This is a genomic window from Amorphoplanes digitatis, assembly GCF_014205335.1.
Lineage (GTDB): Bacteria > Actinomycetota > Actinomycetes > Mycobacteriales > Micromonosporaceae > Actinoplanes > Actinoplanes digitatus.
Genome location: NZ_JACHNH010000001.1, coordinates 1 through 115,343, shown reverse-complemented (window position 1 = coordinate 115,343; position 115,343 = coordinate 1). Strand labels below are relative to the sequence as shown.

Sequence of the window (115,343 nt, the reverse complement as noted above, 5' to 3'; positions counted from 1 at the left end):
CACGTACAGGGTGCGGCCGGCGACGCGGAGGTGGGTCGGCGTCACCTCGCCCAGCGAGGCCGCCACGAACGCCGGTGCGGCCATCGCCGCGTCGGAGAGGACCGCGCAGTCGGCGAAGAGCCGGCGGACGCCGTATCCGAGGCCGGTGTTGAACATCCTGATGACCAGCCGCAGGTCCGGCTCGACGGCCTGCGCGCAGAGCGCAGCGTGCAGGTTCACCACGTCGTCGGGCATCACCAGGCCCAGGGCGGCCGCGCCGGCCAGCCCCGCGGAGCGGAACGTGCGCTCGTCGAGCCGGTCGGCGCGGATGATCCGCACGCCGCGCAGGTTGGCCAGATCGGGAACGTCGCCGCGCAGCGTGCTGGGTACGACCAGGGTGAGCCGGATCCGGTGCCCGGCGTTCGCCAGCTCCTCGGCGACCGTGTAGACGAGCGAGTCCGCGCCGCAGATCACGAAGTGCGGCCGGCCGTCGGCGTTGCGCCGCAGGCGGGAAACGAACGCGCGGCCCGGAGGTTCGCGATTGGGGTCGGCGGCCATGGTCCGCATCGTGCCAGGCGATCATCGGCGCCGTGTGAACCCATCGGCCCCCGAACCCTCCACGGAGGCCATTCGTTGCCCTTTCCGAACGATTCGTCCGAGTTTCCGCAGGAGAAGATCAATGCGCAAGTGGTTCTACGCCGGGGCGGTGGTCGGCGGCGTCCTGCTGCTCGGCGCTGCACCCGCGCAGGCTGATGTGGTCCCCATCCAGACCGACGGGTTGCTCCAGGCGACGAACGGCCGGGGTGTCGGACTGGACCCGGCCGGCGGACTCAACCTGGAGAGCCCGCTGGGCGGCGCCTCCCAGCTGCTGAGCTTCCGGCCGGGTCAGAACGCCGCCGATCTACAGACCTCCGGATCGTCCCTTTCGGACATGCTGCCGCAGGACGGCCTGCTGCCGAAGGACGGTCTCATGCCGGACGAGGGCCGGCGGGTCGCCCGGTCGCAGGGCGCCGGCCTGGTTCCCGCGGGCTGGTCGGTGGCCGGCAGCGGTGCGTCCGTCGGCGGAGCGGCCGGCCGCCGGGTGGCCGGCAAGGCCGGTCAGGTCGGGCGGGCCGGCGGCGGCCTGCCGGGCGGCAACCTGACAAGCATCATCCCGACCGGGCTGCTCGGCGGGAGCCTGCTCGGCGGCGGGCTGCTCGGCGGCGGCCTGCCGACGGCCGGTTCGCACAGCGAGTCGGCGCTGTTCGACGGCGGTCTGCCGCTGCTCGGCGGTCTCGGCGGCCTGATGCCGGTGAACGTGACGCCGGAACCGGACACGGACGCGGACAAGGACAAGGACAAGGCCGGCGACAACGCCGACACGGGCGCCGACACGGGCGCCGGCACGGGTACCGACACGGGTGCCGACCGGGACGCCGACGACGTCGTCACCACCATGCCGGTGGGCGGCACGGTGGTGGACCCGGCGACCGTCGACCCGGCCATCGACGAGCCCGTCCGGGACCCGCGGCTGCACGAGGAGCCGATCGACGACGAGGCGGGCGGCGACAAGCGGGCCTTCACGGGAGGCGGCCGGCCGATCGCGGGCGAGGACGAGGACTTCAAATAGGTCGTAGCGCGTCGTCGAGCCCGCCCCGGTCGTATCCGGTGCGGGCTCGACGCGTCTTCGCTACCCGGCCTCCGCGATGAGGTCCCAGTTGAGCAGCACGAACGGGGCCTCCTCGGTGGCGCCGGCCCGGCGGTAGGTGGCCTGCGCGGCCTCGTTGTCGGTCTCTGTGCCGACCCACATGCCGTAGCAGCCGCGCTCGCGGGCGAGGTCCGCCAGCGCCCGGACGAGCGCGGCGCCGATGCCCTGTAGCCGGGCGGCCGGCGCCACGCCGAGCTCGTAGACGAACATCTCCGTGCCCTTGTCCGGATGGGTCATCTCGACCCCCGAGATCATGCCGACCGCGCGGTCGCCGTCGTAGGCGAACAGCAGATGGTGGTCCGGGCTCGCGAGGAACCTCTCGGTCGCCGCCGCCAGCGGCGGCTCGTCGAAAAGGTCGGCGGCACTGTGCACGGCCGCGGCGTCCTCGACCCGCTCGATGCGCATGGCGACACCCTAGGCGGAACGGCGGAGAAACTCTCGCCGCATCGATCGAGCTTTCCTTCGTTGGTGATGAAACGGTACCGTTCCATCGCCGATCAAGATCTTGGAAGGATCACCATGCCCCGAATCGCCTGGCCGGCGGCCGCCTGTGTCGCCCTGTCCACCATGGCCGCGGTCGGGACGGTCGCCTCTCCCGCGCTGGCGGCCACCAGCGGGGTGGCCTCGGTGACCTCCGCCACGAAGGTCCAGTACAAGGCGGCGAGCGGCAAGCAGAACAAGGTGGTGATCACGCGCTCCGGCAACACGATCACGATCGACGACAAGGTCGCGGTCAGCGCCGGCAAGGGCTGCAAGAAGGTCAAGGGCGACAAGACCAAGGTCAGGTGCACCACGAAGAAGGCACCCACCCGGGTCACGATCTACACCTACGGCCGCAACGACGTGATCGTCAACAATTCGGACGTGCGGATGAGCGCGTACGGCGGAAGCGGCAACGACACCATCACCGGCGGCTCGCTGGGCGACCGGATCCAGGCCGGCAGCGGAAACGACAAGGCCGACGGCCGGGGCGGCAAGGACACCCTCTGGGGTATGACCGGCAACGACACCCTGCGCGGCGGCACCGGCGGCGACCAGCTGTGGGGCCTCGAGGGCAACGACAAGCTCTACGGCGACGCAGGTGGGGACGACCTCACCGGCGGACTGGGCCGGGACCACCTCGACGGCGGCGCGGACACCGATTGGCTGTACGGCGACGACGAACTCGGGGTCGCCGCGGACGTCCTGCTCGGTGGATCCGGCACCGACGTGGCCAGCTACACCAGCTCCACCAAGGCGGTCGTCATCGACGCCGACGGCGTCACGGGCGACGACGGGCAGGCCGGTGAGCACGACACCATCGGCGCCGACGTCGAGTCCCTCTTCGGCGGCCCGGGCAACGACCGGATCACCGGAGGCGCCGGAGACGGCTCGTTCATGGGCGGCGACGGCAACGACGTGATCCACGGCGGCGTCGGCAACGACTGGATCGTCGGCGGCGAGGGCCAGGACAAGATCTACGGCGATGCCGGCGACGACTCCCTGGACGGCGGCGACTACGACAAGCACGTCGTCGACCTACTGAACGGTGGTAGCAACACCGAATACGGCGACCACTGCGAGAAGGCGAAGAAGGACACCCTGGTCGGGTGCGAAAACTGACCACATCGATAGACATAAGGCCCTGACCAGCGTTTCTGCTGGTTAGGGCCGTTCTCGGAGCCCCCGGTCGGAATCGAACCGACGACATCCTGTTTACAAGACAGGTGCTCTGGCCAACTGAGCTACAGGGGCGCGCGAACAGCATACCGGCTGACCATCGGGCAGGCTGAGCACCCTTTGCCGGGTGCGACCTTGGCAGTTCCGGAAAAAAGACTTACGGTGGCGGTCGTGTGGCTGGCCACACTGTTCCTCCCACTCGGATCGTCCGGCACGTTCCTGCCGGTGGAAAGGAAGTCGATTCACCATGGCTACGGTCACCTACGAGAAGGCCTCCCGGATCTATCCCGGCCAGGAGCGCCCCGCGGTCAACGAGCTCGACCTCGAGATCGGCGACGGCGAGTTCCTGGTTCTGGTCGGCCCGTCCGGTTGCGGCAAGTCCACCAGCCTGCGGATGCTCGCCGGCCTCGAGGACGTGGACCGGGGCCGCATCCTCATCCAGGGCAAGGACGTCACGAACCTCCCCCCGAAGTCCCGCGACATCGCGATGGTCTTCCAGAACTACGCTCTGTACCCGCACATGTCGGTGTACGAGAACATGGCGTTCGCCCTGAAGCTGCGCAAGACCCCGAAGGCGGAGATCGACCGCCGGGTCAAGGAGGCCGCCGCGCTGCTCCAGCTCGACGAGTACCTGAGCCGTAAGCCGAAGGCGCTCTCCGGCGGTCAGCGCCAGCGCGTCGCGATGGGCCGCGCGATCGTGCGTGAGCCGCAGGTGTTCCTCATGGACGAGCCCCTGTCGAACCTCGACGCCAAGCTCCGCGTGCAGACCCGGTCGCAGATCGCGACCCTCCAGGCCAAGCTGGGCATCACCACCGTCTACGTGACCCACGACCAGGTCGAGGCCATGACGATGGGCCACCGGGTCGCGGTCATGCTCGACGGCGTACTCCAGCAGTGCGACACCCCCCGGGTGCTCTACGACAACCCGGGCAACGTCTTCGTCGCCGGCTTCATCGGCTCCCCGGCCATGAACCTCAAGACCGTCCCGCTGATCGAGTCGGGTGCGGCGTTCGCCGAGCTCGCCGTGCCGCTGACCCGCGAGCAGGTCGCGGCGGCCAAGGACGAGGGCGGCAAGGTGACCATCGGCTTCCGGCCCGAGGCGACCGACCTGGTCTCCCCGACCGCGGGCGGCCTGCCGATCGTCGTCGACCTGGTCGAGGACCTCGGCTCGGACGCCAACGTCTACGGCCACGCGGCCCTCGACGGCGGCCAGGAGCGGTTCGTGGTCCGCACCGACCGGCGCTCGATGCCGACCATGGGCGAGACGGTGTTCATCAAGCCGCAGACCAACCAGGTGCACGTGTTCCACGCCACCACCGGCCAGCGGATCTGAGTCAGGCGTCAGGAGAAGGGCGGCCCCACGCGGGGCCGCCCTTCTCCGTGTCCGGCGTCAGCCGGCGAAGCGCTGGATGACGAAGTCCTCGTCGGCGACGCAGGCCAGATGGCTCGCGTCCCACGAGCAGGTCGACGACCGGACCCCGTCCAGCGAGCCCAGCGGCACGGGGTCGTCGCCGAGGTGCTCGCCGGCGAGCCCCGGGTCGTCGGCCGAGGTCGAGAGCGCCTTGGAGAACTGCAGCATGTTGCCGCCGTCGAGCCGGCCGACGACACCGCCCCGGGTCCATGCCACCCGGCCGTCGGCGTCGAGCAGGCTGGTCTGCTCCGGCGACGTGTTCCGGGTGGCGAGCACGGCCTCGCCGACGGGTACGAGCCCGTTGACGTCCGCGACCGTCCGGCGCCACACGGTGCCCTTCCCGGTGGCGTCGACCGCCACCACCTGCGCGGTCTTGGCGTCGGATGCCGTCGTCTCGACCACGCAGATCCGGTCGGCGCCGCAGGCGGTCAGGTGGTCGAACCGGGTGTTCGCGTTCGGCGCCGTGTAGAGCACCCGCGGCTCGTCGAGCTTCGCCAGGTCGTAGGCGACGAGCCGGTGCGAGTCGCCGGACTCGGACACGACGAGCCGGCCGTTGTGCGCGACCACCTCGTCGTCCGGGTCGGCGACGCTCTGCCGCGGCCCGGCCGACACGTCGCCGGTCGACGCGTCGATGACCTGGGCGGACCGGTCGGCGCCGATCTGCACGATCCGATCGTCGTCGTCGAGCGGCTCGGCGAACGGCACCCCGGCGCCGGTCGCGGGCCCGTCCAGGTCGGCCTCGGTGGTCGCCACGATGACCTTGGTGGTCGTCGTGCCGTACTCGGACTTGGGGCTCTTGTGCTCCCAGCCGACCTTGCCCTGGTCGCCGACCTCGAGCCCGACGAGCCTGTTCTCCGTCCGGTCGACAAGCACGACCTTGTCGCCGGCGAAGACCAGGCCGTCGTCGCGGCCGACCGTGCGGTCCCACAGCTTGCCGCCCTTGCCGGGGTCGAGCAGCACCATGCGCCGCGTGCTGGTGACCGAGTCGGTGTCGGTGATCGCGACCACCGCGTCCGGCAGCGTGAAGAAATGCTCCCAGCGGGCGGCGGTGCCGGCCTCGACGCTGCTCCAGGCCTTCTCGCCGCTGTCGGTGGCGGCCGCGACGACGCCGAGCGTCCCCTTGTCGTCGGCGCTGGCGAAGTAGGCGCGCCCGCCGCGCAGGGCGGTCGCGTTGAACGCCGAGCTGATGGGCGCGACCGGCTTGATCCGGTGCTCGTCGGTGAGCGGCCGGTAGTCCAGCGCGGGGTAGCCGGGCCAGAACCGCACGACGGCGGTCGCGGCGATGCCGAGCACCGCGACGGTCCCGGCCGCGACGATCCAAAGACCCTTCCTCCGGTACGCGGGGAGCTTCGGCGCCGGCTCGGGTTGCGTCGAGGCCAGCCACGGCGCGGCCGGGGGCGACACCGGGTCGGCGGGGGTGTGCGAATGCGGTGCGCCGGAGACCGGGTGCAGCACCGGCCCGCCCGCGTTGCCGAACGCGGCCGCCTCACCGGTGGCCCACGGGTCGACGGGCTCGGCATAGTTGGGCTGGTCCCCGGCGGGCCGGGCCACCGGCGGCGCCGCGCCGTTGCCGCTCGCGGGCGGGGCCGGGGCGACCGCCTCGGGTTGGCCGCCGGGTGCCATCGTGTCCGTCGCCGGGGGAACCGCGGCCGCCCGCATCGGCTCGGCCGGCGTCCGCGCCGCCTCCGCGGCCACCGCGGCGGCCGGTGCCGCGCCCGCGGCCGGGGCGGGTGCGGCGTCCGAGGACGGTGCCGCGCTCGCGATGATGGCGCCCTCGGCAACCGGCAGCTCGGGCTGCTCCAGCACCGTCGGCGCGATGCCAAGCTCGCTGTGCAGCAGGCGTGCCACGAGTGGCACCCGGGACGAGCCGCCGACCAGGAACAACCCGGCCAGGTCGGCCGGGTCCAGGCCCGCGGCGCGCAGCACCGAGCCCGCCTCGGCCACGCCGCGGCGCAGCAGCGGCCCGGCCGCCGCCTCGAACTCCTCGCGCGTCAGCCGCACCGCCTGCTCGACTCCCGGCACCGGAACCGGGGCGAGCGCCGTGCGGGACAGCATCTCCTTGGCCCCGCGTACGTCTTCCCAGAACTGGCGCCGGGCCCGCCACTGTGCGAGCGTGACCGGCTCGGTCAGCGCGGCCCAGGCGGCGGGCTCGTCCTTCTCCAGCGTCGTGCCGAGGTGCGCGACCAGGGCCGCGTCGAGGTCGAGGCCGCCGAGGTCGTCGACGCCGCCGGAGGCCGCGACGGCGAAGCGCGGCTGCCCCTGCGGCGTCACGCCCTCGTTGCGGACGACGGCGATGTCCAGCGTGCCGCCGCCGAAGTCGAAGACCGCGAGCGCCGACCCGACCGGCACCGGGCGGCGCAGGACGTCCGCGAAGTAGCGGGCCGCGGCGATCGGCTCGGCCACCAGCCGGGTCGTCGACGGCCAGCCCGCGCGGGCCAGGGCGGTGGTCAGCACCGACCGGCGGCGCGACCCCCACGCCGCCGGATAGGTCAGCACGGCGGGCGGCAGGAAGCCCGTCGCGGCGACGGCCTCGCGGGCCACCGCGCCCAGCAGCGCCGCCAGCAGGTCGGCCGTCGGCACCTCGGCGCCGCCGAGCAGCACCGTCTCGGCGTCGACGTGCCGCTTCGGGTTCGGCTCGAGGCGGCCCGGCTCGGCCTGGCCGAGGCGGACAGCGTCACGGCCGACGTGCAGCCGGCCCGTCGTGTCGAGATAGCCGGCCGAGGGCAGCAGCGGCTGGCCGTCGAAGAGCAGCGGCCGGGTGCGGCCGTCCGGCCAGCGCAGCATCGCGACCGTGTGCGAAGTGCCCAGATCAACGCCGAGCACAAAGCCGTCGGTCATGCTCCCCTGCACCTCCGCCACCGGTCACCCGGCCCGTCACGTTACAGGCAGTGCGCGCCTACCCGTATACGCGGCGGCGGGCGACCTCGGCCAGGGTGACCGCGGCGGCGACGCTGGCGTTCAGCGACTCCACTTCGGACATCATCGGGATGCTCACCCGCAGGTCGCAGGTCTCGCCGACCAGGCGGGACAGGCCCCGGCCCTCGGAGCCGACCACGACAAGCAGCGGGCCGACCGCGGCCTCGAGCTGGTAGAGGTCCGTCTCGCCGTCGGCGTCCAGCCCGATCGCGGTGAAGCCGGCCTGCTGGGCCGCCTTGATCGCCCGGGTCAGGTTGACCACCTGCGACACCGGCACCCGCGCGGCCGCGCCGGCGCTGGTGCGCCACGCGGTCGCGGTGATGCCGGCCGCCCGGCGCTCGGTCATGAAGACGCCGTGCGCGCCGAACGCGGCAACCGAACGGATCACGGCGCCCAGGTTGCGCGGGTCCGTCACGCCGTCGAGGGCGACGAGCAGCGGCGCGGTCTGCTCCATCGCCGCGGCCACGAGGTCGTCGAAGTTCTCGTACGCGAACGGCGGCACCTGGAGGCCGATGCCCTGGTGCAGGACTCCGCCGGTCATCCGGTCGAGCTCGAGGCGGCTGATCTCCAGGATCGGGATGCCCCGGTCACCGGAGGTCCGGACGATCTCGGAGACCCGGTCGTCGATGTCGATGCCGTGCGCCACGTAGAGGGCCGTCGCCGGAATCCCCGCGCGCAGCGCCTCGGTCACCGGGTTGCGCCCGAGCAGCAGCTCCGGGCCCTCCTTTGTCGGGTTCGAGCGCCGCCCGGGTGCGATCCGCGGCCCGCTGCGGCCCTGCACCCGGCCGCCGCGCTGCGGAGCCGGCCGGCCGGCGGCACGGCCGCCGCCCCGGCCCCAGGTGGTGTCCTTGCTGCCCGGGATGCCGACCTTGGGCGCCCGGCCCTCGGCAGCGGCGGCGCGCCGCTCCTTGTCCTGCTTGCGGGCGGTCTTGTCGGGGAGCTTCTCGGTGCCCGAGTAGCCCTTGTGCCACGGGCGCTCGTCGGCGGGCAGGGTCTTGCCCCGGCCCTTGAGGCCCGCCCGGTTCTTGCCGCCGGAGCCGGCCGCCGCGCCCTTCTTGGAGGTGACGCGCTTGCTCGCGTTGAAGGAATTTCCGGGCATCAGTGCTGCTCTCCTACCGTCCAGCGCGGACCGGCCGGAGTGTCCTCCACCTGAACTCCCGCGTTCTTGAGCTGGTCGCGGACCGAATCGGCCGCCGCCCAGTCCTTGCGTGCCCGCGCCTGCGCGCGTTGATCGAGTGCGAGGGAGACCAGCGAGTCGACGACCGGCTTGAGGTCGCCGCCGCCCTCGCCCTCGTGCCACGCGGCGTCGAGCGGGTCGAGGCCGAGAACGCCGAGCATGGCCCGCACCGCGGTCAGCGCGGCGCGGACGCCCGTCTCGTCGTTCGCGGCCAGCGCGGTGTTGCCCTCGCGGATCGTGTCGTGCACGACGGCCAGCGCCGCCGACGTGTTGAGGTCGTCGTTCATCGCCGCGGCGAACTCCGGCGGCACCGCCTTGGGGCGCCCGACGCCGACGACCTCGACGGCCCGGTGCACGAAGCCCTCGATCCTCCGGTACGCCGTCGCGGCCTCGCGCATCGCGTCGTCGGAGTAGTCGATGCGCGAGCGGTAGTGCGGCACGCCCAGGTAGTAGCGCAGCTCGACGGGCCGGATGCCCATGGCCAGCACGGCCTGCACGTCGATGACGTTGCCCAGCGACTTGCTCATTTTGGCCTCGCCGAGATTGAGCAGCGCGTGGTGCACCCAGTAGCGGGCGAACGGCAGCCCGCCCGAGCGGGACTGTGCGATCTCGTTCTCGTGGTGCGGGAAGGTCAGGTCGAGGCCGCCGCCGTGGATGTCGAACTCGGCGCCGAGGTAGCGCCGGGCCATCGCGGAGCACTCGATGTGCCAGCCGGGCCGGCCGCGGCCCCACGGCGAGGCCCAGGAGGCGTCGCCGGGCTCGTCGTCCTTGACGCCCTTCCACAGCGCGAAGTCGGCCTGGTGCCGCTTGCCCCGCTCGGGGGTACCGCCGGCGGACAGCATGTCCTCCGGCCGCTGACCGGAGAGCGAGCCGTACTCCTTGAAGCTGGGCACGTCGAAGTAGACGTCGCCGTTGCCCTCGGCCGACTCGTAGGCGTGCCCGCGCTCGATCAGCTCGGCGATCAGCTCGTGCATCTCGGTGATGTGCGCGGTGGCGAGCGGCTCGTAGGTCGGCGGCAGCACGTTGAGCGAGCGGTAGTCGGCGTCGAGGACGAGCTTGTTCGCGTACGCGATCGCCCAGTAGGGCCGGCCCGTCTCCAGCGACTTCACGAGGATCTTGTCGTCGACGTCGGTGATGTTGCGGATGAAGGTGACCTCGAAGCCGATGTGCAGCAACCAGCGGCGCAACACGTCGTAGTTGACGGCGGAGCGCAGGTGCCCGATGTGCGGTATCGACTGCACGGTGAGGCCGCACAGGTAGATACCGACCTGACCGGGCGTCATCGGGACGAAGTCCCGGACGGATCGGGTCGCGGTGTCATGTAGGCGGAGCGTCACCGTACAAGGGTACCGACCGTCGCGAGCGGGCGACGTCCCGGCCGAGCGCGGGTTATCCACAGGCTCATCCACAGCCCCCGGAGGGGTGGGTCTGGGTCAGGGCCGGGTCATCCGCAGCACGTCAAGCGTCGCGTCCAGCTCCTCCTCGGTCAGGACCCCGCTGGCGACGTGACCACGCTCGATCACCACCGCCCGGATGCTCTTCTCCTCCTTCAGCGCCTGCTTCGCGATCGCGGCCGCCTCGTCGTAGCCGAGGTACCGGTTCAGCGGCGTGACGATCGACGGCGAGCCCTCGGCGTACCCGCGGACGACCTCGTGGTTGACCTCGAGGCCCTCGATGCAGCGGTCCGCGAGCATCCGCGCCGCGGCGGCCAGCAACTTGATCGACTCCAGCAGGTTACGGGCCATCACCGGGAGCATGACGTTGAGCTCGAAGTCACCCTGGCTGCCGGCGAACGCCACGGCCGCGTCGTTGCCGATGACCTGCGCGGCCACCTGGCGCACCGACTCGGGCACCACCGGGTTCACCTTGCCCGGCATGATCGACGAACCCGGCTGAAGGTCGGGCAGGCGCAGCTCGCGCAGGCCGGCGCGCGGCCCGGAGCCCATCCACCGGATGTCGTTGACGATCTTGTAGAGGCTGACCGCGACGACCCGCAGCTGCCCGGACGTCTCGACAAGCGCGTCCCGGGCGCCCTGTGCCTCGAAGTGGTTGCGCGCCTCGCTCAGCGGCAGCCCGGTCACCTTCTTGAGCAGCAGGATGACGGCGGGCGCGAAGCCCGGCGGCGTGTTGACCCCGGTGCCGACCGCGGTGCCGCCCAGCGGCAGCTCGGCGAGCCGCGGCAGGGCGTCGGTGAGCCGGTCGATGCCGTTCTGCACCTGCGCCGCGTAACCGGAGAATTCCTGGCCGAGGGTGACCGGCGTCGCGTCCATCAGGTGCGTCCGGCCGGCCTTGACCACCTCCGACCAGTCGTTCGCCTTCGCGCTCAGCGCGACCACCAGGTGGTCCAGGGCCGGGATCAGGTTGCTGGTGACGGCCTCGGCGGCGGCCAGGTGAATCGACGACGGGAAGACGTCGTTGCTGGACTGCGACGCGTTGACGTGGTCGTTCGGGTGCACGGTCCGGCCCAGCTCGCGCGACGCGATCGTCGCGATGACCTCGTTGGCGTTCATGTTCGACGACGTGCCCGACCCGGTCTGGAAGACGTCGATCGGGAACTGGTCGTCGTAACCACCGTGCGCGACGTGCGCCGCCGCGGTCATGATCGCCATCGCGACATCGCCATCCAGTACGCCCAGGGCGGCGTTGACCTGCGCCGCCGCGCCCTTGATCTGGGCAAGCGCCCGGATGTGCGAGGGCTCGATCCCCCGCCCGGAGATCGGGAAGTTCTCCACCGCCCGCTGGGTCTGCGCACGCCACAGGGCATCGACCGGCACCCGGACCTCGCCCATCGTGTCGCGCTCGATCCGGTAACCGCTCTCGTCAGTCGTCGTCACGATTCCATCCTGCCCCCGTCGCCCGGGGACCGCAGTCGATCCGTGCCACTCTCCAGCGCCGCCGGCAGGCATTTCGCGTAAGGAGGATTACTCCCGGTTGGACGTCGCCCGGGGTGGAACGTATCGTCGCGAAGGGTTTGGACCCCCCGACGAACAGGACTCTGTCATGCGAAGCGCCCTCCTCGGCGTCACCCTGTGCGGCCTGCTCCTCACCGGAGCCGCCTGCGGCAGCGGCGGCGACAGCGGCACGGAGCCCATCGCAGAGGCGCCCGCGGTGGACGTCACCACGCCGGCGACCGCCATCGCGGCACCGAACTACTACGAGAACACCCGCACGGTCTGCGCCGCGCTCGACAAGATCTTCGACGCGGACGTGGCCCAGTTCGGCACCGCGATGGGCCGGATGATCGCCTACAAGGAGGCGAAGCAGGCCGACGAGGCCGAGCTGGCGCGCAAGGCGGCGAGCAAGGAGCTCAAGGAGGTCGGCGAGAAGATCCGCAAGGAGACCTCGAAGGCCGAGGATCCCGACCTCAAGGAGGCGGGGCAGGTCTCGGCGACCAAGTTCTCCAAGAGCGCCGCGGACAAGGGCCTCTTCGACAAGGTCAAGACCACGACGGATCTGAACAAGACCCTGCTGGCGAAGATGCCGGACTGGATGGACCCGGTCGCGGGCCTCTGCGCCACCTGAGCCCCGCCCGGCTACCCGGCCTCGACGCCCGCGGAGCGCAGGATCCGGCGCACCTGTTCCCGGGAGTAGCCCGACGCCGCCATCACGTCTACCTGGCGCGCGCCCTCGAGGGTCGCCCGGACGATCTCCTGGCCCAGCCGCTCCCGGGCGGCGGGAACCTCCGCGCGGGCCTCGGCAACGCGTTGCTGTGCCTCGGTCACGGCGTCCTGCGCGGCCTGGTAGGCACGCGCTGCGGCCTCAAGGTCACTCAGCACGTCAGCGAGTCAAGCACCCGTCGGTGTGAGGCCACGCGAGAACCGGCGCAGATGGCCTCCCACGGGTTACCCATGAGGCCACATGGCACTACGGTGTGGGGCACCCCTTGGCAGCCCCGACCGACCCCGGGAGGTCCACCAGCCGTGACCGCATCCGACCTGGCCGTCTCATTCCGGGACGGGGACGCACCCCGCGCGCTGGCCGACCGGCCGCTGGCCTTCGCGCACCGGCACGCCGGGGGCTGGACCCTGAACCTGGCCGGCGCGGGCCCCACGGAGCACCCGACCTTCGACGCGGTGGCCGACACCGTCGTCCGCGCGACCAGGGTCCGCCGTCTCCTGATCGTCTGGCCCGGGCCGGACGCGTCCTGACCTATGGCCGGTTGCCGACCTGAAGAACGTTCTTGGGGCGGGTGACGTCGGCGAAGAAGTCGTTGCCCTTGTCGTCCACGACGATGAACGCCGGGAAGTCCTCGACATCGATCTTCCAGACCGCCTCCATGCCCAGCTCGGGGTACTCCAGCACCTCGACGTGGCGGATGCAGTCCTGTGCGAGCCGGGCCGCCGGGCCGCCGATCGAACCGAGGTAGAAGCCGCCGTGGCTCTGGCAGGCCTTGGTCACCTGGCCGGAGCGGTTGCCCTTGGCCAGCATCACCAGCGAGCCGCCCGCGGCCTGGAACTTCTCCACGTAGGCGTCCATCCGCCCGGCCGTGGTCGGCCCGAACGAGCCGGACGCGTAGCCCTCGGGCGTCTTGGCCGGGCCGGCGTAGTAGACCGGGTGGTCGCGCAGGTACTGCGGCATCGGCTCGCCCGCGTCGAGACGCTCGGCGATCTTCGCGTGCGCGATGTCGCGGGCCACGACCAGCGAGCCGGTCAGCGACAGCCGGGTCTTGACCGGGTACTCGCTCAGCTGTGCGCGGATCTCGGCCATCGGCCGGTTGAGGTCGACGCGGACGACCTCGTCGGTCTCCAGCGTGTCGTCCGTCACGTCCGGCAGGAAGCGCGCCGGGTCCGGCTCGAGGCGTTCGAGCCATACACCCGAGGGGGTGATCTTCGCGAGCGCCTGGCGGTCGGCCGAGCAGGACACCGCGATCGCCACCGGGCAGGAGGCGCCGTGCCGCGGCAGCCGGATCACCCGGACGTCGTGGCAGAAGTAGCGGCCGCCGAACTGCGCGCCGATGCCGAAGTCGCGGGTCAGCTCGAGGACGGCCGCCTCCAGCTCGACGTCGCGGAAGCCGTGCGCGGTCATCGAACCGGCGCGCGGCAGGTTGTCCAGGTACTTGGCGCTGGCCAGCTTCGCGGTCTTGAGGGCGTACTCGGCGCTGGTGCCGCCGATGACGATGGCCAGGTGGTACGGCGGGCACGCGGACGTGCCGATGAGCCGCAGCTTCTCGTCCAGGAACTCCATCATCCGCGCCGGGTTCAGCAGCGCCTTGGTCTCCTGGTACAGGTACGACTTGTTGGCCGAGCCGCCGCCCTTGGCCATGAAGAGGAACTTGTAGGCGTCCGGCTGGCCGCCCGGGTCCTCGGCGTAGAGCTCGATCTGCGCGGGCAGGTTGGAGCCGGTGTTGCGCTCGTCCCACATCGTCAGCGGCGCGAGCTGCGAGTAGCGCAGGTTCAGCCGGGTGTACGCCTGGTAGACGCCGAGGGCGATGGCCTGCTCGTCGGCGCCGTCGGTCAGCACGTGCCGTCCGCGCTTGCCCATGACGATCGCCGTGCCGGTGTCCTGGCACATCGGCAGCACGCCACCGGCCGAGATGTTCGCGTTGCGCAGCAGGTCCCGGGCGACGAAGCGGTCGTTCGGCGACGCCTTCGGGTCGTCGATGATGGCGCGCAGCTGCGCCAGGTGCGCGGGGCGCAGGAAGTGGGCGATGTCGTGCATCGCCTCGGCGGTCAGGAGCGTCAGCGCGCTCGGGTCGACGGTGAGAAACCGTCGGCCGCCGGGCCCCTCGACCACGTCGACGCCCTCGTCCGAGAGCAGTCGGTACTCGGTCAGGTCGTCGTTCTGCGGCAACAGCGGCGAATACGAGAAAGCGGCGGCTCTGCTCATGACGGGCAAGCCTAGGCCAGCGTGTGCACCACGCGCGAACCAACCGGGTCACACCCGGATACCGGTTCGATCAACCCGCCGGCGAGCCGCCGAACGGGAGGTAGGCCATGTCCCTGCCGGAGACCAGGATCATGCCGCCGCGGCCGACCGCGAAGACCTTCGCATCGGTACGCGCCTCGGTCAGCACGGCGCCAGTACCCGGGCTCACCGCGACCACCCGGTGCGGCTTCGCCTCGGCCACCACCGCCGCGTACGGCGTCAGCGCCGCCTGCGCGCCGGGGCCGACCGCCCGCCGCCAGCCGACCCGGCCACGGCCGAACGAGCGGGCCGCCAGGGTCGCCTGGTCCGAGCTGCGGATCAGCGCGTACGAGTCGTCGACGGCGAGCACGGTCTGCCCCTTGTCGCCGTGCCAGAGCACCCGCCCGTCGTGCGCGGCGATCAGCTCCTGCCGGCCGACCGGGTCGACGCCGAGCACCACGTCCTGGCCGCCGGCCGGATCACGCTCCTGCTTGCAGGCCGAGCCGTTGTCGGCGGTACGCAGGTTGAGCCCGTCGCGCTGCCACACCGCCTGCCCGTTGGGCGGGTCGTGCGCGACGACGCCGTAGTAGCAGGTGCCGTCGCGTGCCTCGCCGGTGACCGTGAGGACCCGGCCGCCGACGACGGTGACGCGCTGGTCCCGGCCCGGCGTCCGGGTCTGCACGACCCGGCCCTGCGCGGTGTCGATCACCTGGATCCGGCCGTCGCCGGGCAGCCCGAGGAGGGTGGGCAGCGGCCTCGGCCCGGCCGCGCCCTCGGCGAACTGCGACGAGGTGAGCGGCTGGGTGTCGGGCAGGTCGGGGTTCGACGCGTTGAGCACGAAGCCGATGCCCGGCGCGGCGATCGTCCACATCGGCCGGCTGCCGCGCGGTTCCCAGGCGCTGAGCTCGCAGTCGCCGGCGCCGGGGCAGCGCAGGTCGAGCACCGCGTCGGCGTACGTCCAGACGGCCGTCGCCTCGGTGTCCCGGCGGCGGACCGCGCCGGTGGCCGGGTCGAGCACCTCGTAGCCCTTGGTCAGCAGCCGCCCGACGACCACCACCGCGTCGCTGTCGCCGCCGGCGACGCCGGCCCAGTCGGCGTCCGACTTCCAGAGCTTCACCCCGGCGGTGATCCCGTACGCCTCGATGGAGGTCCGGTACTCGACGACGACCGCGCCGCCGCTGATCGTGATGCTCCGCGGTGAGCCGCCGATGGTCGTCTGCCAGCTGGACACGCCCTCGGCGATCGGGTCGCTCTGGTTGATCCAGGACCAGATCTTCGGGAACGGATTCCACACCCCGGTGGTGGCCAGGACGATGACGACCACGACGCCGACCAGCGCGTAGCCCTTCGCCGACCCGCCGGAAGCCACGCCGACACGGTAACGAGATCGACATGGCTCGACGACGAGCCCGAAAAGCCCGTGTCGAGTGCCTATGCCCCGCTTGCCGCCTTCACCAGCGGCATCGTGCGATAGGGAATCTGCTCGGCCAGCGCGATGATCGTCGACGCCCGCAGGATCCCCTCGTACGCCAGGATGGTGTCGATCACGCGCTGGAGGTCGGCGTTCGAGCGCGCCACGATCCGGCACATCAGGTCGCCGCTGCCGGTGATCGTGTGTGCCTCCAGGACCTCGGGGATGTCGGCCAGGTGGGTGGTGACGGCGGTGTGGCCGTACCGCTGGCTGATCTCCAGGGTCACGAAGCTCATCACGCCGTAGCCGATCGCGGCGGGCGAGACGTCCGGGCCGAAGCCGCGGATCGCGCCGCGCGCGGTCAGCTTGTCGAGACGGGCCTGCGCCGTGCCGCGGGCGACCGCGAGCCGGCGCGACAGCTCGAGCACGCCGATCCGCGGCTCCTCGGCGAGCAGCGCGAGCAGGCGGCCGTCGAGGGCATCTAGTTGAACATCTTGTATAGCCATGTTGCCTCAGCACTCTACCGAATGCGCATACTGACCAGCAATTGTTCCCACTATTGCCCACACGCCGGTGACGAGCAAGCCTCTGCACATGACGCAGGTGATGGAAAACGCCCAAGAGACCGTCGACGTATTCCCCGTCAAGGGCGTCGACCATCTCCAGTTCCTGGTCGGCAACGCGAAGCAGGCCGCCCACTACTACTCGACCGCCTTCGGGATGACCTGCGTGGCCTACCGCGGGCCGGAGCAGGGCTACCGCGACCAGGCCGAGTACGTGCTGGTCAGCGGTTCGGCGCGGTTCGTGCTCACGGGCGCGGTGCACGCCGGCGCCCCGGGCGCCGAGCACGTCACGAAACACAGCGACGGCGTGCGCGACATCGCCCTCGCGGTGCCGGACGTGGACCGGGCCTACGCGCACGCGCTCTCCGCCGGCGCCCGCAGCATCGCCGAGCCGCACGACGTCTGCGACGAGCATGGGATCGTCCGGATGGCCTCCATCGCCGCGTACGGCGACACCATCCACACCCTCGTCGACCGGTCGAAGTACGACGGCCCGTTCCTGCCCGGCTTCGTGGCCCGCGACCCGATCGTCGACCGGCGGCCCGCGATCGACGCCGGCCTTCAGCCCAAGCGCTTCTTCCAGGCCGTCGACCACGTCGTCGGCAACGTCGAGCTCGGCAAGATGGACGAGTGGGTCGAGTTCTACGGCCGCGTGATGGGCTTCACCAACATGGCCGAGTTCATCGGCGACGACATCGCCACCGACTACTCGGCGCTGATGTCCAAGGTCGTCGCCGACGGCACCCGCAAGGTCAAGTTCCCGCTCAACGAGCCCGCCGTCTCCAAGCGCAAGTCGCAGATCGACGAGTACCTCGAGTTCTACGGCGGCCCCGGCGCGCAGCACATCGCGGTGGCGACCAACGACATCCTGGCCAGCGTCGACGCCATGCGCGCCGCCGGCGTCGAGTTCCTCGACACCCCCGACTCGTACTACGACGACCCGGAGCTGCGTGCCCGGATCGGCGAGGTCCGGGTGCCGATCGAGGAGCTGAAGAAGCGCGCGATCCTGGTCGACCGCGACGAGGACGGCTACCTGTTGCAGATCTTCACCCGGCCGGTGCAGGACCGCCCGACGGTCTTCTTCGAGCTGATCGAGCGGCACGGCTCGCTCGGATTCGGCAAGGGCAACTTCAAGGCCCTGTTCGAGGCCATCGAGCGGGAGCAAGAGCTGCGCGGAAACCTGTAACACTGTCTCCGTGACGCAAGCGAACGACGACGCCGTGGCCGTGGGCCACCCGCCTATCGGTGGGCCGGTCCGCGCCCCGGTGCCGCCGCAGGCCGGTGGCCCGCCGCCCCCTCAATACGGTTACTACACGCCGCCGCCGCGGCAGCCGTACCGGTGGCAGCCGCCGCCGCTGGCGCCGGACGGCCGGCCCCTGGCCGACTTTGCCACGAGGCTGCTGGCGTACCTCATCGACTACGCCATCATGACCGGCATCATGTTCGTCGTCCTCCTGCCGGTGGCGGTCGTCTTCATGTTCAAGGTGATGCCGGACCTCACCGAGCCTGTGGACAGCTACGCGCCCGGCGCACCGGTCGCCCTCGACTTCACCGAGGTGGTGGTGCCGTTCCTGCTGCTCGAGCTCGGACTTCTCGTGCTGATGCTGGTCGGCTACTACGTCTACAACGTCGAGATGATGTTCCGCACCGGCCAGACCGTCGGCAAGAAGCTGATGAAGATCAGGGTGATCCCGCTCGCACCCGGCGCGGCGCTGACCCGTGGCATGGCCGCGAAGCGGTACCTCATCGAGTACATCTGCGGGGTGTTCGTGCCGTTCTTCCCCTACCTGGACGGCCTGTGGCAGCTCTGGGACAAGCCCTTCCAGCAGACCCTGCACGACAAGGTCGCCAAGACCGTCGTGGTAAAGGTTGCGCCATGACTTCGCTGCCTGCCGGTTGGTACAAGGACCCGGCCGACCCGTCGACCCAGCGCTGGTGGGACGGCGACGGCTGGCTGGGCAAGGCCATACCGGCCGACGCGACCCCGCCCGACGGGCCGCCGCCCGCCGAGGAGGAGGACGAGACCCCCGCACCGCCCGCTCCGGCGTCGGCGCCGACCTCGCCGGCTCAGCCCGCACAGGCCACTCAGCCCGCTCAGCCCGCCGGGCCGCCGCCTGGCCCGGGTACGCCGGGATCCAGCGCGCCGATCGCGGCCGGTCCGCCGCCGGGCTATCAGCCGCCGCCGGGCTATCAGCCGCCGCCGGGCTATCAGCAGCCGCCGCCGGGGTGGACCCTGCCGCCACCGGGCGGGGCTGCCCCGCCGCAGGGCTGGCAGCCGCCGCCCGGATATCCGTCCCCGCCGCCCGGCTGGGTGCCGCCGCCCGGGTGGGTGCCGCACGCCTACGCGTACAACGTGCAGGCCCGTCCGCACGGCCTACCGCTGGCCGGCGTCGGCCAGCGGTTCGTCGCCAGGCTCGTGGACATCATCGCCCTCCTGATCCTGAACGTCCTGGTCAACGGCTGGCTGGCGTACCAGTGGTGGCTCGAGGTCGAGCCGATCCTGCGCAACGCGGCGGGCAAGCCGTTGTTCGACACCACCCCCGAGCCGGTCCCACCGCGCGCCAGCTACCTGCTGCTCACGATCTTGCTCGTCGCGACGGCGCTCTGGTTCGCCTACGAGGTGCCGGCCCTGGCCAACAGCGGCCAGACCCTCGGTAAGCGCCTGCTCCAGGTCAAGGTCGTGAGACTGGAGGACACCGAGCCGCTGGGCTTCGGCCGGGCGTTCCGGCGCTGGTTCCGGTTCGGCATGTGGACGCCGCTATGGAGCTGCTACGGCGTCGGCTTCCTGGTTCAGCTGGCCATCTCGGCATCGGTGCTCTTCGACCAGAAGCTGTACCAGGGATGGCACGACAAATCGGCCGCGACGGTGGTCGTCGCGGTGCCGCCGGGTCGGCCGGAGCAGGCAAAAGCGGCGCCCGACCACGCCGACGACTCCACCGGAGGACAGAGATGAGCAGGTTGACCCGCGCCGACCTGGAGGCGCTGCCCGCGTACGTGCCCGGGCGCAACGTCGCCGACCTGGCCCGCGAGCTGGGCATCGCGGAAGCGATCAAGCTGGCCAGCAACGAGGTCCCGTTCGGCCCGCTGCCGGGCGTCGCGGAGGCGGTGGCGAAGGCGGTCACGGAGTCGCACCGCTACCCCGACATGGGCGTGGTCGCGCTCCGTGGCCGGCTGGCGGAACGCTACGGAGTCGACCCCGACCGCATCGTCACCGGCTGTGGCTCGGTGGCGCTGGCCGAGCACCTGGCCAAGGCGACCTGCCTGCCGGGCGACGAGATCGTCTACTCGTGGCGCTCGTTCGAGGCCTATCCGATCATCGCGGCGGGCGTCGGCGCGACGAGCATCCGCGTCCCGAACACCCCGGAGCACGGCCACGACCTGCAAGCGATGGCCGACGCGATCACCGACCGCACCCGCCTGGTGATCGTCTGCAACCCGAACAATCCGACCGGCACGAGCGTCCGCAGGCAGGAGCTGGACCGCTTCCTGTCCCGGGTCCCGTCGGACGTGCTTGTCGTCCTGGACGAGGCCTACCGCGAGTTCGTGACGGACGAGCAGGTGCCGGACGCCCTGGAGACCTACGGCGACCGCGCGAACGTCGTCGTCCTGCGCACCATGTCCAAGGCCTGGGGCCTGGCCGGGCTGCGGGTGGGCTTCCTGGTGGCCCAGCCCGAGGTCGCCGCGGCGATCCGCAAGGTCCTGACCCCGTTCTCGACAAGCGCGGTCGCGCAGGCCGCGGCGCTCGCGGCGCTGGACGCTGAAGCCGAGGTGACCCGCCGCTGCGCGCTGGTCATCACGGAGCGCGAGCGGGTCACGGAGGCGCTCCGCAAGCTCTACCCGGACGTACCGACCAGCCAGGCGAACTTCGTCTGGCTCCCGCTGGGCGACGGCGCGCTCGACTTCGGCGCGGCCTGCGAGAAGCAGGGCGTGATCGTGCGCCCGTTCGCCGGCGACGGCGTCCGCGTCACGATCGGCACCCCGGAGGAGAACGACGCCTTCCTGGCGGCGGCCGAGGCGGCCCGGTAGCCGGAGCGGCCTGAGCGGCGCGAGCATCGCCTCGCGCCGCTCTGCTGATCCTGAGCCTTGCAGGCCGCGCCGGCGGAGCGCAGATCGTCAGATGGGAGGTACTGGCCGCAGCCAGGAAGACGGACACGGCAGCAACGGGTGCAGCCCACCATCGATGCACAAGACCCGCCTTCATGTCCGAGGATGTCGATCATGAAGATCGACCGCCGGGAATGATAGACAGTCGAGGCGAGCACCTGGGCGAGGGCCGCTGCCCACTTCTGACCTGCGGGGACGCCCTCAGGCCGATGCGGGGACCTCCTCGGGCGCCGGCAGGTGTGCCGGGAACGTGCGCCGGGACGCCAGGACCACCAGGACCGCCGCCAGGGCGAGCAGCGCGGCCAGCGCCGGCAGCCAGGCCAGCAGGCCGGCCCGGACGAAACGCTCGCCGAGCAGCGCACCGCCGCCGATGCCCACCTGGAACGCGACGACGTAGACGGCCGAGGCGGCGTCGCGGGCATCGGGCGCGACGCGCAGGATCGCGGCCTGGAGGATCACCGGCGTCGCCGTGAACACGCCGCCCCAGGCCAGCGCCGCGAGCACCGTCGGCGCCGCGCCCAGCGCCGGGATCAGCACCACCAGCGAGGCGATCATGATGCCCGCCAGGGTGACGAGCAGCGTCCGGGGATGCCGGTCGACGAACCGCCCGACGATCCAGTTGCCGAGCAGGCCGGCCGCGCCGTACCCGAGCAGCAGCGCGCTCAGCCCGGCGCCCTCCAGTCCGCCGTCGCGCCGCACCAGCGGCGCGATGTAGGTGTACGCCGCGAAGTGCCCGGTCACCAGGACCGCCGTGACGAGGCAGATCACCGCGACCGGCCCCCGGCGGATGATCCTGATCGACGCCCTGAGCTGCGCGCCCGCGCGGACGGCCAGGTCACGCGGCAGCGCAGGCAGCCTCGGCAGCACCGCGACGACCGCGACCGCGCAGATCGCGCCGGCGCCGGCGAGCACCGCGAACGCGACCCGCCAGCCGAGCCACTGGCCCAGCGCGGTGCCGAGCGGCACGCCCAGCACGATCGCCAGCGAGTTGCCGAGGAACACCAGCGCCGTGGCCCGGCCGGCGCTGCCCGGCGGCACGAGCCGGGCCGCCACCGGGGCGATCGTCGACCAGAAAACGCCGTGCGCCATCGCGCAGATCAGGCGCGACAGGGTGAGGATCGTGAACGTAGCCGCGAAAACGGCGATGAGCTGGGAGATTGCAAAGATCGCCACGGTCGCGGCGATGAGCAGGTGCCGGGGTACCCGCATGGTGAGCGCGGTGAGCGGAATGGTGGACAGCGCCGCAACGACGGCGTAGCTGGTGAGCAGCAGACCGACGTCCGCCTCGCTGACCGACAGGCCGTCCGCGATCTGCGGGAGCAGCCCGACCGGGATGGTCTCCGCGGTGACATAGACGAAGCAGGATGCGCCGAGGACGAGCAGCGCGCCGCGGTGGTTCATCGACCGACAATAAACTCCTGTTCCGAGCAAAAGAAGGGGGAACGCTGTGACGACGCGCGCAACCGAGCTGTTGCGGGTGGTGCACGCCCGACCCGGCGTCACCCGGGCCGACGCGGCCCGGATGATCGGCGTCGGCACCGGCGCGGCCACGGAGCTGGTCGGCCGGCTCGGGCAGGCCCAGCTACTGGCCGAGGGCCCGACAGCGCCGAGCGGCGCACGGGGCCGCCCGACGACCGCGCTGATCCCGCACCCGCGTGGTCCGCTGATCGCCGCCGCCTCGATCACCCACGAATCCTGGCGGGTCGACGTGGTCGAGCTGGGCGGCAGCGTCCTGGCCACCGCGGGCGAGAACCTGGCCGGCCGCGGCGGCGACGAGGTGGTCGCGGCGCTGGGCGCGGCGGTGCAGCGCCTGCGCCAGGAGCACGGCGACCGGATCCGCGGCATCGGCATCTCGGTGCCGGGCACGGTCTCCCGCGATCTGATGCTGGACGCGAGCCAGCTCGGCTGGCACGACGTCGACCTCGCGGTCGCCTGGCCCCGGGCCGAGACGTTCGTGGCGGGCAACGACGCCACCCTCGCCGCGTCGGCCGAGTCCCGGCGCGGCGTGGCCGTCGGCGCGTCGGTGGCGCTGCACCTGCGCATCGAGGCTGGCCTCGGCGGCGCGGTGGTGGACGGCGGCAAGGTGCTGATCGGCGCGCTCGGCGCGTCCGGCGAGTTCGGCCACATGCCGTTCGGCGACCCGGCGGTCCGCTGCCCGTGCGGCGCGTACGGCTGCTGGGGCACCGCGGTCGACGGCTCGGCGCTGGCCCGCCTGCTCGGCCACGCGGCGCCGCGTGACCCGGTCTCCTACGCCCGCCGGATCATCAACTCGCCGGAACCGGGGCCGGTTGCCGCGACGGCGGCCGTGGCGACGGCCCTGGGCCGGGGCATCGCGGGCCTGGTCAACGGCCTGGACGCCGACCTGGTGACGCTCGGCGGCCTGGGCGTCGACCTGCTGGCGGCGGCGCCGGAGCAGATCGCCGCGGCGTACGGCGCCGGCCTGATGGATTTCCGCCGGGCGGCGCCCCCGCCGGTGCTGCCGGCCCTGCTCGGCGACGACGGCCCGATCGCGGGCGCGGCCGAGGAGGCCTGGACGGCCCTGCTGACGCGCCTCGTGTAGCTACAGCGCGGCGATGATGACGGGGTCCATCGTGTAGTAGTGGTTCGGCTCGTCCGGATCGGTGCCCGCCGCCGGCCGCAGCCGCTCGATCGCCACGAAGCCGTCCGTGAGCTGCCACGCGTGCGGCTTCCACGCGTCCACCCGCTCCTTCGCCACGAACAGCGGGAACTCCGCGCGCTGCGCCCCGGTGGCCGCGTCCACGATGACCAGCCGGTCGTCCGGGGTGAGCAGCACGGCCTTGCCGGCGCGCACCCCGAGCACCCGCGCCGCACCGTCCCGGCGCCACAGCTCGCGGCCCGCGCGCGAGGCGGTCACCGCGCCGCCGGACGCGGTGAGCACCAGGTCGCCCGCGGCGGTCGCGGCGGGGTCGTCGAGCGCCGGTGCGCGTTCGGGCAGTCGGCCGCCGACCAGCCAGCCCTGCCCGGACGCGTCGCGCAGGCCCGCGCACCCGGAGCGGGCCACGTCGCAGCCGGTCGCGGTCGACGGGCCGGCGGGCCAGCCACGCACCGCGCCGCCGGAGATCACGTCCCAGGCACCCGTGCCGCAGACGTACCGCCCGCCGGCCGTCACGAAGCCGTCGCCGCAGCCCGGTGGCAGCTCCGCCGACCAGCGCTGCGCGCCGTCCGCGACCGCCCGGGCGATCAGCCGTCGCCCGTCGGTGACCAGCACGCTCGTGCCGGCGATGTGCAGCCCCGGCGGCGCCCAGACCGCGGCCGACCCGGTCCGCCCCTCGAAGCCGTCCGCGGGGGGCCCGCCGGCCCGCCACACGAGCGTTCCGGTACGCCCGTCGAGCGCCACCAGGTCACCGTCCGACCACCGGGTGACCACCGTCGTGCCGGCCGCCACCACCCCGGTCAGCCGCTCCGGCCAGCGCCGGTACGACCACCGCGGCGTGTACATCGTCTTCGCCTCGACCGGGGCGTCCGCCTTGACCAGCCGGTCGGCCGCGTAGACCCGGATGCGGTCGTCGACGATCAGCGGCGCCATGGTGGTCTTGCCGGTGACTCCCGCCGGCAGCGTCGCCGCGACCGGGTACGGGTCGACGGCCGGCTCGAGGACCTCCGCCGGCGCCAGCACCCGCCAGCCGACGACCACCGCGGCGAGCAGCACGGCCAAGGCGGCGAGGGCGTACGGGAGCTTCCTGATCACCCAGCGACGATAGGTCAGGCGGCGGCGGCCAGGTCGTCCAGGTCGCGCCGCAACGCTCCCTCGACCGTGCGCGCGGCCAGCCCGCCGAAGACCAGCGCGAGGAACCGGCCCGCCGGCGCGGTGGGTGTGCCGTCCTGCACGACCGCGACCATCGTGCCGCCGCGATGCCGGCCCGCGGTGATCGCGACGAACGTGTACGTCATCCGGTATTCCGCGCCGATCCCCGGCGAGGCGACGACGAAGCGCTCGGGGACGACGCACTCCTCGACGTGGAACTCCTCGGTGATCTCCCCGCCGTCCGCCATCGTGCGGGTCTCACGCCACACCGTTCCCGCCCGGAAGGGGCCGGGGGTGAGCACCTCGACGGCGCTCACCGTCGACAGCCAGCCGCGACGACCGGGCAGATCGGTGAAGACCCGCCACACGGCGGCAACCGGCGCCTCGACCAACCGTGTCACCTCGACCGTCGACATTGCGTAACCTCCCGGATACAAGGTACGGGCAGTTTCCGGTCAGCGACAGACGGTTCCGCTTACCGCGCCGAGCCCGAGTGGCCTGCCGTCCGGGCCGGGCGCGGTGGCGCTGATCGTGACGGTGTCGCCGTCCAGCAGGAAGCCGCGGGTCGAGCCGTCGTCGAGCTTGACCGGTTCGGAGCCGTTCCAGGTGAGCTCGAGGAACGAGCCGGCCTCCCCGCGGGCCGGGCCGGAGACCGTACCGGAGGCGTAGAGATCCCCGGTCCGCACGCCCGCACCGTTGACGGTCAGGTGCGCGAGCTGCTGCGCGGGGGTCCAGTACATCTGGGCGAACGGCGGCGAGCTGACCGGGGTGCCGTTCCACTCGACCGTCAGCGACAGGTTCAGCCCGTCGCCGGGCGGCGTCAGGTAGCCGGCCGGCGCGGGATGCCGCGCCGCGGCCGGCACGAACGCGCCGGCGAGCGCCTCGAGCGGCACCACCCACGGCGACACAGACGTGGCGAACGACTTGCCGAGGAACGGCCCGAGCGGCAGGTACTCGAATGCCTGGATGTCGCGCGCCGACCAGTCGTTGACCAGGACCACACCGAAGACGTGCTCGGCGAAGTCGGTGGTGCGGATCCGGCTGCCCGGCAGGCCGACCACGAAGCCGACCTCGGCCTCGACGTCGAGCCGCCGGGTCGGGCCGAAGTCGCCGGGGCCGAGCTGCCCGGCCGGCCGGCCGATCGGGGTGCCCGAGACGACGACGGTGCCGGCGCGGCCGTGATAGCCGACCGGCAGGTGCCTCCAGTTGGGCTGTAGCCCGGGCCGGTCCGGCCGCAGGATCCGGCTGACGTTGGTGGCGTGGTGCTCGGAGGAGTAGAAGTCGGCGTAGTCGGCCACCTCGAACGGCAGGTGCAGCTCCACCTCCGTCAGCGGCACGGCCGGCAGCGTCGGCGCCAGCTCGACGACCCGCGCCCGGACGGCCGTCCACTGCGGACGGCCCAGGGACATCAGCACGTTGAGCGAGGGCTGGCGCAGCGCGCCGCCGGCCAGGATCAGCTCCGCCGACTCGGCCCGGGACAGGTCGAGCACGGCGTCGCCGAGCCGGACGCCGATCCGCCGCACCCCGTCGGTGCCGCTGAACACGCCGTACGGGAGGTTGCGCAGGTCGAAGAGGGTCACTCGTAGCCGCCGTTGATCAGGCCGAGGCGGATCAGCTCCGTCAGCGGCTCCAGCACGTTGGGCGCGCCGAACCCGACCCACAGCGGCCGCGGCTCGTCGCGGCGGACCCGGGTCGGCTCGATCAGCGGCACCGGATGCGTCGCGCCAAGCACCTCGGCCACCTCGGCCACCTCGGCACCGTCGGCCGCCGCCGCGGACGCGACGAGCACGTTCAGGAATCCGTGGTGGGTGAAGCCGGTCTCGGGGTCGGTGTGCCGCAGCGCGTGCCGCAGCCCGGCGGCGAGCTTGAACGGCAGGTCGCGGTCGCGGCACGCGCAGATGACCGCGGCGAGCTCGACGGGGGTCGGGAACAGCTCGGCGGCGAGCCCGCCGACCCGGAACTTCGGCGCGATCCGCAGCCCCTCGGCGCGCTGCCCGGCCACCGTGTCCAGGCCGGCCAGCAGGCCCCAGCTCAGCGGGATCTCCGCGTACACGTCGAGGTCGGGCTCGGCGGCGGCGAGCCTGCCCAGCGCGCCGAGGCCGGGCTGCGGGTCCTCGCCGCGGCGCGCGACCGCCGCCTCGACCCTGCCGACGACGGCACCGGCGGACCGCAGCTTGGCGACCACGGCGGGCAGGGCGCTGAGCGCGGCGTCGTTCACGACACCGACCGCGAGGCCGCCCGGGGACAGATCGAGGTCGACCACCGAGGACGGCACCAGCAGCGCGCCGATAAGCCCGGCGTACCAGGCATTGCGGTGCTTTCCGTGCGCCTCGAGGACCTCGCGGAACCCGGGGACGCCGGGTGGCAGCAGGGACGCGTCGTCGACGAGTCCTGCGAACAGCGGCGGCACCAGCATGGACACGAATACTGAACCTAATGGACGTTTCGTGAGCCGGACAGCACCGTCCGTATTGTCAGTTTTCTTGAGGTGGTGGCCGGAACGTGTCCGGCCACCACCTTTCCTCCCCCGGAGCAGGTCGTCATCCGATGTGGTACCGGTCTCCGTAGATCGAGAAGTCGAGCGGGGTGTTCAGGTCGAGGTTGCCGTTGCGCAGGAACACCCGCTGGGCGGTGTCGATGCGGGTGACGTCCTCGTGCGCCGCCTCCTTCTTCATCTCGACGACGCGCTCGTCCAGGAACGCGTTGAGCCACGTCGTCTCGTTGCCGCCCTGCGCCGGGGGCCGGGCCCGGCCCAGCGCCCGGCTGCGGATCGAGCGCATGCCCTCGTAGCCGTGCACGACCGCGGCGTCGTAGTACGCGAACTGACCCAGCGCCCGCACGCCGTCGGCCTTGCCGTCGCGCACCGACGGGTTGAAGTAGACCCGGTCGCGCTCGGACTCCTGCGCGGCCCGGAACACCGGGTCGGCCGCCGCGGTGCGCCAGTCGCCGGTGAAGCCCGGGTCGAGGCCCGCGTGCGACGAGGAGCCGTTGACGTTGCGCAGCGCCGGCAGGTACCTGGCCAGCACGTTGCCCGGCTTGGTCGCCGTGTACGCCTGCACCAGCTCCAGCATGTCGCCGGTGCCGGAGCAGAAGCCGATGATGCCGGCGGTGTAGCCGCGCCCGTCGCCGATGTCCTCGATGTAGGAGAACTGGGCGCGCCAGTCGAGCGAGGAGTTCTCGGCCGCCGAGACGATCTGCATCGCCACGTCCTTCTTCGCCGGGTCGTCCAGGTTCACGCCGCTTCCCGGCGGGGCGGTGGTCGGTGGCGTCGTGCCGCCGGGCAGCGTCCACCGCTGGTTAGCGCCCGTACCGCAGGACCAGATCTGTAGCCGGTTGCCGTTGGCCGAGCTGTTGTTCGGTACGTCAAGGCACTTGCCGGAGCCGGCGTTGACGAGCGTGCCGTTCGCCGCCGCGGTCCACCGCTGCGCGGCCGTACCGTTGCAGTCGTACAGCTGAATCTTGGTGCCGTCCGCGGTACCGGCCGCGGTGACGTCCAGGCACTTGCCCAGCGCCCTGATCGAGCTGTCGGCGTTGCCGACGGTCCACGTCTGCGCGCTGGTGCCGTTGCAGTCGTACAGCTGGACGGCGGTGCCGTTCGCGCTGCTCGCGGCGGCGACGTCGACGCACTTGCCGGCGAGGCCCCGGATCGGCCCGGCGGCCGCGGCGCTGGCCGGCAGGAGCCCGTAGGCGATGCCTGCGGCGGGGATCAGCACGCCGCCGAGGGCGTAGGCGATCGTTCTCTTCCGACGCGGTGGTTTGGGGATGGTCATGGCGCTCCTCGAGGGGTTGAGGCGGTGGCGCGCAGGGTGAAGCCATCGATGACCGGCATTGGGGGATCCGTCATCGCGGCGATGAGTGGTCACGCTAGGTCAGTTAAGTTGATTAATCAATAGCCGTCGATTGATCGCTTAACGACGCTTGGCGACCGATATGACCGGCGGTCGGGGCCGCATTGGGGGGTCCGCGCACCTCGAGGGGCGAACGCAGCGCAACCAGGTATTGACAGCACAGTGGAGCGGCTCTACCGTCCAGCTAATTGTTAGCTGACTTTCCTATCGTCTGGAGGGGCTCCGTGCCGAGACTGGCGGGATCGTCCAAGCTGCTGCGCGCCATGAACGAGAGCGCGGCGCTGGCCCACCTGCTCGAGCCCGGCATGCTCACCCGCGCCGACCTGCGCACGCTCACCGCGCTGTCCACCCCGACCATCTCCGAGGTGCTGCGCCGGCTCACGGACGCCGGGCTGGTCAGCGTCGTCGGCCACAACAGCGGCCGGCCGGGGCCGAACGCGGAGATCTATGCCGCGAACCCGGACGCAGCGTACGCCGCCGCGGTGTCCGTACGCGACATCGGCGCGAGCGGGGCACCCTCGGTCGTCGCGGCGCTCTGCGACCTGACCGGAGCCGTGCGGGCCCGGATCGAGTCGCGGATCGACTTCCTGCGCACCGACCCCAAGACCGCCCTGGTCGAGGTGGTCGCCGAGCTGCGGGCGGCGGCCGGCGTACCCGCCGAGCGCGTCAGCCACGTGCAGATCGGCGTGGCCGGCTCCTACGACGGCGGCGCCGAGACGATCCACCACGTCGACGTGCCGGGCTTCGGCCGCGCCGGCCTGGTGCCGGAGATCGCCGAGGCGCTCGGCACCCACGTCGGCGTCGACAACGACGTCAACCTCGCCGCGGTCGCCGAGCGCCGCCGCGGCGTCGGCCGGGAGGCCGACGGCTTCGCCCTGCTCTGGCTGAGCCAGGAGGGCCTCGGCCTGGCTATCGACATCGGCGGCACCCTGCTGCGCGGCGCGCGCGGCGGCGCGGGCGAGATCGGCTACATGCCGCTGTACGCGCCCGACTCCACCCACCGCAAGGTCGACCTCCAGGACCTGGTCGGCGGCGCGGCCATCCTCGCGCTCGGCCAGGACCACGGCGTCGCCGGCCGTACCCCGCTCGAGGTCGTCCTCGCCGCCGCGGGCGACCCGGGTGCCGGGGAGTTCATCGCGCACCTGGCCGACCGGATCGCGGTCGGCCTGGCCGCCGTGATCGCCGTGCTCGACCCGCCGCTCGTCGTCCTGGCGGGCCCCGTCGCACAGGCCGGCGGGCAGACCCTGCTCGACGCGGTCACCGGCGCGCTGCACCGCGCCGCCCCGCTGGAGAGCACCGTCGCCGTCACCACGATCGACGACGACGCCGTGCTGCTCGGCGCCCTGGACGCCGGGCTCACCGCCGTCCGCGAGGCGCTCATCGCCTCGATCCGCGACAACCAGACCTGAGACCGGGTGCTCAGGTGCGCTGCGTCAGCACCAGGAGTTCCGCGATGCCGGCCAGGACCATCGCGATGACCAGCGGCACCACCCCGCCGAACACCGTGAACCCCAGCAGCCCGAGCGGCGCGAGGAACATCGCGTAGCAGGCGACGGCGAGCCGGCGCGAGGTGCCGGAGACGCGGTGCAGCGCGGCGCCCATCGGCTCCGGCAGGGCCCGGGCCAGCCACCAGCCGACGGCAATCAGCACCGCGACGCCGATGACTCCGGCCCACATCCGGGCGACCCCGGAGCTGGCCAGCGTCATCACGGCGGCGAGCACCGCGGCGACCAGCACGCCGTTGCTGCCGTACAGCACGGCCTGGCGGAAGGCGTCGAGCGTGACCGACGAGCTGTCCAGCACCGGGCCGCGCGGAAGGTTCACGTCGGGCGCGGGCGCCGACGGATCCGCCGGCGCCGGCACGGGCATCGCCGCGTCGGCGATGCCCTCCAGGGCCAGCGCCCAGCGCCGCCGCTCGAGCCGGACGATGCCGACGTCGCGCTGGGCGTCGCCGATGACGGAGTCCAGGTCGAGGGACTCGCTGTAGGCGCGCTGCGCCAGGGCGAAGAGCCGCAGCCGGGCGGCGACCACGGCCAGCACCAGGTGCGCCTCGGCGTCGGTCGGCGCCAGCCGTACCCCGTTCCAGGCGGCGTTGAGCGCCTCCTGGCCGTTGCGCGACTCGCTGAGCAGCGCCGCGCCGGTCCGCTGCGCGTACGGGTCCTCGGGCCAGGTCGACAGGATGGAGATCGCCACCTGGGCCGCCTCGGCGAACCTCCGGTCGTCGGCGAGCGCCATGGCCCGCACCACCAGCGGACCGACCGTCCCGGGCGCGGCGGCGACGGCCCGGTCGGCGGCGGCCAGCGCGTCGGCCGACTGCTCCGCGATCACGTGCACCCGGGCCAGGGTGCTCAGCAGCGCGGGATCGTCCGGCGCGGCCGACAGGCCCGCCGCGATCTCGCCCACCGCCTCGTCGTAGCGGCCGAGATCGGCCATCAGGAGGGCCCGCTGCCGGTACTCCTCGGGCGTGGTCTCCGGCTCGGACTGGGACGTGGGCTCACTGGACACCCATCGAGGGTAGGGCCTCCGCCGTGAGTTCAGCGTGTGCGGGCCTCAGGCTCCCGGCGACCCGGCGTCGGTGGCGATCTCGTAGACGAGCGCGGTGGCGATGGCGGCGAGGCCCTCGCCCCGGCCGGTAAGGCCCAGCCCGTCGGTGGTCGTGCCGGAGACGGTGACGGGCGCGCCGACCGCCTCGGAGAGGATCTGCTGCGCCTCCGCGCGGCGCATGCCGATCTTCGGACGGTTGCCGATGACCTGGATCGAGACGTTGCCGACCGCGAAGCCGCCGACCCGCAGCCGCCGTACCGTCTCGGCGAGCAGGGTCACCCCGGCGGCGCCGGCCCACTCGGGTTCGTCGGTGCCGAAGTTGCTGCCGAGGTCGCCGAGCCCGGCCGCGCTCAGCATCGCGTCACAGGCGGCGTGCGCGGCCACGTCGGCGTCGGAGTGCCCGGACAGCCCGGACTCGCCGGGCCACATGAGGCCGGCCACCCAGCACACCCGGTCGGGATCGAAGGCGTGCACGTCCGTGCCGATGCCGACGCGCTGACTCAGAGGGCTCACCGCGTCAGGCTACGTGCAGCAGCGCCTCGGCGATCACCAGGTCCAGCGGACGGGTGATCTTCATCGCCAGGTCGGACCCGGGCACGCAGGTGACCGGGATGCCGGCCTTCTCCACCATCCCGGCGTCGTCGGTGTGCGCGGCCAGCCCGGCGGCGTGCGCCGCGGCGAGCACGTCGCGCCGGAAGCCCTGCGGCGTCTGCACGCTGCGCAGCACGGCTCGGTCGACGGTGCCGAGCACCACCTCGGCCGGCCCGCTCGGCCCCTCGGCGCCGGCGGATCCGACCTCCTTGATGGTGTCCACCACGGGCAGGACCGGGATCACCGCCGCGCACCCGCCGCGGACGGCGGCGGCGACGGACTCCACCAGCTCGGGCGGCGTGAGTGCGCGGGCGGCGTCGTGCACGAGCACGACGCCGACGTCCTCGGGCACGGCGGCCAGCGCCGCGGCGACGGAGTGCTGGCGCTCGGCGCCGCCGGCGACGACGGTCACCGGCGCGACGGGGGCGAGCAGGGCGCGGACCGCCTCGACGTCCGCGGCGGGCGCGGCGACGATGATCAGGCGCACGGAAGGTGCCGCCGCGACGCGGCGGACGGCGTGCACGAGCAGGGGCTCGCCGGCCAGCAGGCGCAGCGCCTTCGGCCCGCCCGGGCCGAGGCGCAGGCCGGCGCCCGCGGCCGGAACGAGGACCGCGACGTCACCGCGAGCATTAAGCTGCGCGGTCACGTCGCGGTCCTGTTCGGCTGATAACACAGGTGGGGGTGGTGCACAGAGGTGGTGGGAACGTCAGGCCTCGGTGAGAACCTTGTCGAGGAGAACTTCCGCCTCGTCCTTGGTGCTCTTCTCGGCGAGGGCTACCTCGCCGACGAGGATGTCGCGGGCCTTGGCGAGCATGCGCTTCTCCCCAGCCGAGAGACCACGCTCACGCTCGCGACGCCAGAGGTCGCGGACGACCTCGGCTACCTTGAGCGGGTTGCCGGAGGCGAGCTTCTCAAGGTTGGCCTTGTAACGCCGCGACCAGTTGGTCGGCTCCTCGGTGTGCGGCGCGCGGAGGACGTCGAAGACCTTGCCCAGGCCTTCCTCGCCGACCACTTCACGCACGCCGACGATCTCGGCGTTCTCAGCGGGCACGCGGACCGTCAGGTCGCCCTGGGCGACCCGAAGGACGAGGTAAAGCTTCTCCACGCCCTTGATAGTTCTAGTCTCGATTGCCTCGATGAGTGCGGCCCCGTGGTGGGGGTAAACAACGGTCTCGCCGACACTGAAAACCATAGGTTCGAAACCCCTTTCGCTGTGTCTAGGGTAACACGCTCAGGCAGCGATGTCCCACCCCGGCCGTGACTGTTAGTGCAGCTCAGAGGGCCTGTGAGCCGTCTTTCTACCGCTTGACATGCGAGCGAAGACCTGCCTCGGTAACCGAGGGTGATCGCAGCGTAACGACTCGAACCAGCGAGTCGGAAATTCCGGACCTGAAGCCTTTGCGAGGTCAAGCTTATCGCTTGGGACCGGGAGCGCCCACCACTGGCGGTCGGCCCCTCGGGTGGGGGAGGCTGGACGAAGGTCCCCGGCCACGCGAGACTCGTCGGCAGGGGGGAGGGTGAATCGTGGGCAGTTTGAGCGACAACGGTGGCAACTGGCCGCCAGACGGCGGTTCCCCTGACGGCCTGCCGGACCTCCCCGAGGAGTGGGGCGTCATCGTCATCCCGGACGACCTCTCCGAGCTGTCTGACGAGGTCACCGCCGTCCGGGACGAGCTGCGCCGGTCCCAGCGGCAGAGCCGCTGGCAGCGGTTCGCCGAGCGCCCGGGCATGCGCACCCTGCGCCGCGCCGGCGCCGCCAGCCTCCGCGCCCCGGTCCTGATCATCTCGATGGCGGTCCTGGTGACCGTGGCCAGCCTCTTCGCATCCGCCTGGCCCGGTCCGGCCCGCTCGCCCGCGACCCAGCGCACCGCCACCACGACCGACGACCGGGGCGACACGCTGCCCGCGCTCGAGCTGATCGGCGCGGACGGGCGGACCGTCCCGCTCCGGGGGCAGTTACCGGCCGTGGTCCTGCTCACCGACGGTTGCGAGTGCGACCGGCTGGTCGCCGACACCGCCGCGGCGGTTAAGCCCGAAATCGCCGTTGTGACGGTTGTCTCCGGCGCCGCTCCGGGACAGACCGGCGGCGCGCCGCCCACCGGGGCGACCCCGCAGCCGCAGGGCACGGCGGTCCGCGCGCTCCGGGACCCGACCGGCGAGCTCCGGGCCGGATTCGAGTTCGGCCCGCCCGACGGCACCGCGGCGGCGCTGCTCGTCAACCGGGGCGGAGAGATCGTCCGCAAGGTGCCCCGGACCGTCTCGATCGAGGACCTCCGGCCGGACCTGGCCCGGCTCTGACGCCGCGCGACGGCCGCCGGGCGTCCGGTCAGTAGGCGCGGGTGCGGACGACCCGCCAGCGGAAGACCGCCGGCCCGGCCGTCTCGGCCGAGACCGCCATGAAGAACTCGTCCGCCAGCCCCACCGTCAGCTCGACAGGCTGCGGCTCGGCCTGGCCGCACCGCACCGCCCGGCCCGAGTCGACGCCCTGCGTGCTGAGCCGGACCCGGATCTGCCCGTCGCCGACGCAGAGCATCGCCAGCGCGTACGAGCCGCCGCTGACCGACGTGCTGCGCTCGGTGCGCACGCCGGCGCCCAGCACCATGGTCTCCGCCTCCGACTGGAGGGACAGGTCGGGCAGCAGCCGCTCGACGGTCGCGCGGCCCGCCGTGACCGCCGGATCCTCGCCCGTCTGCGGCGCGGCCCGGACGAACCACAGGACCCCGGCGAACAGCATGGCCCCGGCGAGACCGTAAATGGTCACGCTCCTGGCCCGATCCCCCGTCACGCCTTAAACACTAGGCGTCTCCAGCAGGACGCCATACAGCGTCAGCCCGGGCCCGAACGCCAGCATCACCACGCGGTCCGGCGGCGCCGGGCGGCGCCGGAGCTCGTCCAGCACCAGCAGCACGGTCGGCGACGAGCAGTTGCCGCGGGTGGCCAGCACCTCACGGGAGGCGGCCAGCGCCTCGGCCGGCAGCCCGAGCTGCTCCTGGACCACGTCGAGGATCTTCGGGCCACCGGGGTGCACGGCCCAGCCGTCGACGTCGCCGATCGCCAGGCCGTTGCGGGCGAGCAGGTCGTCGACCATGGCCCGGACGTGCGCCGACAACACCTCAGGCACCTGCGGCGAGAGGCCCATGCGGAAGCCGAGGTCCGTGACGTCCCAGGTCATGTACCCGGCCGTGGTGGTGTCGGTGAGCGCGATGACGTCGCTCACCGCGTACCCGCCGGGGGTCGTTGCCGGAATGAGCACGACGGCGGCCGCGGCGTCCGAGAAGAGCGCGTGGGAGACGATCTGCTGAATGTCCGCCCGCGGATCGCTCGGCTGGAGATGCAGGCTGGTCAGCTCGGCGCAGAGCAGCAGCGCCGGGCGGCCGCGACCGGCGACGAAGTCGGCGGCCGTGCCCAGGCCGGGCAGCGCGGCGTAGCAGCCCATGTGCCCGACGAACAGGCGCTGGAGCGACGCCGACATGCCCATGTCCCGGGCCAGCAGGATGTCGATGCCCGGTGTCGCGTAGCCGGTGCAGGAGCAGACCACGAACAGGCCCAGCTCGTCGGCGGCGATCCCGGCCTCGGTGAGCGCCCGGCCGACCGCCTCCTTGGCCAGCGGCATGGCCTCGACCTGATAGCGGCGCATCCGGCGCTCGGTCGACCAGCCGGAGATGTCCTCCAGCAGCGGGCTGACCGCGGCCTGCCGGGTCCGCACGCCGGAGTTGGCGAAGATCCGCTCGGCCAGCCTCCGGCGGCCGCCCGTGTAGCGCTCGGAGAAGAAGCTCTCCCACAACTCGCTCTGCGTCGCCGACGGTGGCAGCGCCGTGCCTAGCCCGGCGATCGTCGCCGGACGGATTCTCTTCACTTGTGCCTCCCGGTGCCGCTACGCACGCCGCGGATCACCACCGCGGGGCCGATCCTTGCGAGTCCGGATCACCTCCGAGCGCCTCGACGCCGAGCCAGTCCGCGCACACGTCGGACGTCGCGGGTTGCAGGGAGCCGGCCCGGGCGTCGCGGTAGATGCGCTCCAGCGGATGCCCGCGCCGCATCGCCGACGTGCCGGCGGCCTCCAGCATCGACGCGGCGACCTCGGCGGCGGTGGTGCCCGCGACCAGCTTGGCCCGCCACACCCAGCGGTTCGTCGCCGTGTCGCCGGGATTCTCGTCGACGCGCCGGGCCGCCTCCATCACCGTCAGGTGCGCCGCCGCGACCGCCGCGTCCGCCCGGCCGATCCGGGCCCGCACGGCCGGGAGATGGCCCAGGTTGCGCGCGTTGACGTGCGCGACCGCCGCGTCGATCGCCGCACGGGCGACGCCGACGTACACGGCCGCGTAGCTGGCCACCATCCACTGCGGAGCGAGCTGGGCGATCACCACCGCCAGCCCCTCCACGCCGCCGAGCAGCGCGGTCTCCGGCACTGTGACATCGACGTGCACGTCGTGCGAGCCGGTCGCGCGCATGCCGAGCGCGTCCCACGTCGGCTCGACCGTCAGCCCGTCGCCCGCGGCGACCAGGAACTGCGACACCTGCGCCGGGTCGGCGGCGCTGCGGGCCGCCACCAGGTACGCGTCCGCGTGGCCCGCGCCCGAGCAGAACGTCTTGGCGCCCTTGATGTGGAAGCCCTCGGCCGTCCGCTCGTACGTGGTGGTCAGCTGCGACAGCCGGGAGCCGGCGCCGCGCTCGCTCATCGCCACCGCGTACCAGCTGCCCTCGGCGGCCGCCCGCAGATAGCGGTCGCGGGCCTCGAGCGCCTCCGGCGGCAGGCCCAGCGCGTCGCCCAGCTCGTCGGTGACGCCGCTGAGCGCGCCGGTGACCGACGCGTGCATGTTGAAGATCAGGGCGGTCGCGCCGTTGCCGCGGGCCAGCTCGTACGCGATCGCCGCGTAGTCCGCGAAGCCCGCGCCGGCGCCGCCCAGGCGCTCCGGGACCATCAGTCCGAACAGGCCGGAGCCGCGTAGGTCGGCGAAGTCGTCCGCCGGGAACGAGCCGTCCCGATCATGATCGGCCGCCCGCACCGCGAACCTCTCCGCGAGCCGTCGTGCCTCCGCTACGGTCACCTGAGCTCCTCATCCTGTTTACGGCCCATGCCCTGATAGACCACCGCGGTGGACCGGGACGGGATCATCCGGCCCAGCGGCCGGCGCCGGGTACCGGCCGGCAGGAACAGCCACCGGAACAGCCCGGCCGTGCTCGGGCGCAGGCCGCGGACCCGCAGCCGGACGCCGTGCTTCGCGCACTCGGTGGTCAGCTCGCCCGGGTCGACGAACAGGTCGGGATCGTGGATGCCGACCGGCGCCGCGCCGAAGTGTTCGCCGAGGGTCACCGTGACGAACCGGCTCACCGCGGTGTCGTTCACCGTGTCGAGCACCAGCAGCCCGCCCGGGCGCAGCACCCGGCACAGCTCGGCCACGGCGCCGGACAGGTCGGTGACGTGCTCCAAGATCTCGCCGGCGACCACCACGTCGGCCGCGCCGTCCGCCAGCGGCAGGGCCGTCACGTCGCCGGTCACCGGGATCACCCCCCGGTCCGCCGACTGCTCCAGCCCCGAGCGGCGCAGGTCGACGCCGACGTGCCGGTAGCCGAGCCGCTGGACGTGCGGTGCCAGCAGGCCGCCGCCGCAGCCCGCGTCGACCAGGACCGCGCCGGCGCGGCCGGCCGGGGGCACCAGGGCGCCGCGCGCCGCCGCCAGCCAGTGCAGGAGCTCGAAGGTGCCGCCGGGACGCCACCACTCGCCCGCGAGGTCGTCGTACTGACGGGGGTCGTTGCGTGGCAGCAGACGCATGAGGTCGAGCGTGGCATGCGCGGGTCAGAACCACCACACTGCTTTCATGTCCGGACCGGTCGCTCTGCTCAAGGCCTCCCACCCCGAACCGGGCGGCGCCGTCACGCTGGCCATGACCCTGCTCGCCGTCGGCGTCGGGCACCGGGGCTGGAGCGTGCTCGGCGTCGCCGCCGCGATCGGCGCGACCCAGCTCTCCGTCGGCTGGGTCAACGACTGGCTGGACGCCGATCGGGACCGGGTGGCCGGGCGCACCGACAAGCCCGTGGCCTCGGGCGCCGTCTCCCGCCGTACCGTGGGAATCGCGGGCCTGATCGCCTCCCTCGCCGTTCCCCTGCTGGGTCTGCCGTTCGGTCCCGCCGCGACGGCCTGCATCACCCTGGTCGGGGTGTTCGCGCTGCTCTACGACTGGCCGTTGAAGTCGACGCCGCTGTCGGTGCTGCCCTACCTTGTCGCGTTCGGCCTGATGCCCGCGTTCGTCGTGATCGCGCTGCCCGGCCACCCCTGGCCGCCGGCCTGGCTGGTCGCCGCGGGCGCGCTGCTCGGCGGCGGCGCGCACTTCGCCAACGTGCTGCCGGACCTCGACGACGACGCCGCGACCGGCGTCGTCGGCCTGCCGCACCGCATCGGCGCGACCGGCTCACAGGTCGCGGCCGGTTGCCTGCTGCTGGCGGCGACCCTCACCCTGGTGCTCGGGCCGCCCGGGCCGCCGTCGTGGGCGGGCGTCGCGGCCGCCGCGGCCGCCGCCGTGGTCCTGCCCCTCGGCTGGTACGCGGGCCGGCGCGCCCAGCGCAGGGGCGCGCGGCAGGTGGCGATGTTCCGTTCGGTGATCGTCGTCGCCCTGCTCGACGTGGTCCTGCTCGTCTTCAGCGGCCGGGTGCTGTGAATGGACGGGTCGGCGTACGCGCCGGATCTACGCCCTCTAGGCTGATCGCGGAGCCTTACCTGAGATTGCCGCGTTTCTTGGAGGACTGTGATGCGCTCGCTGGGATCCCGCCGCGCCGCCCTCGCCACGGGTGTCGCCGCGGTGGCCGCCGTCGCGCTCGCCGGTTGCAGCGCCGGCCAGGTTGCCGAGACCGCGAACAAGAGGCCCTCGAACATGGGTGTCAACGCGACAAACTCCAACGGCACCATCCTCATCCGCAACCTCGCGGTGCAGTACCCCGGAACGACGGGCTACGCGGCCGGCGAGAACGCGCCGCTGGAGCTGGGCCTCTTCAACCAGACCAGGCAGACGATCACGGTGCTGGTGAGCAGCCGCCCGGCGCCCTCCGGCGCCGCCGAGACCGAGGGAAGCGCCGCGATCGTCTCCGCGCGCTCCGTCGGCCTGACCGGCGGACCCGCCGGTTCGGCGAAGCCCTCGCCGGCCGCGCCGACTCAGGAACCCAGCGCCGACCCCAGCGCGAGCGCGTCGCCGTCCGCGGCGCCGCGACCCGCCGGCCCGGTCTTCCGGCCGGCGCGGATCGAGGTCGCGCCGCTGGGCGCGGTCACGTTCCTGCCGGGTGACATCGTGCAGCTACAGGCCATCGGCCTCACCGGCAAGCTGGCACCGGGCCAGGCGCTGAACCTGGTCTTCGAGTTCAGCAACGGCGCCGACCCGCTCGTCCTGGAGGCCCCGGTCGGCATCCCGCTGACCCCGGCCTCGCGCGGCCCGGGCCTCGAACCGCACGAGAACTCCGAGGAGTAGTCCCGGTTTGTCGTACCGCCCGGCTAGCGTGACCGCGTGACGACTTCCCGCACCCCGTCCCGCGCCCGCTCTGAGCCGCGACCGGCCTATCAGTGCGATGCCTGCGGCCACCAGCCTCCCAAGTGGCTCGGCCGCTGCCCGGAGTGCAACGAGTGGGGCTCGGTCATCGAGTCCACGATGACCGGTCCGGTGGTCGCCGGGCGCGTCGTCAGCTCCCGGCTGCCGTCCGAGCCGGCCCGTCCCATCGCGACGATCAGCGCCGCACCCGCCAAGGCGGTGCCCAGCGGCGTCAGCGAGCTCGACCGGGTCCTCGGCGGCGGGCTGGTGCCGGGCGCCGTGGTGCTGCTGGCGGGCGAGCCCGGGGTCGGCAAGTCGACGCTGCTGCTCGACGTCGCCCAGCAGTGGGCGGCCGGCACGAGCACGCCGTCGCTCGTGGTCAGCGGCGAGGAGTCGGTCAGCCAGGTCCGGCTGCGCGCCGAGCGGCTCGGCGCGCTGCACGACAACCTCTACCTGGCCTCCGAGAGTGACCTCGGCGCGGTGCTCGGCCACCTCGACGCGGTCAAGCCCGGCCTGCTCATCATCGACTCGGTGCAGACCATCTCCGCGCCCGGCACCGAGGGGGTGCCCGGCGGCGTGACCCAGGTCCGCGCCGTGACGGCCGCGCTGGTCAGCATCGCCAAGGAGCGCGGCGTCGCGACCGTCCTGGTGGGGCACGTCACCAAGGACGGCTCGGTCGCCGGTCCCCGGGTCCTCGAGCACCTGGTCGACGTGGTGCTGCACTTCGAGGGCGACAAGCACTCGTCGCTGCGCCTGGTCCGCGGCGTGAAGAACCGCTACGGCCCGGCCGACGAGGTCGGGTGCTTCGAGATGCACGAGAGCGGCATCGTCAGCCTCGCCGACCCGTCCGGGCTGTTCCTGACCCGCTACAACGAGCCGGTGCCCGGCACCTGCGTCACGGTGGCGATGGAGGGCCGGCGTGCCATGGTGACCGAGGTGCAGGCGCTGATCGGCGCCCAGGTGCAGGGCTCACCCCGGCGCACGGTGTCGGGCCTCGACAGCGCCCGGCTGGCCATGGTGCTGGCCGTGCTCCAGCGCCGGATGGAAAAGATCAAGCTGCACGACCGGGAGGTCTTCGCGGCGACCGTCGGCGGCATCCGGGTCACCGAGCCCGCGGCCGACCTGGCGATGGCGCTCGCGGTCGCGTCCGGCGCGCTCAATCTGGCGATGGCGCCGCACCTGGTGGCGATCGGCGAGGTCGGGCTCACCGGTGAGGTGCGCCGGGTCGGCGCGGTGGGGCGGCGGCTGGCCGAGGCGGCCCGGCTCGGGTTCCGCTTCGCGCTCGTCCCGCCCGGCTGCGGCCCCGCCGAGGGGGACAGCCCGCCCAAGGGCATGCGCGTCGTCGAGGTCGGCGACCTGCAAACCGCGGTGCAGTGGGCGGCCCGGGCATCAGCCGAATGATGCTCGCCTTACGATTACGTGCAGTGACGCCAGATAACGCTATGGAGCATCGACCGAACCGCGACTCGTTGACCTGGATGGCAGTTCGTAGAATGTACAGGTGCCGCTCGACCGCGAGGCCTCATCCCACCGCTACACCAGCGGCGCTGCTGCCGCCGGCGTCAACGGTTCGGCAGCCCGTCCGATGAACTCGACGGCGCCGGGCCTCACCGGCGGTGGAGTCAGCGGCGATCCGTTGCGCGCCAACCTCGCGCTGATGGCGCCGGGCACCGCGCTGCGCGACGGCCTCGAACGCATCCTCCGCGGCCGCACGGGCGCGCTCATCGTGCTCGGCTACGACGCGACGGTGGAGACGATCTGCACCGGCGGCTTCCCGCTCGACGTCGAGTTCTCCGCGACCCGCCTGCGCGAGCTGTGCAAGATGGACGGCGCGGTCGTGCTCTCCAGCGACGGCACCCGCATCGTCCGCGCCGCCGTGCACCTGATGCCCGACCCGGGGATCCACTCCGAGGAGTCGGGCACCCGGCACCGCACGGCCGAGCGCGTCGCCAAGCAGTCCGGCTTCCCGGTGATCTCGGTAAGCCAGTCGATGCACATCATCGGCCTCTACGTGAACGGCCAGCGCCACGTCCTTGACGACTCGGCGGCCATCCTCTCCCGCGCCAACCAGGCCCTGGCCACCCTCGAGCGCTACAAGCTGCGCCTTGACGAGGTCTCGGGCACGCTGTCGGCGCTCGAGATCGAGGACCTGGTAACGGTCCGCGACGCGGTGGCGGTCGTGCAGCGCCTCGAGATGGTGCGCCGGATCGCCGACGAGATCTCCGGCTACGTGGTCGAGCTGGGCACGGACGGCCGGCTGCTCGCCCTGCAACTCGACGAGCTGATGGCGGGCGTCGACTCCGACCGCACCCTGGTCATCCGCGACTACCTGCCGACCGGCCGCAAGGCCCGCACGCTGGACGAGGCGCTTGTCGAGCTCGACCTGCTGACCGCCACCGAGATGATCGACCTGGTCGCGGTGGCCAAGGCGATCGGCTACCCGGGCGCCTCCGACGCGCTCGACGCCGCGGTGAGCCCGCGTGGCTTCCGGCTGCTGGCCAAGGTGCCCCGGCTCCCGGCCCAGATCGTCGAGCGGCTGGTCGACCACTTCGGCAGCCTTCAGCGCCTGCTCGGCGCGACGGTGGAGGACCTGCAAGCGGTGGAGGGGGTCGGCGACGCCCGGGCACGCGGCGTCCGCGAGGGCCTCTCCCGCCTCGCCGAGGCCTCGATCCTCGAACGCTACGTCTGACGGCCGGCGCCGGGGCGCCGGCCGTTCAGACAGTGCGGGTCAGGCCGTGATATCGAGTGCGACGCCGGTGCTGACCTTCGCACCCAGGCGCCCGCGCACCTCGTACTGGCCCGCGGGCGGCGCGGTGCCGGCGGCCAGGCCGGCCGAGCACCTGTTCGACTGCCGGCCGTTCCAGGTCACGTTGTAGGTGCGCTCGTCGTTCGGCGAGAACGGCCGGACCTCGGAGCCCTTGACCGTGCTGCAAGTGTCCGACGACCAGATCTTCTTCGCACCGAACTCGATGTAGAGCTCCTGGAGGTCGGCGCCGACGTCCCGGGAGCAGGTACGGGCCGAGATGTTCTTGATCTTCAGACGGATCGCCAGCGGCACGCCGCGGCGCACCGTCGCCGCCTCCGGCACCGGGATCACGGACATCTCCGCGTCCGTGCAGGCGCCGCTCGCGGCCGCGTTGACGTTCGTGTCGTCACCGGTGTCGGAACCGGTGCCGGTGCCGGCCGAGGGTGCGGTGCCCGCGCCGGTGGCGGTCAGCTCACCCGGGTCCGGCAGGGACGGGTTACCCGCGCCCGGGCCCGGGTCGGTGAAGGAAGGCTCCTCGTCCGGCGTCGATGCCGCGGGAGCCGGGGACGGCGCCTTGGATGACGCCGAGCCCGTGCCGCGCCTGTTGTCATCGTCCCCGCCGGAGCAGGAAACGAACAACACGATGACGCCGAGCAGCAGTGCACCGAGCACCACAGCACGACGCCGCCAGTACACGGCGGCAGGAAGGGGACCAACCGTCGCACGCATGATGGGTTGCACCGTACGCCCAGGCGCCCTTCACGGCGCCGCGACGCGCCGGTCCCGCGACACCGACTCGCCTACAGATCGTTAGAGATAGACCTTGCGCTGGTACACGGCGTGCGCGCCGGCGACCCGGTCGAGGAAGAGTTTTCCGGCACAGTGATCGATCTCGTGTTGCAGGGCCCGCGCCTCGAACGCGTCGGTGGTCAGCAGGACGGCCTCGCCCGTGCCCGGCAGGACCGCCTCCACCACGACGCGGCCGGCGCGTTTCACGTCGCCGGTCAGGTCCGGCACGGACATGCAGCCCTCCCGGCCCAGCCGCCATCGGCTGGCCTCCACGACCCGCGCGTTGCACAGCACGAACGTGCCGTGCGAGGTCGCCGTCTTCGGGTGCTGGGTCACGTCGACGGCGAAGACCTGGACGCCGACGCCGACCTGCGGCGCGGCGAGGCCGACGCAGCCCGGCGAGACCCGCATGGTGGCCACCAGATCCGCGGCGAGCTGCACGACCTCGGGATCCTGCGGGTCGACCTCGGCGCCGACGCCGCTCAGCACGCCCGCCGGCGCGGTCACCACGGGCAGCACCTTGCCGTCGACGCCCAGGAGGTCGGGCTTCCAGTCGGCCAGTACGTCGCTCACAGCAGGTCCGACTCGGCGCGGCGCAGCGTCACCTCGACGCCCAGTTCGTCCGCCGCCACGGCGAGGCGCGCGGCGAGGCCGTCGGCGACGCCCGGCGGCAGGTCGACCTCGGCGATCAGCACGTAGAGCGGGCCGGTGAGCCGGGTGGTGAGATCGGTGATGTTGCCGCCGGACGCGGCGACGACCCGGGTGACGGCCGCGACGATGCCGAGGCGGTCGGCGCCGTGGACACTCACCAGGTACGGCTCGCCGGCGACCTCCGCGTCCGCCTCCTGCTCGACCACCCGGACGGTGGAGATCAGGTCGCCGAGCGGCGCCAGGGCCTTCTCGACGTCCCCGGCGGCGGGCCCGGTGCAGATCAGGGTCATGGCGAAATGACCACGCAGCCGGGTCATCGTGGAGTCGGACAGGTTCGCACCGACGCCGGCGAGGGCCTCGGACACCTCCGCGATGATGCCGGTCCGGTCGGTACCGATGACGGTGATGGCAAGCTCGTTCACCCCGGCATCTTAAGCTGGGCGGGCTATGACGCTCGCCGACTCGGTCATTCAGTGGTACGACAAAAACGCCCGCGACCTGCCCTGGCGGGTCCCCGGCACCGGCGCCTGGGCGGTGCTGGTCAGCGAGGTGATGCTCCAGCAGACCCCGGTCGTGCGGGTGACGCCGGCCTGGCACGCCTGGATGCGACGCTGGCCGACCCCGGCCGCGCTGGCCGAGGATCCCCCGTCCGAGGCGATCCGGATGTGGGGGCGGCTCGGCTACCCGCGCCGGGCGATGCGGCTGCACGCCTGCGCGGTGGCGCTCGTGGAGCGGCACGGCGGGCGGGTGCCGGACGATCTCGATCAACTGCTGGCGCTGCCCGGTGTCGGCACGTACACCGCCCGGGCGGTGGCGACCTTCGCGTACGGGCAGCGTCACCCGGTCGTGGACACCAACGTGCGCCGGGTGGTGTCCCGGGCGGTCGCGGGCGACCCGGACGCGGGCCCGGCCACGACAACGGCGGACCTGGCCGCGATGGCCGAGCTGCTGCCCCTCGATCCGGCCCGGGCGGCCCGGGCGAGCATCGCGTTCATGGAGCTCGGCGCGATCGTCTGCACGGCACGCTCCCCGCTCTGTGACAGGTGCCCGTTCGAGGCCGTCTGCGCGTGGCGCCTGAGCGGGGCGCCGGCCCCGGCGGGCCCGACCCGCAGGCCGCAGCGGTACGCGGGCACCGACCGTCAGGTCCGGGGCCTCCTGCTGGAGGTGCTGCGGCACGCCACCGGCCCGGTGCCGCGCCAGCGACTGGACGCGGTCTGGCTCGACGAGACGCAGCGGGCGCGCGCCCTTGCCGGCCTGGTCGCGGACGGCCTGGTCGAACCACTCGACTCCGACGCGGACCGCTTCGTACTGGCCGGCGACCACCCGCCCCGCTTCCCACCGCTGACCTGAGCCGCGTCGCGGTAACCCGCGCTACCGGACAGGTGGAGTGGCCGACGCGGCGATCGTCGCCACGAGGTCCGGCGTGAGGGGGTATGGGCGCTCCGGCGGGAGCAGCCCCGGGTCGCGGGTGGATCGGACCCGGTGCGCGAGTTCGGTGACGTCGCGGATGGCGACCGTCCACTCGTCCGCGTAGCGGGTGGCCGCCTCGCCGCCCAGGCCCAGCTGGAGCGACCGGTGCGGCAGCGCACCCAGCTGGATCGACCGTTCCGGGTCCCACTGCACCCGTACCGGGCTGTGCCGCAGCCGCAGTGACCACTCGGCACGGTTCTCCGCGTCGCCGTCGCCGTAGGAGCTGAGGCACGCGTGGGCGAGTGCCCACTCGAACCCGGCGCGGGTGATCTCCACGGCGAGCACCCGCTCCTGGCCGGGCTTCGTGCCCCAGCCGCAGCGGTACATCATCCACAGGAACGACGGCTTGATCCACGTCATCCGCTCGCGCTTGAACGGCGGCACGAAGCGGCCCGCGCGCACCGCGGGCTCGGCGATGTCCGGCCGGTAGGCCTGGTAGACGGTGATCGTCTCGTCGGTGTAGACCGCTCGGATCTCCCGGTGGGGTACTGCCATGCGGGAATGATCGACCAGGCCCGCGTACCGGAGCGAGCCATTTACGCGCGAAACGGCCCGGCGCCGAAGCGCCGGGCCGTTCGTCAGTCGGTGCTGCCTACTCCTCCGACGTGGCCGCGCCGAGGTCGGCGGGCACCGCGTCGGGGACCACGGCGCCACGGTCGGCGCCGGTGAAGGTCAGCTTGGACTGCTCGATGTTCTGCGGGTCGCCCTCGCAGTCCACCACCACGATCTGGCCGGGGCGCAGCTCGTTGAAGAGGATCTGCTCGGAGAGGGTGTCCTCCAGGTCGCGCTGGATCGTCCGGCGCAGCGGCCGGGCGCCGAGGACCGGGTCGAAGCCCTTCTTCGCCAGGTACTTCTTGGCGTTGTCGGTCAGCTCGAGGCCCATGTCCTTGTTCTTGAGCTGGGTCTCGATCCGGGCGGTGAAGATGTCCACGATGTGCAGGATCTCGTCCTGGCGCAACTGGTGGAAGACGATCGTGTCGTCGATGCGGTTGAGGAACTCCGGGCGGAAGTGCTGCTTCAGCTCGTCGTTGACCTTGACCTTCATCCGGTCGTAGTTGCTCTCCACGTCCTCGGAGGCCTGGAAGCCCAGCGACACCGCCTTGGCCACGTCGCGCGTGCCGAGGTTGGTGGTCAGGATGATCACCGTGTTCTTGAAGTCCACGATGCGGCCCTGACCGTCGGTGAGGCGGCCGTCCTCCAGGATCTGGAGGAGCGTGTTGAACACGTCCGGGTGCGCCTTCTCGATCTCGTCGAAGAGGACGACGGAGAACGGCTTGCGGCGGACCTTCTCGGTCAGCTGGCCGCCCTCGTCGTAGCCCACGTAGCCGGGAGGTGCACCGACGAGCCGGGACACCGTGTAGCGGTCGTGGAACTCGGACATGTCGAGCTGGATCAGCGCGTCCTCGGAGCCGAAGAGGAACTCGGCGAGCGCCTTGGAGAGCTCGGTCTTACCGACGCCGGACGGGCCGGCGAAGATGAACGAGCCCGAGGGGCGCTTCGGGTCCTTCAGGCCGGCGCGGGTGCGCCGGATCGCCTTCGAGACCGCCTTGACGGCGTCCTCCTGGCCGATGACCCGCTTGTGGAGCTCGTCCTCCATGCGCAGCAGGCGGGACGTCTCCTCCTCGGTCAGCTTGTAGACCGGGATGCCGGTCCAGTTGCCCAGGACCTCGGCGATCTGCTCGTCGTCGACCTCGGACACCACATCCAGGTCGCCGGCCTTCCACTCCTTCTCCCGCTGCGCCTTCTGCCCAAGGAGCTGCTTCTCCTTGTCGCGCAGCTGCGCGGCCCGCTCGAAGTCCTGCGCGTCGATCGCGGACTCCTTGTCGCGGCGGACCTGTGCGATGCGCTCGTCGAAGTCGCGCAGGTCCGGCGGCGCGGTCATCCGGCGGATGCGCATCCGGGCGCCGGCCTCGTCGATCAGGTCGATCGCCTTGTCCGGCAGGAAGCGGTCCGAGATGTAGCGATCGGCCAGCGTCGCCGCGGCCACCAGGGCGGCGTCGGTGATGCTGATCCGGTGGTGCGCCTCGTAGCGGTCGCGCAGGCCCTTGAGGATCTCGATGGTGTGCGCCAGCGACGGCTCGCCCACCTGGATGGGCTGGAAGCGGCGCTCGAGCGCGGCGTCCTTCTCGAGGTGCTTGCGGTACTCGTCCAGGGTGGTCGCGCCGATGGTCTGTAGCTCACCGCGCGCCAGCATGGGCTTGAGGATCGAGGCGGCGTCGATGGCGCCCTCGGCGGCACCCGCACCCACCAGGGTGTGGATCTCGTCGATGAACAGGATGATGTCGCCACGCGTGCGGATCTCCTTGAGCACCTTCTTGAGGCGCTCCTCGAAGTCACCGCGGTAGCGGGACCCGGCGACCAGCGCGCCGAGGTCGAGCGTGTAGAGCTGCTTGTCCTTGAGCGTCTCGGGCACCTCGCCCTTGACGATGGACTGCGACAGGCCCTCGACGACGGCCGTCTTGCCGACGCCGGGCTCGCCGATCAGCACCGGGTTGTTCTTGGTGCGGCGGGAGAGCACCTGCATGACCCGCTCGATTTCCTTCTCCCGGCCGATGACCGGGTCGAGCTTGCCCTCGCGGGCGGCCTGGGTCAGGTTGCGTCCGAACTGGTCGAGCACCAGGCTGGTCGACGGGGCGGCCTCGCCCGCGGCGGCGCCGGCGGCGGCCGGCTCCTTGCCCTGGTAGCCCGAGAGCAGCTGGATGACCTGCTGGCGGACCCGGTTGAGGTCGGCGCCGAGCTTGACCAGCACCTGGGCGGCGACGCCCTCGCCCTCCCGGATCAGCCCGAGCAGGATGTGCTCCGTGCCGATGTAGTTGTGGCCGAGCTGGAGGGCCTCGCGCAGCGAGAGCTCCAGCACCTTCTTGGCCCGCGGCGTGAACGGGATGTGCCCGCTCGGCGCCTGCTGGCCCTGGCCGATGATCTCTTCGACCTGCTGCCGGACCCCCTCGAGGGAGATGCCGAGGCTCTCGAGAGCCTTCGCGGCGACGCCTTCGCCCTCGTGGATCAGGCCGAGCAGGATGTGCTCTGTCCCGATGTAGTTGTGGTTGAGCATCCGGGCCTCTTCTTGGGCCAGGACGACAACCCGTCGCGCTCGGTCGGTGAACCGCTCGAACATGCCCTCGTGCTCCTCACGTGCCGTGCGCCAATGAACTGGCGGGGCCAGCGCACGGGTATCGGTGATTCCCGTGCTCTCCTACTCTATCGCCGTCGGGAGACTCTGCCGGGCCCTCGAGCCCTGTCGGGCCGCCCTGCGCCGATGTTCTCCCCAACTTCGCACGCTCAACGGCTGTTCCCCACCCTTGGGGAGTACGCGCACAGCGAAATCGAGCGCCTCGCCGGCTCCATCCACAGCCTGTGGACAACACTGTCTGCCCTGTGGATAACTTACGCAGAATCGGCGGGGAGCGAGCGAAAAGCAGCAGGGTCCGCGGCGCGGAACGCGCCACGGACCCTGCCTTGGTCGGATCGGCTCAGCGGCCGGGACCCTTCACGTGGAACTCGTCCACGATCTCCTGCGGGATGCGCCCCCGGTCGGAGATGTCCTTGCCCGCCTTCTTCGCCCACTCCCGGATCGCCTTGTTCTGCTCCCGGTCGGCGGTCGCACCGCCGCGGCCGCGGGCAGCGCGCCCGCCGACGACGACACCACCGCGCGCGGCCTTCGAACCCGCGCCCACGTACGGGGCGAAGACTTCCCGCAATTTCGCCGCGTTCTTGTCGGACAGGTCGATCTCGTACTGAATGCCGTCGAGGGCGAACTTGACCGTCTCCTCGGCGTCACCGCCATCGAGGTCATCGACCAGCTTGTGAATGATCTGCTTGGCCACGCGCCGTTATCCTCTCGAACACAGGTTCTCTATCCACGCAATCACGTGAACAATAACGCGCGTGCCGCGTGTTCCGTCAATGGCGGGTAGTCGATTGACGTGGACGCGACGCAAATCGTGTGCCCGCGGCTACTCCGGGCGCACCAACGGGAACAGGATCGTTTCGCGAATGCCCAGGCCGGTCAGCGCCATCAGCAGCCGGTCGATTCCCATTCCCATCCCGCCGGCGGGCGGCATTCCGTACTCCATCGCGCGCAGGAAATCCTCGTCGAGCCGCATGGCCTCCGGGTCGCCACCGGCGGCGAGCAGCGACTGTGCCGTCAGCCGCTCACGCTGCACCACCGGGTCGGTCAGCTCCGAGTAGGCGGTCGCCAGCTCGAAGCCCATGACGTAGAGGTCCCACTTCTCCGTACACCCCGGCGTCTCGCGGTGCGCCCGGGTCAGCGGCGTCGTCTCCTCGGGATAGTCCCGCACGAACGTCGGCGCCTGGAGCGTCGGCTGGACGAGGTGCTCGAAGAGCTCCTCGGCGAGCTTGCCCGGCCCCCACTTCGGGTCGACCGCGAGGTCGTGCTTTTCCGCGTACCGCTGGAGCTGCGCCAGATCGGTCTGCACGGTCACTTCTTCGCCGAGCGCGGCGGAGAGGGAACCGAACAGGGTGACCGTTGCCCACTCGCCGCCGAGATCCAACTCGGTGCCGTCGAAGTGGGTGACGATGTGTGATCCGGCGGTCGCTTCGGCGGCCTCCTGAATCCACTCGCGCGTCTGCTGCTGCATCACGTTGTAGTCGGCATACGCCTGGTACGCCTCGAGCATCGCGAACTCCGGCGAGTGCGTGGAATCCATGCCCTCATTGCGGAAGTTACGGTTGATCTCGAAGACGCGTTCGATGCCGCCGACGACGGCACGCTTCAAAAATAGTTCCGGGGCGATACGCAGATAGAGATCTATATCGAGTGCGTTGCTGTGCGTCACAAACGGGCGGGCCGTCGCGCCGCCGTGCAGCAACTGCAACATCGGCGTTTCCACTTCGAGATAATTGCGCCCGAAGAGCGACTCGCGCAGGCTGCGTACCGTAGTCGCCCGGGCCCGGACGATCTCCCGGGCCTGCGGGCGGACAATCAGATCGACATAACGCTGCCGGACCCGGGTCTCCTCGCCCAGCGGCTTGTGCGCCACCGGAAGCGGGCGCAGCGCCTTGGCCGTCATGGTCCAGGAATCGGCGAGAACCGACAGCTCACCGCGGCGGCTGGTGATCACCTCGCCGGCGATACCGACCAGGTCACCCAGGTCGACCACGCGCTTCCACTGCTCGAGGCCCTCGGCGCCGATCTTGTCCAGGGAGAGCATGGCCTGTAGCTCGGTGCCGTCACCGTCGCGCAGCGTGGCGAAGCAAAGCTTCCCGCCGTTGCGCACGAAGATCACCCGACCGGTGATGCCGACCTTGTCCCCCGAGGCCGTGTCGGTCTCGAGCTCCGCGTACCGGGCGCGGACCTCGGCGAGCGTCGCGGTGCGGTCGAAACCGACCGGGTACGGCTCGACGCCCTCGGCCAGCAGCCGGTCCCGCTTCGACCGGCGGACCCGCATCTGTTCGGGAAGGTCCTCGGCGGGGTCAACTGCGGGATTCTGCTCGGTCACGGCACGACTCTCTGTGGAAGACGACATCTCAGGGTTCCGGAAAGCCTACTAAGCCATCCTCAGACGTTCCGCTCATATACCATCCGCAGCCCGATCAGCGTGATCATCGGCTCGTGCGCGGTGATGGTCCGGCACTCGTCCTTGACCAGCCAGGCGAGCCCGCCGGTGGCGATGACCGAGCGCACGCCGCCCAGCTCGGCGGTCATCAGGTCGACGATCCGGTCGACCTGCCCGGCGACGCCGAAATAGAGGCCCGACTGGAGGCACTCGACGGTGTTCTTGCCGATCACCGAGCGCGGCTTGGCCGGCTCGACCTTGCGCAGCTGCGCGGCGCGCGCGGCCAGCGCGTCGAACGAGATCTCGATGCCGGGCGCGAACGCGCCGCCGAGGAACTCGCCCCGCGCGCTGATCACGTCGAAGTTCGTCGTCGTGCCGAAGTCCACCACGATCGAGGGACCCCCGTAGAGCGCGTGCGCCGCGAGGGTGTTGACCACCCGGTCGGCGCCGACCTCCTTGGGGTTGTCGATGGCGAGCTGCACCCCGGTCTTCACGCCCGGCTCGACGATGACATTGGGCAGGTCGGCGTAGTAACGCCCGAGCATCGTCCGCAGCGAGCGCAGCGCGGCCGGCACGGTCGAGCAGGCCGCCACCCCGGTGATCTCCACGGCGTCCCCGGCCAGCAGGCCCCGGAACATCAGACCGAGCTCGTCAGCGGTGGACCGGGCGTCGGTCTTGATCCGCCAGCTGTGAACGAGCTTGTCCCCGTCGAACGTGGCGAGAACGGTGTTCGTATTTCCAATATCAATGCAAAGCAGCACGGTGGGAGCCTAACCATTCGACGGTACGGGCGTTGGGGCTGGCAACCGCAACACCGATGACCAGGCTGTGCGGGTCACGGACACGCCGCGTGGGCCGCACACCGCGGGCGGCCCAAGCTCACGTGCGGGACCCGGCGGCGGTCCGACCTGCCGCCTCGCTTCAGCTCGTGCGGAGGTCGAGCGCGATGTCGAGGATCGGGGACGAGTGGGTCAGGCCGCCTACCGAGAGGTAGTCGACGCCGGTCGCGGCGTAGGCCTTCGCGGTCGCAAGGGTCAGGTTGCCGGTGGCCTCCAGCTCGGCCCGGTCGCCGACCGCGGCCACGACCTCGCTCAGCAGGTCCGGGGTCATGTTGTCGCAGAGCAGGAAGTCGGCGCCCGCCTCGACGGCCTCGACCGCCTCGGCCACCGTGGTGACCTCCACCTGGACGGCCACGTCCGGGAACGTCGAGCGGACCGAGCGGTAGGCCGCGGTGATGCTGCCGGCCGCGAGCTTGTGGTTGTCCTTGATCATGGCGACGTCGTAGAGGCCCATGCGCTTGTTCGTGCCGCCGCCGGCCCGGACCGCGTACTTCTCCAGCACGCGCAGGCCCGGCGTCGTCTTGCGGGTGTCCAGCACCGTCGCCTTGGTGCCCGCCAGCTCGTCGGCCCACCTGCGGGTGTGCGTCGCGACGCCGGACATCCGGCAGAGCAGGTTGAGCGCCGTGCGCTCGGCCGTGAGCAGGGACCGGGTCGGCCCGGTGACCACCGCGAGGACGTCGCCGCGGGCCACCCGGGCGCCCTCCTCGACCCGCTGGTCGAACTCCGCGGTGCCGCCGGAGGTCGCCGCGAAGACCAGGGCCGCGACCGGCAGGCCGGCCACCACGCCGGGTGCGCGGGCGACCAGCTCGGCGGTGTCGACCTGGCCGGCCGGGATCGTCGCCTCGCTCGTCACGTCGCGGGGCGGGTCGCCGAGGTCCTCGGCCAGCGCCGTGTAGACGATCCGCTCCACCTCGGCGAGGTCGAGGCCGCCGGCCGGTCCCGGTGCGGTGCGCTCGGTCATGCCATCTCCTCGAAGGTCTGTGTCAGGTAGCCGCCGGCGTCGATCGCGTCGAGCAGGTGCCCGCGCCATTCGTCCGCCGCGTTCGGGTAGTCCTCGCGCCAGTGGCAGCCCCGCGTCTCGCGCCGCTCGGAGGCCGAGGCGACGAGCGCGCTCGCCACGGTCAGCAGGTTTGTCGCCTCCCAGGCCGCGTTGCGGGGCACGCCGCGCTGCTCGCCGAGGCGGGCCAGCTCCTTGGCCGTGACGGCGAGCGAGTCCGCCGAGCGGAGCACCCCGGCGCCGCGGGTCATCGCCCGCTGGAGGTCGCCGCGGATCGCCGGGGCGACGACCCAGCCCGGGCCGCCGGCCTGCGGCGCCGGGTCCGCCTGCGGCGGCAGCTCGCGGGCGATGTCGTCGGCGATGCGCCGGGAGAAGACCAGGCCCTCCAGCAGCGAGTTGCTCGCCAGCCTGTTCGCGCCGTGCACGCCGGTGCAGGCCACCTCGCCGCAGGCGTAGAGGCCCGGTATCGAGGTGCGGCCGTGCAGGTCGGTGCGGACGCCGCCGGAGGCGTAGTGCGCCGCCGGTGCCACCGGGATCAGCTCGGTCGCCGGGTCGATCCCGGCGGCCCGGGTGGACGCCACGATCGTCGGGAAGCGGTGCTCCAGGAACTCCCGGCCCAGGTGCCGGGCGTCCAGGTAGACGTGGTCGGCGCCGGTGGCACGCAGCACCCGGTGGATGCCCTTGGCGACGATGTCGCGCGGCGCCAGCTCGGCGAGCTCGTGCTGGCCGACCATGAACCGCTTGCCGGCCTCGTCGACCAGGTGTGCGCCCTCCCCGCGCAACGCCTCGGAGATCAGCGGGCGCTGCACCGAGGTCACGCTCGCCGTCACGAACGACGTCGGGTGGAACTGGACGAACTCCACGTCGTTGACCTTGGCTCCGGCCCGCAGCGCGAGCGCCACGCCGTCGCCGGTCGAGACCGCCGGGTTGGTGGTGGAGGCGAAGATCTGGCCCATCCCGCCGGTGGCCAGCACCACCGCGCGGGCCAGGATCGCGCCGACGCCGTCCTCGCTGCCCTCGCCGAGTACGTGCAGGGTGATGCCGCAGGCCCGGCCGTCGGCCGCGCGCAGCAGGTCCAGCACCAGGGCGTGCTCGACCAGCCTGATCCACGGGTCCCGGCGCACCGCCTCGTGCAGGGCGCGCTGCACCTCGGCGCCGGTGGCGTCGCCGCCGGCGTGCACGATCCGGTCGGCGCGGTGGCCGCCCTCGCGGGTCAGCATCAGCGACCCGTCGACGTTGCGGTCGAACTCGGCGCCGATCCGCATCAGCTCCCGGATCCGCGCCGGCCCCTCCTCGACGAGCACCCGTACGGCCGCGGGGTCGCAGAGGCCGACCCCGGCGATCTCGGTGTCGAAGGCGTGGGCCTCCGGGGTGTCGAGGGGGTCGAGCACGGCCGCGATGCCGCCCTGCGCCCAGCGGGTCGACCCGTCATCGATATTGACCTTGGTGACCACGGTGACGTGCAGGCCCGCCTCGCGCAGGTAGAGCGCGGCGGTGAGGCCCGCGACGCCGGAGCCGACCACCAGCACGTCGGTGGTCTCGGTCCAGCCGGGCTCGGCGGCGGCCAGGCGGCGCGGGAGCACCGGAAGGTCGGCAAGATGCGACATGGGCTCAGTCAACCCTTCCGGCGCGGCGAAATCACGGCCGGGGCCCAAGAAGTGCCGGGCGTTACTGGTACTGGACGGGCGCGCCCTTCGGGCCCTTGCCCTTCAGCGAGGTCGTGAGGTTGGCACCGTCGACCCAGAGGTAGCAGCGCACGTACCGGTCGCCCAGCGCCCAGACGTCGTCGCCACCGGGCAGCGAGATCACGCCGGCCCGGTACTTCAGGTCGGCGTCGTTCGGCACGCCGACGTACGAGGCGATCAGGCCCCGGCAGCCCTCGTGGAACTCGTCCCAGTCCTTCGCCGTCTTCGGATAACCGCGGTTGCCCGCGTTCCAGACGCCGACGAACTCGGAGTTGTGCTTGGTGTCGCACGGCACGCTGGGCATCGAGGCGATCTCGCCCGCCCGGTCCAGCAGCGCGGTGTAGCAGGTCAGCAGCAGCGGGGACTTCGGGTCCTTGAGCGCGTCGCGCAGCGTGCCGACCCGCTGCACCAGCCCGCCGTCGTCCTCGATCGAGCTGCTGACCAGCACCTCGCAGCGGAACCAGCGGGCGCCGCCGGCCCAGGCGGCCGCGGTCGGCTGGGTCACGCCGACCCACAGCCGGGCGTTGCGCCACGGCGCACCCACGTACTCGGTGGTCTTGCGGTCACAGGTCTGGTACGCCGCCCGGGCGGCCGCCGAGCCCGGCGCGGGCGGCTCATCGGCGTCGGCCGCCGGGCTCGGATAGGTGCCGACGTAGACGGTCTCGGTGCGGTGCTTGAGCTTGCAGCCGACCACCTCGTAGGTGGCCCGGGCGCCGGCGGTCGAGAAGTTGGCAAGGTGGCAGGTCTGCGCCGCGGGCGTGAAACCGGTCGGTGCGCCGATCGTCGCCCAGCCGTCGGTGAGGTCACCGTCCACGCCGGCGGGGTAGCCGCAGCCGCCGGCCGCCAGGACGGCGAACAGGCTCAGCGCGGCCGCGATCGCCCAGCGCCCGCGTGACCGCCGCCGAGGCGAGTGTCGCATGAAATCCGAGCCTCCCCGGGGCCGCCGATGTCCGATTTGTCAATCATATGGCAATCGGCTCGGCGGCCAGGCGGCTTCGGCCCGACCATGCGGTTCCGGCGGTTCCGCCCAGACGTCAGGCGGCGTTTCCGAGCAGGAGCGGCACGTTGTCGATCAAGCGGGTCGTGCCCACCTTGGCGGCGACCAGCAGCCGGGCCGCGCCGTCGCGCGGGGGCGCACCCAGCAGCGGGCCGGTCAGGGCCAGGTAGTCGACCTGCACGCCGGGCTCGTCGGCGAGGATCTTGCCGGCCGCCTCCAGCGCGCTCTGCGCGTCGCTCTGCGCCGCGCCCTCGCGCAGGGCGTGCGAGAGCGCGAGCGCGGCCTGCCGCTGCTCGGCCGAGAGGTAGCGGTTGCGGCTGGACAGGGCCAGGCCGTCGGCCTCCCGGACGGTCGGCACGCCGATGATCTCCACGCCGATCTCCAGGTCGCGGACCATCCGGCGGATCAGGGACAGCTGCTGGAAGTCCTTCTCGCCGAAGAACGCCAGGTCGGCGCGGGTCAGCAGGAGCAGCTTGGCGACGACGGTGAGCATCCCGGAGAAGTGCCCGGGCCGGCTCGCGCCCTCCAGGATCGTGCCCATCGGTCCGGCTTCCAGGGTCACCTGCGGCGTGCCGCCGGGGTACATCTCGTCGCGGTCGGGCGCGAAGACCAGGTCGACCCCCTCGGCGCGGCAGGCCTCCAGGTCGGCCTCCAGCGTGCGCGGGTACTTGTCGAAGTCCTCGTTCGGGCCGAACTGGAGCGGGTTCACGAAGATCGTGACGAGCACGAAGTCGCCGCGCTCGCGGGCCTCGCGCATCAGCTGGCGGTGGCCCTCGTGCAGGGCGCCCATGGTCATCACGACGGCCACCCGGCCGGTCGCGGCGTCCCGGGCGGCGGCGAGTTCGGCGCGGGTGTGTACGAGCGCGGTCATGAGGGGCTCCCTACGGTCGCCGGTGCGGTCGCCTGTGCGCCCGCCTGAGCAAGAACGTCCAGCAGCAGCGCCGCGTCCTGCGGCCGCAGCCGCCCGGCGGCGATGGCCCGGTCGGCGGTGCGCCGGGCCAGAGCGAGATAGGCCGGCGCGGACTCCGGCGCGACGCGGTCCAGGTGCTTGCGCACGGTCCCGGCGTCGCCGCGGGAGACCGGCCCGGTGAGCGCGGCGTCGCCGAGCAGCAGGGCGTTGTCCAGCGCGGCGTGCAGCAGCGGCGACAGGACGGCCTCCGGGTGCTCGACGCCGGCGGCGCGCAGCAGGTCGGCGGCCTCGTTGACGAGCGTGACCAGGTGGTTCGCGCCGTGCGCGAGGGCTGCGTGGTAGAGCGGCCGGGCATCCTCGGCGACCCACTCGGGGATGCCGCCGAGGTCGGTGACCAGCCGCGACGCGAAGGCACGGTCCCGCGCGGTCACGCCCCAGGCGATGCCGGGCAGCCGCTCGAGGTCGGCGTCCGCGCCCGTGAAGGTCATCGCCGGGTGCAGCGCGATGCCGTCGGTGTCGCCGAGGACGGCCAGGCCGTGCGCGCCCGAGGTGTGCGCGACGGTCGTGCCGCCGCGCAGGGATCCGGTGGCGGCCAGGCCGGAGACGACCGCGGCCAGATGATCGTCGGGAACGGCGAGCAGCAGCAGATCGGTGGCGGACCGAGCGACCTCGTCCGCGGGGAGGATCGCGGCTCGCGGAAGCAGGCGGCGGGCCCGTTCACGGGAGGCGGCGGAGACGGCCGCGACGGCGACCACGCGGTGTCCGGCGGCCTCGAGGGCGGCACCGAGCACGGCACCGACCCGTCCGGCGCCGACAACGCCGACGACCAGGGCATTCGCACGCTTTCCGGCGCGCGGCAGAGCGCTCATTTACAGATCCAGTCCTCGCGAAAGGGGTACCGGTCGACCGCAATTATGCGCCGATGTAACGCGCGTGTGACAAGAGCGTGTGAACAACCGCACCGGCGATTTGCGCCTAGATTGGCGTTCGTGACGAACGTGGGTTGGCGGTCAGCGATGGCCGGGGCACTGTACGGAACCGGGGGCTTCTTCACCCGGGCGGCCGAGGGCCCCGCGGACCACTTCCGTACCAGCGTGCACGCCTCCCCCCTGTTCGCGAGCGCACTGCTGCGGCTGATCCGGCGGGTGGACTCGGCGCTGGGCTGCCCCGGCCGCCTGGACGTGGTCGACGTGGGCGCCGGGCGCGGCGAACTGCTGGCCGCCCTGCGAGCGCTGGTGAGCGCCGACCCGGCCGCGACCGTTCGCGGACTCGCCGGGCGTATCCGCTTCACCGGCGTCGAGGTCGCACCGCGGCCCGCCGGGCTGCCGCGGGAGATCGGCTGGCGGCGCGACGTGCCCGAGGGCTTCGTCGGGGTGCTGGTGGCGACCGAGTGGCTGGACAACGTGCCGCTCGACATCGCCGAGGCCGACGCCGAGGGGCGGCTGCGCCGGGTGCTCGTCGACCGCGGTACCGGGCTGGAGTCGCTCGGGCCGGACGTCGGCGCCGCCGACCGCTTCTGGGCGGCGCGCTGGTGGCCGGACGCCGGGCCCGGCGACCGGATCGAGATCGGCTGGCCCCGCGACAACGCCTGGTCCGATGCGGTCGGCGCGCTGCGGTCCGGTTGCGCGCTTGCCGTCGACTACGGACACCTGCGTGCGGCGCGGCCCCCGCTGGGCACCCTCACCGGCTACCGGGACGGGCGGCAGGTCGAGCCGGTGCCCGACGGCACGTGCGACATCACGGCACACGTTGCCGTGGACTCCGCCGCGGCCGCGGCCGGGACCGCGTACCGGATCATCGGCCAGCGTGAGGCGCTGCGCGGCCTCGGTGTCGACGGCGGGCGACCGGCGCTGGACCTGGCGCGCACGGACCCGGCGGGATATCTGCGGGCGCTAAGCGCGGCCGGCGCCGCCGCCGAACTCACCGACCCCGCCGGGCTGGGCGGGCACTGGTGGCTGCTGCACGAGGTGGGCATCGAGCTTCGTGGGACGATGCTGCCGTGAGCGAACGCAGTGAGCGAACCACCGGGCTCGGCAGGACGCACTCGTGAGCGACCTGCGGGAGATGACGGTCGGCACCGGGTCCGGGCTCGACACGGCCGACATGGTGCTCAACATCGGCCCACAGCACCCGTCGACGCACGGCGTGCTCCGGCTCAAACTCACCCTCGACGGTGAGCGGGTCACCGCCTGCGAGCCGATCGTCGGCTACATGCACCGCGGCGCCGAGAAGCTGTTCGAGGTGCGCGACTACCGGCAGATCATCGTGCTGGCCAACCGGCACGACTGGCTCTCGGCGTTCTCAAACGAACTCGGCGTCGCGCTCGCCGTCGAGCGGCTCATGGGCCTCGAGGTTCCCGAGCGCGCGACCTGGCTGCGGATGGCACTCGCCGAGCTGAACCGGGTGCTCAACCACCTGATGTTCCTCGGCTCGTACCCGCTGGAGATCGGCGCGATCACGCCGATGTTCTACGCCTTCCGGGAGCGGGAGACGCTCCAGGCCGTCATGGAGGAGGTCTCCGGCGGCCGGATCCACTACATGTTCAACCGCGTCGGCGGGCTCAAGGAGGAGGTGCCGGCGGGCTGGACCGGCCGGGCCCGGGAGGCGATCGGCAAGGTGCGCCGCCGGATGCCGGACATCGACCGGCTGATCCGCGCCAACGACATCTTCCTCGCCCGTACCGTCGGCGTCGGGGTGCTGACCGCCGAGCAGGCGGCGGCGTACGGCGCGTCCGGGCCGGTGGCGCGGGCCAGCGGCCTCGACATCGACCTGCGGCGCGACGAGCCTTACCTGGCCTACGACCAGCTCGACGTCCCGGTGGTGACCCGGACGGCCGGTGACTGCCACTCGCGCTTCGAGGTGCTGCTGGATCAGGTGTACGTCTCCCTTGACCTGGCGCAGGCCTGCCTGGACCGGGTCGACCAGATCGGCGGGCCGGTGAACGTGCGCCTGCCGAAGGTGGTCAAGGCGCCGGAGGGCCACACGTACGCCTGGACGGAGAATCCGCTGGGCATCAACGGCTACTACCTGGTGTCCCGCGGCGAGAAGACACCGTGGCGGCTGAAGCTGAGGACGGCGTCCTACGCGAACGTGCAGGCGCTGGCGACGCTGATCCCGGGGTGCCTGGTGCCGGACCTGATCGCGATCCTGGGGTCGATGTTCTTCGTGGTCGGGGACATCGACAAGTAGCGGGCCCTACCAGCGGCCGCCGGGGGCGCGGTCGTCCCAGCCGGCACGGGCGGCCATAGGGTCCGGGCCGAACTGGTCGGCGCGGCCGTTGCCGGCCGGCCGGCCGTATGCGGTCCCCTGGCTGTGAGCGGTCCCCTGGCTGTGAGCGGTCCCTTGGCCGTAAGCCATTCCCTGGCCGTAAGCCGTCCCCTGGCCATAGGCGGCCGCGTGCTCGTATCCGACGCCCTGGTCGTAGCCGCCAACCTGGTCGAAGCCCGCCGACTGGTCGTAGCCGCCAATCTGGTCGTAGCCCGCTGACTCGTCGTAGTCGCCGACGTGGTCATAGCCGGTCGGCTGGTCGTAGCCGCCCGGTAGGCCGTAGCCGGCCGCCTGGTCGTAGGCGGCCTGGTCGTAACCGGCCGCCTGGCCGTATCCAGGTGCCTGGCCGTAGATGGCTTCCGGTGCGTAGTCGGGTACGTGACCGCTGGTCGGGGCGGAGCCGCCAGGCCCCCAGCCACCGGGCGTGGCGTAACCGCCGGCCGAGGCGAAGCCGGCGTCCTGCCAACCCGCGCCGTTCGCGGCGGGCTCGGACCAACCCGCGCCGTTCGCGGCAGGCTCGGACCAACCCGCGCCGTTCGCGGCAGGCTCGGACCAACCCGCGCCGTTCGCGGCGGCGGGTTCGGAGTAGCCGTAGTCGTAGCCGCCGTTCACGGGCGCCTGGTGGCCGCCGTACAGGGCATAGCCGGAGTCCATGACATGGCCCTCGCCCGCCGCATCCTGACCGGCCGGCCATCGACCGGCGCCGCCCTGCCAGCCGGCGCCCTGCCCGATGGCGCCCTGCCCGATGGCGCCCTGCCCGATGGCGCCCTGGTGTGGCCGGCCCCAGTCGGTGCCGCCGTGGCCCGCCTGGTCGCCGATTCCGAAGCGGGCCAGGTCGGTGCCGGTGTCGGGTGCCGCGTGCCGCCGCGACGGCCGCTGCTCGACCGCCGCTCCGGACCCGGCGTCGTAGTCGTCGTCGCCGTCGTCGGTGGTCTGCCCGAACTCGGAGGCCTGCCAGTACTCGGCGCCCGAGGACCGCTCCGCCCAGGCCGAACCGGAATGCCCCAGCTCGTAGCCGGCTCCCGGCCGCTGCCCGGCCGGGGAGCCCCCGCCGCCCTGAAAGACCAGATCCACCTGGGAGATCGGACCGCCACGGGAGACCTGGGCCGCACCGTGACCGCCACGGGAGACCTGGGCCGCACCGTGACCGCCCGGCGAGTAGGCCCCGCCCGAGGCCGGCGCGACCGCGGCGGTGCGGGCCCGCGGAATCGCGCCGTTCGCCGGGCCGGATCCGACATGTCCGGCACCCGCGGACCCGGATCCAACGGCCCCGGAACCCACCGAGGCCGAACCGACCCGGGCCGAACCCACAGAGGCCGAACCCACGGAGGCCGAACCCACGGAGGCCGAACCCGCGGAGGCCGAACCCACGGAGGCCGAGCCGACGGAGGCCGAGCCGACGGAGGCCGAGCCGACCCGGGCCGCGCCCACGGAGGCCGAGCCCGCCGCGGCCTGACCAACCGGCGCGGACACGGACGCGGCGGCCGCGACGCGCACGGCCGCGCCGGCGCTGACCGTTGCCGCCGCGGTCGCCGGCACGCGGGCGCCGACCGGGTGCGCGGACCCCGGGATCGGCCCGTTCGGGCGTCCACCGGCGCCGAGCCCGGTCGGCGGGCTGAGTGGCCGGCCCGCGACCGCGGCGGCAACGGCGACACCCGCCGGCCGGGCCACGGACGGCGGTGCCGGTGGGAGGGCCCCGTGCGGCAGGCTCGCGACCGGGGAGCCCGCCGCGCGCAGGCGGGTGATCTCGTCCTGGAGCACCTGCACCCGGTGACCCGTCGCGCGGGCCGCCGCGGCGATCTCCTCGCGGAACCGCTCGCGCAGCTTGTCGACCTCGGCCGCGACCCGGTCCTCGACGTCCATGCGGTGCAGCACCGGATCGTTTCTGATCAGCATCGACGCGCCCATCAGCACGACGCAGACCGCGAGCAGCAGTACCGCGAAGCGGGCGCTGCCGCTGAGCAGCGCGATGAGGGCGGCGACCGGGGCTACGACGACGCCGGCCCAGATCAGCGCCGTGATGAGGCGAGCAGACTGCTGCGCCTCGGGGTCCCGGTCAGGCATGGTCGCAGATGCTACCGAGAGTGGTGCCGGTCACGAAACGGGTGGACGCCGGGCACCGCTATTGCGATGCCCGGCGTCCGCGACGCATCAGCCGGTGATCAGCCGGCCGCGAGGGCTCCGTCCGAGCTGAAGACGAGGCCGACGCTGATCGTCCCCTGCTTGAGGCCGGTCTTGGTCAGCGGGCCGCCGGCGTCCAGCGAGCTGAACTCGCCCGCCTTGAAGCCGTAGGTCTCGACCAGGCCCTGCTGGCACTTCGGCCGCTGCGGGCACTCCGCCGGGCCACCAAGGATGGTGGCCGCGCCCGAGCACTTGGCGGCGAGGTCCGACAGGGTCTTGACGCCGTACTTGGTGGCGAACGCCTCCGTGACGGCGAACGCGTTCTGGTCCTGCGCCGCGGAGGCCTTGCCGAAGACCAGGCCGACCTTCTCGCCGAGCGCGGTCAGGTTGGTCATCGTGGTCTCGAGCTCCGGCGAGGACGGGTCCTTGGCGTCCTTGCCCTCGACCTTGCCCGAGAGGAACGTCGCCAGGGTGGCCGCGTACTCCGGGACGACGTCGATGTCGCCCTTCTCCAGGGCCGGCTCGTAGAGCTCGCGGTTGCCGATCTGCTGCACCTCGACCTTGTAGCCCGCGGCCGTCAGGGCGATCTTGTAAAGCTCGCCGAGGGTCGCGTTCTCGCTGAAGTTGGCGGCGCCGACCTTCAGGTCGCCGCCGGGGCCCTTCTCGATGCCCGCGGTGATGTTATTGGCGGCCGCGAACTCCTCGGCCGCGTTCTTCGACGACTTGCGGTCGACGTCGACGGCCTTGTTGAGCTCGATCAGCTTGGTCGTGTCGAGCGCCGCGGAGACCTTGTCGAGCGCCGCGACGAGCTGCGGCGACGAGGACTTCTTGTGGATCGCCGGGACGATGTTGTCGGTGTTCTGGAGGTGCTTGTCGTCGGTGAGGACGACCAGGGTGTCACCGGCAACGGGTGCGCAGCCCGCGCCCGCCGCGGCACTCGGGGGCGCCTCGGTGCCGGAGGAGCCGGACTCGCCGCAACCAGCGAGGATGACGGCGGCCGTCATGAGGGTGCCCGCCGTCAGGAGGAGGTGTCGTTGCATTACTGCCGCCTTCTGTGTCCCGGCACGGCCGGATAGCCGCGCCGCGTGTCCGACGGGCAGTCGGTATGCGATGCCCGTATGGATTCGGCTGTCGGCCGCGCGAACGGCCACAGACATTCCTACCCGCCGGGTGTGACATCTTGGGTAACGATGCGGGACCGTTACCCGGCCGGCGCCGCCGCGGTGGGCCGGGCTCGCCGGCCGGTCCGCAGTGGAGGCGGTGTCACAAGCCGTTGTACGCCCGCCAGCAGCGCTTCGACCAGCAATGCGACAAGCGCCACAACGATTCCGCCGGCCACGATCTGCCCGGCACCGCCGTTGCTGATGCCGATGCCGAAGCCGGCCAGAATGATCTCGCCGAGCCCGCCGCCGTTGACGAACGCGGCCAGGCCGGCCGTGGCCACCACCTGCACGGCCGCCGTCCGCAACCCCGCCGCGAGGTACGGCACCGAGAGCGGCAACTCGACCCGGCGCAGCAGCTGGCCGCCGGACAGGCCCATGCCCCGCGCGGCGTCCTTCGTCTCGGGATCGATCTGCCGCAGCCCCGTGTACGCGTTCGCCAGCAGCGGCGGCACCGCGAAGACGGCCAGCGCCACGACAACGGGCGGCTTGCCGAAGCCCAGCGGGGTCAGCGGCAGGATGGTCAGCATGGCCAGCGTCGGTATCGCCAGGGTCAGGTTGGCCAGGACGACGACCCCGCCGCCGCCGCGCCCGCGGTGGCCGAGCCAGATGCCGAGCGGCCAGGCGACGACACAGCCCAGCAGCACCGCCCACGCGCAGACGATCAGGTGTTCCGCGAGCCGGTCGAGCAGCCCGCCGGGGTTGGTCCAGTTGAGCGGGTCGTTGAGCCAGACGAAGCCCTCTTGGAGGTAGTTCACAGCTTCCGCTCCCGCGTCCAGGGCGTCAGCACCCGTCCCAGCCCGGCCAGGAGCAGGTCGAGCACCAGGGCCAGGCCGACGCAGAGGATCGTGCCGGTCATGATCTCGGCCTTGTAGAAGTTGTTCCGGAAGCCGCCGAGGATCATGTCGCCGAGGCCGCCCCGGCCGATCAGCGCGCCGACCGTGACCAGCGCCACGGTCGACACCGTCGCGAGCCGCAGGCCGGTGAGGATGCCGGGCAGCGCCAGCGGCAGCTCGATGCGCCACAGCCGGCCGAAGCGGCCGTAGCCCATGCCGGCCGCGGCGTCGCGCACCTCGGGCGGGACCTGGGTGAGCCCGGCCAGCGCGTTGCGCACGAGCACCAGCAGGGCGTACAGCACGAGCGCGATCAGGACCGCGGTGTCGGTCGTGGTGCCGACCGCCGGGGCGAGCAGGGCGAGAAGCGCCAGCGACGGAATCGTGTACAGGATGCCGGAGAGTGCGAGAATCGGGCCGGTCAGCGGTCGCCACCAGTAGGAGACGACCGCAAGCGGCAGGGCGACGATCATCGCGATGATCACCGCGCGGGCGGTGAGACCCACGTGGAATTGCAGTGCGGAAAGGATCTCGTCGGCGTTGTCGTGGACGTAGCGCCACGAGAACCACGGATTTCCCGGCCCGTCATCAGCGGGGGCGGCCAGGGGCCACGCAGGCGCCGGGGCCCTCGAGAGGAAGGACATACGTGGACGCTACCGCGATCAAGGACTCCGGCGCTGGCCGGAGCGCGGCGTCTATCACGCTCGCGAACCTCGGAAAGGTCTACCCGGACGGGACGGTAGCGGTCGGCGACATCAGCCTTGAGGTGCCGGCGGGCGAGCTCGTCGTGCTGATCGGCCCGTCGGGCTGTGGCAAGTCCACCGTGCTCCGGATGATCAATCGGCTGATCGAGCCGTCCAAGGGACGGATCCTGATCGACGGCCGTGACGTCGCGGCGCAGGACCCGGTCGAGCTGCGCCGGCAGATCGGCTACGTGATCCAGAACGTCGGGCTCTTTCCGCATCAGACCATCCGCACCAACGTGGGTACGGTGCCGCGGCTGCTCGGCTGGGACCGCAAGCGGATCAGGTCCCGCGCCGACGAGCTGCTCGACCTGGTCGGCCTCGACCCGGCGCGGCACGGCGGCCGCTACCCGCACGAGCTCTCCGGCGGCCAGCGCCAGCGGGTCGGCGTGGCCCGCGCCCTGGCCGCGGATCCGGTGGTGCTGCTCATGGACGAGCCGTTCTCCGCGGTGGACCCGATCGTGCGGAGCCGGCTCCAGGAGGAGTTCCTCCGGCTACAGGCCACGGTCCGCAAGACCATCGTGCTGGTCACCCACGACATCGACGAGGCCGTACGCCTCGGCGACCGGATCGCGGTGCTGGCCGAGGGTGGCCTTCTGCTCCAGTACGCGCCCCCGGCCGAGCTGCTGAGCCGGCCGGCGTCGCCGGCGGTGCGCGAGTTCGTCGGCGCCGATCGGGGCATCCGCCGGTTGGCGGTCACCCCGGTCCGCGACGCGATGCGCCCGATCGGCCACGTCGAGGAGATCTCCCGGCTGCCCACGGTGGACCTGTCCGGCACCCTTCACGACGCGCTCGCGGTGATGCTGACCAGCGACTCCCTCAACGTCATCGTGGTCGAGGACGGCACGCCGGTCGGCGCCGTCTCGCGCTCGGCCCTCTTCGACATGCCCAACGAGGAGGCCACCGCAATAGCCTGACCACCCGGCCCGCGGGCCGGGTGGCGCCTGACTGGCGGGTACCTCGGCGCTAGCGGGTACCCCGGCGTCCGCCGAGGGTGGCGATTCCGATGATCCAGCCGATGAAGAGGCCGTAGGTGGCGCCCTCGCCGGCGGTACGGAACGCGCCGAGCAGCGACGGGTTGGCCAGGAACAGGGTGGTCAGCAGCGCGGCGAAGCCGGCGGCGAAGATGTACGCCGCCCAGCCGGCGAAGAACTGGCTGAGGGTGCCGCGGGCGCGGGCCAGCTGTGAGCCGGGCAGCAGGTAGAGGAAGAGCAGCGTCAGCACGACGACCAGGATCGCCCGGAGATCGGTGATCAGGATCGAGCGCAGCGAGTCGTCGGAGTCGAAGCGCCAGTGCGGCCACGCGAGCAGGCGCAGCCACCAGCCTCCGGCGGTGTCGGGGTCGGTGTTGTCGGCGGCCCAGTCGGCGTACCAGGGGCTGCCGAAGACCAGGACCAGTATCAGCGCGGCGAGCGTGCCCGCACCGGGCGCGGTTTTGTAGCGGTTGGTGAGAGCCATGAATCCGTTATTGCCCAGCGGATTCCGGTCGCCAAACGCCCGGGAGCTGATATCCGTGAATGCGTCCCTTGCGGGTAAATCAGTGCTTTTGCAGGTAGTCGATGAACGCCGCCCGCAGCAGAGGCTCCTGCTCGCCGAACCCGTGCCCAGTCAACTCGCGCCACAGCGCGACCGCCTCATCGATCGTCGGACCGACCGAGTTCGGCGCGCCGTCCAGCGATTCGGCCTCGTCCGCGTCCGGCAGGTGCCGGAACACCGACCAGAAGAACTTGAGGTCGTGCCGCTCCCGGGCCCTCGCGAAGGCGCGCTCGCGCAGTTCCTCGGTCGGCAGGGCGTCAAGCTCGGCGAAGGTCGAGTCGGTCATGGTGTCAGCATAGGGTGGATTGCCGCTCGATCAGCGAGCGCTGCCCCACGGGCCCTCGTCCCAGCGACCCACGGCGGTCTCCGGCGGCGTCGTCGAGGTCGCCCACGTCTCCGGCATGTCGGGCGACCAGGTGGTGCCCGTCGAGGCGGCGGCGTTCCAGTCCTCGCCGATCGCGGGCACGGGCAGCGGCCGCCCGTACGTCTCGACCAGCCGGCTCACGATCAGCCCGGCGGCGATCGTGCAGCCCGCGATGGCGAACAGCGCGATGTCGAGGTCGCGCCGCTCCGCGTAGTCGATGAACAGCGTGATCCCGGCGACCGCCAGCAGGGTGCCGAAGATGCCGCCGCGCCGGCCGTACGCGCTGGTGCCGGCGAGCAGGGCGGTGCCGAACGCGATGCCCGTCCACTCCAGCCCGGTGCCGGGGCGGATCGGCGCGGTCGACTGCGCCGCCATCAGGATGCCGGCGCTGACCGCGAACGCCGAGGAGAGCACCAGCGCGGCGATCACCGGCAGCGCCGCGGCGGCACCCCGGCGCACGGCCGGATCGCCGGACGGGCGCAGCCGGCCGACCATCCGGCGGATCGGCGTGACCGTGCCGAGCGCGCCGCCGATGACCGCGAGCAGCGCGAAGCCGCCGAAGAGGTAGAACGCGTGGTCTGACGGGTCGTAGCCGCCCTGCACGGCGACCGGCGCCGTACGCAGCTGGTCGTAGACGACGACGCCCATCGCCGCGCCGAGCGACGTGATCCACCCGGGCACGTGCAGGACGATCACGAACAGCGCCACCAGCAGACCGCCGCCGGCGGCGATGATCAGCGCCGGCACGGCGGCCTGCACCAGGCCGTCGTCGCCGTTCTCGGCGAAGTGCAGCGCGCCGGCGAGCGCGATCGGGCCGAGCGCGAGATTCGGTACGCCGGCGCGCAGCGTCAGCCCGGCGCCGAGGGCCAGCAGGCCGATCGCGGCACCCGAGATCAGCAGGGTGTCCAGGGCGGGCCGGCGCAGGCTGGTGGGATCGAGCCGGTATTGCAGGATGGCGATCGCGGCGACCGCCAGCAGCAGGAGGATCTCCCAGCCGATGTGGATGCCGAGCCGGTCCCGTCCGCCGTCGTCCGATCCGTCGCCGCGCAGCGGCTCGGTCGGTGGCTCGCCGCCCCCGAGATCGACGTCTTCGGTGTCGAGGTCACGGCGGTTGGTGCGATAGTCCGCGGCCGCCACTCCGGCCCGGTACGCGGCCGGGTTGCTCTCTGCCCGGTCGCTGGTGTCACGACGATATGTCGTGTCGTCGTAGGCCATCACGCGCCTCCTTCGCCGCGGCACAGCATACGTACGCGAACCGGCTTCGGTTCAAGTACTGAACCGCTAAAGATCAGGACCGACCGGCGGACCGGTCCGACTCGCCACCGTCCTTCTGGTCGGGTCGTTCCGGTACGCGGCAGGAGCGCTCGAGCCACAGCGCCGCACACACCAGCGCCAGCGAGGAGACCACACCGGCGATCGCCGCGGGAACGTCGTCGCGGGCGGCCCGGGTCGGCTCCAGCCACAGCCAGGCCAGCAGGCCGGCGGAGAAGCCACCGAAGAGGGCGCCCGACAGCGAGGACGCCTTGGCGAGCACGGCGTAGCGCGCCACCGCGAGCGGGTCGACGCGCGCCGCGCCGGGCTTGTGCTGGATCCGGGAGCCGGTGTTCTGCGCGAGGAAGGCCTCGGCGATCGCCAGCGCCGTGAGCACCATGATCGGCAGCCACGGCAGCCGCGGCATCTGCGCGTAGAACGAGCTCAGCAGCAGCCAGCCGACCGCGGCCGCGGCCAGCCCGGCGACCACCAGCGTCGAGATGCTGGTCGGCCGCAACGACGGATCGGGCGTTCCACCGCCGGGGTTGCTGCTCACTCCAGTGACTCTAACGGCAGATCGGGCCGCGGGGTCAGTGCGTTCGCGTCGGCCGTGAGCTCGGGCGAGTTCAACAGGTCGGTGACCCAGCCGTGTCCGGGCAGCCGGGCGTACGGCTGGAGGTCGAGCCAGGGCTTGAGGACGAACGCGCGCAGGTGCGCCCGGGGATGCGGGAGGGTGAGCTCCACATCGTCGCTGAGCACCGGCGTGCCGTCCTGCTGCCAGGCCGCGATGACGTCGACGTCGAGCGTGCGCGGCCCGAACCGCCGCTGCGGGTCGCGGACCCGGTCGGCGGCCCGTTCCAGCGCCCGGGCCCGCTCCAGCCAGCCGGCCGGGTCCGCCGCCGGGTCGGCGACCAGCAGGACCGCGTTCAGGTACGCCGGCTGGTCGGCGTCGCCCCACGGCGGCGTCTCGTAGACGCCGGAGGTCAGCAGGACGCTGTCGCCCAGCCCCGCGACGGCGTCCTTCAGGTGCGCGTACCGGTCGCCGAGGTTGCTGCCCAGCGAGAGGATCGCCCGGGTCATCGGGCGCGCCGGACGGTGACCGACACGTCGGCGAACTCGTGCGGTATCGGCGCCTGCGGCTTGTGCACGGTGACGGTCGCGGCGGCGACCCGGGCGTCGGCAAGGCAGACCGTCGCGAGCCGCTCGGCCAGGGTCTCGATCAGGTTGACCGGCTCGCCCGTGATCACCTCGACCAGGGCGCCGGCCAGCTCGCCGTAGTGGACGGTGTCGGCGACGTCGTCGGTGGCCGCGGCCCGGGCCAGGTCCAGCTCCAGCTCGACGTCGACCACGAAGTCCTGGCCGTCGCGGCGCTCGAAGTCGTACACGCCGTGGTGGCCCCTGGCCTTCAGGCCGCCCAGTCTGATGCGGTCGCTCACCGCGTACCCCCGGAATCTGATCTTTGGAAACGCGGGCTGCCGGTGGCGCGCCACACGGCCAGGGCGTCCACGGTCGCGCGCACGTCGTGCACGCGGACGCCCCAGGCCCCCGCGGCGACGGCCAGCACGGACGTCGCTATCGTCGCCGCCTCGCGGCCGTCGACGCCCCGCGGCTCGCCGTCGGGCCCGGCGAGCAACCGGCCGAGGTAGGTCTTGCGGCTCGCCGCGAAGAGCACCGGGCGGCCGAGCGCGACCAGCTCGCCGAGGTGCGCGCTGAGCGCCCAGTTGTGCTCGGCGTGCTTGGCGAAGCCGAGTCCCGGGTCGAGGATCAGCCGGGCAGGGTCGACGCCGGCCGCGACCGCGTCGTCCACCCGCCGCAGCAGCTCGTCGCGGACCTCCGCGACGACGTCGGTATAGGTCGCCAGGTCGAGCATCCGGCGGGAGTGGCCACGCCAGTGCATGAGGACCCAAGGGCAGCCGGCCGCCGCGATGACGGCGGCCATGCCCGGGTCGGCCAGGCCGCCGGAGACGTCGTTGACCACCACCGCGCCCGCCGCCAGGGCGGCCGCCGCGACCTCGGCCCGGGTGGTGTCGATGCTCAGCGGCACCCCGGCGGCGGCCAGCTCCTTGATCACCGGAAGCACCCGGGCGATCTCGGTCGGGCCGTCCACGCGTTCGGCACCCGGACGGGTGGACTCGCCACCGATGTCGATGATGTCGGCGCCCTCACCGCGCAGCCGCACGCCGTACGCGACGGCCGCGTCGACGTCGGCGAAACGGCCGCCGTCGGAGAAGGAATCCGGGGTGACGTTGAGTACGCCCATCACTACCGGGTGATCTTGCTGGAGCAACCGGGCGCCACTGAACTGAACCGAAGTGGCGCTATCGCTCGTGTCGCTCACAGGAAGACGGTACCGGCCCGCAGGTTTTCGAACAGGCGTACGATCGCACATGACTCATGTTCAGTCACGCCTTTACCTTCGGTAACGAATCGGGCAGCTTGTAGGTAAGAAGTACGGCCCGTACTCTTCAGACCTGGGCATCATTGAAGGACCGAAGAGAGCAGACGGGCTTTGGGTAGGACAGGAGCGCCCCGAACAGCTCACTCGACGTGGTGAGCTGTAAGTAGCACCATATGGGCGTTGCCGTCAGCGAGGCTTTATTACTGCAGTGTGCTCGGCGCCCTCACGCCAGGCACCCGGGAGGTTTACCGATGATCGCCACAGAGCTCGTCGCGCAGGTCGCGGCAACCGTGCACCAAGGCACCCTGGCGGCCCCCGATCCCAAGGGCATCAACACCGAGGGCGTCGTCACCTTCTTCGCCAGCAACATCGCACCGATCCTGCTGGCCGTCCTCGGCGTCATCTTCATCGGCCGGGCGAGCCGCGGCGAGATCTCCAAGGTGCTGACCAGTTCCGCGATCGCCATCGTCGGCCTCGCCTTCATCGCGGGCGCCGCGACGCTGTTCTTCGTCGGCGATTTCCTCATCGACCTCATCTTCACCTGAGGCCGCGGGCGGACACATGCGGCTGCGCACCGATGACGACATCTACCGGGCACGCCTGGTCTACCTGGGCCCGCCCGGGTACACGCTGCCCCTGCACCTGCCATATGCGCAGTACGGAATGTTCGTCCTACTAGTACCTTTGTTCGTGTTTTTGCACTACATGCTGACCTGGGAGTTCGACGCCTTCCCCGCCTGGGAGATCGCCCTGGCCATGGTCACGACGTCCTACGTGTTCCGGCACGTCGACCCCGACCGCCCCGCCCGCATGGTCATCCGTACCGCGCTCACCGACTGGCGCCGCACCCGCGAGCCTGCCGTCGAACAGCGCGACCCGAGACTTGTCGCCACGCGCATCCGGGTTCGGGAGGAGTTGGTATGACCAGTTTCGCCTCTCACGCTGCATGCCCGAACGGGGCCCGTTCATGACCGCTTCCCCACCGCCCGGGCATTCCCGCGCGGACGCCCACATTACGGGCAGACAGAGTAACGGTGTGCGACCAGACCACTACTCTCCAGATGAGAATCTTGAACAGGTGCCCGGCCCGGGGCACGGCGCGGTAGCGGTGTTCCAGGCACCGCAGCCGGTCCGGCCGCGCACCAACGGCGGCCCGCAGGTCGACCCGATGGACATCGATTCGCCGTTCCTCGATCTCTTCGGCGGCACACCCGCCGCGAAGCCGGTACCCGGTCCGGCCGCGCCGGTCGAGCCGCCGCCCGACGACCCGGACGCCGACTTCGACTTCGGCTTCGACTTCGACGGCGCGGACGAGCGCCGCCAGACGTCCGCGCCGCCCGCCGCCGGCCCCGGGGCCGCCCCCGTCGCACCCGTCACCGAGACGCCCGCGCCCGAGTCACTGGTCGCGCCCCCGCCACCGGTGCCGCCACCCGGCGACCTCCGCCCCGCCGACGCACCCGTCTCGCCCTTCATGCGGGCGCCGGTCGGGCCGCAGGCCGACTTCTACGACGAGCGCGAGGCGCCCGAGTCCGACTTCGACGACTGGCCGGAGGAGGCCCGCCCCGGCGCGCTGCCCGTGGTCGCCGCGGCGCCCGTCGCGCACCGGCCCGATCCCGCACCCGTCCTGCCCGTGCAGACCCCGCCGCTCTGGCAGACCGTCTCGCCCGGCGTGACGCCGGTACGCCCGGTCGAGCCGTACGGCCCGCTGGTGCCCGGGTCCGAGGTGCACGCCGACCTGCCCGCGCCGATGCCGGAGCGGGCGCCGGCCACCCGCGAAAAGGCGCCCGCCAAGCGCAGGGGCCGCAAGAACAAGGACCGCGACGAGCCGGCGAACCTGCCGGCGGTCCGCCCGAAGGCCGCGGCGCTGCGCCCGCACAAGCTCAAGTTCAGCGACCGCGACCCCGCCATCGAGCTGGAGATCAGCGAGATCGCCGGGCACCTGACGTTCACACAGGGCACGGTCACGGCCTGGTACTCGCTGCCCGAGGTGCGCTGGGCCTTCCGGCCCGACGCCGAGCGCGAGGCGCTGCTCGCCGCGATCTCCGAGCAGTACGCGGGCCTGGCCGGCTTCCGGCTGCACCTGCGCCGCACCAACCGGCCCTTCCCGGCCGACGAGTGGGCCCGCACCGTCGACTCGCACACGGCGAAGCCGCTGCCCGACGTCTCCGGCGCCACCTCGTGGTCGGACCACCTCGTCTCGGCGCAGCGCCACCTGCTCTCCGTCAACCACGCCGAGGGACAGACCTACCTCGGCGTCACCTTCGCCCGCCGCTCGCTCGGCGACACGTTCTCCGAGCGCATCCTGCGGATGTTCGGCAAGGGCACCTCCGACTCCGAACGCCGCAAGCTCGGCCGCACCGTCGAGCAGTTCGACGAGGTGCTCAACGCGTTCGGCATGCGCGGCCGCCGGGTCACCCCGCCGGAGCTGGAGTGGCTGCTCTTCCGCTCGGTCGCGCTCTGCATGGCCCCGCCCGGCCCGCTCTCGCCGATCTCGAACGGCCACTGGGAGCGCGGCGACCTGCTGGCCCTGACCGAGCAGGTCGAGCGCTACCGCACCCCGTACGGCTCGACCGTGAAGCTGGTCAACCGGATGACCGGCGAGGAGCGGCACGTCGCCGTCCTCTCCGTCGGCCGGATGGAGCCGCTGGAGATCCCGGAGAAGCACGAGCCGTGGATGCACTTCCACGAGCGCCTGCCGTGGCCGATGGAGCTCTCCTCACGCATCGACATCCTCGGCTCCAACAGCTCCTTCAAGAACCTCGAGCACCGGCTCCGGATGATCCGCTCCCAGCAGCTCGACTACGCGGAGCACGGCATCGACGCCCCGCCGGAGCTGGAGCGCCTCGCCAAGCGCGCGCTGGTCATCGGCGACGAGATGACCACCGGCCTGCCGGTGGAGTCCGCCCGGGCACACGGCTGGCACCGGATCGCGGTCGGCGGCCGCAGCCGCGAGGAGTGCCTGGAGCGGGCCCGGCGCCTGATCCAGCTCTACTCCCGCGAGCTGCGCATCTCGCTCCAGCACCCGAAGAACCAGGACCAGCTCGCCCGCGAGTTCATACCCGGCGAGCCGATCGCCAACACCGGCTACGTGCGGCGGATGCCGGTCAAGCTGCTGGCCGCGGCGCTGCCCCAGGCGGCGTCCAACGTGGGCGACCGGCGTGGCGACCTGATCGGCCGCACGTCGGGAACCTGCCGGCGCCCCGTCTTCCTCGACCTGCACTTCCCGATGGAGGTGCGCGAGCGCTCCGGCCTCGGCGTGCTCGTTGCCGAGCCCGGCGGTGGCAAGTCGACGCTGATGGGCGCGCTGGGATACCTGAACGCGCGCCGCGGCGTCCAGGTGACCCTGCTCGACCCGTCGGGCCCGCTGGCCCGGCTGTGCGCGATGCCGGAGCTGCGGCCGTACTCGCGGGTGCTGAACCTGACCGGGTCGGAGCAGGGCACGCTGGCGCCGTACTCGTTGATCCCGACCCCGGTCCGCACCGAATTCCCGACCGGCCCCGCCGGCGACCGGGAGTACGAGATCGCGGTCTCCAACGCCCGCGCCGAGCGCCGCATGCTGGTGCAGGACATCTGCTCGATGCTGGTGCCGCCGCAGGTGGCCAAGGAGGCGACCACCGCGACGCTGCTGCGGCACGCGGTACGCCAGGTCCCCGCCGAGGAGACCTCGACGCTCGACGACGTGGTCGCCACCCTGCAAACCCTGGACGAAAACGGCGCGGAGCTGGCCAACCTGCTGCTGGACACCGCCGAGATGCCCCTGGCGCTGCTGTTCTTCGGCCGCCCGCCGGAACACCTGCTCGGCGCCGACTCGGCGCTCACCGTCATCACGATGGCCGGCCTGCGCCTGCCGGACCTGAAGATCGAGCGCGAGTACTGGTCGGCGGAGGAGTCCCTGGCCCTGCCGATGCTGCACACGGCACACCGCCTCGCGGTCCGGCGCTGCTACGGCGGCTCGATGTCGGCGCGCAAAATGGTCGGCCTGGACGAGGCGCACTTCATGGAGGGCTGGCGCTCGGGCCGCTCGTTCCTGGTCCGCCTCGCCCGCGACTCCCGTAAATGGAACCTGGCGGCGTTCGTGGCCTCGCAGAACCCGCGCGACATCCTCGGCCTCGACGTCCAGAACCTGGTGTCGACCGTCTTCGTCGGCCGCATCGCCGAGGACCAGGAGATCGCCTCCGAGGCGCTACGGCTGCTCCGGGTCCCGGTGCACGACGGCTACGAGGCCACGCTGGCCTCGCTGTCCCAGGCCGACGCCTCGTCGTCGACCCGCCTCGGCTTCCGCGAGTTCGTGATGCGCGACGTCGACGGCCGGGTCCAGAAGGTCCGCGTCGACGTGTCGTACGTGGACGGCCTCCTCGAGCACCTGGACACGACGCCGACGGCGGCCAAGGCGACACCGACAGCCCTTCCGTCCCTGACCGACCTGGAGGTCTGACAATGGTCCGGCGGGGGTGCGCACTGGTGCTGACAGTGCTGGTGGCGCTGGTGGCGAGCGTGGCGTGGGCGGTGGCCGCGCCTTCGCCCGCGACGGCCGGACCCCGCCAGGCCCCCGGCGGCGCATGCAGCACGGACGAGTGGAAACAGGACTTCAAGGCCTGCGTCAACCGGCTGACCGACGTAGCCAGCGACCGCGCGGAGTGCCTCAAGCCCCCCACGCCGAGCGCGCCGGACTCGGGCCTGGCCGGCTGGTTCGCCGAGCGCCCGGAGTCCTCCACCCTGCCCGGCCCGCAGGGCATCTACAGCCAGTACGGATACGCCGGCTACAGCTACACCACCTACGACCTCGAGGGCGGCTGCGCGTCCACGCTGATCGACCCGGAGTTCAAGTTCGAGACGACGGTCGCCAACGGCGAGTTCATGGTCGCGACGGCGGTCATCGGCGCCTCGAACGCCCTGCGCGAGCGGGCCTGGGACCCCCAGGAGCTCTGGGGCTGGGCCGACCCGCTGGTGGATCAGGCCACCAAGGCCGTCTACGAGAAGGTCTTCAGCGTTTTCGGGATCGTCACCCTCGCCGTGGTCGGTCTCTACCTGATCTGGCGGTCGCAGCAGGCCGACATGGGCGCGGCGACGACGACGGCGGGCTGGGCGATCCTGGTCATGGTCGCGGTGACGGCCATCGCGGCGTGGCCGGTCAAGTCCGCAAACATCGCCGACCAGAGCCTCGTCACCTCGCTGGGCGTGGTGCACGACGCGGTCGGCCCGCGTCCCCAGGACGGCGATACCACCATCGGCTGCAAGCTTGGCAAGGCCGATGCCTGCAAGGACAACCGTCCACCGGCCGTCCGCGCCAGCGACACCGCGACCGACACGATGCTCTACCGCAACTGGCTTCGCGGGCTTCTCGGATCGGCCGACAGCGTCACCGCGCAGAAGTACGGGCGCGCCCTGTATGACGCGCGCTCCTTCACCTGGGACGAAGCGCAGAAGATGCGCGACAACCCGGACACCCGGACACCCACCATCGCCGCCAAGAACAAGCAGTGGGAGAAGGTCGCCGAGCAGATCCAGCGGGAGGACCCGGAGGCCTACGAATATCTCCGCGGCGTCAACGGGATGGACCGGATCGGCGCGGGCTTCATCGCGGTGCTGGCCTCGGTCATGTTCGCCATGTTCGACCTCACGGCGTCGCTGCTGGTGCTGCTCGGCTTCCTGATCTTCCGGTGGGCCGTCATCGCGGCACCGATCCTCGGCACCATCGGCCTGCTGCGGCCGGCGAGCTCCGGGATCCGGCGGCTCGCCAACGCCGTCGTGGCGGCGCTGTTCAACATCGCCATCTTCGGAACGGGCGCGGCCATCTACCTGTTCGCCGTCGACCTGATCATGAATACGGCCAGCCTGGCCGGGTGGCTCCAGGTCGTCCTGGTCTGGCTCTGCGGCATTGTCGGCTGGCTGCTGCTCCGGCCCTACCGCCGGATCACCCAGCTCGGCGGCAAGGACAGCACCTCGGCGATCACCTCGGCGGGTTCGTGGCACCGCAAGTTCTTCCGCGACGTGCGGGAGGCCGCCAAGCTCGACGTGGCCGACGCCGGCGGCACCAAGGAACCCGTGATCGGCAAGGGCCGCGGCGTCTACGTCGAGCAGACCAACCTGCGTCCCGAGGCCCGGTTGGAGGATCCGGCGCACGCCGCGATCGGCCGGGGCGACACCGCGCCGGCACCGGCCCGGGAGGGCACGGTTCCCGCGACCCGTCCGGACGGCAACGAGTCGCCGCACGACACCCCGGCGACGGACAACCGGCCGGTACCGGTCGCCGGCGGCAAGCAGCGGCGATCACCCTCATGGACGGAGCCGGACGTGGCCGAGCGGCCCGCCTCCTTCGCGATCTACCGGCCGGAGACCGGCAGCACCACCCGCGAGCCGGCGTCGCCGCGCGTGCGCTCCGAGGCGAAGTGATAAGTGATGTCCGGAGCTCTCGAACGCGGCCTCACCGGAATCTTCCGGTCACGCTGGGGTGTCGCCCTGGTGATCGCGGTGCTCGTGCTGGCGGTGGTCGGCATCGGCCGCCTCTTCAACGGTGCGAATCCCCAGCCGCCGCTCACCGACGCCGTTCCGACCGCACCGACCGTCAGCGTCGATCCGAGCCATGATGACGACGGGGTCATCGCCGACGACGACCCCCCACCGTCGCCCACCACCCGGCCCGGATCGGCGGAGCCGGAGGCCGTGGCCTACGCGTTCGCCGCGGCCTGGGTCGACCACAAGAAGGTGTCGGCCAAGACCTGGCACGACGGCCTCGTGCCGAACGCCACGAAGGATCTGTCGGAGGAGCTGGAGGGCGTCGATCCGGCCGACGTGCCCGCCGACCGGGTGGTCGGCAGGCCGGCCCTGGTGCCCATCGGTGACGGCCTGGTCAACGCCGTGATCACCGTCGACTCCGGCAAGCTCACCCTCCAGTTGGTGGCGCCGGACGGCAGATGGCTGGTGGACGGCGTCGACTGGGAACGGCCGTGAACGTGCCGCGGCCCCGCCGGGCGGCGCTGCTCGTCGCCCTTGTCGCGGCGCTCGCGCTGCTCTGCTGCGGCGGCAGCGTGAGCGCGCTCCTGCTCGGCAGCTTCTCCGACGGCGACGACCAGAACCTGTACTCCGCGGGGTGCGGCGCCGGCGGCCCGATCGACCCCGAGTCCAAGCTGCCGCGCGTCCGCCCCTACGGACCCGTGCAGATCAAGAACGCCGCGATCATCATCAACGTCGGCGCCGAGATGAAGCTTCCGCCGCGGGCGTGGGTGATCGCCGTCGCCACCGCCATGCAGGAGTCCCGGCTCACCAACCTGGGCGACCTGGGCGACCGCAACGACCACGACTCGCTCGGCCTGTTCCAGCAGCGCCCGAGCAGCGGCTGGGGCACGCCGGCCGAGGTCACCGACCCGAGGTACGCCGCGAAGAAGTTCTACGAGAAGCTCCAGGAGGTCGACGGCTGGGAGAGCCTGCCGCTGACCCGGGCCGCGCAGCGGGTGCAGATCAGCGCCTATCCCGACGCCTACGCCAAGCACGAGCCGATCGCCACGCGGATCGTGAACGCGCTGGCGGACGGCGCGGCCAACGCCGTCGGCGACTCCCTGGCGATGGTCTGCGCCTCGGCGGACCAGATCTCCGCCTCCGGCTGGACCAGCCCCCTCTCGGCCAAGGGCACGGGCAAGCAGAAGATGGTCGTGGGTTCGGGGTTCCGCACCTCCAGCAGGCCCAGTCACCAGGGCGTCGACCTGATCGTCGGCACCGGCACCCCGGTCCGGTCGGTGGCGAGCGGCGTCGTCTCCCGGATCAAGTGCGACGAGACGTTCCGGGGCGTGAAGGACTGTGACGTTCCCGGATACCCCGGCAAGGGCGGCTGCGGCTGGATGCTGGAGATCCGGCACGCCGGCAACATCATGACCCGCTACTGCCACCTCGTCGAACGGCCGAACCTGCGCCCAGGGCAGAAGGTCGCGGCCGGGCAGGTGGTCGCCACCAGCGGCACCAGCGGAAACTCCTCCGGGCCGCACCTGCACTTCGAGGTGCACCTCAACAACGACCGGTCCAGCAGGAGCGCGGTCGACCCCGTGCAGTTCATGGCGGAGCACAGCTCGCCGCTGGGCGGTGCGGGATGACCGGCGGTGCGATGCCAGATCCGTTCGCGGGGTCCGAGTGGACGCCGGAGCCGCCGCGGCCCGTCGTGCCGACCCCTGCCATCATGGGCGGGCGGCTGCGCGGCCGCCGGGTGCTCATCGGGTTGCCCGGCCACGGCTGGCGCGGCGACCTGCGCGCCGACGAGAAGGTCGTGCAGGGCAGCCGGACCTATGTGCCGGTGATGCCCGAGGCCGAGTGGTACCGCGCCGAGGCCGAGCAGACCGAGGTGTTCGCCCCGCTGGTACCGGTCGAGCGCGTCTGGGTCGAGGAGCTCGGCATGGCCGGGCTGCCCGGCGGGCCGGCGGACGTCCTGTCGCGGATGGTGTCGCTGGACGAGCCTCCGCGCCGCAATCCCGTCGCCGCCCTGGACGCCGACGCGCTGACCGGCCGCCGGGTCGTGCAGCTGCTCGAGGACGGCGGCGAGCGGCGTGATCTACGCGCCGTGACCGAACTGCACACCAGCCACGAGGGCGACATCTGCGCGCGGGTCACCACGGAGCTGGACTGGTATCGCTGGGGTTGGAGCGGTCAGGCACCCCGGACCCTGGAGGTGCCGGTGCACCTGCTCTGGATCGAATGATCGTCCTTCAGGGCAGCTGAGTCGCCCCGCAGACTCGCCATCCGTCCTCGTCGACCATCGCGAGTTGCCAGGTATCGGTCGTGCGTTCACTGCCGTCCGCGATCATCCGACGAACATCGGTGGTCACCATGGTCGAGCCGCCCTCGTTGGTGATCTTGAGACTCGTCCAGTCAACCCGGATAGCGATGGTGAACCGATCCTCCCGGCTCTCGATGTCCGTCCTGAAGGCGTTCAGCTCCGACAGTTCTGGGCCGGCCTTGCAGGTGAACAGCGACACTTCCTTATCGTCCCGATTCACCAGATATGCGCGCAGGAACTGATCCGCCACCGCATCCGGTTTGCTTCGTTCGATCTTGGTGGCCTCGTCGTAGAACGAGATGAAGACGCCTACCCCGCCCAGGCACAGCAGCGCCAGAATGCCCGCCCCCATCGCCAGGAAGAGCCGCAGCCTGCGATTTCGTGACTTTCCCTGCGGGCGCGCCGGCCCCGGCTGCGAGGGCGCGGGCTGCGGGGGCGAGTTAGGCGGCTGCACCCTTCCACACTAATGCGTTCCGCCCCGCCGTTTCCGCTGTGGACTTCCGGCCCCGGCCCGCCCCGGACGCTCTCTTTCGGGGGTATCCCACCGGCCGGCAGAGGCCCCGCACCCCTCCCCGACCCGCCCCCAACCCGTCCACCGCCCGTTCACGGCCCGTTCTCTCCCCTCAGGAGTGGCTGAGGCCCGCCGCACCCGTACTGGGAGGATTGAGCCACGACCGGTGCAAGGTACGGTTTGAGCGCACACACGGAGGTGAGGCGGTGGAGTCGACGGGGCGCATCGATCAGGCCGCTGCCCTGCACCGCCAAGCGGAGGCCGCCGCGCAGGCGGCCGCCGCCGCACTGGAGTCCGAGGCACCCGCCGCGGCGGACCCGCTCGAGCAGCACCACCTCGCCGAGGAGCTGCGGGCCGCCGCCAGCGAGCTGACGCCGGGCTGGCTCGGCGCGCCGCTGGACGCCCAGTCCGCGAATACGCCGCTCGGTGGCGAGTTCCCGCCGCAGTTCGTCCGGCTCGGTACCGCGCAGCCGCTCGACGACGCCCGTTTTCCCGCCGTCATACCGCTGCTCGGCTCCGGTCACCTGACCGTCGACGCCGACGCCCGCGACCCGCGGGTCGCGGGCCTGCTGCGCTGCCTGCTGCTGCGCCTGCTGGCCGCGGCGCCCGCCGGCTCGCTGCTCGTCCGCGCCGTCGACGGCACCGGCGGCGGGACGGTCTTCGCACCCTTCTCGGCGCTTGCCGACGCCGGCCTGTTGTCGCCGACGGCAACCGACCGGGTCGCGCTGCGCGAGATGCTGACCGAGGCCGAGAAGTGGCTGCGCCCGGTGCGGGGCGGCGCCGTCCGCCGCAGCCGGCGCGACCGGATGATGCTGCTTGTCATCGCCAGCCTGCCGGAGCTCACCGAGGGCGCCGACCTGGTCCGGATCGCCGCGCTGGCGCAGCAGGGCCCGGAGTCGGGCCTGCACCTGATCGTCGCCGGCTGGCCGCCGCCGCCGCTGACCGCCGAGACCACCCAGGCGCCGCTGCCGCGCACGACCCAGGTGTCGCTCCGCAACCCGTACGCGGTGATCGGCAACCCGCCCGGCGCGACGTTCGGGTCGATCCCGGAGGCGGTCTGGCTCAACGCACCGGTCTTCCTCGACGAGGATCCGCCGCCGCACCTGGTCGACACCGTCTGCCGGGAGCTGGCGGCCCACTCGGCCGCCGCGTCGCAGGTGACGCTCGCCGACCTGCTGCCGGAGCCGTCCGAGGAGATCTGGAGCGGGGACGCCGCGGACGGGCTCGGCACCACGATCGGTCACGACGGCGACACCCCGGTGGTGTTGCGCTTCAACGATCTGACTCCGCACTGGATGGTCGGCGGCCGGTCCGGCGCCGGCAAGACCGCCCTGCTCATCAACGTCCTGTACGGCCTCGGCACCCGTTACAGCCCCGACGAGCTGGGCCTCTACCTGCTCGACTTCAAGGAGGGCGTCTCCTTCGCCGAGTTCGTGCCGACCCGGCGGGACCGCACCTGGCTGCCGCACGCGCGGGCCGTCGGCGTCGAGTCCGACCGGGAGTACGGCCTGGCCGTGCTGCGCGAACTGGACGCGGAGATGACCCGCCGCTCGGTGGCGTACAAGCGGGCCGGGGTGACCCGGTTCGCGGATCTGCGTGCGGTCGCCGCGGAGGAGGGCCGGGGCCGGCCGATGCCGCGGATTCTGTGCGTCATCGACGAGTTCCAGGTGCTGCTGGCCGGCAACGACCCGATGGCCAACGAGGCGGTGCAGCTGCTGGAGTCGCTCGCCCGCAAGGGCCGCTCGTACGGCATCCACCTGATCCTGGCCAGCCAGACCGTCCTCGGCGTCGAGGCGCTGTACGCGAAGCGCGACTCGATCTTCGGCCAGTTCCCGGTCCGCCTCGCGCTGCCGGGCGGCGGCGACGTGCTCGAGCCGACGAACGACTCCGCGGCCGGCCTGCCGCTTGGCACGGCGGTCGTCAACACGGCCGGCGGCCTCGGCGGCCCGCGGGGCGCGACCCGCGGTCACGAACGCATCGTGCGCTTCCCCGACCCGCACGCCGACCGCGAGGTCCTCAGCGACCTGCGGCACCGGCTGTGGGGTGCCCGCGACCCGGAGTCGCCCGCCCCGCGCATCTTCGCCGGCTACGCGCACCAGCATCTCGCCGACGACCCGACCTACCGGGCGGCGCTCGCGGGCCGGGCCGGGCGCCCGGCGGCGCTTGTCGGCCGGGTCATCGACGTCAACCTGTCCACCGCGACGTTCCCGCTGGACGCCTCGCCGGGGCGGCATCTGGCGATCTTCGGCTCGCGTGCGGACGGCGCCCAGGTGCTGGACGCGGCGGCCCGCAGCGTCGCCGCGTTCCACTCACCCCGTACCGCCAGGTTTGTGATCTCGTCGCTCGTCGCCGAGGGTGACGAGCTCGCCAAGGATCTCGCGGTCGAGATCGGCCACCGCCAGGAGGTCGTCGTGGTTCCCGCGGCCGGCCTGGCCGCGGAGCTGAACCTGGACCGGCCCGGCTATCTGGTGGTGTTCGGCATGGACGCGGTCAGCCCGGGCAGCCTGCCGGGGCTGCGGCAGCTGCTGCGGGACGGGCCGGGCCGGGGCGTGCATCTGCTGTCTTGGTGGCGCGGGCTGCGCCGGTTCAACGAGGAGACCGGCGGCAGCGCCGGACGCGAGGACGTCGCCGGCCTGGTCTTCCTGAATTGTGCGGGGCAGGACGTGTCGCTGATGCTCGGCAAGCCGCTGGACTGGCAGCCGAGGGAGAACCGCGCGCTGCTGCACGACCGGCACGCCGACCGCACGGTGACGATCGTGCCGTTCGTGCAGCCGGAGAGCGACTCGGGAGGGCCCGCATGACGGAGTCGCAGGGCGCCTGGGCCGACTACGTTGCGGCGGCGCAGCGCCTCGACGCCGTGCGGCGGGCCGCGAGCACCGCGGCGGGCGCGCAGGCGGCGACCGTCTCGGCCGCACGGCAGGAGCTGGCCCTGGTACGCGCCCGCCTGGCGCCGCAGCGCGCCCGCCTGGTGCAGGATCTCGGCGTGCCGGAGCAGGCGCTGTTGCCGCACCCGGCCGAGCGGGCGCTGGCGGCGCAGGGCGTCGCCGCGGGCCCGGAGGCGATCCTGGCGACGCTGCGGCAGGCGCGCGGCACTGCCGACGCCGCCGACGCCGCGATGGTGCCGTCGAACGCGACGCCGTGGCGGCCGTGGGCCCGCAACCTGCTGGTGTACGGCCCGTTCGCGGCGGCCGTGCTGATCGTGCAGATAGTGCTCTACCTGATCGCCCCGTCCGGCTCGGTGCCCACGTACGCGCTGCTGTGCGGGCTCAGCATGCCGGTGCTCGCGTTCGGGCTGGGCTGGCTGACGATCGGTTTCGTGTACGGCGGCGGTTCGGCCAAGGTGGACCGGACGCCGATCGTCGGCGCGATCGCCTGCCTGACCCCCGTGCTGCTGACCTGCATGGGAGTCGGCCTGCTCGCGTTCATCAGGTGAGGGAGCCGCATTGACCAGCGTCGAAGAGATCAAGGCCAACGTCGCCGCGTCGGTCGACGGCACCCAGCGCGCGGTGTCGGGCATCCAGCAGGTCGCCGACCAGCTTGATGAGGCGCTGACCCGGCTGCGGCTGACCGCGGTCGGCTCGTTCCACCCGTCGATCGCGGCGGCCGTCGCGCAGTTGGAGCAGGCGCGGACCCGCCTGGACGAGGCGCAGACGCTGGCCCGGTCGGCGATGGACAGCGCGGACGCCTACCGCATGATCGTGTGATTCGGTGAGCCTTTTTCAACCTGGCGCCGGGCCGTAGGTTTGCGCGCCGTTGGCCTCCGCCGGGAGCTGCCGCCCTGGCCAGGTTGAAAAAGGCTAATCCGGCAGGGCCGCGGTGAGGTCGATCTCGATCAGCTGGCCGGTGTAGCCGAGCGAGGCCACGCCGAGCAGCGTGCTGGCCGTGGTGAAGGCGGGCGCGAGGGCGGAGGCCATGAGCCGCTGCCACACCGCCGCGAGGACGCCGCTGTCCGGGCTGACGACGTAGACGATCGAGCGGGCGACGTCGGACGGCTGTGCGCCGGCGGCGGCGAGGACGGCGAGGCAGTTCGCGATGACCTGGTCGGTCTGCGCGGAGAAGTCACCGGGGCCGACGACCTGGCCGGAGAGGTCGAGCGGGCACTGTCCGGCGAGGTGGGCTAGGCGGCCGGCCGAGGTGATGGTGACGTGGCTGTAGCCGGCCGGTTCGTGCACGGTGGACGGGTTGAATCTCTCGATCATCGCGCCAGTATGGCGAAGCCGGCGCGGTTCAGCGTGCGTTTATCAAGGCCATCGCCTCGGCGCGGACCTTGCCGTCGGTCTGGAACGCGCCGCGCACCGCGGAGGTGACCGTGCGGGCGCCGGTCTTGCGGATGCCACGCATCTCCATGCACATGTGCTCGCACTCGAGGACCACGATGACGCCGCGCGGGCCGAGCTTCTCCATCAGCAGGTCGGCGATCTGCGAGGTGAGCCGCTCCTGCACCTGTGGCCGCCGGGCGAAGACCTCGACGAGCCGGGCCAGCTTCGACAGGCCGGTGATCCGGCCGTCGGCGCCCGGGATGTAGCCGACGTGTGCCACGCCCTTGAACGGCAGCAGGTGGTGCTCGCAGAGGCTCATCATCTCGATGTCGCGGACGAGCACGAGCTCCTCGTGGTTCGCCTCGAACGACGTGGTGAGCACCTTCGCCGGGTCGACCCGCAGGCCGGCGAAGAGTTCCGCGTAGGCCCGGGCCACCCGGGCCGGGGTGCGTGCCAGACCGTCGCGGTCCGGGTCCTCACCGATGGCGATGAGGATCTCCCGAACCGCTTTCTCGATCCGCGCGAGGTCGACGGCGTGCTCGACCGGGGTACCGGTGAGCTTGCCGTCGACCAGACGCGCGGCGAGGTAGTCGGGCTCGTCGTCGGAGTCGCTGGGCTCCGTCGAGCTTGCGTCGGCGATCAGATGCTGCCTTCCACCGAGCCGTTCGGCGTCGAACCCGCGCTCGGGTTACCGCCGCCGACAGCGACCTGACCATCGGCCTCGGCCTGCGCCTTGAGCTGGTCGCGCTCGGCCGGAGTGAGGACCGGGGGCGCCTCCGACGGGAGCCGCTTGCCGAATCCGTTGAACGGGGACATGGGCGGCCGCTTCGCCACGCGGGCGCAGATGCGGTTCATGTCCTCCTGAGTGATGGTCTCCTTCTCCATCAGCTCCAGGACCATGCTGTCGAGGACGTCGCGGTACTCGACCAGGATCTCCCACGCCTCGTCGTGCGCCAGTTCGATGAGCGCACGGACCTCGCTGTCGATCTCGGCGGCGACGGCGTCGGAGTAGTCCTTCTCGTGGCCCATGTTGCGGCCCATGAACGGCTCGTCGCCGCTGGTGCCGTACTTGACCGCGCCGAGCTTCGAGCTCATGCCGTACTGGGTGACCATGGCGCGGGCCAGGCCGGAGGCCTTCTCGATGTCGTTGCCGGCGCCGGTGGTCGGCTCGTGGAAGACGAGCTCCTCCGCCGCGCGGCCGCCGAGCGCGTACGCCAGCGTGTCGATCATCTCGGCCCGGGTCTGCGTGTACTTGTCCTCGGTCGGCAGAACCAGGGTGTGCCCGAGCGAGCGGCCGCGAGGAAGGATCGTCACCTTGTGCACGGGCGCGGAGTGCGGCAGCGCGTACGCCACCAGCGCGTGGCCGCCCTCGTGGTACGCGGTGATCTTCTTCTCGTTGTCGCTCATCGCGCGCGAGCGCCGCTCCGGGCCGGCGATGACCCGGTCGATCGCTTCCTCGAGGAAGAAGTTCGAGATGGCCCGCTTCTCGTTACGGGCCGTCAGCAGCGCGGCCTCGTTGATCACGTTTGCCAGGTCGGCACCCGAGAAGCCGGGTGTGCGCCGGGCCACCGAGTCGAGGTCGACGTCGGGCGTGAACGGCTTGCCCTTGGCGTGCACCCGCAGGATGGCCTTGCGGCCCTCCATGTCCGGGTTGTCGACCGGGATCTGGCGGTCGAAGCGGCCCGGGCGCAGCAGCGCCGGGTCGAGGATGTCGGGCCGGTTGGTGGCGGCGATGAGGATGACGCCGCCCTTGGTGTCGAAGCCGTCCATCTCGACGAGCAGCTGGTTGAGCGTCTGCTCGCGCTCGTCGTGGCCGCCGCCCATGCCGGCGCCGCGGTGCCGGCCGACCGCGTCGATCTCGTCGACGAAGACGATGGCCGGCGCGTTCGCCTTGGCCTGCTCGAAGAGGTCGCGGACGCGGCTTGCGCCGACGCCGACGAACATCTCGACGAAGTCGGAACCGGAGATCGAATAGAACGGCACGCCGGCCTCACCCGCGACGGCGCGCGCCAGCAGGGTCTTGCCCGTGCCGGGCTGGCCGAAGAGCAGCACGCCCTTGGGGATCTTGGCACCGAGCGCCTGGTATTTCGCCGGGTTCTGCAGGAAGTCCTTGATCTCCTGTAGCTCCTCGACGGCCTCGTCGGCACCCGCCACGTCGGCGAACGTCGTCTTGGGCATGTCCTTGGTCAGCATCTTGGCCTTGGACTTGCCGAAGTTGAGCACCCGGGAGCCGCCGCCCTGCATCTGCGACATGAACAGCAGCAGCAGGATGACGAGGATCGCGACCGGCAGCAGGCTGAACAGCAGGTTCAGCAGGACGCCGTCGCCGGAGACCGTGGTGTCGACCGTGCCGGTTACCCGGCCCGCCTTCTTCGCCTCCTGGGCGTCGTTCCAGATCTCGTCCCCGACCTCGTAGGGATACTGGGTCTCGATCTTGTCCGTGGTCTTGCTGTCGAACCGCTCGGGCGTCGCCAGTTCGAGTTGGAGCGTCTGCTCCTTGTCCTTCTGGATGACGTTCTTGATGCCGGGCTGGTTGAGTCGCTCGAGGACCACCGAAGTGTCGACTCGCTGGTAGCTCGGACCATTGGTGAAGAATGTGCTCAGCGCAATCGCACCGATGATCACCAGAATGATCCAGACCACCGGGCGGCGGAAGAAACGCGTACGTTCCATACTGTTGTCGGGCGCCTGATGCGCCCGGACCCTCCTGATCGGCGTCCTGGTCACCTGGGTTGACGTGTCTCCGCAACCGGCTACCGTGTCAAGGCATCCGGGCCGCGGAGACGCTGCCGGATCGATGACCCAGGGCCACACCGGCTGAACACTCCGGCCCGACCGTGGGCGATCCGACCCTCCGACGCTCGTGACACTGCGCCATCGGTCACTCGACCGTACACCGTGGGTGCCTCTTGCGGCTCCGTCAGCCCAGCCCGTGCGACCCCCGTGGTCACGGCGGTTCCGCGCGAAGCGGCCGGATTAACACGAACAAATCCGGACAATACAGCGCAGCGATGGGTCCGGCATCCGATTCCTGAGAGTCGGCTGGGAGTACGTTCAGCTACGGGCGTAGACCTCGGGCTTGAGCACTCCCACGTACGGCACCTCGCGGTAGCGCTCCGCGAAGTCGAGTCCGTAACCGACCACGAACTCGCTCGGGATGTCGAAGCCCACGTACTTGGTCGGCACCGGCACCTTGATCGCCTCCGGCTTGCGGAACAGCGCCACCACCTCGACGCTCTCCGGCTGGCGCGACCGCAGGTACTTCATCAGCCAGGACAGGGTCAGGCCGGAGTCGACGATGTCCTCGACGATCACCACGTGCCGCCCGGTGATGTCGCGGTCCAGGTCCTTGAGGATGCGCACCACCCCGGAGGACGTGGTGCCCGAGCCGTAGGACGAGACCGCCATGAACTCCATCTCGGAGGAGGGGCCCTGCCGGCCCAGCGCACGCGCGAAGTCCGCCATGAACATGACCGCGCCCTTGAGCACGCAGACCAGGAGAATGCCGCCCTCGGCGTCCGCGTAGTCCGCGGCGACCTGTTTAGCGAGCTCTTCGGTCTTCTCGCGGATCTGATCCTCAGAGATGATCACGCGGTCGATGTCGGCGTCGTACCAAGAGCCCTCTGCCATTCGCCTAGCGTGCCGTATGAAGGTGGCCTCGCGTGGGCGGGGGCGGCGGTAAGGCCCCGGCCAATGGCTGGTTATGGGGCGATTCGGCCCGTGTGTCCGAACCGGTGCCACATACCGTGAGTACTGTCACACGTCGACCCGGACGAGGTCACCCGCCCGGCGGCCCACGACGATCCCGCCGGGCAGCGCGGTCGGCCCCTGCCCGTGCCAGCCGGTGACCAGGGCGTCGAGGGCCACGACGTGCCGGTGCGAGAGGGCAGCGCCGGGCGCGCCCAGCTCACCGGCCCAGGCGTGCAGGACGCGGGTCCGGATGGCCGGCGGCAGCTCCGACAGGGCCGCGACGGACAGTCCGGCCGGCGAGCGGCAGGCGGACAGCGCCGCCCGGGCCACCCCGTCGAGGTAGGCGACGTCCGCGGCGACCAGGCCCGCGGTCCGGGCGAGGTTCGCGACCACGCCGGGCCCCAGGGTGGCGATCAGCGCCGGCAGGGCGTCCGCCCGCACCCGGGACCGGGTGTACGCGGGGTCGGTGTTGTGCGGGTCCTCCCACGCCACCAGGCCGAGCGCGGCGCAGGCCTTGCGGGTGTCGGCCCGGGAGACGTCGAGCAGCGGCCGGACGAGGATCCCCCGCCGGTACCGCATGCCGGACAGCCCGCGCGGTCCGGCGCCGCGGGCGAGCGCGAGCAGCACGGTCTCGGCCTGGTCGTCGCGGGTGTGCCCGAGCAGCACGGCCGACGCGCCGGTTCGCCGCGCGACGGCGGAGAGCACCTCGTAGCGCGCGTCCCGCGCCGCCGCCTCCGGCCCGCCGGGGCGCCCGGTCACCTCGACGACGGCGACCTCGACGGGATCCAGCCCGGCGGACCGGCCCCAGCGCGCCACGTCGGCGGCGCGGGCTGCGGAACCGTCCTGTAGCCCGTGATCGACCGTCACCAGCCCGGCGCGTACGCCCAGGCGGGGTGCGACGAACGCGGTCGCCGCCGCGAGCGCCATCGAGTCGGCCCCGCCCGAGCAGGCGACCAGGACGAGCCCCGGCGCCGCGACCGGCCGCAGTGCGCGCCGGACGGCGGTGCGGACGGTCGCTACCGGAGGCGGGATCCTGGCCATCCGGTCACGCTATGACGGCAGGCCGACCGGGCCGTGGACCCGGGCCACCCAGGCGTCCGGGTCGCTCAGTTCGTCGAGCCGGGGCAGGGTCAGCGGCGAGCTGAAGATCTTGTTGAAGCCCGCCATGCCGACCCGTTCCACGACGCCATGCACGAACTTGTGGCCCTCCGCGTACTGCCGCATCTTGACCTCGATGCCGAGCAGCCGGCGGATCGCCTTCTCCAGCGGGTTGCCGCCCGCGCGGCGCTGGTTGAACTTCGAGCGGATCGACTCGACCGACGGGATGACCTCGGGGCCGACGCCGTCCATGACGAACTCGGCGTGCCCCTCCAGCAGCGTCATCAGCGCGGTCAGCCGGTCGAGGACCGCCTTCTGCGCCGGGGTCTGCACGATGTCGAGGACCGATGACCGGCTGTCCGGGTCGCGCAGCGCGTCGGAGAGCGTGGCAACGCCGCGGCGCAGCCGCTCGATGATGTGCTCGCCGCTCTGCGACGCGTCGACGAACGCCTGCACCTCGCCGAGGAAGTAGCCGCGCATCCACGGCACGGCCGTGAACTGGGTGCGGTGGGTGACCTCGTGCAGGCAGACCCAGAGCCGGAAGTCGCGGGGGTCGGCGCCGAGCTTGCGCTCGACCTCGACGATGTTGGGCGCGTTCAGCAGCAGCTGGCCCGGTTCGGAGGAGAACACCTCGTACTGCCCGAGCACCCGGCCGGAGAGGTAGGCCAGCACGGTGCCCGCCTGCACGCCGGTGACCCGGGAGCCGATCGCGTCGGCGACCCCGCCCGGCTGCTTGCCGCCGGAGAGGCGGGTGACCAGGGGAATGATCACCTCGCGGAGGCCGGAGATGTTGACCGCGGCCCAGTCCTTGCGGTCGACGACCCGCACCGGCGGGGCCTCGATCTGGGGCGTGAGCCCGGTGTAAGCCGCGACGTGGCCCGCGGCCTCGTCGGTCAGATCGCGCAGTTGGGCGACCACCTGCATGGCTTCCTCGTAGGACACCGCGGGTCCGGATTTCGACAGCGCGCCCGCGGTGGCGGCGGCCAGATCCCAGTCAACGAACTGCGCCATGCAGACCACCGTACTCGGGCGTTTCCACCGCGCCGCCCTGAGAAAGCCCCCGGGCGGCCCGGAGAAAACCCCTAGTTACACCCGCAGGTGACAAGCTTCGCCGCAATCTTGTCGAGCGCCTGACGTGCGGCGACGGACTCGCCGGTGGCGTCCGCCAAGATCGCGAAGACCAGCAGCCGGCCGTCCTTGGTGACCAGTTCGCCGGAGATGGCATTGACACCGGTGAGCGAGCCGGTCTTGGCCCGGACCAGGCCCTGCCCGACCTGGTTCGCGGACGGCACGACGAAACGGTGCTGCAGCGTGCCGGACCAGCCGGCCACCGGCAGGCCGCCGAACATGGCACTCAGCTCGGGGTGCTCCCCGCCGGCGGCGAGGTTCAGCACGTCGGTGAGCAGCTTCGGGCTGATCTTGTTCTGCCGCGACAGGCCGCTGCCGTCGGAGAGCTTCACCTCGCCCGTGGACAGTTCCAGCTCGCCGAGCTTGGCGATCATCGCGGTGGCGGCGCCCTCGAACGACGCCTCCGCGCCCGCGGCCAGCGCGACCTGCCGCGCCATCGCCTCGGCGATCACGTTGTCGCTCTGCTCAAGCATCCAGTCGACCACGCGCACCAGCGGCGGCGACTCGACCTTGCCCAGCTCGGCGCCGGCGACCAGGGTGGCGGCGGCCGAGGGCGCCGCGGAGGACGCCGCCGGTGCGCCGGCCGGGGGCGCCGTGCCCTTGCTCACCGCGCTCGCCGGCAGGCCGAGGTGCTTGGCGAAGGCCCGCCCGGCCGCGCCGGCGGGGTCGGCGAAGCGCGGATCGCCGCCGAACTCGTTGTGCACGGGCTTGATCCGCCCGGCGTTGGTCATCAGCGGCTGGATCCGCGCGACCTGGCCACCCCCGATGACGTCGCCGTCCCAGCCCTTGGCGGTCAGCGGGCCCTCGTACAGCGAGGTGTCGACGATGACCTTGGTGATCGGCCGGGCGCCCATCGCCTTCTCGACCTGCGCGGCGAGCTTGTCGAGCCGGGCCGCGCCCGGGAACTGCCCCTTGGCGTCCACCGACAGCGTCGGGTCGCCGCCGCCGACGAGCACGACCTCGCCGGGCTCCGCGCCGGCCACCACGCGGGTGGTCAGCCGGTGGGCCGCGCCCCGCGCGGCCAGCACGGTCGCCGCGGTCAGCAGCTTGGTGGTGGAGGCGGGGACGGTGCCGGTCTCGGCATTCTGCGCAAAAAGCGACTCACCGGTCACGGTGTCGACCACCGAGACGTTGACCCGCGGTCCGAGCACCGCGGCATCGACAAGCGGCCCGATCGCAGCCTTGACGCCTTCGGCGGTCGGCGCGGCACCGGAGGTGCCGACGGCAGCCAGCACGGGCGTCGGCGTCGGCTCAGGCGTCGGCGCGACCGTGGGCGCGGTGGTCGGGTCGGCAGCCAGCCAGCCATCCACCGGGCCAGGCCGGACCACGAAGGCGGCCGCCACGACAGCCAGAAGCAAGACCACGGAGAGAAGCGAAACCATTACGGTACGCCGCTGCCCAGCACCCGGCTTCGCCGCTACCGGCGTTTGATCTGAGCGATCCCCAAGGCCGTGGGATTCGCCGCCGGGCTGATCCGATGATCCGGCCACAGGCACCTGGGCCTGCGCCAACCCCTGTGGCGACTGAGTCCCCTGCGCCTGCGGCGCGGAGATGTTGAGCGGGACCGAGGCCCGACCGTAGGTGTTCCCGGCAGCGCGCGGCGCCGCCGACCCCGGCCCGGCAAGCGCCCCGGGCGGCAACGCGGCGTGCGGCGCACCAGCGTGCCCAGAAGGCAACGCGGCAGGCGACGCGGCACGGAACCCGGAAGACGACGCGGCAGGCGGCGCGGCAGGCGGCGCGGCAGGGAACCCGGAAGGCGACGAAGCCGGCGGCGCGGCGGGAAGCCCGGGAGGCCCATCCTCCGGCCTGGCAGGCGGAGCGGCAGAGAACCCGGGCGGAGGCCCACCCGCCGGCCTGACGGGCGACCCAGGCGGCAGAACAGGCGCCACAGCCGCCGACCCAACGGGCGGCACAGCTTGAGGCCCGGCGGCCGAGGCAGCCTGAGACCCGACGTGCGGGGCGGCTTGAGGCCCGACAGGCGGGGCAGTCTGAGGCCCAGCGGGCGGGGCAGCAGGCGGCCGGGCTACGGACCTTGCAGGCGGCCCGACCCACGGCCCGACCAACGGCCGAGCGGGCGGTCCGGCAGGCGTCCCACCAGGCGATCCAGACTCCTGCCCAGCAGGCGACCCGGGATGTCCGGCAGACGTTCCGGGCTGCTGCCCAGCAGACGTCCAGGGCTGCTGCCCGGCAGGCGACCCAGGCTGCTGCCCGGCAGACGTTCCGGGCTGCTGCCCAGCAGGCGTCCAAGGCTGCTGCCCAGCAGGCGTCCAGGGCTGCTGCCCGGCAGGCGACCCAGGCTGCTGCCCGGCAGACGTTCCGGGCTGCTGCCCAGCAGGCGTCCAAGGCTGCTGCCCAGCAGGCGTCCAAGGCTGCTGCCCGGCAGGCGACCCAGGCTGCTGCCCGGCAGACGTTCCGGGCTGCTGCCCAGCAGGCGTCCAAGGCTGCTGCCCAGCAGGCGACCCAGGCTGCTGCCCGGCAGACGTTCCGGGATGCTGCCCGGCAGACGTTCCGGGCTGCTGCCCAGCAGGCGACCCAGGCTGCTGCCCGGCAGACGTTCCGGGATGCTGCCCGGCAGACGTTCCGGGCTGCTGCCCAGCAGGCGACCCAGGCTGCTGTCCGGCAGACGTTCCGGGCTGCTGCCCGGCAGGCGTCCAAGGCTGCTGCCCGGCAGGCGACCCAGGCTGCTGTCCGGCAGACGTTCCGGGCTGCTGCCCGGCAGGCGTCCAAGGCTGCTGCCCGGCAGGCGACCCAGGCTGCTGTCCGGCAGACGTTCCGGGATGCTGCCCGGCAGGCGAACCGGGCTGCTGTCCAGCAGGCGGCCGAGCGGGCGACACGGCCGACGACCTGAGCGGCGACACGGGCGGGGCCCCAGCGGGCGGCCTGAGCGGCGACACGGGCGGCAGATTGGCCGGCGTCCCAGGAGGTGGGACAGGAGGCGGCCCGGCGAGCCCTCTGAGCGGCGACACGGGGGGCGGACCGGCAGGCGTCCCAGACGGCGGGACGGCGGGCGGCCTGAGTGGCGACATGGGCGGCGGGCCGGCGGGCGACACGCCAGGCGGCCTGGTGGGCGACCCGGGCGGCGGGCCGACCGGCACCTCGGCCTGCGACTCAGCCTGCGGCGTGGCCGGCGGCACACTAGCCCGCCCTACCGGCGATCGACCCTTCTCCGGCTCGGACACGCCGTCGTACTCGGGAGTGTTCTGTGAATCTTGCCTCCCCACGAGCCCCTCCTCCGTACGTGGCGTCAGACTTAGGGGAGACTACAAACATCCGGCACACCGGCGCGCGCGGATCCTGTGGGGGCTCTGTCACGCCCTCGCTCCGTCGCCGCGTCCCACCGGGTCCGACTGCGGGGCTGAACAAGGGAGCGAACCATGGATTTCGACGTTTTGGTTGAGATCCCCAAGGGTCAGCGGAACAAGTATGAGGTCGACCACAAGACCGGCCGGATCCGGCTGGACCGGACGCTCTTCACTGCGACGCAGTACCCGGCCGACTACGGGTACATCGAAGGCACCCTGGGGCAGGACGGCGACCCCCTGGACGCCCTGGTCCTGATCCAGGAGCCGACGTTCCCGGGCTGCCTCGTGCGCTCGCGGGCGATCGGCATGTACCGGATGACCGACGAGAAGGGCCGCGACGACAAGGTCCTCTGCGTGCCTTACGAGGACCCGCGCCAGGAGCACCTGCGCGACATCCACCACCTCGGCGAGTTCGACCGGATGGAGATCCAGCACTTCTTCACGGTCTACAAGGACCTCGAGCCCGGCAAGTCGGTCGAGGGCGCGACCTGGACCGGCCGGGTCGAGGCCGAGGAGGAGATCCGCGCGTCGTTCAAGCGCGCGCAGGCCGCCGAGCAGCACGAAGAGGGCCACTGACGTTCACGGCGACGCGGCGGTAGGGCGGGAGCCCGGCCGCCGCGTCTGTCGTTCGCTCAGGGTCTGTCGTTCGCTCAGATGCTGATGTTGCTGGCCATGCCGTAGAGGCCGACGACGGCGCAGGCCACCGGGATGACCGCCACGACGGCGAGGGTGTCCAGCACGTCGGCGAAGCGGCCGAGGTACGGCGACGGTGCCCGGCGGGTCCAGGTCGCGCCGGCGGCAACGGTCGCCAGCGCCATCAGCAGCGTGGTCACGACCAGGCCGAGCAGCATCGCCTCGCCGGCGCCCCAGAGCAGGTCCAGGCCGAGCACGAAGAGCCCGAACAGCCCGGCCGAGATCAGCGGCAGCCGCTGGCGCAGCGTCACGAAGAGCCGCGAGCGCAGCAGCAGCGCCGCCACGGCAAGGCCCATCAGGATCCGCGCGGAGAGCCCGCCGGACGAGGCGAGCACCACGAACGTGCCCGCGCAGAGCAGCGCGTGCCCGATCAGCAGGCCGGTGAGCAGCTCCTCGGTGCGGCTGACCGCGGCGAAGACCCGGGCCCGGTCGGGGCGCTCCCGCGCGGCGTCCAGGGCGGCGTTGCCCGCCACGGCGCCGGTGAAGCCCTGCTCGGCCTCGCTGCCGGTGGGCAGGGTCACCGGCGGCGTCGGCATCTTGCCGAACCGGATGGCCAGCAGCGGCAGCGCGCCGATGCCGCAGACCAGCGCCGACAGCAGCACGGCCGCGGCGCCGGCCGCCGAGGTGACCAGGCCGGTCAGCGCGGCGAGTGCGCCGAACAGGCCGACCATGATGCCGGCGGCGAAGACCCGGAACGAGGCGGCGACGCCGACCCCGCAGAGCGCGGCGACCAGCAGCAGCGCCATGGACCCGGCGAGCAGTTCGGGGCCGCCGATCCAGGGCAGCAGGGCGAGGACGCCGACCGGGTCGCCGTCGCCGGAGGAGACCAGCGCGGCGCCGCCCGCGAACGCGTACGGCAGGGCGCAGCCGCCGAGGACCGCACCGGCGCGCGCATCGCCGTACGCCCGGGAGGCCGTGATGCCGGCGAGCGCGAGCAGCAGGCCGACGCCGAGCCCGAAGAAGGCCGCGCCGCCCAGGGAAGGCCCGGTCACCAGCACCGCGATCAGGCCGAACGAGAGCAGCACCGCGCAGCCGGCCAGCGTGGCGGTCCGGGTGGCGGCCGGTGTCCAGATCGTGCCGCGGCGCCGGGCGCCCTCGGCGATCGCCTCGACGACGTCGTCGTACTCCAGCTCGGGCCAGTTGTCGCGGGCCGGCACCAGGTGCAGCACCTCGCCGTCGCGGACGCCCTGCGGGAAGAGGCCCTGCGAGGTGGCGAGCGCGACGCCGTCGGTGCGGCGCAGCAGCCAGCCGCCGTGCTTCTCGCCGTCGTCGGCGAGACCCTCGCCCGCGTGCCGCAGCACCTCGGGCAGCAGCTCGGCGAGCGGCACGTGCTCGGGCAGCGCGACATCGACCCGGCGCTGCGGTGCACTGATCGTGACCCGTGCCAAACCAACGGTCATGCTGAACCCGCCCTTCGCATGCCCGCACGCCCCGGGCCGTGATCCAGCGCGGCTGGGTGGCGCCCGGTGCGATCGATCATGGTGTTTATTTCCCGTCGACGATGCCGAGGCTGCGGAACCAGGGCGACTTTACCTACCATGGGGCCTGCGCGGTGACCGGTCGCCGGTCCTGTGGACGGGGCATGCCACCACCCGCCTATGTGGATCTAACACACAAGGCTCGTGGTTGCGGATGAAGGGGATAGTTCGGAATGAGCACGGTGGTGATCAAGCGAGCGGCTCGCCGGCCGGCGCCGGAGATCCCGACCGGTGAGCTCGCCGTCGACCCGCCGCCCGAGATCCCGCAGGCGGTCGGCGGCCGCTGGACGCAGGCGATGATGGTGCTGCCGATGCTCGGCGGCTCGGTGGCGATGGCCATGATGATGGGCCGCGGCGGTGGTGGCGCCTTCTCCTACGTGGTCGGTGGCCTCTTCGGCGTCTCCTCCCTCGCCATGCTCGCCACCTCGTTCGGCGGCGGCGGCGCGCCGAAGAAGGCCGAGATGATGGCCGCCCGCCGCGAGTACCTGCGCCACCTCTCCAGCCTGCGCCGCCGGGTCCGCGACACCGCGAGCCGGCAGCGGATCGGACTCTTCTACCGCCATCCCGACCCGGCGCAGCTCTGGTCGACCGCCGACAGCCACCGGGTCTGGGAGCGCCGCTCGGCCGATCCCGACTTCGGCGTCGTCCGGCTCGCCGTCGGCCCGCAGACCCTGGCCACCCCGCTGATCCCGCCGGTGACCCGGCCGCTCGAAGACCTCGAGCCGATGACCGCGGGCGCGCTGCGCCGGTTCCTCGACGCCTACTCCGTGGTGCCGGACCTGCCGGTGGCGGTGTCGCTGCGCGGCTTCGCGCGCGTCTTCATGCGCGGCCAGGGCACCGCCGGCGCGGCCGACGCGCGCGCACTGACCCGGGCCGTGCTCACCCAGCTCGCCGTCTTCCACGCGCCCGACGACCTGATCATCGCCGTCTGCGCCGGCCCCGAGCGCCGCGCGATGTGGGAATGGGTCAAGTGGCTGCCGCACAACCTGCACCCGTCCCGGACCGACCGGCTCGGCCCGGTGCGCCTCGTCGCCAGCGCCGGTCCCGACCTGGAGAAGCTGCTCGAGGACGTGATCGGCAACCGGCCCCGGTTCAACCCGGCCGGCGTGAGCACCAGCGGCCCGCACGTCGTGATCGTGCTGGACGGCGCCGACCTCAAGGGCGCCACCCAGCTCGACGACGGCATCGACGGCGTCACGGTGCTCGACCTCGACGACGTGCCGCCGCGCCTGCTCGACCGCTCGCTGCTCGTCCTCGAGGTGCGGCCGGGCGGCGCGGGGCGGCGCGAGCTGCACACGTACGCGATGGACCACGCGGCCGACGTCGGCACGCCGGACCGGCTCAGCGAGGAGCAGGCAGAGGCGGTCGCCCGGCGGCTGGCGCCGCTGCGCCTCGCCGCCATGTCGAAGTCCTCCGACACCCCGCTGGCCGCCGAGATGGGCCTGGCCGAGCTGCTCAACCTCGGCGACCCCGACTCGTTCAGCGTCGCGCAGGCCTGGCTGCCCCGGCCCAACCGGGACAAGCTGCGGGTGCCGATCGGCCTCGGCGCCGACGGCGGCGCGATCGAGCTCGACCTCAAGGAGTCGGCGCAGGACGGCATGGGCCCGCACGGCCTGCTCATCGGCGCCACCGGCTCCGGCAAGTCCGAGCTGCTGCGCACGCTGGTGCTGGCGCTCGCCGCGACGCACTCCTCCGAGACACTGAACTTCGTGCTCGTCGACTTCAAGGGCGGCGCGACGTTCTCCTCGCTGGACCGGCTGCCGCACACCGCCGCCGTCATCACCAACCTCGCCGACGAGCTCCCGCTCGTCGACCGCATGGTCGACGCCATCGACGGCGAGCTGATCCGGCGCCAGGAGCTGCTGCGCAAGGCCGGCAACTACGCCAGCCTGCGCGACTACGAGAAGGCCCGTGCGGGCGGCGCCGCGCTGCCGCCGCTGCCGTCGCTGCTGGTCATCTGCGACGAGTTCTCCGAGCTGCTCTCGGCGAAGCCCGACTTCATCGACCTGTTCGTCCAGATCGGACGGCTGGGCCGCTCGCTCGGCGTGCACCTGCTGCTGGCCAGCCAGCGCCTCGAGGAGGGCCGGCTGCGCGGCCTGGACACCCACCTGTCGTACCGGATCGGCCTGCGGACCTTCTCGGCGCTGGAGTCGCGGGCCGTGCTCGGCGTGCCGGACGCGTACGAGCTGCCCCGCTCGCCCGGGCACGGCTACCTCAAGTTCGGCACCGAGCCGCTGATCCGGTTCAAGGCCGCCTACGTGTCCGGCGCGGTCCGCAAGGCGGGCGGCCTCGGCGCCGGCGCGGCCGGCGAGGGCTCGGCACCGCAGGTGCTGTCCTACTCCACGCACTACCTGCCGGCGCCCAAGCCGGTGCGGCCCGCCCAGCCCGAGCCCGAGGAGACCCCGGAGGGCGAGAGCCTGCTGGACGTCATGGTGGGCCGGCTCGGCGGCCAGGGTCCGCCGGCGCACCAGGTCTGGCTGCCGCCGCTGAACACGTCCGTGGCGCTGGACGAGCTGCTCGGCCCGATCACCATCGACCCGGTCCGCGGCCTGGCCTTCGCGAACCCCGAGCTGCACGGCGCCCTCCAGGTGCCGATCGCCCTGATCGACAAGCCGCGCGAGCAGGTGCGCGACGTGATGTGGCTACAGCTCGGCGGGGGCGCCGGTCACGTCGCGGTCGTCGGCGGCGCGCAGTCCGGCAAGTCGACGGCGCTGCGCTCGCTGATCTGCGGGCTGGCGCTCACGCACACCCCGGCCGAGGTGCAGGTCTACTGCCTCGACTTCGGCGGCGGCTCGCTGGGCACGCTCAAGGACCTGCCGCACGTCGGCGGCGTGTACGGCCGGCTCGACTCGGTCGGCGTCCGGCGCACCGTCGGCGAGGTCTCCACCCTGCTCAACGACCGGGAGCGGCTCTTCGGCGAGCTCGGCGTCGACTCCATGTCGTCGTACCGGCGGCGGCGGGCGGCGCAGGCCGGGCTCAACAACGGCGCGGACACCGACCCGTTCGGCGACGTGTTCCTCGTGGTCGACGGCTGGTCGACGCTGCGACAGGACTACGACGAGCTCGAGGGCGTCATCACCGACATCGCCACCCGCGGCCTGTCCTACGGCATACACGTGGTCACCAGCGCGCCGCGGTGGATGGACTACCGGCCGGCGATCCGCGACCTCTTCGGCTCCCGGGTCGAGCTGCGCCTCGGCGACCCGAGCGACTCGATGGTCAACCGGCGGTCCGCGGTGAACGTGCCGGAGAAGCCAGGGCGTGGCCTCGTCGAGCACCCGACGGACAAGAACAAGAGCCTGCACCTGCTGACCGTGCGCCCCGAGCTGAGCGCGACCGGCGAGACGGCCGAGCTGGTCAAGCTGATCGCCACCAACTGGTCCGGTGCGCCGGCGCCGCGGGTGCGCCTGCTGCCGCCGTCCCTGCCGTACGCGGACATCGACCTGGCGCGGTCGACCGGCCTGCGCCTGCCGATCGGCATCGCCGAGTCGGACCTACAGCCCGTCGAGATCGACTTCGCTGGCGACCCGCACTTCCTGCTCTTCGGCGACGCCGAGTGCGGCAAGTCCTCGTTCCTGCGTGCGCTCGCCACCTCGGTCATGCGGCGGTTCGCGCCCGAGCAGGCCCGGCTCATCCTTGTCGATTACCGGCGGAGCCTGATGGACCTGCCCGAGTCCGAGCACCGCATCGGGTACGGCATCCAGGCGCAGAAGACGCTCGAGCTGATGGAGTCCGTCGCGGGCTACATGGAGCGCCGCCTGCCCGGCCCCGACGTGACGGCGCAGCAACTGCGCGAGCGGTCGTGGTGGAACGGCCCGGAGCTGTTCGTGCTCGTCGACGACTACGACCTGGTCGCGTCGGGCCCGACAAACCCGCTCGAGCCGATCATGGAATACCTGCCGCAGGCCCGCGACGTCGGCCTGCACCTGGTCGTGACGCGGCGGGCCGGCGGCGCGAGCCGGGCGATGTACGACCCGGTCATCCAGCGGCTGCGCGAGCTGTCCTCGCCGGGCCTGGTGATGTCGGGGCCGAGCGACGAGGGCACGCTCATCGGCCCGATCCGGCCCACGCTGATGCCACCTGGACGTGGTCGGCTGATGACTCGACGTGAAGGTGTGCGGCTGATTCAGCTGTCACACCTGCCGCCGTACTAACCTGCGTGGCGGATCCGTCACACATTCGGTGCGATCTGCATCGACAGACCTCAGCAACAACGCTCGGATTCGGAGTAACCTCCCTCCATCGACCGTCCCTCACCAGAATGGTCATGCCGCCAGTGAGCGCAGTGAGCGAAGCAACGAGCACGTCCCGCCGACCAGGGCGCGACGCTTCCACTCGTCCCCCGGCCTGCGGTGGTGCCCGTTGGTGAGGGCACGGGGCCTGCCGCTGAGGCTGGCCGCCGCGACCGCCGCCGCCGGGCTGTGCGCCGGCCTGAGCGCGACACCGGCACTGGCCGGGCCCGCGGCACGACCGCTCGCCGCGCCGCCGCTCGCCAACCCGCTCGCGGATCCCCTGGAGAGCCCCGAGCCCTGGATCGGTGACTCGGTCCGGGCCGAGCAGTGGCACCTGAAGACCCTGAACGTCGCCGGCGCCTGGACGTATTCGGCCGGCGCGGGCGTCATCGTCGCCGTGATCGACTCCGGCGTCGACGCCGACCACGTCGACCTGCAGGGTCAGGTGCTGCCCGGCCTCGACCTGGTCGATGCCGGCGGCGACGGCGACACCGACCTGGTCGGCCACGGCACCACGGTCTCGGCGATCATCGCGGGCCGCGGCGACGACGACGCCGGCGTGGTCGGCATCGCCCCGAAGGCGAAGATCCTCCCGATCCGCGTCCTCGACCGGGAGAACCGCTACGACGACGCGATGATCGTGGCGAAGGGCGTCCGCTGGGCCGTCGACCACGGCGCCCGGGTCGTCAACCTCTCCCTCGGCGGAAACGGCAGCAGCCCGGCCCTGGCCGCAGCGCTGGACTACGCGTTCGCCAAGGACGTGGTCGTGGTGGCCTGCACGGGCAACGCGAGCGCCTCGGCCTCCTCCACCACCGGCGTCTGGTACCCGGCCCGTGAGCCGGGGGTCATCGCGGTGGCGGGCATGGAGAAGGACGGCGACGTCCTGTGGTCGGGCTCGATCACCGGCAAGGAGACGGTCGTCTCGGCACCGGCGACGCAGCTGGTCGGCGCCCGGCCGGACGGCTACTGGCGGGTGCAGGGCACGAGCTTCGCGGCGCCGATGGTCTCGGGCACGGCGGCCCTGGTCCGCTCGCGCTGGCCGACCATGTCCGCGGGTGAGGTGGTCAACCGCATCGTCAAGACCGCGAAGGACCGCGGCCCGAAGGGCCACGACTCCCAGTACGGCTACGGCATGATCGACCCGACGGGCGCGCTGACGGCCGAGATCCCGACGGTGCTGCGCAACCCGCTGGACACGACGGCCTCGCCGGGCATCGCACGCTTCGGCAACGCCCCGGTGTCGGGCCAGGCCCAGTCGGCGCCGGACACCGCGGCCGCGGTGGGCACCAAGGCCCCGGGCGCCGACGCGGGCTCCGCGGCCCGGGCCGGCGACATGAACGTCACGGCCGCCGGTCGCGGCTGGTGGGCGGCCGGCGTGCTGTTCCTGGTGTCGGTGGTGGCGGCCCTGCTGACCTTCCGCCGCTTCGCCAGCCTCGCCTGACCCCACCCGACGAAAGAAATCGAGCCAGACCGCGCCCGACGAAGGAAGCCGACTCGGACCACGCGGGGCCACGCCCAACCAAAGAAGCCGAGCCAGACCACGCGAGGCCACGCCCAACCGAAGAAGCTGAGCCAGACCGCGCGAGGCCGCGCCCGACGAACGAAGCCGAGTCGGACCGCGAGGCCGCGCCGGGCAGACCCGGGCGGTTCTGCCATCCACCGCCGCGGGATCCGGGAGCGCGGTCAGGTAGCTGCTACCGGGCGCGGCTACCGGGTCGGTCTCAGGCGCAATCGCCGGTCTTGACGCCCCGGGTGCGTGCCACGCCCAGGTTGGCCGTGCCCGCTGCCTCCGACGCCGTCAGCGCGAAGCCCGTGGTCTGGTCGTCCGCAGCCGCCGCGAAGATCACGCCGAGCACGTCGCCGTTCGGGGCGACCAGGGGACCGCCCGAGTTGCCGCTGCGGACCTTGGCGAAGATCGTGTAGATCTCCCGGGTCACGTCGCCCGAGTCGTAGATGTCCGGGCCGGTGATGTTGCTGACGTCGCGGACCCGCGCCGACTGCGCGTTGTAGGGGCCGTCCAGCGGGTAGCCGAGCACGATCGCGTTCGCGCCGGTCGCCGCCTGCTTCTTGACGAAGGGCATCACCGGCGCGCGCAGGCCCGGCACGTAGATGACCGCAAGGTCGCGCTCCGGGTCGTAGACCACCACCTTGCCGTCCAGCCGGTCGTCGGCGGTCTCCACCTGCACGTTGCGGGTGCCCGCCACCACGTGGGCGTTCGTCATGATGCGCTCGTCGGCGTAGACGAAGCCCGAGCCCTCGATGCGGCGCGAGCAGCTCGGTGCGGTGCCCAGCACCTTGATCACCGAACGCCGGGAGTTGACGACCACCTGCGACTTCGCCAGCGCCGGATCCGGCGCCGCGACCTCGCGGGCGTTGGTGCGGGCCAGGCCGCCGAAGACGTCCGGGAAGCCGTTGGTGTTGAGCGACTCGCGAAGGCCGGCCGAGAGCGCCTGCGCCTGCTCCGGCATCAGCGTGTTGATGCCGTTCAGCACGGCGCTGCTGCGCACCTGCTTGTTGATGGCCGGGAACGGCGTCGAGCCCAGCGGCACGGCGATCAGCCACGCGACGAGCAGCACGGCCACCAGCGAGACCACCGCGCCGCCCGCGTCGTCCAGCCGCTGTAGCGGCGGGCTCGAGATCGAGTGGCGCAGCCTGGTGCCCAGCCAGCCCGCCAGGGTCTGGCCGAGCACGGCCAGAGCGAATATCGAGACCAGCGAGACGACCAGCCGCACGGTGTCGTCGGTGAACTGGTTGGCGATCAGCGGGCCGACCTGGAGGCCGATCAGGGCACCACTGAAGAAGCCCCCGAAGGAGAGCGCCCCGATGACGAAACCCTGCCGGTAGCCGCTGATGGCGAAGACCAGCATGAGCAGGATCAGGAATCCATCGACCACATGCACTCGCTCAGAGTAGAAGTGACAGTCACGTAACCACCTCATCCGAGGCGGACGGCACCGCGACCGGGGTATCGGGCAGTCTGATGAGCCGGCCGGGCTCCCACGGCCGGGCCCAGCCCGCCATGTCCAGCAGGGCCGAGATGACGCCGGCGGTGAAGCCCCAGACGAGCATCCCCCGTACCTGGAAGGCGGGTCCCACCCAGCCGCTCGGGTGCCGTACCCGGATCCGGTTCTCCGGGTCGACCAGCTCGGCGATCGGCAGCCGGGCGACGTGCGCGACCTCGGCGGGCTCGCGCGGGTGCACCGGGTGCGGCGCGTGCCACCAGGCCAGCACGGGTGTCACCACGAACCGGCTGACCGGGATGTAGAGCTCGGGCAGCTCCATCAGCACGGTCGCGCTCGCCGGGTCGAGGCCGACCTCCTCGTCGGCCTCCCGCAGGGCGGTGGCCGCCGGGTCCCGATCCGCCGGGTCGGCCGCGCCGCCCGGGAAGGCGGGCTGGCCGGCGTGGTTGCGCATGGTCGCGGCCCGCTGGAGCACCAGCAGGTCGGGCTCGCCGGGGCGGTCCTCCCCCAGCAGCACCAGCACAGCGCTCGCCCGCCCGCCGCTGGCCGGAGTGCGCAGCGGGGTGAAGTCCTCGGTACGCGCGGAGTAGGCCCGGGTCAGCAGCGGCTCCCACCAACCGGGTAGTCCTTCCGGGCGCTCGATCAGCGAGCCTTTGTCACCGTGGCCCGGTCGGCGGCTCCCGGCAGCGGTCGACGCCCCGGAATCCTCTGGTTGGGAATTGCTCACCCGGTCACCGTCACACCGGTGTGTTCGCGCACCAGGTCGCCGAGGGCCGGCCGGTCGAGGGCCTTGCCGGCGTAGACGAAACGACGGCCGTCCGCGCCGACGAAGACGGTGACCGGCAGGTTGACCTTGCCGAGCCCGGTGAGCAGCTTCTGGTCCGGGTCGAACAGCGTCGGGAACGACAGCCCCCGGCCCGCGGCGAACGAGGCGCCGGCGTCCCGGCTGTCGCGGGTGTCGACGCCGACCACGTGCAGGCGCCCGGCCGTCAGGTCGGCGAGCTCCTGCATCAACGGCAGCTCCTCGCGGCACGGCGGACACCACGAGGCCCACAGGCTGATCACGGCCGGCCCGCGCAGCCCCGCGAGCGCAAAGCTCTCCCCACCCGTGAAACAGGGCAGGGAAACCGGCGGAAGGTCCGCAGCGACGGCCGGGGCGGCGGCGGCCGGGGCGGCCGCAGACGGGCCGCTCGCGGAAGGGGCAGTTACGGAAGGGGCGGTCCCGGAAGGGCCGGTCGCGGAAGGGGCGGTCCCGGACGGAGACGGTGGCTTGGTGAGCGCCGCGCAGGCGGCGAAGGGTGATGCCGTGCCCTCGTCGTCCTGCCGCGGCGGTGCCTCCGTCGCCGTGCACGCGGCGAGCAGCAGCGCCAGGGGCGGCGTGAGCCACCGCGCAGGCCGGCTCCGGGCTCGGCTCACGGCGCTTCCGGCGTCGTGATGGCCGCGGCCGGCACCAGCCCGGGGTCGACGCCCGCGTGCGCGGCCAGGTCCCGGGCGCGCGGGCCCTTGAGCAGCTTCGCCGCCGGCGCCGCCTCGGTCGGTCCGGTGCCGTAGGAGGGGCAGAGCTTCGCCAGGGTGCACGCGCCGCAGGCCGGCTTGCGCGCGTGGCAGACCCGGCGCCCGTGGAAGATGATCCGGTGCGACAGCATGGTCCAGTCGCGCTTCTCGACCAGGTCGGCGACCAGGAATTCGATCTTGACCGGGTCCTCCTCGTCCACCCAGCCGAAGCGGTTGACCAGCCGCCGGAAGTGGGTGTCGACCGTGATGCCCGGTACGTCGAAGGCGTTGCCGAGGATGACGTTGGCCGTCTTGCGGCCGATGCCCGGCAGCGCGACCAGCTGGTCCAGCGTGCCGGGCAGCTCGCCGTCGTGGCGCTCGATCAGCGCCTGGCCCAGCTTGATCAGTGAGTCGGTCTTCGCCCGGAAGAAGCCGGTCGGCCGGAGGATCTCCTCGAGCCGGCCGCGGTCCGCGGCGGCGTAGTCGGCCGCGGTCACATACTTGGCGAAGACGGTCGGGGTGACCTCGTTGACCTTCTTGTCCGTGCACTGCGCCGACAGGATCGTCGCGACCGCGAGTTGCAGCGGCGTCTCGAAGTCGAGCTCGCAGTGCGCGTCGGGGTGCGCCTCGGCCAGCTCTCTGGCCATCTTGCGGGCCCGGCGTTTACGTCCGATCGGGGTCTCGTTCGCGAAGCGCTTTGCCGACCGGGCGAGCAGGGCCGCACCGGCGGGGGCGGCGATGACAGGACGGCTCACGCGAGCAAGAGTACGTCGCACCACCGACCGCATCGGGTCATGTACCCGTCAGCTCGGCGGCGCGATGGATCCGTCCTCACCGATGGTCGCGGCGGTGTCACCGAAGTCGGCCGCCGTGAGGTCGCGGACGCGGGCGAGGCCGCGCTCGTTCTCGCTGTCCCGGACCGGCTTGCCGGCCGAGTTCATGAAGGTCGACAGGAACCTGCCGCCGGCGAACTCGCCCTCCCGGGTCAGCGAGACGTGCAGGACGCCGCCGTACTTCAGGACGCCGCCGCTGTTGAGCGTCCTGCCGCCGCCCGCGAAGTTGCCGAGGCTGTAAGCGATCAGTTTGCCCTTGTAGAACTCCATGCCGCGCAGCACGTGCGGCCCGTGCCCGACGACCACGTCCGCGCCGGCGTCGATGACCGCGTGGGAGAACTTGATCGGATCGCCCCGGTTCTCGTGGAAGAAGATCTCGTTGCCCGGTTTCACGTGGCCCTTGTCCGAGCCCTCGGCGCCCATGTGCACCTGCACCACGACGACGTCGGCCTGGCCCGCGGCCTCCTTGATCACGGCTCGCGCCGCGTCCAGGTCGTTCAGGTTGTTCGCTCCCGCGTACGGCGAGAAGCCCACGACCGCGACCCGCACGCCCTTGACCTCGGTGACGGTGATCTGGTCCTGCGCGCCGGTGTGCTTGAGCCCGGCCTTCTCGAGCGCCGCGACGGTGTTCCGGTAGCCCTGGGTGCCGAAGTCCTTGGAGTGGTTGTTCGCCGTGTTCATCAGCTCGAAGCCGGCGTCGACCAGGTGCTCGGCGTACGCGGGCGGCGAGCGGAACGCGTAGCAGTTGTCGCTCGGCGGCGTGCCGCACTTGGAGGTGCCGGTGTCGTCGGTGAGTGGCTGCTCGAGGTTGCCCATCACCAGGTCGGACTTCAGGGCCTCCTTCACCGAGTCGAAGAAGCCCTCGCCGTCGCCGGCCGGCAGCTTGTTCGGCGCGCTGCCCATGATGATGTCGCCGGTCGCCGAGAACGTGATCGACTCACCGACCGCCGCGGATTCCGTGTCGGGGGCCTTGGCGGGCGCCGAGGCGGGGGCCGAGGACGGGGGGACCTTCCAGACCGGGGCGGCGACCTCTCCGGATCCACGATCCGCAAGGGCTACGCCGCCGAGTGCCGCGCTCGCGAGGACGGCGGCGGCGATGGTCACGGTGAGAATCGGGCGGCCGAACAGACCGCGCCGCGGGGGCTGGGCATTCATCGACGGGAACGATACCGTCGGCTGGCGGGCGGGGGCGACCATCGAACGGCCGGTCATTGCTCACCGGGAGCGACGATTCTTCGGACCCGGGCGGCGCGACCGGTTACGCTGCGAGATCTTGATTGAGGGGTGCCCGCCCGGTTGAGGCCCGCGTGCGCCTAGACTGATCGTGCGCGGCGAAAACGCGTAGTCGGAGGTACAGCGATGGATGAGGTACTGGCTCGCAGCGGGATCTTCCAGGGCGTTGACCCGGAGGCTGCCGAGGCGCTCGCCAAGGAGATGGAGACGATCGAGTTCCGCAAGGGCGACATCGTCTTCAATGAGGGCGAGGCGGGTGACAGCCTTTACATCGTTCTCTCCGGCAAGATCAAGCTTGGTCGCCGAGCGGCGGACGGACGGCAGAACCTGGTCTCGATCATGGGTCCGTCGGACATGCTCGGTGAGCTGTCGCTGTTCGACCCCGGTCCGCGGACGGCGACTGCCACCGCGGTAACCGACACGCGCCTGGCGCGACTGAAGAAGTCGTCGCTGCGCCCGTGGTTGAACAACCGGCCGGAGATCGCCGAGCAGTTGCTGCGGGTGCTCGCCCGCAGGCTGCGCCGGACGAACGACGCGCTCGCGGACCTGATCTTCACCGACGTGCCCGGCCGGGTGGCGAAGAACCTGCTCCAGATGGCGGGCCGGTTCGGCACCCGGGACGGCGGCGTCCTGCGGGTCACGCACGACCTGACCCAGGAGGAGCTGGCGCAGCTCGTCGGCGCCTCGCGGGAGACGGTCAACAAGGCGCTCGCGGACTTCGCGTCCCGCGCCTGGCTGCGGCTCGACGGCAAGAGCGTCATCATTCTCGACCCGGAGCGCCTGGCCCGCCGAGCGCGGGTCTGACCCGCCCGGCGGAGCCTTCCGGTTCCGCCAGGCGAGACGAGGTCCAGCACGACAGGGGCCGTCCTTATGGGCGGCCCCTTGACTGCGTGTACGCACACCTGATCAGGGGACAAAGCCGCCACACCATGATCCGTGTCGCACCCGGTCGGCCGCTCGTTACGGAGGTGGTCGAGAGGCACTAGACGGGTGAGAGGGCGCGGGCTTTGAAGATGGTGGCGGGCACGCAGCGCAGCGAAAGCCGTGCGGGCACGGCAGAGGTGACCCCGTGACCGTGCTCGCCACCGCGATCGACCCGCGCACGCCGGCCTACCTGGAGAGCCGCAGCGCGATGCTGGAGCGGCTGGTCGAGCTCGAGGCCGCGCTGGAGGCGGCGCGCGCGGGTGGCGGCGAGAAGTGGGTCACCAGGCATCACGCCCGCGGCAAGCTGCTGCCGCGGGAGCGGGTCGAGATGCTCCTCGATCAGGACAGCCCGTTCCTCGAGCTGTCGCCGGTCGCCGCGTGGGGCTCGGAGTTCCCGGTCGGGGCGAGCGTGGTCACCGGCATCGGCGTGGTCGAGGGCGTCGAGTGCGTGGTCATCGCCAACGACCCGACGGTGGACGGCGGCGCCGTCAACCCGTACACGGTCGAGAAGATCAGGCGGGCCGCCCGGATCGCGTCGGTGAACCGCCTGCCGCTGGTGAATCTCGTGGAATCGACGGGCGCGGCCGCGCCGGCGGGTCCGCCGCCGGGCGGCGCCATCGCCCGCGACCTCAGCCAGCTCACCGCGGACCGGGTGCCGACGGTCTGCGTGGTCTTCGGGGCGACGACCGGGGACGCGGCCTACCTGCCCGCGCTCTCCGACTACACGATCATGGTGCGCGGGCACGCGAAGATGCTCACCATCCACCCGCAGCCGGTCCGCGTGGCCGGGGCGAACGGGCGGCCCGCGCCCGAGGTGCGCAGCACGCCGACCGTCCCGGCCGGGGTCACCGGCCCGGCCGACCAGCTGGCCGAGGACGAGCGGGACGGTCTGCGGCTGGCCCGGCAGTGCGTGCGCCGGTTCAACTGGCGCAAGCGCGGCCCCGCGCCGCGGCACTGCATGCCGAACCCGCCGAAGTACGACGCCGAGGACCTGCTGACCATGGCCGGCGCCGACCCGGCGACGGTGTTCGAGCCGCGCGAGGTGCTCGCCCGGATCCTGGACGGCAGCGACTTCGACGAGTTCAAGCCGACGCAGGGCACGGCGCTGGTGACCGGCTGGGGCGAGCTGCACGGCTACCCGATCGGCGTGCTCGCCAACCTGGGCGGGGCGTTCTCGCCGGCCGAGACCCAGAAGGCCGTGCACTTCATCCAGCTGGCCAACGCCACCGCGACCTCGCTGCTGTTCGTGCAGTACACGGGCGCGCAGGCCGCCGAGGCGCACGAGGCCGCCGACGTACGGCACGGTGCCCCGCTGGTGCACGCCGTCGCGAAGTCGACGGTGCCGCACCTGACCCTGATGATCGGCGGCACCCCCGCCGAGGAGGCCGGCGGCATCTACGGCCGGGCCTACGAGCCGCGGTTCCTGTTCAGCTGGCCGGTGGAGCGACCCGTGGAGGGTTCGGGCCCGGGCGGCAAGCTGCCCGACGACGGCGTGATCGACCCCCGTGACACCCGCACGGTGCTCGGGCTCTGCCTGTCCGCGGTGCACAGCGCGGCCGTCGAGGGCGCCGAGCACGTCGGCGTCTTCCGACCCTGAAGTAAGTCCCTGAAGTTCTGAGAGGCAGACCCGTGATCCGACGTCTTCTGGTGGCCAACCGCGGCGAGATCGCCCGCCGGGTGTTCTCCACCTGCCGCCTGGTCGGCATCGAGACGGTCGCCGTCTACTCCGATGCCGATTCCGATGCCCAGCACGTCACGGAGGCGGACTACGCCGTCCACCTCTCCGGCGGCACCGCGGCCTCGACGTATCTGCGCGGCGACCTGATCATCGCCGCCGCCCGCCGGGCCGGCGCGAACGCCATCCATCCCGGCGACGGTGCGCTCGCCGAGGACCCGGAGTTCGCCGCGGCGGTCGCGGACGCCGGAATGATCTGGGTCGGCCCGCCGGCGAAGACGCTCGGCATGCTGCACAGCAAGATCGAGACCAAGGCCGTGGTCGCGGAGGCCGGCGTCCCGGTGCTACCGACCGCGACCGACCCGGAACAGATCACCGACTTCCCGGTGCTCATCAAGCCGGACAGCGGCCGGGGCGGCCAGGGCATGCGGGTCGTGCGCGACCCGCACACCCTCGCCGAGGCGGTGGCCTCGACCCGGCAGGAGATCGGCGACGAGATCTTCTGCGAGCCGTACGTGGAGAACGTCCGGCACATCGAGGTGCCGATCATCGCGGACACGCACGGCGCGGTGGTGCCGTTCGGCGAGCGCGAGTGCTCGGTGCAGCGCCGCTACCAGAAGATCATCGAGGAGACGCCGTCGCCGGCGGTCGACCCCGCGCTGCGCGAGGAGCTGTGCCGGGCGGCGATCATCGCGGTCCGGGCCATCGGGTACGTGGGCGCCGGCGCGGTCGAGTTCCTGCTCGACTCCGAGGGCGACTTCTGGTTCCTCGAGCTGACGCCGAGCCTCCAGGTGGAGCACGCCGTCACCGAGTGCGTCTCCGGCTACGACCTGGTCCGCCTCCAGCTACTCGTCTCCGAGGGCGGTCACCTGCCGATGCCGGGGCCGCCGCCGATCCGCGGGCACGCCATCGAGGTGCGGATCTGCGCCGAGGATCCCGCGTACGCGTGGCTGCCCGCGTCCGGCACCCTGCACCGGTTCGGCGTACCCGATGTGGCGGGCTCCTTCCGGCCGCTGCCGCAGCCGGGGCTGCGCCTGGACACCGGCGTGACGGACGGCTCGGTGGTCGGCCTGCAGGGCGACTCGATGCTGGCCAAGCTGGTGGCCTGGGCGCCGACCCGGCAGGAGGCGGCGCGGATGCTCGCGTCGGCGCTGACCCGGACCCAGCTGCACGGCGTCGTCACCAACCGGGACCTGCTCGTCCGGGTGCTGCGGCACCAGGCGTTCCGGGCCGGCGACGTGGACACCGGCTTCCTGGACCGGCACCCCGAGGTGTTCGCGCCGCTGCTCTCCTCCGTGGACGCGGTGCGGATCTCGTGCCTGGCCGCGGCGCTCGCCGGCGCCGCCGCCCGGCGGGCGATCGCGCCCGTGCTCGCCTCGCTGCCCTCGGGCTGGCGCAACGTGCCGTCCGGCTCGCAGACCGCCGTCTACGACGGCCCGGCCGGCCCGGTCGAGGTCGGCTACCGGATGAACCGGCACGGCGAGCTGGCCGGCTGGTGGGTGCGCTCGGTGGACCCGGAGGAGCTGGACCTCGCCGGCCTCGGCCAGGCACCGACGCTCGACGACCATCCGCCGACGATGGTCGTGCACGCCGACGGCGGCCGGGTCGACCTCGACGTCAACGGGATCCGGCTGAGCCTCAAGGTGCACCGGGTCGGCGACATCTCCTACGTGGACAGCCCGGAGGGCTCGGTGACGCTGCGGGAGCTGTCCCGCTTCCCGCTGCCCTCGCCGGAGGCCACCGAGGGCTCGCTGATCGCCCCGCTGCCCGGTGCCGTGCGCCGGGTGCTGGTGGTGCCGGGCCAGCGGGTGCGGGCCGGCGAGCTGCTGCTCACGCTGGAGGCCATGAAGCTCGAACACCCGGTGCACGCCCCGTCGGCCGGGGTGGTCGCCTCGCTGCCGGTACGCCCGGGAGCGGAGGTCGACACGGGCGAGCTGCTGGCCGTCCTCGACCCCGAGTAAGCCCCGAGTGAGGCTCAGCCGCGGGCCAGCACCGGCCCGCGTAGCTGGTCGGCGCCCTGGCCGGCCAGGCACCGGAACACCCGGTCCGCGGCGGTCGGCGGCAGCACCGACAGCGCCCACTCGGAGCTGTCGGTGCGGGTCGTGGTGCGGCGGAACGTCGCCCGGCTGCACACCTTGCGCACGGTCCGGTCGGCGGTGACCGCGATCCGGTCCTCCGCTCGCACGCCGTTCGGCAGTTCGCCGATGGCGAAGACCTCCCAGCTGTGCGGCAGCGAGCAGGCGACCCGCCGCGCGATCGGGCCGCTGTCGGTACGCCGGGTGTAGCACTCGACCTCGTCGGGGCAGTACGCCTTGCCGACGGCGCAGCCCGGCAGGCGGGACAGCGCGACCGGCACGGTGGAGGCGGCGGGCCCCGAGAGCCGGCCGGCCAGCGAACGCATCTTCGGCCCCTGCGACGAGGCCAGCAGGGCACCGCCGACCGAGGCCGCCAGCAGCAGGAACACCCCGAAGCCGCCGAACAGCCACTTCCGCTTGCCGCGCTTGCGCGGGTCGGTGTGCACGGTCGGCGTCTCGTCCTCGCCCTGCACGTCGCGGGTCGGCGACACCGGCGGGCGCGGCCGCGGATCCAGCGGCATGGGCCGGGGCACCGGCGGCTGGAACGTCGAGGCGCGGTAGATCGTCGGCGCCGGCTGCCCGCCGGCCGGCCCGAGGTGCAGCCCGGTGAGCAGCTCGCGGAGCTGCGCCGCCGTCGGGCGGGCCCGGGGATCGTTCGCCATCCCGTACCGGAGGATCTCGGTGAGCGCGCGCGGCACGCCCGGCAGCTCCGGGATCGGCTGGTGGAAGAGGTCCATCAGCGTGATGAGGCTGGGGCTGCGTTCGGTGTCCCAGCGGGGCGGCCGGCCGTGCATCACCGCGTAGAGGGTGGCGCAGAGCGCGTAGACGTCGACCGCGCCGGACGGGTCGGCGTGCGAGAACATCTCCGGCGGCGCGTAGGCCGGGGTGAGCACCTCGAGGGTGACCGACGAGTCGCGCATCTCGCCGAGCACGGCCAGCCCGAAGTCGGCGAGCACGGCCGGGTTGAAGTGCGAGTACAGGATGTTGGCCGGCTTGACGTCGCGGTGCAGCACCCCGTTGGCGTGCGAGTGCACCAGGGCGTCGGCGATCTTGACGCCGAGGTCGCGTGCCTCGGCGGCGGCGAGCGGGGAGACCCGCATCCGGTCGAGGTACGACCCGTCGCAGAGCTCCATGATCAGGTACGGGTGCTGGTCGACGGTGACGCCGACGTCGAAGAGGTCGACGACGTGCGGGTGCGAGGACATCCGCCCGGCGGCCTTCGCCTCGCGCAGGAACCGTGCCTGGTCCCGGGCGTTGTCGAGGGTCCGGTTCTCGACCTTGATGGCGACGTCACGGCCCACCGAATCCTGAGTGGCGCGGTAGACGGTCACGTACCCACCTCGGGCCATTACCGACAAGCCGGACATGCCTGGCACGTATGGCGCGGGCAGACGGCCGGGCGGAGTGTCGGTCACGGATTAGAAAATACGCGACCGTTGGTCGGGTTCATCCGGGCACGTCAGACGCGTACGCGACAGATTCCGGCGGTTCCACCGTGGAATGTGCCAACGCGTCGCGAAGTTCCTCGGCGGAGACCCGCTCGCTCAGCTGCTCTGTCGAGTGCGCGAGCAGCACCGCCTCCTCCGCGGCGACCCTGGCCTCGGCCATCGCGCCGGCCGCCGCATTCACCCGGGCGAGGACCATCGCCGCGATGACACCGCTGCGCACATCCTCGGCCGGAACCTCCCGGGCGCGCCGGATCCACGTCGCCGCGTCATCGATCCGCCCGTCGGCGAGCAGCGCGGACGCGTACGACACGAGCGACTGCCGCCGCGAGAAGAGCAGCGAGCCGCCGGTGTCGCTAGCGATCGGCGCGAGCAGCCCGACCGCCGTCGCGGCGTCGCCCGCGCGCAGGCGCGCCTCGGCGAGCAGCACCCGCGGACCGACCTGTGCCGGCGCGAGCGGATTGTGCGGCTCCACCGCGATCATCACCCGGCGGGCGTCGGCCTCGGCCGCCTCGACGTCGCCGCGGTGCAGCGCCACGAAGCCGCGCAGCGTGCCGGCCATGCCCAGCAGCAGCGGGTGCCCGGTGCGGGCGGCGAACTCGAGCGCGTCGGTGAGCAGGTCCTCGGCGTGCTCGGGCTCGCCGAGGCCCCGGGCGATCGCGCCGCGCACGACGAGCGCGAGCCCGCGGCCCCAGTCGTCGGAGACGGCCGCGAAGTCCCGGTACGCCCGGCGCGCCTCGGCGTCCGCCTCGGACAGGTCGCCCAGCTCGGCGGCCGCGTACGCCTCGACGGCCCGCAGCGTGCCCACCGCCCAGCCCTCGCCGACGCGGTCGCCGAAGGGCAGGAAGATCCGGGCCAGCCGCCGCGACTCGTGCAGCCGGCCGGCCAGCAGCCGCGCGAAGGCGGTCGTGCCGCGCAGCCAGGACCGCCCGACCGGGTCGCCCAGCTCGGCGAAGAGCCGGGCGGCGCGGCCGAGAACGGCGTCCGTGCCCGCGAAGTCGCCCCGGGTCGTGGTCACCCAGGCCAGGTTCTGCAGCGCCCAGGCCTGACCGTGCCGGTCGCCCGCCGCGAGCGTCACCTGGTAGGCCGCCGCGAACCGGCTGCTCGCCTGGCTCAGCTTGCCGGCCAGGAAGTCGGCCATGCCGAGCCGGCGCATGGCGTTGGCGCGCTCCGGCGCCAGCTCGGCCGCGGTGGCGACGTCCAGCGCCTGCTGCCAGGCCGCGATCGCCCGCGAGGTGTCGCCGAGCGCCTCCTCCGCGCGGCCGACGACCAGCAGGGCCTCGGCGCGGCACACCGGCTCCTCGTCCGCGCTCGCGGCGATCTTCTCGCCGTATGCGAGCGCCTCCGACGCCCGGCCGAGCCGCAGCAGCGCGCGGGCGTGCACCAGCTGGTCGGAGAGGGGCAGGCCGTCGCGGGCGATGGTGGCGGCGCGCTCCGCGTACTGGATGGAGGCGGCCGGTTCGATCTTGGCAAGCGCCCGCCGGGCCATCCGGCCGAGTGCGGCGACGCCCAGCGGGATCACGTCGCGGGCGGCGGCGTCGGGGCGCAGCCGCACGGCGTCGGCCAGCTCGACCGCGCACTCGGCGTGGGTGGCGACGAACGCGTCCCGTTCGTTCTCGCCGAGGCTGAGCCGCCCGGCGCCGTCGTAGCCGAGTGCCGTGACGGTCTCGGGCGCCGCCCAGCGCGCCAGGTACGCGTGCCGGTCGGCGAGGTCGGCCTTGCCGAGCCCCGCGTACGCGGCCTCGCGCATCAGCGGCGTGCTGAAGGCGTATCCGCCGCGGACGCGGTGCAGCATGCGGCGCTGCAACAGCTCGTCGACCGCGCGTTCGAGCTCGACGGCCGCGACCGCACCCGGCCGGGCGTCGGTGGGCGCACGCCGCTCGCGCAGAGCCTCGATGACGCCGGTCGGCACGGTGTCCCCGACGACGGCCGCGTCGCGCAGCACCGAGCGCGGCTCGGTCGGCAGCGCGTCGATGCGGGCCGCCAGGACCGCGGCGAGGTCGCGGGAGAGCAGCTGGCTGCCCATCGAGCCGGCCGCGAGGTGCCACTTGCCGGCCGCGTTGGCGCCGACGGCCGGCGTCAGCGCGCCGCGCTCCATCAGCAGCGTCACGAGCTCGGCCAGGTAGAACGCGTTGCCCTGCGCGGTGGCGAGCAGCCGGTCCGCGTCGGGCTGCGGCAGCTTGCCGCCGTTGAGGTATGAGGTGAGCAGCCGGGCCGCGTCCGCGCCGCGCAGCGGCGGCAGCGTGTGGATCTCGGCGTCGGCGAGCCGGGTCAGCGCGCCGGCGGTGCGCACCAGCTCCGGGCGGCCGAGCAGCAGCAGGACCACCGGCCCGTCCAGGCGGGAGAGCACCGCGCCCAGCGCGTCGATCGTCTCGGCGGTCGCGTCGTGCAGGTCGTCGACGATGACGACCAGCGGCGCCTCCCGGGCCAGCGCGCTGAGCAGCCCCGCGACCGCGATCGGGATGGTCTCCGTCTCCGGCCGCGCGCCGCCGGTCGGCTGGTACTCCGCCACCGCGGCCGGGCCGACCGGGTTGACCGGCGTCTCGCCGTAGCCGAGCAGCGCGAGCAGCCGCTCGATGTCGATCTCGGGAGCCCCGCCGTCGCGGCCGAGCCGGGTGGCGAGCTTGCGCAGCCGCTCCTCGACGACCGGGCGGGTGATCGTCGACGCCACGTCCTTCGGCAGGCCGACGGACTTGCGGACCAGGTCGGCCAGCGGCGCGAAGCGGCGGCGCTCGCCGAACGCGCGGCAGCGTGCCCGCAGCACCCGGGCGCCGGTGTGCCCGGCGAACCGGCCCGCGCCGACGTCGTAGCCGGCCGCGAAGCGCTTGACCTCGGCCGCGAATCGGGTCTTGCCGATGCCGGCCTCGGCGGTCATCACCATCACCCGGGGCGTGCCGGAGTCGACGACCTCGGCGAGCCGGCCGGACACCCGGCCCAGCTCGGTCTCGCGGCCGACGAACGGCGCCTCGTCGCCGAGGCCGGACCGGGTGCCGGGCGCGTCGTGCAGGCCGAGCAGCTCGTACGCCGGCACCGGCTCGCGCTTGCCCTTGAGCCGCAGCGCACGCAGCTGCCGCCAGGAGGCGACGTGCCGGGTGCCGGCCGAGGTGCGCGATCCCGCGTAGACCGCGCCGACCGCGGCGGCGTCGGCGAGGCGTGCGGCCGTGTTCACCGTGTCGCCGATGACCGTGTACTCGATCGAGGCCTGGATGCCCGCGACGACCTCGCCGGTGTTGAGGCCGACCCGCAGGCCCAGCGGGGCGCCGCCGCCGCGCTCGTCGTCCAGCACCCGCCGCACGGCGCGCTGCATGCTCAGGGCGGCCCGCACGGCTCGCTCGGCGTCGTCCTCGTGCGCGACCGGCGCGCCGAAGACGGCCATGATGCCGTCGCCGGTGAGTTTGTCGACGTGGCCGCCGAAGGTCTTGACCGCGCCCGCGAGCGCCGCGAGCACCCGGTCGGTCACCGCGCCGACCCGCTCGGGGTCCAGATCCTCGGACCAGGACGTGAAGTCGGAGAGGTCGCCGAAGAGCACGGTGACGATCCGCCGCTCCGCCGCGGGCAGAGTGGCGGCAGCGGGCAGCGCGGCACCGCAGTTGTGGCAGAAACGGGCACCGGGCACGGCGACGGTTCCACACACGGGACAGGTCACAGCGGGTCCAACTGTTCCAGGGGTCGCTGTGATTCCCGCCTCAGGTACTCGAGTTGCGCGCGCACCGACCACTCGGCCGCGAAACGGACACCGGGTGCGATGTCGGGGTACACGGCGTCGACGACCGCCGCCGCGGAGCCGGCTCCGGCCGCGACCGCGGCTCTCACCTGAGCGAGCCGCTCACGGCGGTGGTCGAGATAGGACCGCGCGACCGCCGCGCAGTCGGCCCGCGCCGGGCCGTGCCCGGGCAGCATCAAGATCTTCTCGTACGCCGTGAGCGCACCGAGGCTCGTCAGGTACGCGGCCAGGTCGCCGTCCGGCCACGCCACCACCGTCGTGCCGCGGCCCAGAATGGTGTCGCCGGTGAACACGACGCGCTCGCCCGCGCAGTCCGCCACGAAGCACACGGAGTCGGCGGTGTGCCCGGGCGTGTCCAGCACGCGCAGCTCCAGGCCGCCGACGCCGAGCGTGCCCGCGCGATCCAGCGGCTCCGCGGCGACGCCGTGCCGGGGGTCGGCCGCCAGCACCGGGACCCCGCCCAGGATCTCGGAGAGGCGGGCGGCGCCGTCGACGTGGTCGTGGTGACCGTGTGTGACGAGAATGAACTGGAACGGTCCGT

102 protein-coding genes and 1 tRNA gene (1 of these 103 running past the window's edge) are annotated in these 115,343 nt (G+C 72.5%); 37 read left to right on the top strand and 66 right to left on the bottom strand.

The genetic code is table 11. The features are described from left to right. Positions 1-537, bottom strand: the start of a protein-coding gene (locus BJ971_RS00510) for a potassium channel family protein (protein ID WP_184988338.1). It extends 1,242 nt beyond the left edge of the window; only the first 537 of its 1,779 coding nucleotides appear in the window; its start codon is at positions 535-537; its stop codon lies off the left edge, out of view. 121 nt (positions 538-658) lie between these two features. On the opposite strand from BJ971_RS00510, the gene BJ971_RS00505 reads away from it, so the two are divergent. Beyond that, positions 659-1,588: a hypothetical protein gene (locus BJ971_RS00505; protein WP_184988335.1), complete on the top strand. Its 930-nt coding sequence runs from the start codon at positions 659-661 to the stop codon at positions 1,586-1,588. A 60-nt stretch (positions 1,589-1,648) separates the two neighbouring features. Here BJ971_RS00505 and BJ971_RS00500 read toward each other — a convergent pair whose 3' ends face one another. Further along, positions 1,649-2,071, bottom strand: a complete 423-nt coding sequence (locus tag BJ971_RS00500; protein WP_184988332.1) for a GNAT family N-acetyltransferase — start codon at positions 2,069-2,071, stop codon at positions 1,649-1,651. A gap of 114 nt (positions 2,072-2,185) precedes the next feature. Between BJ971_RS00500 and BJ971_RS00495 the strand changes: the two genes are divergently transcribed. Next, complete coding sequence (locus BJ971_RS00495; protein WP_260414849.1) at positions 2,186-3,268, top strand: calcium-binding protein; 1,083 nt, start codon at positions 2,186-2,188, stop codon at positions 3,266-3,268. Between the two features lie 58 nt (positions 3,269-3,326). Here the strand turns inward: BJ971_RS00495 and BJ971_RS00490 are convergent. Continuing rightward, a tRNA-Thr gene (locus tag BJ971_RS00490) sits at positions 3,327-3,400 on the bottom strand. A 172-nt stretch (positions 3,401-3,572) separates the two neighbouring features. Here BJ971_RS00490 and BJ971_RS00485 point away from each other — a divergent pair. Continuing rightward, positions 3,573-4,658 carry an ABC transporter ATP-binding protein gene (locus tag BJ971_RS00485; RefSeq protein ID WP_184988329.1) on the top strand — a complete coding sequence of 362 codons (1,086 nt, stop codon included), beginning with the start codon at positions 3,573-3,575 and terminating at the stop codon, positions 4,656-4,658. A gap of 57 nt (positions 4,659-4,715) precedes the next feature. Here BJ971_RS00485 and BJ971_RS00480 read toward each other — a convergent pair whose 3' ends face one another. The 4 genes from BJ971_RS00480 to BJ971_RS00465 form a co-directional block, all read right to left on the bottom strand. Beyond that, positions 4,716-7,574, bottom strand: coding sequence for an Hsp70 family protein (locus tag BJ971_RS00480; protein ID WP_184988325.1), 2,859 nt, complete (start codon positions 7,572-7,574; stop codon positions 4,716-4,718). 58 nt (positions 7,575-7,632) lie between these two features. Continuing rightward, entirely contained in the window at positions 7,633-8,751 is a 1,119-nt protein-coding gene (rlmB, locus tag BJ971_RS00475) for a 23S rRNA (guanosine(2251)-2'-O)-methyltransferase RlmB (protein WP_184988322.1), read from the bottom strand. After that, complete coding sequence (cysS, locus tag BJ971_RS00470; RefSeq protein ID WP_184988319.1) at positions 8,751-10,166, bottom strand: cysteine--tRNA ligase; 1,416 nt, start codon at positions 10,164-10,166, stop codon at positions 8,751-8,753. Before cysS ends, rlmB begins: the two co-directional genes overlap by 1 nt. 96 nt (positions 10,167-10,262) lie before the next feature. Continuing rightward, positions 10,263-11,663, bottom strand: coding sequence for a class II fumarate hydratase (locus BJ971_RS00465; RefSeq protein ID WP_184988316.1), 1,401 nt, complete (start codon positions 11,661-11,663; stop codon positions 10,263-10,265). A gap of 166 nt (positions 11,664-11,829) precedes the next feature. On the opposite strand from BJ971_RS00465, the gene BJ971_RS00460 reads away from it, so the two are divergent. Then, on the top strand, positions 11,830-12,351 hold the full coding sequence (locus tag BJ971_RS00460; protein WP_184988313.1) for a hypothetical protein: 522 nt from the start codon (positions 11,830-11,832) through the stop codon (positions 12,349-12,351). A gap of 11 nt (positions 12,352-12,362) precedes the next feature. On the opposite strand, the gene BJ971_RS00455 is transcribed toward BJ971_RS00460, so the two are convergent. Further along, positions 12,363-12,605: a hypothetical protein gene (locus tag BJ971_RS00455; RefSeq protein WP_184988310.1), complete on the bottom strand. Its 243-nt coding sequence runs from the start codon at positions 12,603-12,605 to the stop codon at positions 12,363-12,365. A 144-nt stretch (positions 12,606-12,749) separates the two neighbouring features. Between BJ971_RS00455 and BJ971_RS00450 the strand changes: the two genes are divergently transcribed. Then, positions 12,750-12,977, top strand: coding sequence for a hypothetical protein (locus BJ971_RS00450; RefSeq protein ID WP_184988307.1), 228 nt, complete (start codon positions 12,750-12,752; stop codon positions 12,975-12,977). 1 nt (position 12,978) lies between these two features. Here BJ971_RS00450 and BJ971_RS00445 read toward each other — a convergent pair whose 3' ends face one another. The 3 genes from BJ971_RS00445 to BJ971_RS00435 all read right to left on the bottom strand — a co-directional run bounded on the left by BJ971_RS00445 (position 12,979) and on the right by BJ971_RS00435 (position 16,590). Then, positions 12,979-14,655 (bottom strand): fumarate hydratase, encoded by a 1,677-nt coding sequence (locus BJ971_RS00445; RefSeq protein ID WP_184988304.1) that lies wholly within the window; start codon positions 14,653-14,655, stop codon positions 12,979-12,981. Positions 14,656-14,725: 70 nt separating this feature from the next. Continuing rightward, a complete protein-coding gene (locus BJ971_RS00440) occupies positions 14,726-16,042 on the bottom strand; it encodes a PQQ-binding-like beta-propeller repeat protein (protein WP_184988301.1) in 1,317 nt (438 codons plus the stop codon). A gap of 62 nt (positions 16,043-16,104) precedes the next feature. Next, the gene (locus tag BJ971_RS00435) at positions 16,105-16,590 is read right to left on the bottom strand and encodes an Lrp/AsnC family transcriptional regulator (protein WP_184988298.1); all 486 of its coding nucleotides are present in this window, start codon (positions 16,588-16,590) and stop codon (positions 16,105-16,107) included. An 88-nt stretch (positions 16,591-16,678) separates the two neighbouring features. Between BJ971_RS00435 and hppD the strand changes: the two genes are divergently transcribed. Genes hppD through hisC form a run of 4 tightly spaced genes read left to right on the top strand, consistent with a single transcriptional unit; the run spans position 16,679 to position 20,673 of the window. Then, complete coding sequence (gene hppD, locus BJ971_RS00430; protein ID WP_184988295.1) at positions 16,679-17,833, top strand: 4-hydroxyphenylpyruvate dioxygenase; 1,155 nt, start codon at positions 16,679-16,681, stop codon at positions 17,831-17,833. A 10-nt stretch (positions 17,834-17,843) separates the two neighbouring features. Beyond that, on the top strand, positions 17,844-18,527 hold the full coding sequence (locus BJ971_RS00425) for an RDD family protein (RefSeq protein ID WP_239087513.1): 684 nt from the start codon (positions 17,844-17,846) through the stop codon (positions 18,525-18,527). Continuing rightward, positions 18,524-19,600: an RDD family protein gene (locus BJ971_RS00420; RefSeq protein WP_184988292.1), complete on the top strand. Its 1,077-nt coding sequence runs from the start codon at positions 18,524-18,526 to the stop codon at positions 19,598-19,600. Before BJ971_RS00425 ends, BJ971_RS00420 begins: the two co-directional genes overlap by 4 nt. Then, positions 19,597-20,673, top strand: coding sequence for a histidinol-phosphate transaminase (gene hisC / locus BJ971_RS00415; protein ID WP_184988286.1), 1,077 nt, complete (start codon positions 19,597-19,599; stop codon positions 20,671-20,673). Before BJ971_RS00420 ends, hisC begins: the two co-directional genes overlap by 4 nt. Before the next feature lie 279 nt (positions 20,674-20,952). Here the strand turns inward: hisC and BJ971_RS00410 are convergent, their stop codons facing one another. After that, positions 20,953-22,152, bottom strand: a complete 1,200-nt coding sequence (locus BJ971_RS00410) for an MFS transporter (RefSeq protein ID WP_184988280.1) — start codon at positions 22,150-22,152, stop codon at positions 20,953-20,955. 46 nt (positions 22,153-22,198) lie between these two features. Between BJ971_RS00410 and BJ971_RS00405 the strand changes: the two genes are divergently transcribed. Beyond that, positions 22,199-23,311, top strand: coding sequence for an ROK family protein (locus tag BJ971_RS00405; RefSeq protein ID WP_184988277.1), 1,113 nt, complete (start codon positions 22,199-22,201; stop codon positions 23,309-23,311). Here BJ971_RS00405 and BJ971_RS00400 read toward each other — a convergent pair whose 3' ends face one another. The 5 genes from BJ971_RS00400 to BJ971_RS00380 form a co-directional block, all read right to left on the bottom strand. Beyond that, a complete protein-coding gene (locus BJ971_RS00400) occupies positions 23,312-24,460 on the bottom strand; it encodes an outer membrane protein assembly factor BamB family protein (RefSeq protein ID WP_184988274.1) in 1,149 nt (382 codons plus the stop codon). Positions 24,461-24,474: 14 nt separating this feature from the next. Continuing rightward, entirely contained in the window at positions 24,475-24,933 is a 459-nt protein-coding gene (locus BJ971_RS00395) for an SRPBCC family protein (RefSeq protein ID WP_184988271.1), read from the bottom strand. Positions 24,934-24,972: 39 nt separating this feature from the next. Further along, entirely contained in the window at positions 24,973-26,097 is a 1,125-nt protein-coding gene (locus BJ971_RS00390) for a fumarylacetoacetate hydrolase family protein (RefSeq protein WP_184988268.1), read from the bottom strand. After that, entirely contained in the window at positions 26,094-26,939 is an 846-nt protein-coding gene (locus BJ971_RS00385) for a hypothetical protein (RefSeq protein WP_184988265.1), read from the bottom strand. The genes BJ971_RS00390 and BJ971_RS00385 overlap by 4 nt, the downstream gene beginning before the upstream one ends. A 118-nt stretch (positions 26,940-27,057) precedes the next feature. Continuing rightward, a complete protein-coding gene (locus BJ971_RS00380; RefSeq protein WP_184988262.1) occupies positions 27,058-28,287 on the bottom strand; it encodes a chitosanase in 1,230 nt (409 codons plus the stop codon). Positions 28,288-28,589: 302 nt separating this feature from the next. Between BJ971_RS00380 and BJ971_RS00375 the strand changes: the two genes are divergently transcribed. Continuing rightward, positions 28,590-29,774, top strand: a complete 1,185-nt coding sequence (locus BJ971_RS00375) for an ROK family protein (protein WP_184988259.1) — start codon at positions 28,590-28,592, stop codon at positions 29,772-29,774. 10 nt (positions 29,775-29,784) lie between these two features. Here BJ971_RS00375 and BJ971_RS00370 read toward each other — a convergent pair whose 3' ends face one another. Genes BJ971_RS00370 through BJ971_RS00355 form a run of 4 tightly spaced genes read right to left on the bottom strand, consistent with a single transcriptional unit; the run spans position 29,785 to position 32,692 of the window. Then, on the bottom strand, positions 29,785-30,870 hold the full coding sequence (locus BJ971_RS00370; RefSeq protein ID WP_184988257.1) for a tetratricopeptide repeat protein: 1,086 nt from the start codon (positions 30,868-30,870) through the stop codon (positions 29,785-29,787). Between the two features lie 45 nt (positions 30,871-30,915). Next, positions 30,916-31,413: a 2-C-methyl-D-erythritol 2,4-cyclodiphosphate synthase gene (ispF, locus tag BJ971_RS00365; RefSeq protein ID WP_184998537.1), complete on the bottom strand. Its 498-nt coding sequence runs from the start codon at positions 31,411-31,413 to the stop codon at positions 30,916-30,918. A 13-nt stretch (positions 31,414-31,426) separates the two neighbouring features. Continuing rightward, positions 31,427-32,146 carry a 2-C-methyl-D-erythritol 4-phosphate cytidylyltransferase gene (gene ispD / locus BJ971_RS00360; RefSeq protein WP_184988254.1) on the bottom strand — a complete coding sequence of 240 codons (720 nt, stop codon included), beginning with the start codon at positions 32,144-32,146 and terminating at the stop codon, positions 31,427-31,429. 60 nt (positions 32,147-32,206) lie between these two features. Continuing rightward, positions 32,207-32,692, bottom strand: a complete 486-nt coding sequence (locus BJ971_RS00355; protein ID WP_184988251.1) for a CarD family transcriptional regulator — start codon at positions 32,690-32,692, stop codon at positions 32,207-32,209. Between the two features lie 332 nt (positions 32,693-33,024). On the opposite strand from BJ971_RS00355, the gene BJ971_RS00350 reads away from it, so the two are divergent. Then, the gene (locus tag BJ971_RS00350; RefSeq protein WP_184988249.1) at positions 33,025-33,798 is read left to right on the top strand and encodes a hypothetical protein; all 774 of its coding nucleotides are present in this window, start codon (positions 33,025-33,027) and stop codon (positions 33,796-33,798) included. Between the two features lie 28 nt (positions 33,799-33,826). Here BJ971_RS00350 and BJ971_RS00345 read toward each other — a convergent pair whose 3' ends face one another. The 4 genes from BJ971_RS00345 to BJ971_RS00330 are packed head-to-tail and all read right to left on the bottom strand — an operon-like array spanning position 33,827 to position 37,273. Continuing rightward, entirely contained in the window at positions 33,827-34,261 is a 435-nt protein-coding gene (locus tag BJ971_RS00345) for a DUF6023 family protein (RefSeq protein WP_184988246.1), read from the bottom strand. Between the two features lie 27 nt (positions 34,262-34,288). Further along, a complete protein-coding gene (locus BJ971_RS00340; protein ID WP_184998536.1) occupies positions 34,289-35,347 on the bottom strand; it encodes a type III polyketide synthase in 1,059 nt (352 codons plus the stop codon). 43 nt (positions 35,348-35,390) lie between these two features. After that, positions 35,391-36,548, bottom strand: a complete 1,158-nt coding sequence (locus BJ971_RS00335) for an acyl-CoA dehydrogenase family protein (RefSeq protein WP_184988243.1) — start codon at positions 36,546-36,548, stop codon at positions 35,391-35,393. Then, positions 36,545-37,273 (bottom strand): methyltransferase domain-containing protein, encoded by a 729-nt coding sequence (locus BJ971_RS00330; protein WP_184988240.1) that lies wholly within the window; start codon positions 37,271-37,273, stop codon positions 36,545-36,547. The genes BJ971_RS00335 and BJ971_RS00330 overlap by 4 nt, the downstream gene beginning before the upstream one ends. A 46-nt stretch (positions 37,274-37,319) precedes the next feature. Between BJ971_RS00330 and BJ971_RS00325 the strand changes: the two genes are divergently transcribed. The 4 genes from BJ971_RS00325 (at position 37,320) to disA (ending at position 41,703) form a co-directional block, all read left to right on the top strand. After that, the gene (locus BJ971_RS00325; RefSeq protein ID WP_184988237.1) at positions 37,320-38,156 is read left to right on the top strand and encodes a UbiA family prenyltransferase; all 837 of its coding nucleotides are present in this window, start codon (positions 37,320-37,322) and stop codon (positions 38,154-38,156) included. A gap of 90 nt (positions 38,157-38,246) precedes the next feature. Continuing rightward, complete coding sequence (locus BJ971_RS00320; protein WP_184988234.1) at positions 38,247-38,957, top strand: hypothetical protein; 711 nt, start codon at positions 38,247-38,249, stop codon at positions 38,955-38,957. Positions 38,958-38,993: 36 nt separating this feature from the next. Beyond that, positions 38,994-40,415: a DNA repair protein RadA gene (radA, locus tag BJ971_RS00315; RefSeq protein ID WP_184988231.1), complete on the top strand. Its 1,422-nt coding sequence runs from the start codon at positions 38,994-38,996 to the stop codon at positions 40,413-40,415. 100 nt (positions 40,416-40,515) lie between these two features. Continuing rightward, positions 40,516-41,703: a DNA integrity scanning diadenylate cyclase DisA gene (disA, locus tag BJ971_RS00310; RefSeq protein WP_184988228.1), complete on the top strand. Its 1,188-nt coding sequence runs from the start codon at positions 40,516-40,518 to the stop codon at positions 41,701-41,703. 39 nt (positions 41,704-41,742) lie between these two features. Here the strand turns inward: disA and BJ971_RS00305 are convergent, their stop codons facing one another. The 3 genes from BJ971_RS00305 to BJ971_RS00295 all read right to left on the bottom strand — a co-directional run bounded on the left by BJ971_RS00305 (position 41,743) and on the right by BJ971_RS00295 (position 43,622). Continuing rightward, a complete protein-coding gene (locus BJ971_RS00305; protein WP_307837391.1) occupies positions 41,743-42,432 on the bottom strand; it encodes an adhesin in 690 nt (229 codons plus the stop codon). 138 nt (positions 42,433-42,570) lie between these two features. Continuing rightward, positions 42,571-43,122, bottom strand: coding sequence for a peptide deformylase (locus tag BJ971_RS00300; RefSeq protein WP_184988222.1), 552 nt, complete (start codon positions 43,120-43,122; stop codon positions 42,571-42,573). Then, the gene (locus BJ971_RS00295) at positions 43,119-43,622 is read right to left on the bottom strand and encodes a glycine cleavage system transcriptional repressor (RefSeq protein ID WP_184988220.1); all 504 of its coding nucleotides are present in this window, start codon (positions 43,620-43,622) and stop codon (positions 43,119-43,121) included. The genes BJ971_RS00300 and BJ971_RS00295 overlap by 4 nt, the downstream gene beginning before the upstream one ends. A 25-nt stretch (positions 43,623-43,647) precedes the next feature. On the opposite strand from BJ971_RS00295, the gene BJ971_RS00290 reads away from it, so the two are divergent. Beyond that, on the top strand, positions 43,648-44,550 hold the full coding sequence (locus BJ971_RS00290; RefSeq protein WP_184988217.1) for an iron-sulfur binding domain-containing protein: 903 nt from the start codon (positions 43,648-43,650) through the stop codon (positions 44,548-44,550). A 21-nt stretch (positions 44,551-44,571) separates the two neighbouring features. On the opposite strand, the gene BJ971_RS00285 is transcribed toward BJ971_RS00290, so the two are convergent. The 10 genes from BJ971_RS00285 to BJ971_RS00240 all read right to left on the bottom strand — a co-directional run bounded on the left by BJ971_RS00285 (position 44,572) and on the right by BJ971_RS00240 (position 56,483). Further along, the gene (locus tag BJ971_RS00285) at positions 44,572-45,165 is read right to left on the bottom strand and encodes a DUF4291 domain-containing protein (RefSeq protein WP_184988214.1); all 594 of its coding nucleotides are present in this window, start codon (positions 45,163-45,165) and stop codon (positions 44,572-44,574) included. A 97-nt stretch (positions 45,166-45,262) separates the two neighbouring features. Then, positions 45,263-47,785: an ATP-dependent Clp protease ATP-binding subunit gene (locus BJ971_RS00280; RefSeq protein WP_184988211.1), complete on the bottom strand. Its 2,523-nt coding sequence runs from the start codon at positions 47,783-47,785 to the stop codon at positions 45,263-45,265. A 355-nt stretch (positions 47,786-48,140) separates the two neighbouring features. Next, complete coding sequence (locus BJ971_RS00275) at positions 48,141-48,494, bottom strand: histone-like nucleoid-structuring protein Lsr2 (protein ID WP_184988208.1); 354 nt, start codon at positions 48,492-48,494, stop codon at positions 48,141-48,143. Positions 48,495-48,623: 129 nt separating this feature from the next. Then, the gene (gene lysS / locus BJ971_RS00270; RefSeq protein ID WP_184988205.1) at positions 48,624-50,129 is read right to left on the bottom strand and encodes a lysine--tRNA ligase; all 1,506 of its coding nucleotides are present in this window, start codon (positions 50,127-50,129) and stop codon (positions 48,624-48,626) included. A 59-nt stretch (positions 50,130-50,188) separates the two neighbouring features. Further along, positions 50,189-50,947 (bottom strand): type III pantothenate kinase, encoded by a 759-nt coding sequence (locus BJ971_RS00265; protein WP_184988202.1) that lies wholly within the window; start codon positions 50,945-50,947, stop codon positions 50,189-50,191. Between the two features lie 160 nt (positions 50,948-51,107). Next, on the bottom strand, positions 51,108-51,986 hold the full coding sequence (nadC, locus tag BJ971_RS00260) for a carboxylating nicotinate-nucleotide diphosphorylase (RefSeq protein WP_184988199.1): 879 nt from the start codon (positions 51,984-51,986) through the stop codon (positions 51,108-51,110). Continuing rightward, a complete protein-coding gene (locus tag BJ971_RS00255; RefSeq protein ID WP_184988196.1) occupies positions 51,983-53,629 on the bottom strand; it encodes an L-aspartate oxidase in 1,647 nt (548 codons plus the stop codon). The genes nadC and BJ971_RS00255 overlap by 4 nt, the downstream gene beginning before the upstream one ends. A gap of 61 nt (positions 53,630-53,690) precedes the next feature. Further along, a complete protein-coding gene (locus BJ971_RS00250) occupies positions 53,691-54,626 on the bottom strand; it encodes a septum formation family protein (protein WP_184988193.1) in 936 nt (311 codons plus the stop codon). A 115-nt stretch (positions 54,627-54,741) separates the two neighbouring features. Next, positions 54,742-55,575, bottom strand: a complete 834-nt coding sequence (gene panC / locus BJ971_RS00245) for a pantoate--beta-alanine ligase (protein ID WP_184988190.1) — start codon at positions 55,573-55,575, stop codon at positions 54,742-54,744. Beyond that, positions 55,572-56,483 (bottom strand): Rossmann-like and DUF2520 domain-containing protein, encoded by a 912-nt coding sequence (locus tag BJ971_RS00240; protein WP_184988187.1) that lies wholly within the window; start codon positions 56,481-56,483, stop codon positions 55,572-55,574. Before BJ971_RS00240 ends, panC begins: the two co-directional genes overlap by 4 nt. 147 nt (positions 56,484-56,630) lie before the next feature. Here BJ971_RS00240 and BJ971_RS00235 point away from each other — a divergent pair, with 147 nt between their 5' ends. Both BJ971_RS00235 and BJ971_RS00230 read left to right on the top strand, forming a co-directional pair. After that, positions 56,631-57,617, top strand: a complete 987-nt coding sequence (locus tag BJ971_RS00235) for an SAM-dependent methyltransferase (protein ID WP_239087519.1) — start codon at positions 56,631-56,633, stop codon at positions 57,615-57,617. Between the two features lie 61 nt (positions 57,618-57,678). Further along, positions 57,679-58,803, top strand: coding sequence for an NADH-quinone oxidoreductase subunit D (locus BJ971_RS00230; RefSeq protein ID WP_184998535.1), 1,125 nt, complete (start codon positions 57,679-57,681; stop codon positions 58,801-58,803). A gap of 6 nt (positions 58,804-58,809) precedes the next feature. Here the strand turns inward: BJ971_RS00230 and BJ971_RS00225 are convergent, their stop codons facing one another. From BJ971_RS00225 to BJ971_RS00210, 4 genes are all read right to left on the bottom strand, one after another. Continuing rightward, positions 58,810-60,945 (bottom strand): TrbL/VirB6 family protein, encoded by a 2,136-nt coding sequence (locus BJ971_RS00225; RefSeq protein WP_184988181.1) that lies wholly within the window; start codon positions 60,943-60,945, stop codon positions 58,810-58,812. A 98-nt stretch (positions 60,946-61,043) separates the two neighbouring features. Beyond that, a complete protein-coding gene (locus BJ971_RS00220) occupies positions 61,044-62,042 on the bottom strand; it encodes a glycine betaine ABC transporter substrate-binding protein (RefSeq protein WP_184988178.1) in 999 nt (332 codons plus the stop codon). 161 nt (positions 62,043-62,203) lie between these two features. Further along, complete coding sequence (locus BJ971_RS00215; RefSeq protein ID WP_184988175.1) at positions 62,204-62,920, bottom strand: ABC transporter permease; 717 nt, start codon at positions 62,918-62,920, stop codon at positions 62,204-62,206. Then, positions 62,917-63,639, bottom strand: a complete 723-nt coding sequence (locus BJ971_RS00210; protein ID WP_184988172.1) for an ABC transporter permease — start codon at positions 63,637-63,639, stop codon at positions 62,917-62,919. Before BJ971_RS00210 ends, BJ971_RS00215 begins: the two co-directional genes overlap by 4 nt. 2 nt (positions 63,640-63,641) lie before the next feature. Between BJ971_RS00210 and BJ971_RS00205 the strand changes: the two genes are divergently transcribed. Beyond that, complete coding sequence (locus tag BJ971_RS00205) at positions 63,642-64,655, top strand: ABC transporter ATP-binding protein (RefSeq protein WP_184988169.1); 1,014 nt, start codon at positions 63,642-63,644, stop codon at positions 64,653-64,655. 49 nt (positions 64,656-64,704) lie between these two features. Here the strand turns inward: BJ971_RS00205 and BJ971_RS00200 are convergent, their stop codons facing one another. The 7 genes from BJ971_RS00200 to folP all read right to left on the bottom strand — a co-directional run bounded on the left by BJ971_RS00200 (position 64,705) and on the right by folP (position 69,149). Continuing rightward, a complete protein-coding gene (locus BJ971_RS00200; protein WP_184988166.1) occupies positions 64,705-65,196 on the bottom strand; it encodes a hypothetical protein in 492 nt (163 codons plus the stop codon). A 79-nt stretch (positions 65,197-65,275) separates the two neighbouring features. Then, complete coding sequence (locus BJ971_RS00195; protein WP_184988163.1) at positions 65,276-65,560, bottom strand: hypothetical protein; 285 nt, start codon at positions 65,558-65,560, stop codon at positions 65,276-65,278. Positions 65,561-65,590: 30 nt separating this feature from the next. Further along, positions 65,591-66,853, bottom strand: coding sequence for an ABC transporter permease (locus BJ971_RS00190; protein ID WP_184988160.1), 1,263 nt, complete (start codon positions 66,851-66,853; stop codon positions 65,591-65,593). Positions 66,854-66,926: 73 nt separating this feature from the next. Further along, positions 66,927-67,445, bottom strand: a complete 519-nt coding sequence (locus tag BJ971_RS00185) for a DUF3180 domain-containing protein (RefSeq protein WP_184988157.1) — start codon at positions 67,443-67,445, stop codon at positions 66,927-66,929. Next, positions 67,442-67,969: a 2-amino-4-hydroxy-6-hydroxymethyldihydropteridine diphosphokinase gene (gene folK / locus BJ971_RS00180; RefSeq protein ID WP_184988154.1), complete on the bottom strand. Its 528-nt coding sequence runs from the start codon at positions 67,967-67,969 to the stop codon at positions 67,442-67,444. The genes BJ971_RS00185 and folK overlap by 4 nt, the downstream gene beginning before the upstream one ends. Then, positions 67,966-68,325 (bottom strand): dihydroneopterin aldolase, encoded by a 360-nt coding sequence (folB, locus tag BJ971_RS00175; RefSeq protein WP_184988151.1) that lies wholly within the window; start codon positions 68,323-68,325, stop codon positions 67,966-67,968. Before folB ends, folK begins: the two co-directional genes overlap by 4 nt. Then, entirely contained in the window at positions 68,322-69,149 is an 828-nt protein-coding gene (folP, locus tag BJ971_RS00170; RefSeq protein WP_184988148.1) for a dihydropteroate synthase, read from the bottom strand. Before folP ends, folB begins: the two co-directional genes overlap by 4 nt. A gap of 389 nt (positions 69,150-69,538) precedes the next feature. On the opposite strand from folP, the gene BJ971_RS00165 reads away from it, so the two are divergent. Genes BJ971_RS00165 through BJ971_RS00135 form a run of 7 tightly spaced genes read left to right on the top strand, consistent with a single transcriptional unit; the run spans position 69,539 to position 77,970 of the window. Further along, entirely contained in the window at positions 69,539-69,832 is a 294-nt protein-coding gene (locus BJ971_RS00165) for a hypothetical protein (protein ID WP_184988145.1), read from the top strand. A 16-nt stretch (positions 69,833-69,848) separates the two neighbouring features. Next, on the top strand, positions 69,849-70,211 hold the full coding sequence (locus tag BJ971_RS00160) for a hypothetical protein (protein WP_184988142.1): 363 nt from the start codon (positions 69,849-69,851) through the stop codon (positions 70,209-70,211). Positions 70,212-70,254: 43 nt separating this feature from the next. Next, positions 70,255-73,722 carry an ATP-binding protein gene (locus BJ971_RS00155; RefSeq protein ID WP_184988139.1) on the top strand — a complete coding sequence of 1,156 codons (3,468 nt, stop codon included), beginning with the start codon at positions 70,255-70,257 and terminating at the stop codon, positions 73,720-73,722. 2 nt (positions 73,723-73,724) lie between these two features. After that, positions 73,725-75,680, top strand: a complete 1,956-nt coding sequence (locus BJ971_RS00150; protein ID WP_184988136.1) for a DMT family transporter — start codon at positions 73,725-73,727, stop codon at positions 75,678-75,680. Between the two features lie 6 nt (positions 75,681-75,686). After that, entirely contained in the window at positions 75,687-76,238 is a 552-nt protein-coding gene (locus BJ971_RS00145; protein ID WP_184988133.1) for a hypothetical protein, read from the top strand. After that, positions 76,202-77,371 carry a M23 family metallopeptidase gene (locus tag BJ971_RS00140; protein WP_184988130.1) on the top strand — a complete coding sequence of 390 codons (1,170 nt, stop codon included), beginning with the start codon at positions 76,202-76,204 and terminating at the stop codon, positions 77,369-77,371. The genes BJ971_RS00145 and BJ971_RS00140 overlap by 37 nt, the downstream gene beginning before the upstream one ends. Positions 77,372-77,382: 11 nt before the next feature. Further along, positions 77,383-77,970 carry a hypothetical protein gene (locus BJ971_RS00135; RefSeq protein WP_377884558.1) on the top strand — a complete coding sequence of 196 codons (588 nt, stop codon included), beginning with the start codon at positions 77,383-77,385 and terminating at the stop codon, positions 77,968-77,970. 7 nt (positions 77,971-77,977) lie between these two features. Here the strand turns inward: BJ971_RS00135 and BJ971_RS00130 are convergent, their stop codons facing one another. Next, positions 77,978-78,502 carry a hypothetical protein gene (locus tag BJ971_RS00130; RefSeq protein ID WP_239087511.1) on the bottom strand — a complete coding sequence of 175 codons (525 nt, stop codon included), beginning with the start codon at positions 78,500-78,502 and terminating at the stop codon, positions 77,978-77,980. Positions 78,503-78,765: 263 nt separating this feature from the next. On the opposite strand from BJ971_RS00130, the gene BJ971_RS00125 reads away from it, so the two are divergent. The 3 genes from BJ971_RS00125 to BJ971_RS00115 are packed head-to-tail and all read left to right on the top strand — an operon-like array spanning position 78,766 to position 82,263. Further along, complete coding sequence (locus BJ971_RS00125; RefSeq protein ID WP_184988124.1) at positions 78,766-81,360, top strand: FtsK/SpoIIIE domain-containing protein; 2,595 nt, start codon at positions 78,766-78,768, stop codon at positions 81,358-81,360. Then, positions 81,357-81,992, top strand: a complete 636-nt coding sequence (locus BJ971_RS00120) for a hypothetical protein (RefSeq protein WP_184988121.1) — start codon at positions 81,357-81,359, stop codon at positions 81,990-81,992. Before BJ971_RS00125 ends, BJ971_RS00120 begins: the two co-directional genes overlap by 4 nt. A gap of 10 nt (positions 81,993-82,002) precedes the next feature. Then, entirely contained in the window at positions 82,003-82,263 is a 261-nt protein-coding gene (locus BJ971_RS00115; RefSeq protein ID WP_184988118.1) for a hypothetical protein, read from the top strand. A gap of 93 nt (positions 82,264-82,356) precedes the next feature. Here BJ971_RS00115 and BJ971_RS00110 read toward each other — a convergent pair whose 3' ends face one another. From BJ971_RS00110 to dacB, 7 genes are all read right to left on the bottom strand, one after another. Then, positions 82,357-82,758, bottom strand: coding sequence for a RidA family protein (locus BJ971_RS00110; RefSeq protein ID WP_184988115.1), 402 nt, complete (start codon positions 82,756-82,758; stop codon positions 82,357-82,359). A 28-nt stretch (positions 82,759-82,786) separates the two neighbouring features. Beyond that, positions 82,787-83,458, bottom strand: a complete 672-nt coding sequence (gene folE / locus BJ971_RS00105; protein ID WP_184998533.1) for a GTP cyclohydrolase I FolE — start codon at positions 83,456-83,458, stop codon at positions 82,787-82,789. Further along, positions 83,458-85,491 carry an ATP-dependent zinc metalloprotease FtsH gene (ftsH, locus tag BJ971_RS00100; protein ID WP_184988112.1) on the bottom strand — a complete coding sequence of 678 codons (2,034 nt, stop codon included), beginning with the start codon at positions 85,489-85,491 and terminating at the stop codon, positions 83,458-83,460. The genes folE and ftsH overlap by 1 nt, the downstream gene beginning before the upstream one ends. 381 nt (positions 85,492-85,872) lie before the next feature. Next, on the bottom strand, positions 85,873-86,448 hold the full coding sequence (gene hpt, locus BJ971_RS00095) for a hypoxanthine phosphoribosyltransferase (RefSeq protein ID WP_184988109.1): 576 nt from the start codon (positions 86,446-86,448) through the stop codon (positions 85,873-85,875). A 126-nt stretch (positions 86,449-86,574) separates the two neighbouring features. Beyond that, positions 86,575-87,549 (bottom strand): tRNA lysidine(34) synthetase TilS, encoded by a 975-nt coding sequence (gene tilS, locus BJ971_RS00090; protein ID WP_184988106.1) that lies wholly within the window; start codon positions 87,547-87,549, stop codon positions 86,575-86,577. 9 nt (positions 87,550-87,558) lie between these two features. Then, complete coding sequence (locus BJ971_RS00085; protein ID WP_184988103.1) at positions 87,559-88,617, bottom strand: zinc-dependent metalloprotease; 1,059 nt, start codon at positions 88,615-88,617, stop codon at positions 87,559-87,561. 71 nt (positions 88,618-88,688) lie between these two features. Further along, positions 88,689-90,098 (bottom strand): D-alanyl-D-alanine carboxypeptidase/D-alanyl-D-alanine endopeptidase, encoded by a 1,410-nt coding sequence (gene dacB / locus BJ971_RS40470; RefSeq protein WP_239087510.1) that lies wholly within the window; start codon positions 90,096-90,098, stop codon positions 88,689-88,691. A 668-nt stretch (positions 90,099-90,766) separates the two neighbouring features. Here dacB and BJ971_RS41910 point away from each other — a divergent pair. After that, positions 90,767-91,582, top strand: coding sequence for a hypothetical protein (locus BJ971_RS41910; RefSeq protein ID WP_221478690.1), 816 nt, complete (start codon positions 90,767-90,769; stop codon positions 91,580-91,582). A 526-nt stretch (positions 91,583-92,108) separates the two neighbouring features. Further along, positions 92,109-92,612, top strand: a complete 504-nt coding sequence (locus BJ971_RS00075; RefSeq protein ID WP_184988100.1) for an inorganic diphosphatase — start codon at positions 92,109-92,111, stop codon at positions 92,610-92,612. Between the two features lie 74 nt (positions 92,613-92,686). Here BJ971_RS00075 and eccD read toward each other — a convergent pair whose 3' ends face one another. Next, positions 92,687-94,129 carry a type VII secretion integral membrane protein EccD gene (gene eccD, locus BJ971_RS00070; RefSeq protein ID WP_184988097.1) on the bottom strand — a complete coding sequence of 481 codons (1,443 nt, stop codon included), beginning with the start codon at positions 94,127-94,129 and terminating at the stop codon, positions 92,687-92,689. A 251-nt stretch (positions 94,130-94,380) separates the two neighbouring features. Between eccD and eccCa the strand changes: the two genes are divergently transcribed. Both eccCa and mycP read left to right on the top strand, forming a co-directional pair. Beyond that, a complete protein-coding gene (gene eccCa / locus BJ971_RS00065; RefSeq protein WP_184988094.1) occupies positions 94,381-98,361 on the top strand; it encodes a type VII secretion protein EccCa in 3,981 nt (1,326 codons plus the stop codon). Between the two features lie 211 nt (positions 98,362-98,572). Then, positions 98,573-99,880, top strand: coding sequence for a type VII secretion-associated serine protease mycosin (gene mycP, locus BJ971_RS00060; protein WP_377884551.1), 1,308 nt, complete (start codon positions 98,573-98,575; stop codon positions 99,878-99,880). 280 nt (positions 99,881-100,160) lie between these two features. On the opposite strand, the gene BJ971_RS00055 is transcribed toward mycP, so the two are convergent. The 5 genes from BJ971_RS00055 to BJ971_RS00035 form a co-directional block, all read right to left on the bottom strand. Then, positions 100,161-101,339: a MarP family serine protease gene (locus tag BJ971_RS00055; protein ID WP_184988090.1), complete on the bottom strand. Its 1,179-nt coding sequence runs from the start codon at positions 101,337-101,339 to the stop codon at positions 100,161-100,163. A gap of 22 nt (positions 101,340-101,361) precedes the next feature. After that, positions 101,362-102,042, bottom strand: coding sequence for an NUDIX hydrolase (locus BJ971_RS00050; RefSeq protein WP_184998530.1), 681 nt, complete (start codon positions 102,040-102,042; stop codon positions 101,362-101,364). 80 nt (positions 102,043-102,122) lie between these two features. Next, entirely contained in the window at positions 102,123-102,815 is a 693-nt protein-coding gene (locus tag BJ971_RS41905) for a TlpA family protein disulfide reductase (protein ID WP_239087865.1), read from the bottom strand. Beyond that, positions 102,812-103,648: an endonuclease III gene (nth, locus tag BJ971_RS00040; RefSeq protein ID WP_311772717.1), complete on the bottom strand. Its 837-nt coding sequence runs from the start codon at positions 103,646-103,648 to the stop codon at positions 102,812-102,814. The genes BJ971_RS41905 and nth overlap by 4 nt, the downstream gene beginning before the upstream one ends. 48 nt (positions 103,649-103,696) lie before the next feature. Then, positions 103,697-104,881 (bottom strand): CapA family protein, encoded by a 1,185-nt coding sequence (locus BJ971_RS00035; RefSeq protein WP_184988086.1) that lies wholly within the window; start codon positions 104,879-104,881, stop codon positions 103,697-103,699. Positions 104,882-105,085: 204 nt separating this feature from the next. Between BJ971_RS00035 and BJ971_RS00030 the strand changes: the two genes are divergently transcribed. The 3 genes from BJ971_RS00030 to BJ971_RS00020 all read left to right on the top strand — a co-directional run bounded on the left by BJ971_RS00030 (position 105,086) and on the right by BJ971_RS00020 (position 109,519). Beyond that, a complete protein-coding gene (locus tag BJ971_RS00030) occupies positions 105,086-105,763 on the top strand; it encodes a Crp/Fnr family transcriptional regulator (RefSeq protein ID WP_023562908.1) in 678 nt (225 codons plus the stop codon). A gap of 265 nt (positions 105,764-106,028) precedes the next feature. After that, positions 106,029-107,480: a carboxyl transferase domain-containing protein gene (locus BJ971_RS00025; RefSeq protein ID WP_184988085.1), complete on the top strand. Its 1,452-nt coding sequence runs from the start codon at positions 106,029-106,031 to the stop codon at positions 107,478-107,480. Between the two features lie 32 nt (positions 107,481-107,512). Continuing rightward, positions 107,513-109,519: an ATP-binding protein gene (locus BJ971_RS00020; RefSeq protein WP_184988080.1), complete on the top strand. Its 2,007-nt coding sequence runs from the start codon at positions 107,513-107,515 to the stop codon at positions 109,517-109,519. A gap of 14 nt (positions 109,520-109,533) precedes the next feature. On the opposite strand, the gene BJ971_RS00015 is transcribed toward BJ971_RS00020, so the two are convergent. The 3 genes from BJ971_RS00015 to BJ971_RS00005 all read right to left on the bottom strand — a co-directional run. After that, positions 109,534-111,048, bottom strand: coding sequence for a serine/threonine-protein kinase (locus BJ971_RS00015; RefSeq protein ID WP_184988077.1), 1,515 nt, complete (start codon positions 111,046-111,048; stop codon positions 109,534-109,536). 31 nt (positions 111,049-111,079) lie between these two features. Further along, positions 111,080-114,724, bottom strand: coding sequence for an adenylate/guanylate cyclase domain-containing protein (locus tag BJ971_RS00010; RefSeq protein ID WP_184988075.1), 3,645 nt, complete (start codon positions 114,722-114,724; stop codon positions 111,080-111,082). Beyond that, positions 114,721-115,343, bottom strand: a 623-nt coding sequence (locus tag BJ971_RS00005) for an MBL fold metallo-hydrolase (RefSeq protein ID WP_184988072.1), incomplete at its 5' end; no start/stop codon positions are given. The genes BJ971_RS00005 and BJ971_RS00010, both read right to left, overlap by 4 nt.

What these genes read in the sequence shown, in the direction of transcription:
- BJ971_RS00150 (WP_184988136.1), top strand. Translation starts at nt 73,725, where the DNA reads ATGGTCCGGCGGGGGTGCGCACTGGTGCTGACAGTGCTGGTGGCGCTG.
- BJ971_RS00445 (WP_184988304.1), bottom strand. Translation starts at nt 14,655, where the DNA reads ATGAGCAGAGCCGCCGCTTTCTCGTATTCGCCGCTGTTGCCGCAGAAC.
- BJ971_RS00240 (WP_184988187.1), bottom strand. Translation starts at nt 56,483, where the DNA reads ATGAGCGCTCTGCCGCGCGCCGGAAAGCGTGCGAATGCCCTGGTCGTC.
- BJ971_RS00495 (WP_260414849.1), top strand. Translation starts at nt 2,186, where the DNA reads ATGCCCCGAATCGCCTGGCCGGCGGCCGCCTGTGTCGCCCTGTCCACC.
- hppD (WP_184988295.1), top strand. Translation starts at nt 16,679, where the DNA reads ATGACGCAGGTGATGGAAAACGCCCAAGAGACCGTCGACGTATTCCCC.
- BJ971_RS00200 (WP_184988166.1), bottom strand. Translation starts at nt 65,196, where the DNA reads ATGGCTCTCACCAACCGCTACAAAACCGCGCCCGGTGCGGGCACGCTC.
- ftsH (WP_184988112.1), bottom strand. Translation starts at nt 85,491, where the DNA reads ATGGAACGTACGCGTTTCTTCCGCCGCCCGGTGGTCTGGATCATTCTG.
- BJ971_RS00035 (WP_184988086.1), bottom strand. Translation starts at nt 104,881, where the DNA reads ATGAATGCCCAGCCCCCGCGGCGCGGTCTGTTCGGCCGCCCGATTCTC.
- BJ971_RS00160 (WP_184988142.1), top strand. Translation starts at nt 69,849, where the DNA reads ATGCGGCTGCGCACCGATGACGACATCTACCGGGCACGCCTGGTCTAC.
- folP (WP_184988148.1), bottom strand. Translation starts at nt 69,149, where the DNA reads ATGGGCGTACTCAACGTCACCCCGGATTCCTTCTCCGACGGCGGCCGT.
- BJ971_RS00380 (WP_184988262.1), bottom strand. Translation starts at nt 28,287, where the DNA reads ATGACCATCCCCAAACCACCGCGTCGGAAGAGAACGATCGCCTACGCC.
- nadC (WP_184988199.1), bottom strand. Translation starts at nt 51,986, where the DNA reads ATGACCGAGCGCACCGCACCGGGACCGGCCGGCGGCCTCGACCTCGCC.
- BJ971_RS00220 (WP_184988178.1), bottom strand. Translation starts at nt 62,042, where the DNA reads ATGCAACGACACCTCCTCCTGACGGCGGGCACCCTCATGACGGCCGCC.
- BJ971_RS00320 (WP_184988234.1), top strand. Translation starts at nt 38,247, where the DNA reads ATGCGCTCGCTGGGATCCCGCCGCGCCGCCCTCGCCACGGGTGTCGCC.
- hisC (WP_184988286.1), top strand. Translation starts at nt 19,597, where the DNA reads ATGAGCAGGTTGACCCGCGCCGACCTGGAGGCGCTGCCCGCGTACGTG.
- BJ971_RS00460 (WP_184988313.1), top strand. Translation starts at nt 11,830, where the DNA reads ATGCGAAGCGCCCTCCTCGGCGTCACCCTGTGCGGCCTGCTCCTCACC.
- BJ971_RS00480 (WP_184988325.1), bottom strand. Translation starts at nt 7,574, where the DNA reads ATGACCGACGGCTTTGTGCTCGGCGTTGATCTGGGCACTTCGCACACG.
- BJ971_RS00145 (WP_184988133.1), top strand. Translation starts at nt 75,687, where the DNA reads ATGTCCGGAGCTCTCGAACGCGGCCTCACCGGAATCTTCCGGTCACGC.
- BJ971_RS00505 (WP_184988335.1), top strand. Translation starts at nt 659, where the DNA reads ATGCGCAAGTGGTTCTACGCCGGGGCGGTGGTCGGCGGCGTCCTGCTG.
- BJ971_RS00030 (WP_023562908.1), top strand. Translation starts at nt 105,086, where the DNA reads ATGGATGAGGTACTGGCTCGCAGCGGGATCTTCCAGGGCGTTGACCCG.
- BJ971_RS00195 (WP_184988163.1), bottom strand. Translation starts at nt 65,560, where the DNA reads ATGACCGACTCGACCTTCGCCGAGCTTGACGCCCTGCCGACCGAGGAA.
- BJ971_RS00235 (WP_239087519.1), top strand. Translation starts at nt 56,631, where the DNA reads ATGGCCGGGGCACTGTACGGAACCGGGGGCTTCTTCACCCGGGCGGCC.
- BJ971_RS00325 (WP_184988237.1), top strand. Translation starts at nt 37,320, where the DNA reads ATGTCCGGACCGGTCGCTCTGCTCAAGGCCTCCCACCCCGAACCGGGC.
- BJ971_RS00075 (WP_184988100.1), top strand. Translation starts at nt 92,109, where the DNA reads ATGGATTTCGACGTTTTGGTTGAGATCCCCAAGGGTCAGCGGAACAAG.
- BJ971_RS00190 (WP_184988160.1), bottom strand. Translation starts at nt 66,853, where the DNA reads ATGGCCTACGACGACACGACATATCGTCGTGACACCAGCGACCGGGCA.
- BJ971_RS00290 (WP_184988217.1), top strand. Translation starts at nt 43,648, where the DNA reads ATGACGCTCGCCGACTCGGTCATTCAGTGGTACGACAAAAACGCCCGC.
- BJ971_RS00155 (WP_184988139.1), top strand. Translation starts at nt 70,255, where the DNA reads ATGACCGCTTCCCCACCGCCCGGGCATTCCCGCGCGGACGCCCACATT.
- BJ971_RS00285 (WP_184988214.1), bottom strand. Translation starts at nt 45,165, where the DNA reads ATGGCAGTACCCCACCGGGAGATCCGAGCGGTCTACACCGACGAGACG.
- hpt (WP_184988109.1), bottom strand. Translation starts at nt 86,448, where the DNA reads ATGGCAGAGGGCTCTTGGTACGACGCCGACATCGACCGCGTGATCATC.
- BJ971_RS00230 (WP_184998535.1), top strand. Translation starts at nt 57,679, where the DNA reads ATGACGGTCGGCACCGGGTCCGGGCTCGACACGGCCGACATGGTGCTC.
- BJ971_RS00420 (WP_184988292.1), top strand. Translation starts at nt 18,524, where the DNA reads ATGACTTCGCTGCCTGCCGGTTGGTACAAGGACCCGGCCGACCCGTCG.
- BJ971_RS00120 (WP_184988121.1), top strand. Translation starts at nt 81,357, where the DNA reads ATGACGGAGTCGCAGGGCGCCTGGGCCGACTACGTTGCGGCGGCGCAG.
- tilS (WP_184988106.1), bottom strand. Translation starts at nt 87,549, where the DNA reads ATGGCCAGGATCCCGCCTCCGGTAGCGACCGTCCGCACCGCCGTCCGG.
- BJ971_RS00110 (WP_184988115.1), bottom strand. Translation starts at nt 82,758, where the DNA reads ATGATCGAGAGATTCAACCCGTCCACCGTGCACGAACCGGCCGGCTAC.
- panC (WP_184988190.1), bottom strand. Translation starts at nt 55,575, where the DNA reads ATGACCGCGCTCGTACACACCCGCGCCGAACTCGCCGCCGCCCGGGAC.
- BJ971_RS00225 (WP_184988181.1), bottom strand. Translation starts at nt 60,945, where the DNA reads ATGCCTGACCGGGACCCCGAGGCGCAGCAGTCTGCTCGCCTCATCACG.
- BJ971_RS00255 (WP_184988196.1), bottom strand. Translation starts at nt 53,629, where the DNA reads ATGTCGCATCTTGCCGACCTTCCGGTGCTCCCGCGCCGCCTGGCCGCC.
- BJ971_RS00435 (WP_184988298.1), bottom strand. Translation starts at nt 16,590, where the DNA reads ATGGCTATACAAGATGTTCAACTAGATGCCCTCGACGGCCGCCTGCTC.
- BJ971_RS00410 (WP_184988280.1), bottom strand. Translation starts at nt 22,152, where the DNA reads ATGAACCACCGCGGCGCGCTGCTCGTCCTCGGCGCATCCTGCTTCGTC.
- BJ971_RS00355 (WP_184988251.1), bottom strand. Translation starts at nt 32,692, where the DNA reads ATGGTTTTCAGTGTCGGCGAGACCGTTGTTTACCCCCACCACGGGGCC.
- BJ971_RS00085 (WP_184988103.1), bottom strand. Translation starts at nt 88,617, where the DNA reads ATGGCGCAGTTCGTTGACTGGGATCTGGCCGCCGCCACCGCGGGCGCG.
- BJ971_RS00395 (WP_184988271.1), bottom strand. Translation starts at nt 24,933, where the DNA reads ATGTCGACGGTCGAGGTGACACGGTTGGTCGAGGCGCCGGTTGCCGCC.
- eccCa (WP_184988094.1), top strand. Translation starts at nt 94,381, where the DNA reads ATGAGCACGGTGGTGATCAAGCGAGCGGCTCGCCGGCCGGCGCCGGAG.
- BJ971_RS00330 (WP_184988240.1), bottom strand. Translation starts at nt 37,273, where the DNA reads ATGCGTCTGCTGCCACGCAACGACCCCCGTCAGTACGACGACCTCGCG.
- eccD (WP_184988097.1), bottom strand. Translation starts at nt 94,129, where the DNA reads ATGACCGTTGGTTTGGCACGGGTCACGATCAGTGCACCGCAGCGCCGG.
- BJ971_RS00140 (WP_184988130.1), top strand. Translation starts at nt 76,202, where the DNA reads ATGGCTGGTGGACGGCGTCGACTGGGAACGGCCGTGAACGTGCCGCGG.
- BJ971_RS00280 (WP_184988211.1), bottom strand. Translation starts at nt 47,785, where the DNA reads ATGTTCGAGCGGTTCACCGACCGAGCGCGACGGGTTGTCGTCCTGGCC.
- BJ971_RS00250 (WP_184988193.1), bottom strand. Translation starts at nt 54,626, where the DNA reads ATGCGACACTCGCCTCGGCGGCGGTCACGCGGGCGCTGGGCGATCGCG.
- BJ971_RS00485 (WP_184988329.1), top strand. Translation starts at nt 3,573, where the DNA reads ATGGCTACGGTCACCTACGAGAAGGCCTCCCGGATCTATCCCGGCCAG.
- BJ971_RS00135 (WP_377884558.1), top strand. Translation starts at nt 77,383, where the DNA reads ATGCCAGATCCGTTCGCGGGGTCCGAGTGGACGCCGGAGCCGCCGCGG.
- BJ971_RS00165 (WP_184988145.1), top strand. Translation starts at nt 69,539, where the DNA reads ATGATCGCCACAGAGCTCGTCGCGCAGGTCGCGGCAACCGTGCACCAA.
- rlmB (WP_184988322.1), bottom strand. Translation starts at nt 8,751, where the DNA reads ATGCCCGGAAATTCCTTCAACGCGAGCAAGCGCGTCACCTCCAAGAAG.
- folK (WP_184988154.1), bottom strand. Translation starts at nt 67,969, where the DNA reads ATGACCCGGGCGATCCTCTCGCTGGGCAGCAACCTCGGCGACCGGTAC.
- BJ971_RS00210 (WP_184988172.1), bottom strand. Translation starts at nt 63,639, where the DNA reads ATGTCCTTCCTCTCGAGGGCCCCGGCGCCTGCGTGGCCCCTGGCCGCC.
- BJ971_RS00500 (WP_184988332.1), bottom strand. Translation starts at nt 2,071, where the DNA reads ATGCGCATCGAGCGGGTCGAGGACGCCGCGGCCGTGCACAGTGCCGCC.